The 115343-nt window shown below is 67.2% G+C and carries 109 protein-coding genes and 1 pseudogene (1 of these 110 running past the window's edge); 51 read left to right on the top strand and 59 right to left on the bottom strand.

The features are described from left to right. The 3 genes from G6N44_RS25080 to G6N44_RS25070 all read right to left on the bottom strand — a co-directional run. Window positions 1-73, bottom strand: the start of a protein-coding gene (locus tag G6N44_RS25080) for a hypothetical protein (RefSeq protein ID WP_235682869.1). Its footprint begins 167 nt before the window's first position; only the first 73 of its 240 coding nucleotides appear in the window; its start codon is at window positions 71-73; its stop codon lies beyond the left edge, outside the window. A 75-nt stretch (window positions 74-148) separates the two neighbouring features. Next, window positions 149-409, bottom strand: coding sequence for a hypothetical protein (locus G6N44_RS25075; RefSeq protein WP_163668717.1), 261 nt, complete (start codon window positions 407-409; stop codon window positions 149-151). 71 nt (window positions 410-480) lie between these two features. Next, window positions 481-732 carry a hypothetical protein gene (locus G6N44_RS25070; protein ID WP_163660031.1) on the bottom strand — a complete coding sequence of 84 codons (252 nt, stop codon included), beginning with the start codon at window positions 730-732 and terminating at the stop codon, window positions 481-483. Window positions 733-893: 161 nt separating this feature from the next. On the opposite strand from G6N44_RS25070, the gene G6N44_RS25065 reads away from it, so the two are divergent. Genes G6N44_RS25065 through G6N44_RS25050 form a run of 4 tightly spaced genes read left to right on the top strand, consistent with a single transcriptional unit; the run spans window position 894 to window position 6349 of the window. Next, a complete protein-coding gene (locus G6N44_RS25065; protein ID WP_163668715.1) occupies window positions 894-1871 on the top strand; it encodes an oligopeptide ABC transporter permease OppB in 978 nt (325 codons plus the stop codon). Next, window positions 1868-2809, top strand: coding sequence for an oligopeptide ABC transporter permease OppC (locus G6N44_RS25060; protein ID WP_163668713.1), 942 nt, complete (start codon window positions 1868-1870; stop codon window positions 2807-2809). The genes G6N44_RS25065 and G6N44_RS25060 overlap by 4 nt, the downstream gene beginning before the upstream one ends. Then, a complete protein-coding gene (locus G6N44_RS25055; protein ID WP_163668711.1) occupies window positions 2806-4647 on the top strand; it encodes an oligopeptide ABC transporter ATP-binding protein OppD in 1842 nt (613 codons plus the stop codon). Before G6N44_RS25060 ends, G6N44_RS25055 begins: the two co-directional genes overlap by 4 nt. A gap of 10 nt (window positions 4648-4657) precedes the next feature. Continuing rightward, entirely contained in the window at window positions 4658-6349 is a 1692-nt protein-coding gene (locus tag G6N44_RS25050; RefSeq protein WP_163668709.1) for an oligopeptide ABC transporter substrate-binding protein OppA, read from the top strand. Here G6N44_RS25050 and G6N44_RS25045 read toward each other — a convergent pair. The 5 genes from G6N44_RS25045 to G6N44_RS25025 are packed head-to-tail and all read right to left on the bottom strand — an operon-like array spanning window position 6342 to window position 9926. Further along, window positions 6342-7592, bottom strand: a complete 1251-nt coding sequence (locus tag G6N44_RS25045) for an alpha/beta fold hydrolase (protein WP_163668707.1) — start codon at window positions 7590-7592, stop codon at window positions 6342-6344. The two genes, G6N44_RS25050 and G6N44_RS25045, sit on opposite strands and share 8 nt — an antisense overlap. Window positions 7593-7617: 25 nt before the next feature. After that, window positions 7618-7884: a cytochrome C oxidase subunit IV family protein gene (locus G6N44_RS25040; RefSeq protein ID WP_163668705.1), complete on the bottom strand. Its 267-nt coding sequence runs from the start codon at window positions 7882-7884 to the stop codon at window positions 7618-7620. Between the two features lie 2 nt (window positions 7885-7886). Beyond that, on the bottom strand, window positions 7887-8405 hold the full coding sequence (locus G6N44_RS25035; protein ID WP_235683127.1) for a cytochrome c oxidase subunit 3: 519 nt from the start codon (window positions 8403-8405) through the stop codon (window positions 7887-7889). 46 nt (window positions 8406-8451) lie between these two features. Beyond that, window positions 8452-9123, bottom strand: a complete 672-nt coding sequence (locus G6N44_RS25030) for a hypothetical protein (protein ID WP_235683126.1) — start codon at window positions 9121-9123, stop codon at window positions 8452-8454. A gap of 44 nt (window positions 9124-9167) precedes the next feature. Continuing rightward, complete coding sequence (locus G6N44_RS25025; protein ID WP_163668700.1) at window positions 9168-9926, bottom strand: hypothetical protein; 759 nt, start codon at window positions 9924-9926, stop codon at window positions 9168-9170. A gap of 120 nt (window positions 9927-10046) precedes the next feature. Here G6N44_RS25025 and G6N44_RS25020 point away from each other — a divergent pair, with 120 nt between their 5' ends. After that, window positions 10047-10658 (top strand): TetR/AcrR family transcriptional regulator, encoded by a 612-nt coding sequence (locus G6N44_RS25020; protein WP_163668698.1) that lies wholly within the window; start codon window positions 10047-10049, stop codon window positions 10656-10658. Window positions 10659-10703: 45 nt separating this feature from the next. After that, on the top strand, window positions 10704-11921 hold the full coding sequence (locus G6N44_RS25015; RefSeq protein WP_163668696.1) for an acyl-CoA dehydrogenase family protein: 1218 nt from the start codon (window positions 10704-10706) through the stop codon (window positions 11919-11921). A 3-nt stretch (window positions 11922-11924) separates the two neighbouring features. Here the strand turns inward: G6N44_RS25015 and G6N44_RS25010 are convergent, their stop codons facing one another. Together G6N44_RS25010 and G6N44_RS25005 are read right to left on the bottom strand one after the other, a co-directional pair. Beyond that, window positions 11925-14558: an AAA family ATPase gene (locus G6N44_RS25010; protein ID WP_163668694.1), complete on the bottom strand. Its 2634-nt coding sequence runs from the start codon at window positions 14556-14558 to the stop codon at window positions 11925-11927. Further along, complete coding sequence (locus tag G6N44_RS25005; RefSeq protein ID WP_163668692.1) at window positions 14555-15712, bottom strand: metallophosphoesterase family protein; 1158 nt, start codon at window positions 15710-15712, stop codon at window positions 14555-14557. Before G6N44_RS25005 ends, G6N44_RS25010 begins: the two co-directional genes overlap by 4 nt. Before the next feature lie 128 nt (window positions 15713-15840). Between G6N44_RS25005 and G6N44_RS25000 the strand changes: the two genes are divergently transcribed. Then, complete coding sequence (locus tag G6N44_RS25000) at window positions 15841-16362, top strand: SixA phosphatase family protein (RefSeq protein WP_179964439.1); 522 nt, start codon at window positions 15841-15843, stop codon at window positions 16360-16362. On the opposite strand, the gene G6N44_RS24995 is transcribed toward G6N44_RS25000, so the two are convergent. Both G6N44_RS24995 and G6N44_RS24990 read right to left on the bottom strand, forming a co-directional pair. Then, window positions 16359-16907: a DUF3558 domain-containing protein gene (locus tag G6N44_RS24995; RefSeq protein ID WP_163668690.1), complete on the bottom strand. Its 549-nt coding sequence runs from the start codon at window positions 16905-16907 to the stop codon at window positions 16359-16361. The genes G6N44_RS25000 and G6N44_RS24995 overlap by 4 nt on opposite strands. Further along, window positions 16904-17497, bottom strand: a complete 594-nt coding sequence (locus G6N44_RS24990) for a DUF3558 domain-containing protein (protein WP_372508252.1) — start codon at window positions 17495-17497, stop codon at window positions 16904-16906. Before G6N44_RS24990 ends, G6N44_RS24995 begins: the two co-directional genes overlap by 4 nt. A gap of 116 nt (window positions 17498-17613) precedes the next feature. Here G6N44_RS24990 and G6N44_RS24985 point away from each other — a divergent pair, with 116 nt between their 5' ends. From G6N44_RS24985 to G6N44_RS24975, 3 genes are read left to right on the top strand one after another with little or no spacing between them, the layout of a single operon-like run. Continuing rightward, window positions 17614-19359 (top strand): ABC transporter ATP-binding protein, encoded by a 1746-nt coding sequence (locus G6N44_RS24985; protein ID WP_163668686.1) that lies wholly within the window; start codon window positions 17614-17616, stop codon window positions 19357-19359. Beyond that, a complete protein-coding gene (locus G6N44_RS24980; protein ID WP_163668684.1) occupies window positions 19356-21248 on the top strand; it encodes an ABC transporter ATP-binding protein in 1893 nt (630 codons plus the stop codon). The genes G6N44_RS24985 and G6N44_RS24980 overlap by 4 nt, the downstream gene beginning before the upstream one ends. A gap of 37 nt (window positions 21249-21285) precedes the next feature. Beyond that, window positions 21286-23451: a molybdopterin-containing oxidoreductase family protein gene (locus tag G6N44_RS24975; protein WP_163668682.1), complete on the top strand. Its 2166-nt coding sequence runs from the start codon at window positions 21286-21288 to the stop codon at window positions 23449-23451. On the opposite strand, the gene G6N44_RS24970 is transcribed toward G6N44_RS24975, so the two are convergent. From G6N44_RS24970 to G6N44_RS24960, 3 genes are all read right to left on the bottom strand, one after another. Beyond that, on the bottom strand, window positions 23448-23981 hold the full coding sequence (locus tag G6N44_RS24970) for an ATP-binding transcription factor AbmR (protein ID WP_163668681.1): 534 nt from the start codon (window positions 23979-23981) through the stop codon (window positions 23448-23450). The genes G6N44_RS24975 and G6N44_RS24970 overlap by 4 nt on opposite strands. 76 nt (window positions 23982-24057) lie before the next feature. Then, window positions 24058-24261, bottom strand: a complete 204-nt coding sequence (locus G6N44_RS24965) for a hypothetical protein (RefSeq protein WP_163668679.1) — start codon at window positions 24259-24261, stop codon at window positions 24058-24060. Between the two features lie 29 nt (window positions 24262-24290). Then, a complete protein-coding gene (locus G6N44_RS24960; RefSeq protein WP_163668678.1) occupies window positions 24291-25319 on the bottom strand; it encodes a zinc-binding dehydrogenase in 1029 nt (342 codons plus the stop codon). A gap of 93 nt (window positions 25320-25412) precedes the next feature. Here G6N44_RS24960 and G6N44_RS24955 point away from each other — a divergent pair, with 93 nt between their 5' ends. Beyond that, window positions 25413-26285, top strand: coding sequence for an AIM24 family protein (locus G6N44_RS24955; RefSeq protein ID WP_163668677.1), 873 nt, complete (start codon window positions 25413-25415; stop codon window positions 26283-26285). Here G6N44_RS24955 and G6N44_RS24950 read toward each other — a convergent pair. The 6 genes from G6N44_RS24950 to G6N44_RS24925 all read right to left on the bottom strand — a co-directional run bounded on the left by G6N44_RS24950 (window position 26266) and on the right by G6N44_RS24925 (window position 32319). Further along, the gene (locus G6N44_RS24950) at window positions 26266-27525 is read right to left on the bottom strand and encodes an MFS transporter (RefSeq protein WP_163668676.1); all 1260 of its coding nucleotides are present in this window, start codon (window positions 27523-27525) and stop codon (window positions 26266-26268) included. The genes G6N44_RS24955 and G6N44_RS24950 overlap by 20 nt on opposite strands. After that, on the bottom strand, window positions 27522-28610 hold the full coding sequence (locus G6N44_RS24945; protein WP_163668675.1) for a PLP-dependent cysteine synthase family protein: 1089 nt from the start codon (window positions 28608-28610) through the stop codon (window positions 27522-27524). Before G6N44_RS24945 ends, G6N44_RS24950 begins: the two co-directional genes overlap by 4 nt. 70 nt (window positions 28611-28680) lie before the next feature. Beyond that, entirely contained in the window at window positions 28681-29073 is a 393-nt protein-coding gene (gene lpqS / locus G6N44_RS24940; protein ID WP_163668674.1) for a putative copper homeostasis (lipo)protein LpqS, read from the bottom strand. Further along, a complete protein-coding gene (locus tag G6N44_RS24935) occupies window positions 29070-31244 on the bottom strand; it encodes a heavy metal translocating P-type ATPase (RefSeq protein WP_179964612.1) in 2175 nt (724 codons plus the stop codon). The genes lpqS and G6N44_RS24935 overlap by 4 nt, the downstream gene beginning before the upstream one ends. A gap of 38 nt (window positions 31245-31282) precedes the next feature. Next, window positions 31283-32098 (bottom strand): DUF8832 domain-containing protein, encoded by an 816-nt coding sequence (locus tag G6N44_RS24930; protein ID WP_163668672.1) that lies wholly within the window; start codon window positions 32096-32098, stop codon window positions 31283-31285. Window positions 32099-32112: 14 nt separating this feature from the next. Further along, a complete protein-coding gene (locus G6N44_RS24925) occupies window positions 32113-32319 on the bottom strand; it encodes a heavy-metal-associated domain-containing protein (RefSeq protein ID WP_163668671.1) in 207 nt (68 codons plus the stop codon). Window positions 32320-32418: 99 nt separating this feature from the next. On the opposite strand from G6N44_RS24925, the gene G6N44_RS24920 reads away from it, so the two are divergent. Both G6N44_RS24920 and G6N44_RS24915 read left to right on the top strand, forming a co-directional pair. Next, a complete protein-coding gene (locus G6N44_RS24920; RefSeq protein WP_163668670.1) occupies window positions 32419-33135 on the top strand; it encodes a response regulator in 717 nt (238 codons plus the stop codon). Further along, window positions 33132-34235: a sensor histidine kinase gene (locus G6N44_RS24915; protein ID WP_163668668.1), complete on the top strand. Its 1104-nt coding sequence runs from the start codon at window positions 33132-33134 to the stop codon at window positions 34233-34235. The genes G6N44_RS24920 and G6N44_RS24915 overlap by 4 nt, the downstream gene beginning before the upstream one ends. Here the strand turns inward: G6N44_RS24915 and G6N44_RS24910 are convergent. From G6N44_RS24910 to G6N44_RS24900, 3 genes are read right to left on the bottom strand one after another with little or no spacing between them, the layout of a single operon-like run. Next, window positions 34232-34885 carry a DUF305 domain-containing protein gene (locus tag G6N44_RS24910; protein WP_163668665.1) on the bottom strand — a complete coding sequence of 218 codons (654 nt, stop codon included), beginning with the start codon at window positions 34883-34885 and terminating at the stop codon, window positions 34232-34234. The two genes, G6N44_RS24915 and G6N44_RS24910, sit on opposite strands and share 4 nt — an antisense overlap. Window positions 34886-34919: 34 nt before the next feature. Further along, window positions 34920-36047 carry an adenylate/guanylate cyclase domain-containing protein gene (locus G6N44_RS24905; protein ID WP_163668664.1) on the bottom strand — a complete coding sequence of 376 codons (1128 nt, stop codon included), beginning with the start codon at window positions 36045-36047 and terminating at the stop codon, window positions 34920-34922. Beyond that, the gene (locus G6N44_RS24900) at window positions 36047-37333 is read right to left on the bottom strand and encodes a GAF domain-containing protein (protein ID WP_170309425.1); all 1287 of its coding nucleotides are present in this window, start codon (window positions 37331-37333) and stop codon (window positions 36047-36049) included. The genes G6N44_RS24905 and G6N44_RS24900 overlap by 1 nt, the downstream gene beginning before the upstream one ends. Before the next feature lie 316 nt (window positions 37334-37649). Between G6N44_RS24900 and G6N44_RS24895 the strand changes: the two genes are divergently transcribed. From G6N44_RS24895 to G6N44_RS24885, 3 genes are all read left to right on the top strand, one after another. Beyond that, the gene (locus G6N44_RS24895) at window positions 37650-38138 is read left to right on the top strand and encodes a DNA-deoxyinosine glycosylase (protein WP_163668662.1); all 489 of its coding nucleotides are present in this window, start codon (window positions 37650-37652) and stop codon (window positions 38136-38138) included. A 259-nt stretch (window positions 38139-38397) separates the two neighbouring features. Continuing rightward, entirely contained in the window at window positions 38398-41451 is a 3054-nt protein-coding gene (locus G6N44_RS24890; protein WP_308213869.1) for an ATP-binding protein, read from the top strand. 49 nt (window positions 41452-41500) lie between these two features. Beyond that, the gene (locus G6N44_RS24885; protein WP_163668657.1) at window positions 41501-42946 is read left to right on the top strand and encodes an HNH endonuclease signature motif containing protein; all 1446 of its coding nucleotides are present in this window, start codon (window positions 41501-41503) and stop codon (window positions 42944-42946) included. A gap of 79 nt (window positions 42947-43025) precedes the next feature. On the opposite strand, the gene G6N44_RS24880 is transcribed toward G6N44_RS24885, so the two are convergent. Next, entirely contained in the window at window positions 43026-43895 is an 870-nt protein-coding gene (locus tag G6N44_RS24880) for an AraC family transcriptional regulator (protein WP_163668655.1), read from the bottom strand. A gap of 27 nt (window positions 43896-43922) precedes the next feature. Between G6N44_RS24880 and G6N44_RS24875 the strand changes: the two genes are divergently transcribed. The 3 genes from G6N44_RS24875 to G6N44_RS24865 are packed head-to-tail and all read left to right on the top strand — an operon-like array spanning window position 43923 to window position 45294. Beyond that, window positions 43923-44393 (top strand): VOC family protein, encoded by a 471-nt coding sequence (locus tag G6N44_RS24875; protein ID WP_163668653.1) that lies wholly within the window; start codon window positions 43923-43925, stop codon window positions 44391-44393. A 9-nt stretch (window positions 44394-44402) separates the two neighbouring features. Next, the gene (locus G6N44_RS24870) at window positions 44403-44840 is read left to right on the top strand and encodes an HIT family protein (RefSeq protein ID WP_163668650.1); all 438 of its coding nucleotides are present in this window, start codon (window positions 44403-44405) and stop codon (window positions 44838-44840) included. A 10-nt stretch (window positions 44841-44850) separates the two neighbouring features. Further along, a complete protein-coding gene (locus G6N44_RS24865) occupies window positions 44851-45294 on the top strand; it encodes a nitroreductase family deazaflavin-dependent oxidoreductase (protein ID WP_163670320.1) in 444 nt (147 codons plus the stop codon). A gap of 10 nt (window positions 45295-45304) precedes the next feature. Here the strand turns inward: G6N44_RS24865 and G6N44_RS24860 are convergent, their stop codons facing one another. Continuing rightward, window positions 45305-46354, bottom strand: coding sequence for an LLM class flavin-dependent oxidoreductase (locus tag G6N44_RS24860; protein ID WP_163668648.1), 1050 nt, complete (start codon window positions 46352-46354; stop codon window positions 45305-45307). A gap of 13 nt (window positions 46355-46367) precedes the next feature. Further along, window positions 46368-47171 carry a uracil-DNA glycosylase gene (locus G6N44_RS24855; RefSeq protein ID WP_372508169.1) on the bottom strand — a complete coding sequence of 268 codons (804 nt, stop codon included), beginning with the start codon at window positions 47169-47171 and terminating at the stop codon, window positions 46368-46370. Window positions 47172-47292: 121 nt separating this feature from the next. Between G6N44_RS24855 and G6N44_RS24850 the strand changes: the two genes are divergently transcribed. Beyond that, a complete protein-coding gene (locus G6N44_RS24850) occupies window positions 47293-48519 on the top strand; it encodes a multidrug efflux MFS transporter Tap (protein ID WP_163668644.1) in 1227 nt (408 codons plus the stop codon). Here G6N44_RS24850 and G6N44_RS24845 read toward each other — a convergent pair. Beyond that, window positions 48509-49159, bottom strand: a complete 651-nt coding sequence (locus G6N44_RS24845) for an HxlR-like winged helix-turn-helix transcriptional regulator (protein ID WP_163668642.1) — start codon at window positions 49157-49159, stop codon at window positions 48509-48511. The genes G6N44_RS24850 and G6N44_RS24845 overlap by 11 nt on opposite strands. A 75-nt stretch (window positions 49160-49234) precedes the next feature. Between G6N44_RS24845 and G6N44_RS24840 the strand changes: the two genes are divergently transcribed. From G6N44_RS24840 to G6N44_RS24830, 3 genes are read left to right on the top strand one after another with little or no spacing between them, the layout of a single operon-like run. Continuing rightward, the gene (locus tag G6N44_RS24840; RefSeq protein ID WP_163668640.1) at window positions 49235-49924 is read left to right on the top strand and encodes a maleylpyruvate isomerase family mycothiol-dependent enzyme; all 690 of its coding nucleotides are present in this window, start codon (window positions 49235-49237) and stop codon (window positions 49922-49924) included. 12 nt (window positions 49925-49936) lie between these two features. Next, entirely contained in the window at window positions 49937-50425 is a 489-nt protein-coding gene (locus G6N44_RS24835) for a DUF3237 domain-containing protein (protein ID WP_163668638.1), read from the top strand. Window positions 50426-50447: 22 nt separating this feature from the next. Further along, a complete protein-coding gene (locus tag G6N44_RS24830; RefSeq protein ID WP_163668636.1) occupies window positions 50448-51803 on the top strand; it encodes an FAD-binding oxidoreductase in 1356 nt (451 codons plus the stop codon). Between the two features lie 21 nt (window positions 51804-51824). On the opposite strand, the gene G6N44_RS24825 is transcribed toward G6N44_RS24830, so the two are convergent. Beyond that, entirely contained in the window at window positions 51825-52697 is an 873-nt protein-coding gene (locus tag G6N44_RS24825) for a rhomboid family intramembrane serine protease (RefSeq protein WP_163668634.1), read from the bottom strand. A 65-nt stretch (window positions 52698-52762) separates the two neighbouring features. Between G6N44_RS24825 and G6N44_RS24820 the strand changes: the two genes are divergently transcribed. Both G6N44_RS24820 and G6N44_RS24815 read left to right on the top strand, forming a co-directional pair. Next, window positions 52763-54001, top strand: a complete 1239-nt coding sequence (locus tag G6N44_RS24820; protein ID WP_163668633.1) for a cytochrome P450 — start codon at window positions 52763-52765, stop codon at window positions 53999-54001. Then, window positions 54001-54591: a TetR/AcrR family transcriptional regulator gene (locus tag G6N44_RS24815; RefSeq protein ID WP_163668631.1), complete on the top strand. Its 591-nt coding sequence runs from the start codon at window positions 54001-54003 to the stop codon at window positions 54589-54591. Before G6N44_RS24820 ends, G6N44_RS24815 begins: the two co-directional genes overlap by 1 nt. 13 nt (window positions 54592-54604) lie before the next feature. Here G6N44_RS24815 and G6N44_RS24810 read toward each other — a convergent pair whose 3' ends face one another. Together G6N44_RS24810 and G6N44_RS24805 are read right to left on the bottom strand one after the other, a co-directional pair. Then, entirely contained in the window at window positions 54605-55774 is a 1170-nt protein-coding gene (locus G6N44_RS24810) for an acyltransferase family protein (RefSeq protein ID WP_163668629.1), read from the bottom strand. Then, window positions 55771-57582 carry a DEAD/DEAH box helicase gene (locus G6N44_RS24805; protein ID WP_163668627.1) on the bottom strand — a complete coding sequence of 604 codons (1812 nt, stop codon included), beginning with the start codon at window positions 57580-57582 and terminating at the stop codon, window positions 55771-55773. Before G6N44_RS24805 ends, G6N44_RS24810 begins: the two co-directional genes overlap by 4 nt. A 111-nt stretch (window positions 57583-57693) precedes the next feature. Here G6N44_RS24805 and G6N44_RS24800 point away from each other — a divergent pair, with 111 nt between their 5' ends. From G6N44_RS24800 to G6N44_RS24790, 3 genes are read left to right on the top strand one after another with little or no spacing between them, the layout of a single operon-like run. Beyond that, the gene (locus G6N44_RS24800; RefSeq protein WP_163670319.1) at window positions 57694-58230 is read left to right on the top strand and encodes an LppP/LprE family lipoprotein; all 537 of its coding nucleotides are present in this window, start codon (window positions 57694-57696) and stop codon (window positions 58228-58230) included. A 49-nt stretch (window positions 58231-58279) separates the two neighbouring features. After that, the gene (locus tag G6N44_RS24795) at window positions 58280-61714 is read left to right on the top strand and encodes a TM0106 family RecB-like putative nuclease (RefSeq protein ID WP_163668625.1); all 3435 of its coding nucleotides are present in this window, start codon (window positions 58280-58282) and stop codon (window positions 61712-61714) included. Beyond that, window positions 61707-63071, top strand: coding sequence for an FAD-binding oxidoreductase (locus tag G6N44_RS24790; protein WP_163668623.1), 1365 nt, complete (start codon window positions 61707-61709; stop codon window positions 63069-63071). The genes G6N44_RS24795 and G6N44_RS24790 overlap by 8 nt, the downstream gene beginning before the upstream one ends. Here the strand turns inward: G6N44_RS24790 and G6N44_RS24785 are convergent. After that, window positions 63034-64734, bottom strand: a complete 1701-nt coding sequence (locus G6N44_RS24785) for an MFS transporter (RefSeq protein ID WP_163668621.1) — start codon at window positions 64732-64734, stop codon at window positions 63034-63036. The genes G6N44_RS24790 and G6N44_RS24785 overlap by 38 nt on opposite strands. Window positions 64735-64780: 46 nt before the next feature. Then, window positions 64781-66067, bottom strand: coding sequence for a multidrug effflux MFS transporter (locus tag G6N44_RS24780; protein WP_163668619.1), 1287 nt, complete (start codon window positions 66065-66067; stop codon window positions 64781-64783). A gap of 123 nt (window positions 66068-66190) precedes the next feature. On the opposite strand from G6N44_RS24780, the gene G6N44_RS24775 reads away from it, so the two are divergent. The 3 genes from G6N44_RS24775 to G6N44_RS24765 all read left to right on the top strand — a co-directional run bounded on the left by G6N44_RS24775 (window position 66191) and on the right by G6N44_RS24765 (window position 71732). After that, complete coding sequence (locus G6N44_RS24775) at window positions 66191-66961, top strand: hypothetical protein (protein WP_163668617.1); 771 nt, start codon at window positions 66191-66193, stop codon at window positions 66959-66961. Window positions 66962-67105: 144 nt separating this feature from the next. Continuing rightward, a complete protein-coding gene (locus G6N44_RS24770; RefSeq protein WP_163668616.1) occupies window positions 67106-70801 on the top strand; it encodes a multifunctional oxoglutarate decarboxylase/oxoglutarate dehydrogenase thiamine pyrophosphate-binding subunit/dihydrolipoyllysine-residue succinyltransferase subunit in 3696 nt (1231 codons plus the stop codon). Between the two features lie 106 nt (window positions 70802-70907). Then, window positions 70908-71732, top strand: a complete 825-nt coding sequence (locus G6N44_RS24765; protein ID WP_163668615.1) for an SDR family NAD(P)-dependent oxidoreductase — start codon at window positions 70908-70910, stop codon at window positions 71730-71732. Window positions 71733-71750: 18 nt separating this feature from the next. On the opposite strand, the gene G6N44_RS24760 is transcribed toward G6N44_RS24765, so the two are convergent. Next, entirely contained in the window at window positions 71751-72593 is an 843-nt protein-coding gene (locus G6N44_RS24760; RefSeq protein ID WP_163668614.1) for a glycine betaine ABC transporter substrate-binding protein, read from the bottom strand. A gap of 8 nt (window positions 72594-72601) precedes the next feature. Beyond that, window positions 72602-73813, bottom strand: a complete 1212-nt coding sequence (locus G6N44_RS24755; RefSeq protein ID WP_163668613.1) for an NAD(P)-dependent malic enzyme — start codon at window positions 73811-73813, stop codon at window positions 72602-72604. 132 nt (window positions 73814-73945) lie between these two features. Between G6N44_RS24755 and corA the strand changes: the two genes are divergently transcribed. Continuing rightward, window positions 73946-75049, top strand: a complete 1104-nt coding sequence (gene corA / locus G6N44_RS24750) for a magnesium/cobalt transporter CorA (protein WP_163668612.1) — start codon at window positions 73946-73948, stop codon at window positions 75047-75049. Here corA and G6N44_RS24745 read toward each other — a convergent pair. The 6 genes from G6N44_RS24745 to G6N44_RS24720 all read right to left on the bottom strand — a co-directional run bounded on the left by G6N44_RS24745 (window position 75046) and on the right by G6N44_RS24720 (window position 80676). Next, window positions 75046-75657, bottom strand: coding sequence for a suppressor of fused domain protein (locus tag G6N44_RS24745; RefSeq protein ID WP_163668611.1), 612 nt, complete (start codon window positions 75655-75657; stop codon window positions 75046-75048). The genes corA and G6N44_RS24745 overlap by 4 nt on opposite strands. Next, window positions 75654-76901, bottom strand: a complete 1248-nt coding sequence (locus G6N44_RS24740) for an ABC transporter ATP-binding protein (protein ID WP_163668609.1) — start codon at window positions 76899-76901, stop codon at window positions 75654-75656. Before G6N44_RS24740 ends, G6N44_RS24745 begins: the two co-directional genes overlap by 4 nt. A 4-nt stretch (window positions 76902-76905) precedes the next feature. Then, on the bottom strand, window positions 76906-77730 hold the full coding sequence (locus G6N44_RS24735) for a carbohydrate ABC transporter permease (protein WP_179964611.1): 825 nt from the start codon (window positions 77728-77730) through the stop codon (window positions 76906-76908). An 8-nt stretch (window positions 77731-77738) separates the two neighbouring features. Beyond that, a complete protein-coding gene (locus G6N44_RS24730) occupies window positions 77739-78629 on the bottom strand; it encodes a carbohydrate ABC transporter permease (RefSeq protein WP_163668605.1) in 891 nt (296 codons plus the stop codon). After that, a complete protein-coding gene (locus G6N44_RS24725) occupies window positions 78626-80023 on the bottom strand; it encodes an ABC transporter substrate-binding protein (protein WP_163668603.1) in 1398 nt (465 codons plus the stop codon). Before G6N44_RS24725 ends, G6N44_RS24730 begins: the two co-directional genes overlap by 4 nt. A gap of 146 nt (window positions 80024-80169) precedes the next feature. Then, window positions 80170-80676, bottom strand: coding sequence for a YflT domain-containing protein (locus G6N44_RS24720; protein ID WP_039323611.1), 507 nt, complete (start codon window positions 80674-80676; stop codon window positions 80170-80172). A gap of 75 nt (window positions 80677-80751) precedes the next feature. On the opposite strand from G6N44_RS24720, the gene G6N44_RS24715 reads away from it, so the two are divergent. Continuing rightward, window positions 80752-81375: a DUF4190 domain-containing protein gene (locus G6N44_RS24715; RefSeq protein WP_163668601.1), complete on the top strand. Its 624-nt coding sequence runs from the start codon at window positions 80752-80754 to the stop codon at window positions 81373-81375. A 41-nt stretch (window positions 81376-81416) separates the two neighbouring features. Here the strand turns inward: G6N44_RS24715 and G6N44_RS24710 are convergent, their stop codons facing one another. After that, window positions 81417-82382 (bottom strand): HpcH/HpaI aldolase/citrate lyase family protein, encoded by a 966-nt coding sequence (locus G6N44_RS24710; protein WP_179964437.1) that lies wholly within the window; start codon window positions 82380-82382, stop codon window positions 81417-81419. A gap of 25 nt (window positions 82383-82407) precedes the next feature. Here G6N44_RS24710 and G6N44_RS24705 point away from each other — a divergent pair, with 25 nt between their 5' ends. The 4 genes from G6N44_RS24705 (at window position 82408) to G6N44_RS24690 (ending at window position 86847) form a co-directional block, all read left to right on the top strand. Next, complete coding sequence (locus G6N44_RS24705) at window positions 82408-83694, top strand: magnesium transporter MgtE N-terminal domain-containing protein (protein ID WP_163668597.1); 1287 nt, start codon at window positions 82408-82410, stop codon at window positions 83692-83694. After that, a complete protein-coding gene (locus tag G6N44_RS24700; protein ID WP_163668595.1) occupies window positions 83691-84236 on the top strand; it encodes a DUF1003 domain-containing protein in 546 nt (181 codons plus the stop codon). The genes G6N44_RS24705 and G6N44_RS24700 overlap by 4 nt, the downstream gene beginning before the upstream one ends. Before the next feature lie 158 nt (window positions 84237-84394). After that, the gene (locus G6N44_RS24695) at window positions 84395-85666 is read left to right on the top strand and encodes a lytic transglycosylase domain-containing protein (RefSeq protein ID WP_163670318.1); all 1272 of its coding nucleotides are present in this window, start codon (window positions 84395-84397) and stop codon (window positions 85664-85666) included. A gap of 38 nt (window positions 85667-85704) precedes the next feature. After that, entirely contained in the window at window positions 85705-86847 is a 1143-nt protein-coding gene (locus G6N44_RS24690; protein WP_163668593.1) for an Mrp/NBP35 family ATP-binding protein, read from the top strand. Between the two features lie 18 nt (window positions 86848-86865). On the opposite strand, the gene tatB is transcribed toward G6N44_RS24690, so the two are convergent. The 4 genes from tatB to sigE form a co-directional block, all read right to left on the bottom strand. Next, window positions 86866-87270 carry a Sec-independent protein translocase protein TatB gene (gene tatB / locus G6N44_RS24685; protein ID WP_163668591.1) on the bottom strand — a complete coding sequence of 135 codons (405 nt, stop codon included), beginning with the start codon at window positions 87268-87270 and terminating at the stop codon, window positions 86866-86868. A 2-nt stretch (window positions 87271-87272) separates the two neighbouring features. Then, complete coding sequence (gene htrA / locus G6N44_RS24680) at window positions 87273-88769, bottom strand: serine protease HtrA (RefSeq protein ID WP_163668589.1); 1497 nt, start codon at window positions 88767-88769, stop codon at window positions 87273-87275. Window positions 88770-88847: 78 nt separating this feature from the next. Then, window positions 88848-89246, bottom strand: a complete 399-nt coding sequence (gene rseA, locus G6N44_RS24675) for an anti-sigma E factor RseA (protein WP_163668587.1) — start codon at window positions 89244-89246, stop codon at window positions 88848-88850. Between the two features lie 77 nt (window positions 89247-89323). Further along, window positions 89324-90103, bottom strand: a complete 780-nt coding sequence (gene sigE / locus G6N44_RS24670) for an RNA polymerase sigma factor SigE (RefSeq protein WP_163668586.1) — start codon at window positions 90101-90103, stop codon at window positions 89324-89326. 174 nt (window positions 90104-90277) lie between these two features. Here sigE and G6N44_RS24665 point away from each other — a divergent pair, with 174 nt between their 5' ends. The 6 genes from G6N44_RS24665 to G6N44_RS24640 all read left to right on the top strand — a co-directional run bounded on the left by G6N44_RS24665 (window position 90278) and on the right by G6N44_RS24640 (window position 95592). After that, window positions 90278-90922, top strand: coding sequence for an O-methyltransferase (locus tag G6N44_RS24665; protein ID WP_163668584.1), 645 nt, complete (start codon window positions 90278-90280; stop codon window positions 90920-90922). A gap of 89 nt (window positions 90923-91011) precedes the next feature. Next, window positions 91012-91683: a TetR/AcrR family transcriptional regulator gene (locus G6N44_RS24660; RefSeq protein WP_163668582.1), complete on the top strand. Its 672-nt coding sequence runs from the start codon at window positions 91012-91014 to the stop codon at window positions 91681-91683. Then, window positions 91680-92573: an ABC transporter ATP-binding protein gene (locus tag G6N44_RS24655; protein WP_163668580.1), complete on the top strand. Its 894-nt coding sequence runs from the start codon at window positions 91680-91682 to the stop codon at window positions 92571-92573. Before G6N44_RS24660 ends, G6N44_RS24655 begins: the two co-directional genes overlap by 4 nt. Continuing rightward, the gene (locus G6N44_RS24650; RefSeq protein ID WP_179964436.1) at window positions 92570-94189 is read left to right on the top strand and encodes an ABC transporter permease; all 1620 of its coding nucleotides are present in this window, start codon (window positions 92570-92572) and stop codon (window positions 94187-94189) included. Before G6N44_RS24655 ends, G6N44_RS24650 begins: the two co-directional genes overlap by 4 nt. A gap of 19 nt (window positions 94190-94208) precedes the next feature. Next, the gene (locus G6N44_RS24645) at window positions 94209-94883 is read left to right on the top strand and encodes a methyltransferase family protein (RefSeq protein ID WP_163668578.1); all 675 of its coding nucleotides are present in this window, start codon (window positions 94209-94211) and stop codon (window positions 94881-94883) included. 64 nt (window positions 94884-94947) lie between these two features. Further along, complete coding sequence (locus G6N44_RS24640) at window positions 94948-95592, top strand: DUF4126 domain-containing protein (protein WP_163668576.1); 645 nt, start codon at window positions 94948-94950, stop codon at window positions 95590-95592. A 24-nt stretch (window positions 95593-95616) separates the two neighbouring features. Here G6N44_RS24640 and glgC read toward each other — a convergent pair whose 3' ends face one another. Beyond that, window positions 95617-96831, bottom strand: a complete 1215-nt coding sequence (gene glgC / locus G6N44_RS24635) for a glucose-1-phosphate adenylyltransferase (protein WP_163668575.1) — start codon at window positions 96829-96831, stop codon at window positions 95617-95619. Window positions 96832-96931: 100 nt separating this feature from the next. Between glgC and glgA the strand changes: the two genes are divergently transcribed. Further along, the gene (glgA, locus tag G6N44_RS24630) at window positions 96932-98095 is read left to right on the top strand and encodes a glycogen synthase (RefSeq protein ID WP_163668573.1); all 1164 of its coding nucleotides are present in this window, start codon (window positions 96932-96934) and stop codon (window positions 98093-98095) included. Window positions 98096-98115: 20 nt separating this feature from the next. On the opposite strand, the gene G6N44_RS24625 is transcribed toward glgA, so the two are convergent. The 7 genes from G6N44_RS24625 to G6N44_RS24595 all read right to left on the bottom strand — a co-directional run bounded on the left by G6N44_RS24625 (window position 98116) and on the right by G6N44_RS24595 (window position 103913). After that, window positions 98116-98283, bottom strand: a complete 168-nt coding sequence (locus G6N44_RS24625) for a DUF3117 domain-containing protein (RefSeq protein ID WP_003885506.1) — start codon at window positions 98281-98283, stop codon at window positions 98116-98118. 162 nt (window positions 98284-98445) lie between these two features. Continuing rightward, entirely contained in the window at window positions 98446-99030 is a 585-nt protein-coding gene (locus tag G6N44_RS24620) for a DNA-3-methyladenine glycosylase I (protein ID WP_163668571.1), read from the bottom strand. Next, window positions 99027-99392, bottom strand: coding sequence for a DivIVA domain-containing protein (locus G6N44_RS24615; RefSeq protein ID WP_163668569.1), 366 nt, complete (start codon window positions 99390-99392; stop codon window positions 99027-99029). The genes G6N44_RS24620 and G6N44_RS24615 overlap by 4 nt, the downstream gene beginning before the upstream one ends. Before the next feature lie 134 nt (window positions 99393-99526). Beyond that, window positions 99527-100474 (bottom strand): glucosyl-3-phosphoglycerate synthase, encoded by a 948-nt coding sequence (locus G6N44_RS24610; protein WP_163668567.1) that lies wholly within the window; start codon window positions 100472-100474, stop codon window positions 99527-99529. Then, the gene (gene folP, locus G6N44_RS24605) at window positions 100471-101355 is read right to left on the bottom strand and encodes a dihydropteroate synthase (RefSeq protein ID WP_235682867.1); all 885 of its coding nucleotides are present in this window, start codon (window positions 101353-101355) and stop codon (window positions 100471-100473) included. The genes G6N44_RS24610 and folP overlap by 4 nt, the downstream gene beginning before the upstream one ends. Before the next feature lie 126 nt (window positions 101356-101481). After that, a complete protein-coding gene (gene fadD6, locus G6N44_RS24600; RefSeq protein WP_163668563.1) occupies window positions 101482-103260 on the bottom strand; it encodes a long-chain-acyl-CoA synthetase FadD6 in 1779 nt (592 codons plus the stop codon). Window positions 103261-103352: 92 nt separating this feature from the next. Next, complete coding sequence (locus tag G6N44_RS24595) at window positions 103353-103913, bottom strand: cytokinin riboside 5'-monophosphate phosphoribohydrolase (protein WP_163668561.1); 561 nt, start codon at window positions 103911-103913, stop codon at window positions 103353-103355. A 62-nt stretch (window positions 103914-103975) separates the two neighbouring features. Between G6N44_RS24595 and G6N44_RS24590 the strand changes: the two genes are divergently transcribed. The 4 genes from G6N44_RS24590 to G6N44_RS24575 all read left to right on the top strand — a co-directional run bounded on the left by G6N44_RS24590 (window position 103976) and on the right by G6N44_RS24575 (window position 108027). Continuing rightward, the gene (locus G6N44_RS24590; RefSeq protein ID WP_235682866.1) at window positions 103976-104680 is read left to right on the top strand and encodes a TetR/AcrR family transcriptional regulator; all 705 of its coding nucleotides are present in this window, start codon (window positions 103976-103978) and stop codon (window positions 104678-104680) included. A gap of 45 nt (window positions 104681-104725) precedes the next feature. Next, the gene (locus G6N44_RS24585; RefSeq protein WP_163668559.1) at window positions 104726-105115 is read left to right on the top strand and encodes an anti-sigma factor antagonist; all 390 of its coding nucleotides are present in this window, start codon (window positions 104726-104728) and stop codon (window positions 105113-105115) included. 10 nt (window positions 105116-105125) lie between these two features. Continuing rightward, the gene (locus G6N44_RS24580) at window positions 105126-107198 is read left to right on the top strand and encodes an ATP-binding protein (RefSeq protein WP_163668557.1); all 2073 of its coding nucleotides are present in this window, start codon (window positions 105126-105128) and stop codon (window positions 107196-107198) included. A 67-nt stretch (window positions 107199-107265) separates the two neighbouring features. Then, a complete protein-coding gene (locus G6N44_RS24575; RefSeq protein ID WP_163668555.1) occupies window positions 107266-108027 on the top strand; it encodes a type VII secretion target in 762 nt (253 codons plus the stop codon). Here G6N44_RS24575 and G6N44_RS24570 read toward each other — a convergent pair. From G6N44_RS24570 to dapE, 3 genes are all read right to left on the bottom strand, one after another. Then, on the bottom strand, window positions 108008-109630 hold the full coding sequence (locus tag G6N44_RS24570; RefSeq protein ID WP_163668553.1) for an ABC-F family ATP-binding cassette domain-containing protein: 1623 nt from the start codon (window positions 109628-109630) through the stop codon (window positions 108008-108010). The two genes, G6N44_RS24575 and G6N44_RS24570, sit on opposite strands and share 20 nt — an antisense overlap. Window positions 109631-109799: 169 nt before the next feature. After that, entirely contained in the window at window positions 109800-110162 is a 363-nt protein-coding gene (locus G6N44_RS24565) for an Hsp15 family ribosome-associated heat shock protein (protein WP_163668551.1), read from the bottom strand. Then, window positions 110159-111223 carry a succinyl-diaminopimelate desuccinylase gene (gene dapE, locus G6N44_RS24560; protein WP_163668549.1) on the bottom strand — a complete coding sequence of 355 codons (1065 nt, stop codon included), beginning with the start codon at window positions 111221-111223 and terminating at the stop codon, window positions 110159-110161. The genes G6N44_RS24565 and dapE overlap by 4 nt, the downstream gene beginning before the upstream one ends. A 34-nt stretch (window positions 111224-111257) precedes the next feature. Between dapE and dapD the strand changes: the two genes are divergently transcribed. Beyond that, complete coding sequence (gene dapD, locus G6N44_RS24555) at window positions 111258-112214, top strand: 2,3,4,5-tetrahydropyridine-2,6-dicarboxylate N-succinyltransferase (RefSeq protein WP_163668548.1); 957 nt, start codon at window positions 111258-111260, stop codon at window positions 112212-112214. A gap of 194 nt (window positions 112215-112408) precedes the next feature. Here dapD and G6N44_RS24550 read toward each other — a convergent pair whose 3' ends face one another. Next, window positions 112409-112663: a hypothetical protein gene (locus tag G6N44_RS24550; protein WP_163668546.1), complete on the bottom strand. Its 255-nt coding sequence runs from the start codon at window positions 112661-112663 to the stop codon at window positions 112409-112411. A gap of 152 nt (window positions 112664-112815) precedes the next feature. Further along, window positions 112816-114222 carry an acyl-CoA synthetase gene (locus G6N44_RS24545; RefSeq protein ID WP_163668545.1) on the bottom strand — a complete coding sequence of 469 codons (1407 nt, stop codon included), beginning with the start codon at window positions 114220-114222 and terminating at the stop codon, window positions 112816-112818. A 78-nt stretch (window positions 114223-114300) separates the two neighbouring features. On the opposite strand from G6N44_RS24545, the pseudogene G6N44_RS29130 reads away from it, so the two are divergent. Then, a pseudogene (locus tag G6N44_RS29130) lies at window positions 114301-114777 on the top strand (DUF309 domain-containing protein); the annotation flags it as partial. Continuing rightward, window positions 114769-115320: an NUDIX domain-containing protein gene (locus tag G6N44_RS24540; protein ID WP_163670314.1), complete on the top strand. Its 552-nt coding sequence runs from the start codon at window positions 114769-114771 to the stop codon at window positions 115318-115320. The pseudogene G6N44_RS29130 and the gene G6N44_RS24540, both read left to right, overlap by 9 nt. Window positions 115321-115343 lie beyond the last annotated feature (23 nt).

Below are 115343 nucleotides of genomic sequence, written 5' to 3'. Positions count from 1 at the left end.
TCGTTGCCAGTGCGAGCGCTCCCACCCCGGCCATCGCGTACTTGGTCCACCTGTTGCGTTCGTCTCCTGTCACACCGACCTGCCTACCGGTCGGACCCAGCCGGGTAAAACCGGACAGCTGGTGTCCGGTTGACGAAATCAGCCGTGGTCAGTGCGGTGTGGCAAACCCGGACGGCGTCGTCGCCGAGACTGTCGGCGTGGCCTGCGACGTCTCTGGAGCCGTCGGAGGAGTCGTCGGGGTGACGGTCTGTCCAGTGGTGATGGCCGGGGGTTCCACCCGCTGCGGGGCCCCGGTCAGGACACCGCCCACGCCTACCCCCAACACCGCCGTGGCTAACCCACCGATCGCACCGAGCCCGGCCGAGATCAATTTGAGAATTCGCTGATTGTTTCCCTTCGCGCCACTCATGCGCTCACCTCCGCAGCGTCGTATAGCCGCTGCGACCGGAGGTAAAACCGATATCCCGCCGCGCCGGGTGCTCAGTGCGTGGTGGCGAACCCGGACGGCGGCGTGTATCCGCGCATCGCGGGTACTGCCATCGAGACCGCCGGAGCAGTCGGCGGCGTCGTCTCCGTGCTCGTCTGACCGATGTTCATGTGAGATCCGGAAGCCACCGCATGGGTCACCAGGTGTGCGTCCGAGACCGCTCCGAAGACGCCCAGCCCCACCACTGCCGCACCACCGGCGACCGCAGCGATCACTCTCATATTCGCCAGTCCGCTGACCTTCATGTATTTCAGTGAACGCCCGATTTCTCGGCCGGAGCTGTGCGTCGCCTGCCAGTTCACCACCGGGCGCGGGCACGCCGAAAGTCCACATCGTCGCGGTGAGGGATTCCGGTTCCCCGCTGATTTACCCTGTGTCCCATGCAGCCGTGGGCAGGGACAGCCGGATGACGCGCTTTCTGGCGCGCCGGCTGCTCAACTACATCGTGTTGCTGGCCCTGGCGTCGTTCCTGACGTTCACGCTGACGTCGTTGAACTTCAAACCCCTCGACAGCCTGGAACAGCGCAATCCGCGGCCACCCCAGTCTGCGATCGACGCCAAAGCCGCTGAACTTGGCCTCGACAAGCCGATTCCCCTGCGCTACGTGGACTGGGCCGCCGGGGCGGTCCGGGGTGATTTCGGGACGACGGTGACCGGGCAGCCGGTCTCCGACGAATTGTGGCGACGCATCGGGGTGACGCTGCGCCTGCTGGTCATCGGGGCGATCTCCGGCGCAGTGATCGGTGTGGTGGTCGGAGCCTGGGGTGCGATCCGTCAGTACCGGCTGTCCGACCGGGTCATCACGGTGCTGTCGCTCCTGGTGATCAGCACGCCTTCGTTCGTGATCGCCAACATGCTGATCCTGGCCGCGCTCAACGTGAACTCGATACTGGGCGTGCAACTGTTCGAGTACACCGGGGAAACCGCGCCGGTGCCCGTCGGCGGCGCCTGGGATCAGTTCGTCGACCGGTTGCAGCACCTCGTATTGCCTACCTTCACGCTGGCGCTGATGGCCATCGCCGGTTACAGCCGGTATCAACGCAACGCGATGCTCGATGTGCTCGGGCAGGACTTCATCCGCACGGCACGGGCCAAGGGTCTGACCCGGCGCCAAGCCCTGTTCAAACACGGCCTGCGGACCGCGCTCATCCCCATGGCCACCCTGTTCGCCTACGGTGTGGCCGGTTTGGTCACCGGTTCGGTGTTCGTCGAGAAGATCTTCGGCTGGCACGGCATGGGCGAATGGGTCGTGCAGGGCATCGCCACCCAGGACACCAACATCATCGCCGCCATCACGGTGTTCACCGGCACCGTGATCCTGGTGGCCGGTCTGCTCTCCGATGTCATCTATGCGGTACTGGATCCCAGGGTGAGGGTGACATGACGTCGGACGCCACTGCCTCAGAGGCCACCGCAGCCCGTTCGGGTCTGCACACCGAGGAATTCGCCACTCGGCGCACCCTGGTGTTCCGCCGGTTCCTGCGCAACTGGCCCGCCGTGGTGTCGCTGGCACTTCTGGTGGTCATGTTCGTGGCCTGTTACGCATTGCCGTCGGTACTGCCCTACAACTACTCGGACCTGGACTATTACGCGCTGCAGGAGCCGCCGTCGATCGACCACTGGTTCGGCACCAACGCACTGGGACAGGACATTTTCGCCCAGACCCTGCGCGGCATGCAGAAATCCATGTTGATCGGCGTGTGCGTGGCGTTCATCTCGACCGTCATCGCCGCCACTGTCGGCTCGGTCGCCGGCTACTTCGGCGGCTGGCGCGACCGCACGCTGATGTGGATCGTCGACGTGCTGCTGGTGGTACCGAGCTTCATCCTGATCGCCATCGTCACCCCGCGGTTGAGTCAGTCGGACCGGGTGTTCTGGCTGATCGTGCTGCTCTCGGCGTTCAGCTGGATGATCAGCTCACGCATTGTGCGCGGAATGACCCTGAGCCTGCGGGAACGCGAATTCGTTTTGGCCGCAAGATATATGGGGGTCAGCAGCGGACGCATCATCGTGCGCCACATCCTCCCCAACGTCGCGTCCATCCTGATCATCGACACCGCCCTCAACGTCGGTGTGGCGATCCTGGCCGAAACCGGTTTGAGCTACCTGGGATTCGGCATCCAGGCACCCGACGTCTCGCTGGGCACACTGATCGCCGACGGCACCAAGTCCGCCACGACGTTTCCCTGGGTGTTTCTGTTCCCGGCCGGGGTGCTGGTGCTGATCATCCTGTGCGCGAACCTGGTCGGCGACGGTCTGCGTGACGCTCTCGACCCGGGTAGCGGCGGGCTGCGGCGGCGTCGCGGGAAGGCGCGCCGATGAGTCGACTGCTCGAAGTATCTGACCTCACCGTCGACTTCCCCACCGACACCGACGCGGTACACGCGGTGCGGGGACTCAACTTTCACGTGGATGCCGGCGAGGTGGTCGCGCTCGTCGGCGAATCCGGCGCCGGGAAATCGGCCAGCGCGATGGCCGTGGTCGGCCTGCTGCCCGAGTTCGCCGAGGTTTCCGGATCGGTGCAGTTGCGCGGCAAGGAACTGATCGGGCTGTCGGACCCGGAGCTCTCGCAAGTCCGGGGCAACGCCATCGGCACGGTGTTCCAGGACCCGATGTCCGCACTGACGCCCGTCTACACCGTCGGCGACCAGATCGCCGAGGCCCTCACGGTGCACAACCGCAACCTGGGCCGGCGCGCGGCCCGGACCCGCGCCGTGGAACTGCTTGAGCTGGTGGGTATCGCCCAGCCGGAACAGCGGGCCCGCGCCTTCCCACACGAACTGTCCGGCGGCGAACGCCAACGTGTGGTGATCGCCATCGCCATCGCCAATGACCCCGATCTGCTGATCTGCGACGAACCCACCACGGCCCTGGACGTCACGGTGCAGGCCCAGATCCTCGATGTGCTCAAGACCGCGCGTGACGTCACCGGCGCCGGGGTGCTCATCATCACCCACGACCTCGGCGTGGTGGCCGAGTTCGCCGACCGGGCCCTGGTGATGTACGCCGGACGAGCCGTCGAGGACGCACCGGTGGCCCGGCTCTACGAGCAGGCCCGGATGCCCTACACCGTCGGACTGCTCGGCTCGGTGCCACGGCTGGACGCCCCACAGGGCACCCGGCTGGTGCCGATCCCCGGTGCCCCGCCCTCGCTCACCACCACGCCGCAGGGCTGCCCATTCGCCCCGCGCTGCCCGCTGGTGATCGACGAATGTAAGGCCGCCGAGCCAGAACTCGTCGAGTTGGCGCCGGACCACCACGCCGCCTGCATCCGCACCGAGCAGGTCGCCGGGCGCAGCGCCGCCGAGATCTACCAGGTGACCGACTCGGCCACCGCCACTGCTGACACCCCGTCCGCCGACACTTCGGTGGTGCTGCGGGTGCGCGAGCTGTCCAAGACCTACACCTTGACCAAGGGCGTGGTGTTGCGCAGGCAGGTCGGCGAGGTCCGCGCGGTCGACAACGTCAGCTTCGACCTGCACAGTGGCCGCACCCTCGGCATCGTCGGCGAGTCCGGATCCGGCAAGTCCACCACCCTGCACCAGATCCTGAATCTGGCTGCACCGCAATCGGGTTCGATCGAAGTTCTCGGCTCCGACGTGGCCAACCTGAGCCGCAGAGCGCGCCGGGCACTGCGCACCGACCTCCAGGTGGTGTTCCAGGACCCGGTTGCCTCGCTGGACCCCCGGCTGCCGGTGTCGGATGTGTTGGCCGAACCGTTGACCGCCAACGGTTTCGACAAGCCACGGATCGACGAGCGGGTGGCCGAGCTACTCGAATTGGTGGGCCTGCGGCGCGCGGACGCGAGCCGCTACCCAGCCGAATTCTCCGGCGGTCAGAAGCAGCGCATCGGGATCGCCCGCGCCCTGGCCCTGCAGCCCAAGATCATCGCGCTCGACGAACCGGTCTCCGCGCTCGACGTCTCCATCCAGGCCGGGATCATCAACCTCCTGCTCGACCTGCAGGACCGATTCGGGCTGGCCTATCTGTTCGTGTCACACGACTTGTCGGTGGTCAAGCACCTGGCCCATGACGTCGCGGTGATGTATCGGGGCGCGGTCGTCGAACAGGGTTCCGGCGATGCCGTGTTCGACGCCCCGCAGCACCCGTACACCCGCAAGTTGCTGGCGGCGGTGCCGCAACCCGTCACAGGCATCTAGCATCGACGGGGTGAACGGGTTCAAGGGGTTCAAGCTCCAGCGTTTCGCCATCGTCGCAGCAGTCACCACATTGGCCCTGGCCGGGTGTTCGGGTGGCGACCGGGAAACCCCCTCGGCGGGCGGTAACGCCGAGGTCGGCACCACCAACGACATCAACCCCCAGGACGTGGCAAACCTGCGTCAGGGCGGCAACCTGCGCCTGGCGTTGACCGAGTTCCCGTCGAATTTCAACCCACTGCACCTCGACGGCAACACCGGCGATGTCGGCTCGCTCACCAGACCCACGATGCCCCGCGCCTTCCTGATCGCCGCCGACGGATCGGCGACGGTGAACACCGACTACTTCACCAACGTCGAACTGACCGGCACCAACCCCCAGGTGGTCACCTACACGATCAACCCCAAGGCAGTCTGGTCCGACGGCACTCCGATCACCTGGGAGGACATCAAGTCCCAGACCGAGGCCAACAGTGGGAAGAACCCCGCGTTCGTCATCGCCGCCCCCAGCGGCAGCGAGCGGGTGGCCTCGGTGACCCGCGGTGTGGACGACCGACAGGCCGTGATGACCTTCGCCAAACCGTACGCGGACTGGAAGGGCATGTTCGCCGGCAACGGGCGACTGTTGCCCAAGAGCATGACCGCCACTCCCGAGGCGTTCAACAAGGCCCAACTCAGCCAGCCCGGACCGTCGGCAGGACCGTTCCTGGTATCCGACATCGACCGGGGCGCGCAGCGGATCACGTTGAGCCGCAACCCGAAATGGTGGGGTGCCCCGCCACTGTTGGACACGATCACCTTTCTGGTGCTCGACGACTCCGCACGCATACCGGCACTGCAGAACAATACGATCGACGCCACCGGCACCGCGTCGCTGGACGAACTGACCATTGCGCGTAAGACCGCGGGTATCAGCATCCGGCGGGCACCGTCGGCCAGCTGGTACCACCTGACGTTCAACGGCGCGCCCGGGTCGATCCTGGCCGACCCGGCGCTGCGTGGTGCCGTCGCCAAGGGCATCGACCGGCAGGCCATCGCCAATATCACCCAGCGGGGTCTCACCGACAATCCGGTGCCGCTGAACAATCACATCTTCGTGGCGGGTCAGCAGGGTTACCAGGACAACGCCGCCTCGGTGGCCTTCGACCCCGACAAGGCCAGGGCCGAACTCGACGCGCTGGGTTGGAAAGTGCCTGCGGGACGGCAGTTCCGGGAGAAAGACGGCAAGGAACTCGTCATCCGCAACGTGTTCTACGACGCGGGCAGCACCCGGCAGGTAGCCCAGATCGCGCAGAACATGCTCGGCCAGATCGGGGTGAACCTGAAGCTCGACACCAAGCCGGGCACCGGTTTCTTCACCAACTACATCATCAAGGGTGACTTCGACATTGCCCAGTTCGCGTTCCTCGGCGACGCTTTCCCCCTGAGCTCGTTGACCCAGATCTACGCGCAGAACGGCGCCAGTAACTTCGGCAAGATCGGCAGCCCGGAGATCGACGCCAAGATCGAGCAGACGCTGGAGGAGCTGGACCCGTCCAAGGCGCTGGCTCTGGCCAACGAGCTGGACCAGATGCTGTTCGCCGAGGTGTTCAGCCTCCCCTTGTTCCAGTCGCCTGGAAACGTCGCGGTGCGCAGCAGCCTGGCCAATTTCGGGGCCCCCGGGCTGGCCGATACCGACTACACCAAGGTCGGTTTCCTCAAGTAGGCCGTCCTCGCGTTCTGCCGGCGGGCATCGCTGCCTCCACGATGGTGGCCGCCGCGACGGCCGACACCGCCACCCGGATCACCGGACGTGCGGGCAGGGCGTCCAGTTCGGCGGCCGTGGCCGAAAGTTGCTCGGCCACACCGTCACGCACCGCACGGATCACCGCCAAGGCAGCCCGCTCCCTGGTATCGACCACACTGTGCACCACCGTCGGCATCCGGACCAGCACAGCCTCGGGCACCAGTGCCGCGATCCGCTCGGCAACGACCGGCGGCGTGGTCAGGTCGCGGCCACCGGACAGCACCACGGTGGGCCAGCGAAAGTTCGGTAACTCGGCCGGCAGGTCGAAAGGTTCGGCCTCGAAGGGTTCGAAGAACTTCGCACTGCCGATCATGTCGGCCATCTCCAGCGCTGGATCCAGCGGCAGACCGTCGGGTACCCCGGCGTAGTTCAACTCGCGGAAGGCGATCCGCCCGACGAGATCTACCTCGTTGCGGTACGGCGCTTTTCGTGTCGACATCCGGCTGAGCCGGTTGAGTGCGGACCAGACCACCGTCCGCCCTCGCAGCAACAACTCGAGTTGGCGGTCCAGCAGGGCAGCGCCGCCGAACCCGTACAACAGGCCGGCCAGTTCTCCGCCCCTGGTGGCCAATGCCCCGTCGGCCACCAGACGCCGGACCTTGGGCGCCAGGGTCACGGTCTCCGGGTCCGTCCCCTCCCACAGCAGCCCGCGAACTGCGCGGCGCATGTCTTCGATATCGGCGGTAGACAGCAGTGGCGAATCCAGCACCATCGCGCAGACCCGGCCCGGATGGCGCACCCCGAAACCAGCGGCGATGTAGCTTCCGTACGAGGTGCCGTACAGCACCGCGTCGTGCGCGCCGGCGTCATCCAGGACCGCCGCGATGTCGTCGACCACCTGCTCGACGGTGATGGCCTCCGGAGGCAGATCTGCACCCACATCGGTGTGCCGCGACATCCCGACGCCACGGTGCTCGATCATGATCACGTCGCATCCGGCCGCGGTTGCACGCCTGCGCAGCGAGCGGTACGGCTGGATCGATGCCATGCCGGGGCCGCCCGGGATGATCACCACCGGGTGCGCCGATTTGCGCCCGGCCCGCACGTAGAACAGGTCGAACTGCTCGTCAGAACCCGGACTGACCGGGCGGCGAACCGCCCGCACCCCCGGTAACGCAGCCAGCTTGTCGTGCACCCGCCTGCGCTTGGCGTTCATCGTCATTGCGCTCCATTGTGCCGCGCAAGGCTCAGCTCAGATAGATGGCGAAAATCGCCCCGAACAGCACCACCAGCCAGCCGTCCGTGGCGAGCTTGAGCCACCGTGGCGCGGTCCGGACCTCCATGAACTGCCGGATGATCAACCGGGACTTGATCAGCGTCAGCACGAGCACCAGCGCGGTGATCGGCACGCTGGCCCGCAACGTCTCTGAATACTGCGCAGGCGCCAACCACCACGATCCGACGGTGATGACGACCAGCAGCAGCCACGTCTGAGTCACAGCCTTGTCGGTCATCGTCACCTCACCACGTACAGCAGGCCGAAGATGATCACCCAGAGCAGGTCGACCATATGCCAGTACACCGCGCTCGCCTCCACGACCGACGCGCGGCGTCTGGATGGATTCTGCAGCTCCCGCACGATCACGCCCAACGCGATGAGCCCGATCAGCACGTGAATCAGGTGCACACCGGTCAACACGTAGTAGAACGAGTAGAACATCTCGGAATTGGTGTGCCCGTTCTGGATCTTGACGATCCATTCATAACCCTTGCAGGCCATGAACATCAGACCGCCGACAGCGCCGGCGTAGGTCAGCCGGATCGCCGCTTCGTGACGGCCGGCCCTGGCGGCCAGCACCGCCCGGGCCACCAGCCAGGAACTGGTCAGCAGGATCACCGTATTGACGACACCGATGTCGATGTCGAGATGCTGTTGAGCACGCAGGAATTCTTCGGGATGCATGGTCCGGTAGATCATGAAGACGATGAAGTAGCCACCGAAGATGACCAGGTCACCGAGCACCATCACCCACATGTGCCCGTCGCCGGGCAGATGCTCCGACGACGGCTGTGGTCGTGAATCAGTTTGTGTCACTGGATGTTTCCTCACGATTGAGGGCCTGCCGTAGCAGCACGATCAGGGCCGACAGCCAGACGGAGAAGACCACTACCGCCCACCAGAACGCGATCGATCCGTTCCACGCGAACGGCCCCGACTCGAACACGAACATCTGCGTGGCGATCACTTCGGTGATGATCTGCCAGATGGTCACATAGGCGAACCACATCGGGAAGATCTTGTTCTTGTCGTAGAGGATGGCGATCGCAAATACCAGGTAGGCCGCCGTGAAACAGCCCAACGAGCCGTTGTAGGAGAGCATTCCGAGGTCATAGAGCAGGCTGATCAATTCCGGGTCGCGGTCGGGCCGGAAGGCCGCGGTGAGAAAGCACACCGAAACCAACATGAATCCCGGCAGTGCACCGACGCCCATGCCACCGATGTAGCCGTAGGCGAACACCGAACCGACTGACATGCGCTTGATCTGGTAGGCGACCAGCCCGTTGGTCATCGCCGCACCACCGAGCAGGATCAGCAGTAGGCAGAAGCCGATCTTGATGGTCAGGCCGTGTTCGGCGAAGAACGCCACCTTGTCGGCCGCGGTGACATCGGGGCGCGGTGGCGGCGTCACCCTGGTCAGGATGCAGATGATGACGCCGAAGGCCCCGTACCAGAGCGGGAAGAACCAGGTCATCAACCGCACGTCGGGCCGGCCCGGCGGCGCCTCGGCCAGGACGGTCACGCCTGCACCTGTCCCGCTACGACGCCTTCGGACACGGCCTGGCTGATCACCGCGCGGCGCAGCACGAAGAACATCACGATGACGAAGATTGCGAAGGCCCCGTTGCGCAACCAGAAGGCCAGCACGCCGTCCCAGGCCAGCGGTCCGGTGTGAAACGCCGCCGCGCCCGCGGCCGGAATCATCGCCAACGCGGTGGCCAGCGAGTAGTGGCCCACCCAGCGTGGGAACACCGGGGCGGGCCCGTTGTCGAAATAGACCGCGACCGCCAGCACGGCGAATTGCGACACCACCATGCCGACCGGCGCGATGAACACGATCCAGGCCAGATCGTTGAGCAGCATGATCAGTTCCGGGTTACGGTCCGGACGAAACGCGGCCACCAGGAAGAATACGTTGGACAACGCGAAGATCGTGGCACCGCTGACCGCAGCGGTGAGGTAGCAGTAGGCGAAGACGTCGGTCTGGCCCTTCATGCGTTTCATCTGGACGACGATCACCATGAAGAACGGCAGGATCATGATTCCGCAGAGATTGAAGGTCACCTGACTGAATCGGATCCATGCGGTGTGGTCGGCGTAGAACTCGGCGACCTGTTGCGCGTTCCAGGTCGGTGACATAGGCGGCCAGAAGCCGGGAAACGCCAGCAGCGCCACCAGCAGCACGACCCCGACGACCGGACCAGTCCACAGGCTCACCCACTGGGCCTTGATATTGCCGGCTTTCGGCAGGTCTTGAACCTGCTCCAGGATCTGCATCCCTACCTCCAAAACTGACTTCAGTCAGAACTTCTTACCCCCGAAACCGTAGTGGCAGCGGCTCAATAATGAAAGACCTAAACTGAGTACAGTCAGTAATAAGTGACGTAGCATCGAGCCGTGCTCAAGGCCACCCCCCGCAGCCGCAAGGGCTTGCAGACACGGGAGCGCTTGCTGGGCGCAGCGATCTCCGAGTTCAAACGCGACGGCATGGCCGCAGCCGATACGGCCGCGATCGCGTCGGCCGCGGGTGTCGCCCACGGCACCTTCTTCTTCCACTTCCCCACCAAGGAACACGTCCTGGTGGAGCTGGAACAGCGCGAGGAGGCGCGGATGGCCGCCGGGCTCATCCGATTCTTCGCCACACCGCACGATGTCCGTGCCACCCTCACCGAATCCGTACGCATGCTGGAAAAGTTGGAGCGGCGTCTGGGCCGCCCATTGTTCAAAGATTTTCTGGCGCTTCATTTCTCCACGACCCGCCCGCCCACGGAGGAATGGGCACACCATCCTGTGCTGGTGGCATTGGTCGAGGAACTCCAGCGCGCCAGGGACGCCGGCGAGATCCCAGATGAGGTAGACGTGCTGCACAATGGCGCATCGTTTTTCGCCGGGCTCTACGCACTGTTGATCACCATTCCCGACACCCCTGACGTGCGGGTCCAGGTGATCAACGAATACCTGACCACCTATCTCTACGGTATGCGGGTGAAGGGTTTGGGTTCGGGCTGATCCGAACACGTGCCCTCCGATAGCCGGTCCGGATACAACGGTGCCATGACCTCCGTCGAGAACGTGACCCACATCCAGCCCGGGACCCCGGACTGGGATGACCTGCTGGCCTCGATCGCCTCAGGCGCCAAGGACCGTGACCTGAACGACGAGAACCCTTTCGATCAGGTCGCGGCGCTCAAGCGCACCGGGTTCGGCTCCCTGCGCCTGCCCGAGACCCTGGGCGGCTCCGGATTCACTGTGCCGCAGCTGTTCTCCGCGGTGATCGACGTGGCCAAAGCCGATCCCATTGTGGCCCACATCTTCCGGACCCACTTCTGGTTCACCGAGGAGCGGCTGCGCATTGCCGATCATCCGGTGTCCAGGCACTGGCTGGGCAAGATCGCAGCGGGAAAGATCTTCGGTAACGCGTTCAGCGAGAAGGGCTCATTGGCCGTGGGCAGCCTGGTGTTCAACACCCGGCTGCGGGCCGATCCAGCCGGGTCGGGGTTCCTCCTCGCCGGCGAGAAGTACTACAGCACCGGCACCCTGTTCTCGGACTATCTGACGGTCACCGCCACCACCGATCATGACTCGGTGGCCAACGTCCTGGTCCCCACCGACCGTGATGGAGTGCGGCTCGTCGATGACTGGGACGGATTCGGCCAGCGCCGCACCGGGACCGGTACCACGACGTTCACGAACGTCGCGGTCGCCGCCGACGAGATCCTGTCCGACACCCCGTACGACGCCGAACCGGTGCCGACCGTGCAGTACGCCTCGCTGCAGTTGTTCATCCACGCGGTGGTCGCGGGCATCCTGGCCAATGTGGTCGACGACGGAGTGGCGCTGCTGCGCTCCCGCGAACGCAACTTCAGCCATGCCGTCACCGAGCGGCCCACCAATGATCCGCTGCTCCAACGCCAACTCGGGGTCCTGGCCAGCACGGCCTATGTGGCCCGGGCCGCGGTTCTCGATGCGGCGACGGCGATCGGTGCCGCCACGGACTCTGCCGTCGACGGGGTGCCCGATGCGCGGCTCGCGGCGGAAGCCCAACTCAAGGTAGCCAAGGTCAAGGTGCACCTGGACGACGTCGCCCTCGAGGCCGCTACCCGGCTGCTGGAACTCGGCGGGGCCAGTGCAGCCTCCCGGCAGCGCAATCTGGACCGGCACTGGCGCAACATCCGCACCATCACCCTGCACAACCCGGTGGCCTACAAAGCACGGGTGATCGGCCAGAACTTGTTGCACGGCACGCCCGTTCCGTCCAACGCCTACTTCTGATCGTCAGGCCGTCAGCTCGATGTGGTGCGCACCGCCGACGCCGGCGTACCGCTCCGGGCTGCAGGTCAACACGATGACCTGCCCGTCCCCGCCTACGGCGTCGAACACCGCACCCATCTTGGTCAACCGCTCCGGATCGGTGAAGCCCAGCGCATCGTCGATGATGACGGGCACGCTGTCCTCCTTGGCCACCATCGTGGCACCGGCCAGCCGGGCGACGATCGCCAATTGCTCCTTGGCACCGCCCGACAGCGATTCGTACGGCACCGTGCGGCCGGACACCGTGCGGGTCCGGATGTTCAGATCGCTGTCGACTTCGACCTCGAAATCCTCCCCGAACACGAGCCGGCCCAGCCGCTGCACCTCGAGGCGGAACGGATCGGCGTAGCGCTGACGGGTGGCGTCGCGGTGGCGGGCCATCACCGACCGCAGGGTCTCGGCGGCGCGGGCCCGGCGGTGCACCCGAAGGTACTCGGAGTGGGCGTGCTCCCGTTCGGTCTCGGCGGTGTCGAGGTGCCCCTTGCGTCCCTGAGTGCCGTACACCTTGAGTTGTGCCGCCAGCTCTCGCAGCTCGTCGGCGGCCTCCCGGTGGCGCGCATCGATCACCCCGGCGCGCCGGACTGCCTCCTCGAGTGCGGCCTTCACTGAATCCGGTGGGGTGGAAGATAATTCGGCGCGTAGACCGGCCGCGTGGCCCGCGGCAGCAACGGCTTCCTCGTCGGTGGTCTGCGCCTTGACCGCCAACTCGTCGTCACCGGCCTGTGCACGCTGGACCTCCAACCGGCCGCCGGCAACCGTCAGCTCGGCCTGTGCCGTGGTGAGCTTCTCACGCAGCACGCTCAGGCGGGTCGACCTTTCCTGTAGCTTCTCGGCCGCCGCGGTGACCACCTTGCGGCTGGTCTCACTGTCGGACACCGCCTGGCGGTACACCGCCACCGCAGTATCGAGTGCGCTTCGGGCGGTGGCGATATCGGCGGGTCCGGCGAGCTCGAACAACCCGGTCTCATCGGGCAGCCCGGCCCGCAGATGCGCCAGCCGGGATCGCAGATCCGCCAGCTGGTCATCTCCGGTGAATGCCTCGACGGTGGCGCGCAAGCGATCCCGGCTGCCGAGCAGTTCCCGGCGCCGGCCATCGAGTGCTCGCGCGGCATCGACGCCGTCGACTCCGGCAGCGGTCAACGCAGCAGTCAGCACATTCTGCGCCTCGTCGAGCCGGGCCTGAGTCTGCGCGGCGGGCGTTCCCGGCACCACGCGGACGGTGAGCACCCCGGGCACGTCAATCTCGGTTCGTGCGGTGGTGTTGACCGACCACGGTTGGCCCGCCGCCAAAGACACCTGCGCCCCGTCCACCCGGACATCGCGGTCGGCGACTGCCACGAGTTCGATTCGTGCCGAAGCGAGTTCAGCCTGTCCCGCGGCACGTTCCACCGCGACCGCCGCCGACTCGATGGTCCGCATCCCGGCATCGTCGAGGGTGACCTCGGCGAGCTCGCGGTTGACCTGGTCGAGGTCACGCATGCCGGCGTCGATCTTGCTCAGCCGGCCAGCCAGGCGGTCGGCCTCGTCGCGGTCGGTCATCCGCGTCAGGGTGGTACGGGCGGTCTCCACCCGGGCTTCGTGCTCCTGCGCTGCCGCCTGAGCCTGTTCGGCGGCGGCTTCGGCAGCCTCGTACACCCCACGCGCCGTGGTGGTTTCATCGTCGGCCGTACTCAGCGCGGCCTGCAGTTCGGTGATGGTGGCGGCCCGCTCGTCGAGGTCGGCGCGCAGCCGTCGACGTTCGGTGAGCGCGGCGGCGGCCGCGGCCTGCGTCATCCGGGCGGCCTCGGCCACCACATCGGCCTCTTTGAGCCGTTGCACCAATGCGGCAACCGCTTCGGCAGCCTTGCGGGCGGCGTCCAGACCGGCCTGGGCCGCTTCGTGTTCATCGGCCAATCCGGTGACCTCCACGCTGAGTTCGACATGTCGACGCACCGCGTCATCGACCTCGGCCACTTCCGCGGCGCATCGCGCGACCTCGCCGTCGGCGGCCGCCAGTCGCTTGGTCACCGCCGCCCACTCGCCGGTGGGCCGACCGGTGGCGGTGAAATAGCGCAGATACTCCGCGTCGATGCGCTCGATCAGCAGCGGCTCATCCCCCGAGAGCGCCACCGCCTCGCCGGCAGCCACGTCCAGCGCCCGGGCCAGCGCATCCGAGCCGGACAGGTCGACCGGGGCAGTCGAGCTGGACTGCAGCACCCGCTGGGCCTGCCACAGACTGGTGTCCATGGTCTCGGCGAGCATGGTCAATACCCGCTCGTGCGCCTCGTCCCCGCTGAGCTGCTCGCGCACCGGCGCCAGCACGGTCAGCTGGGTTTCGGCGCGCTTGTGAAAGCGCTTGCGATACATGAAACGGTAAGGACCGGTGGATATTTCGGCCGCCACCTCGGCGCCGACGTCAGCGTGAGTCGGTTTGACCTGCTTGACTTCCTTCTTCCCCGAGCGGTCCTTGGCCTCGAGCAGCAGATCCAGCGCCTCGATCATCGAGGACTTGCCGATCTCATTGGCGCCGCTGACCACCACTACGCCGTGATCGGGGAATTCGATCTCACGGTGGGTGACGCCGCGGTAGTTGGTCAGGACCAGACGGTGCAGTTTCATGCCGCACCCCGGTCCACCAGACGCAGCAACAGCCCCAACGCTGCCCGTGCATCGTCGGCTCCGGATCCCTCGGTACGGGCGGTGGCCACCAACTCGTCCACCGCGGCTGCCGCGAACCCGCCGATACCCAGGTCGTCGAACTCCCCGTCGGCGGGCAGGACCACGATCTCGGTGTGCCGCTCCCACTCGGTGAGAGCTGCGAACAAGCGGGCGTACCTGTCGAGGCAGGCATCCAACGCGGCCTTGTCCGTCACGGTCAGCGAACCCGTCAACGCCAGGCGGACCACGGTGCGTTCCTTATCCGCCAACAGGTCCAGATTGAGATCCAGATCGGCCACGTCGCGGTCGGTGTCCACCTCGCGGCGCAGCGTGATGAATCGCCAGCGGCCCACCCGCTGCGAATCCACCCGCACCGGCCGGTGCGGGTCGGCCTCGTCGATCTCGACCACCAGGACATGCCCCGGATCGGATTCGATGTCGTCGTAGTTGGTCACCTCGGGCGAACCCGAGTACCAGACCCGGCCGGTCGACCCGACCTCGGTGCGGGAGTGCTTGTCTCCCAATGCCACATAGTGCACCGCACCGCGCGCCAGCGCGTCCTCGACGGCGGCCAACCGGATCAGTGACGGTTTGTCCTTGTCCGGATCGAGGATGTCGACCCCGCCGTGCCCGACCACCACGCGCGTGGTCCCGTCGGCGGGCAGATCGGCAAGCACGTCCCCGACCAGATCCGAAGTAGGCGCCTTGGACCGCCACGGAGCGGCAACAATCTGCAGGCCGGGCCGCACCTCGTGCACACCCGCGCGATCGAGGACCACGACGTTGTCCGGGCATTCCGCGGTGAACAGCGCGCTGGTGTAGACCGAGGCGGCATCCAGCGGATCGTGGTTGCCCGGCAGCAGATACACCGGCACCCCGATGGCCCGCATGGCCTCCAACGACAGGCTGACCTCGCGGGGAGCCAACTGGTTGTGCTCGAACACATCTCCGGACACCACGACGAACTCCGCACCCGAGGCCGCCGCCACCGGGCCGAGGGCCGAGACCGCCTCCCGGCGCGCCGCCGAGTATCGAGGCTGGGCCTCGCCGTCACCGGCCTTGAGGAAGCGACGGGTCATGCCGAGTTGCCAGTCGGCGGTGTGCAGAAAACGCATCGGCCCCGTCCCTCCTGTGTTCACCCCTCGCGGGTTCAACTTCCGAGCAAAGCGAGTGTAGGACTGGCCACCGACAAGTCCCGGGACCTGGACCGGCATGGCCCCGCGTGGGTGCCTACCCTGTTGAAATGGCCGATCCGATCCGTCCGATCAGAACCCTGCTGCTGATGCGCCACGCCAAGTCGGACTATCCCGACGGCGTCGCCGACCACGACCGACCACTGGCCGCGCGGGGCATCCGGGAGGCCGGCCTGGCCGGGGACTGGATCCGGGCCAACATCACCGACGTGGACGCGGTGCTGTGCTCGACGGCGACACGGACCCGTCAGACCTTGGAGCGCACCGGCCTCGAGGCACCCGTGCAGTACGCCGAGCGCATCTACGACGCGAGACCGGGCACCGTCATCGACGAGATCAACGGTGTGCCGTCACGTTTCGGCGCCGACCCCTCGACAGTTCTGGTGATCGGCCACGAACCCGCCATGTCCGCGGTCGCACTCGGACTGGCGGACGGCTCCAACCGGATTGCGGCGGAGAGCATTTCACTGAAGTTCCCGACCTCGGCGATCGCGGTGCTGCGCACCACCGGCCCGTGGGACCAACTCGCGCTGGGCGGCGCGACGTTGGTGCGCTTCCACGTGCCCCGTTAAGAGTTGGTGGCCAGCGTCAGTTCCATGAGCTTGACGGCCATGGGGCAGGCATCGATCCCCGGCCCCTGCGGATTGACCCACCAGCCGACCACCCCGGCCGCGTCGCTGGCCACACCGCACGCCCCGTTGAGCCCCTGGGGCTTCATGATGATCGAATCGACACCGGCGATCCGGCGTTGCTCGATCGCGTACTGCAGCTTCTCGGCCGTCTTACGCTCGTTGTCCAGGCTGCCCTGCTCGTACCAGAACCGGGTGATGTCGACCAGGCCGGCCGGATTGGCCGCCTGCCATCGGCAGACCGCACCGACGAACGTGCTCTGGATGTCCAGCGGGTCGGCCCCCACGGTCTTGGCCAGGATGTCCGTCGTCAGGACATCGCATTCCTTGAGCAGGTTGGGGTAGGTCTTCTCGGACTTGTTGTTGCTGGGGCCGCTGATGGACCCCTCCTTGGCGGCGTTGCCGCCCACGGTGCGGGTGCAACCGGTGAGCCCGACGAACACCGCCAGCGCGGCCATGACCCCGGCGACCCCACGCTGAATGCTCATTTGGAATTCACAATCGACTGGCGGGTCAGCTCCTTGGCCACCTCGCACGGTTCGGGGTAGGGCTTCTGGTCGAAGCTCACGGACCACTCGATGAAATCGTCGTCGAACTGGATGCCGATCTCGCACAGGTTGACGTCGCCGGCCTTGAGCGGGTTCTCCCCGACCGCGATGAAACCGCTGTGACCCTCGATGTTGATGTCCTCCACGCTGGTTCGCGACAGTTCCTCGGTCTTCCGTTCCCGGCCGATCGGGCTGCCGCGGAACCAGGTGAAGGAGAAGTGGGGCCCCAGGATGCTGCCACCCTGTAGCCACTGGCAGCCCGAGGAATTGGTCGCGGTGTTGACGAGCCCCTGAACCTGGGTCAACTCGGTCACCGTCTGATCGCTCACGCCGCCGCAATGCGGAAAATGCGGACCGTGGGTGCCCGTGCCACCGGCACTGGGCGCCTCGCTCTGCGGAACCTGGGGGGACGCGGGCTCGTCAGTCGAGCACCCGGCGAACACCGGGACCATTGCCGTAGCCAATACCGCCACGATTCTGGCATTGCGAAGTAGTGGCTTGGTGGCCGTGCGGACCGTCACGCCATGCACTGTAGCTGCAACACCCATGCCCCATACCGACATACCGACTGACCTGGACTTTCATCGATCCGGACCCGGCGGCGGCTGGACACGACCGTCAGCGGGCGGTGTGCAAGAGTAACCAGATGCTCTGGGCGCTGCTGCGACAGTACGTGCGGCCGTACCGGCGGCTGCTCGCCATCGTCGCGGCACTGCAGGTGATCAGCACCCTGGCGTCGCTCTACCTGCCGACGGTCAACGCCGCGATCATCGACGACGGAGTGGCCAAGGGAGACACCCGACTCATCGTCGAACTCGGCTGGGTGATGCTCGGTGTCACCGGTCTGCAGGTGGCCTGCGCCATCGGAGCGGTGTTCTTCGGGTCGCGCGCGGCGATGAGTTTCGGCCGCGACCTGCGCTCGGCGATCTTCGGCCACGTCACCACATTCTCGGCCGCGGAGACCGCCCGCTTCGGCGCCCCGACGCTGCTGACCCGCACCACCAACGACGTCGGCCAGATCCAGCAGTTGCTGCAGATGACCGCCACGATTCTGATCACCGCCCCGATCATGTCGATCGGCGGAATCCTGATGGCGGTGCACCAGGACGCCGGGCTGTCGTGGCTGCTGCTGGTCAGTGTTCCGGTACTGGGACTGGCGAATTACTGGATCATCACCCACCTGATGCCGATCTTCCGTCGCATGCAGCGGCTGATCGACGGGATCAACCGGGTGTTGCGTGATCAGCTGTCCGGTATCCGGGTGATCCGGGCGTTCGCCCGCGAATCCGTCGAGGGGCGGCGGTTCGCCGACGCCAACGAGTCCCTGTCGGCCACGGCGGTGGAGGCCGGGCAGTGGCAGGCGCTGATGCTTCCGGCCACCACCCTGGTGATCAACATCTCCAGCGTCGCGCTGATCTGGTTCGGCGGGCTGCGGATCGACGCAGGCCACATGCAGGTGGGATCGCTGATCGCGTTCCTCGCCTACTTCATGCAGATCCTGATGGCCGTGCTGATGGCGACGGTCCTGGCGGTGATGCTCCCGCGCGCGTCGGTCTGCGCCGAGCGGGTCAGCGGCGTGCTGGGCACGCGACCCCGGGTCACCAGCCCTCCCGACCCGGTCCGACCGGTGTCCGTTACCGGTGAGATCGTGTTCGACGACGCATCGTTCAGCTACCCGGGCGCCGATCGCCCGGTGCTACAGCAGGTCTCGCTGCGCGTCCGGCGCGGGACCACCACCGCGGTGGTCGGGTCCACCGGATCCGGCAAATCCACCCTGCTGGCGATGATCTGCCGCTTCTACGACGTCACCGCGGGTGCGGTACGCATCGACGGCGTCGACGTGCGAGATCTCGACCTCGAGCAGCTGTGGTCCTCGATCGGGCTGGTCCCCCAGCGGGGCTACCTGTTCTCCGGGACGATTGCCGAAAACCTGCGCTACGGGGCCGCGCCCGGACAGGAACTCACCACCGAACAGATGTGGGACGCACTGCGGATTGCGGCCGCCGACGACTTCGTCGCTGCCCACCCCGACGGGCTGGACCGCCCGGTGGCCCAGGGTGGCATCAATTTCTCCGGCGGACAGCGACAACGGCTCGCGATCGCGCGAGCGGTGATCCGCCGGCCCGCGATCTACCTGTTCGACGATGCGCTGTCGGCGCTCGACGTACACACCGATGCCCGGGTGCGCTCCGCCTTGCGTGACGTATCGGCCGACGCCACCGTGGTGATCGTGTCGCAACGGATCTCGACGGTGATCGAGGCCGACCAGGTCGTCGTGGTCTCCGACGGTCGCATCGTCGGCATCGGCACCCACGAGACGTTGCTCGCCGACTGCCCCACCTACGCCGAGTTCGCCGCATCGCAGGCGGTCACCGCCGGAGGTCCGCGGTGACCGGGGCGGTGCTGCGCCGCAGCGGAACCCCGGCCGCGCCGGTCGAGCGCACCCGCGACTTCCGCGGGTCGGCCCTGCGCCTGCTCAAACGCCTGGTGCCGCAGCGCGCCCTGGCGATCTCGGTGGTTTTGCTCGGGGTCGGCGGGATCGCGATCGGCGTGATCGGCCCCCGGATTCTCGGGCACGCCACCGATCTGCTGTTCAACGGTGTGATCGGACGCGAACTGCCCGCGGGACTGACCAAGGAGCAGGCAGTCGCGGCGGCGCGGGCGCGCGGCGACACCACCTTCGCCGATCTGCTCTCCGGGATGAACGTGGTTCCCGGCCACGGGGTGGACTTCGCCGCGGTGGCCCGCACCCTGGCCCTGGCGCTGGGCCTGTATCTGCTCGCCGCGGTGCTGGTGTGGCTGCAGGCCCGCTTGCTCAACGTCACGGTGCAACGGACCATGGTGGCGCTACGGGCCGAGGTCGAGGACAAACTGCACCGACTTCCGCTGTCCTACTTCGATTCCCGTCAACGCGGCGAGGTGCTGAGCCGGGTCACCAACGATATCGACAACATCGCGACCTCGGTGTCGATGACCATCAGCCAACTGCTCACCTCGTTGCTGACGGTGTTGGCGGTGCTGGTGATGATGCTGACCATCTCGCCACTCCTGGCGCTGCTGACCGTCGTCACCGTGCCGCTGGCACTGTGGGTGATCCGCTGGATCACCCGTCGCTCCCAACCGCTGTTCGTGGCGCAGTGGCGCAACACCGGACGCCTCGCGGCCCACATCGAGGAGACCTACAGCGGCTTCACCATCGTCAAGACCTTCGGGCATCGGGAGGCCGCGCAGCGGCGGTTCGACGAGCTCAACGACGAGGTCTACCGGTCCAGCATCGGCGCACAGTTCTTCTCGGGCCTGGTCGGCCCGGCGACGATGTTCATCGGCAACCTGAGCTATGTGGCCGTCGCCGTGGTGGGCGGCCTGCAGGTCGCAGGCGGACAGATCACCCTCGGCAGCATCCAGGCGTTCATCCAGTACGTGCGGCAGTTCAACCAACCGCTGGGCCAGGTGGCCGGGATGTACAACACGCTGCAGTCCGGAATCGCCAGCGCCGAAAGGGTCTTCGAACTGCTCGACGCCGAAGAGCAGTCCCCCGAGCCGGCCGCGGCACTGGAAATCCGCACCGGCCGGGTCGAATTCGATCGGGTGAACTTCGGCTATCTGCCGGACACCCCGGTGATCGAGGACCTCTCCCTGGTGGCCGAGCCGGGCAGCACGGTGGCGATCGTCGGTCCCACCGGCGCGGGCAAGACCACGTGTGTGAACCTGCTGATGCGGTTCTACGACGTCGATTCCGGCCGAATCCTGATCGACGGTATCGACATCTCGACGGTGAGCCGGCAGTCGCTGCGGTCCTCGGTCGGCATGGTGCTGCAGGACACCTGGCTGTTCGGCGGCACCATCTACGACAACATCGCCTACGGCCGGCCCGACGCGTCCGAGGACGAGGTGATCGAGGCGGCCCGGGCGGCATACGTCGACCGGTTCGTGCACACCTTGCCGGATGGGTACGCCACCCGGGTCGACGACGACAGCGGCGCCATCAGCGCCGGCGAGAAGCAGTTGATCACGATCGCCCGCGCGGTGCTGGCCCGGCCGAAGGTGCTGGTGCTCGACGAGGCCACCAGCGCGGTGGATACCCGCACCGAACTGCTGATCCAGCAGGCGATGGCCGAGTTGCGCCAGGACCGGACGAGTTTCATCATCGCCCACCGGCTCTCGACCATCCGGGATGCCGACCTGATCCTGGTGATGGACGGCGGCCGGATCATCGAACGCGGCACCCACGCCGAACTCATGTCCCGGCATGGACGGTACTGGGAGATGACGCAGGTTTAGCGCCCCTACCGCCATTACAAACCGTAGTGTCGGTGTAATGACGCCGTGTACCGTGCACACGTTCTGCCGGTACTGTCTGGCGTCCTGCGGCCTGGAGGTGACGGTCGAGGACAACCGCGTGGTGAAGATCTCGGCCGACAAGCTCAACCCGCACACCTGGGGCGATTTCTGCGCGAAAGGCCGCACCGCCGGTCAGGTGGTAGACCATCCTCGACGCATCCTTCGCCCCATGCGCCGGGTCGGTGACGGCTATGTCGAGGCGAGCTGGGACGAGGCGATCAGCGACATCGCGCAGCGCATGAACCAGATCATCGAGGCCGGCGGCCCCGATGCGGTGGCGGCCTACTACGGCAACCCGGCCGGCTACTCGTCGTCGAACCTGGTGTTCATGAACGCCTGGCTGGACGCCATCGGCACCTACAACCGGTACGCGGTCGGATCGGTGGACCAGAACGCGCTGCACGTGGTGGCCGAAGCCATGTACGGATCACCACTGATGGTGCCGGTGTCCGATGTCGACCACTGCGACTACTTCCTGATCATCGGGGCCAATCCCGCTGTCAGCGCCTGGAATTGGGTGGAGTCGGTGCCGGGCGGCTGGCGTCGCGCACTGGCCCGCCAGAAGCAGGGCGCACGGATCGTCGTGGTGGACCCGATCCGGACCGAGAGCGCTCAGGCCGCCGATCTGCATCTATCGGTGCGTCCGGGTACTGACTGGGCGTTGCTGCTGGCGATGGTCAAGGTGATTCTCGACGAGGACCGCGAGCACCGCGCCGACTGCGCCGAGCTGGCGACCGGGATGGCCGACCTCCGTGCGCTGACCGCCGACGCCGACCTGGACGATCTGGCATCGCGGTGCGATATCGCCCGCGACATGATCGAGCGGGTGGCGCGCGAATTCGCCTCGGCGCCAGGGGCGATGGTCATCACGCGCACCGGGGTGTCGCTGCATGCCGCGGGCACGGTCGCCGAATGGCTGGGTCATGTACTCAACCTGATCACCGGGCGGATGGACCGCCCGGGTGGGCGTCGCTTCGAGCCCGGCTATGTCGATACGCTGCGACTGGCCGGGATGGCGGCCACCCGCCCCCACACCAGCCGGCTGGCCGGACGTGGTCTGGTGGCCGGGGCGCACGCGCTGGCCGAACTGCCCGACGAGATCACCACCCCGGGGCACGGCCAGATCCGTGCGCTGCTGATCAATTCCGGTAACCCGGTGATCTCCGGACCCGACGGGGCCAGGCTCGACGAGGCCCTGGGCCGGCTGGACCTGCTGGTGGCCATCGATCTGGTGCAGCGCGAGAGCCACCGGCATGCACACTGGCTGTTGCCCGCGGTGCACTGGCTGGAACGCGACGATCTGTTGGCCTTCACCAGCGGCATGCACGACGAGCCCTACGTGCAGTACGGCGTGAAGGCCGTCGAACCACCGGACGGCGCCCGCGAGGAATGGCGGGTGTTCACCGATCTGGCACTGGCCATGCGCCGCCCGTTGTTCGGCGCCAAGGGCGTCAACGGGTTCATCCGCGCGACCCGGTGGCTGGCGACGCGGACCCGGCGGCCCGGGTTGGCGTTCGGGCCGCACTGGATGGACCGGCTGATCATCCTGACCTCGCGGAAAGTCGACGGGCACAAGCTCACCTGGCGCGAGCTGACGGCGCACCCGCACGGCCTGGTGCTCGGACCGCGGGAGTTCGGCCGGTTCCGCGAAGCGTTGCGCACCCCGGACCACAAGGTCCATGCGGCCCCCGCCGAGTTCGTGGCGCGGACCCGTGAACTGATCGCCACACCGGATCCCGGTTCCCCCAAGGGTTTCCCGTTCCTGCTCGGCAATGGGCGCCGGCGGCATTCGATGAACTCCTGGCTGAACGAATTGCCCGGCCTGCACCCGGGCGGCAAGGGCAACGAGGTAGTGATCCACCCCGAAGACGCTGCAGCGCTGGGCATTGCGGCAGGCGACCGGGTGCGGGTGTACTCGCCGGTGGGGCAGGTGGAGGTGACGGCGGCGCTGTCCGACCGGCCCCGCCGCGGAGTCGTCGTACTTGATCATGGCTGGGGCTCACGGGTATTCGACCCACGCCACGGCAGCGCACCGGACTCCTACGGGGTCAACCGCAACCTGCTGGCCGACCGGACAGCGATCGATCCGCTCTCCCAGACCTCGGCGCTCGGCTCGGTGTACGTCGGGATCGAGCGAATCTAAGCGCCGGGCCCCTCGGCCCGCAGATCGTCGACCGCCTTCATCGCGTCACGCAGCTTGTCCAGCCACTCCTCGGTGTGCTCGCCGACCAGGCGCACCGACCAGGCCAGCGCGTCCGAGCGCGACCGGGCCACGCCGGCGTCGACCAGGGTGTCGAGTACCTGCCGTTCGGGCTGCTTGAGCCGGGTCATCACCGGTACTGCGATGTGGGTGAACAGGATTCGCTCCGGTTCGGAACCGCCCGCTGGGTTGACCTCCACGCCCCAGGACACCTTGCGGTCGAACCGGCCCTGCGCCTCGTCGGCGATGCGCATGCGCTCGCTGCGGGTCTCTTCGCGGAACCGTGAGGCCCGACCCGAGGCACGGGCTTTCGTGTCGGCTTCTTCCGGATCGGGAAGCCGGCCGATCACGGTGATCTCTTCACGGTCGACGATCACGGTCGGATCGCTGGTGAACCAGGCCTCGGGCAATCGGCCCGCGAACCACTCGGCGGCCTCGTCCGCGGACCGGCGATGGTGTTGATGTTTGTTCATGATTACATAATTACACCGTTACATCGCAGATGGGACGTCGTTCACCGCTGGCGAACGTGGATTTCTGCTGACGGTCCTAGTTGCGCTTGAGCAGCAGCGCGGCCCCACCGGCCAACACCAGGGCCACCAGTAGCAGCCCCGCCCAACCCGGGCCGGCCAGCCACCACACCGCGCCCAGCACGATGATCGCCGGCGAAGCCGCGAACAGCACCATGCCGGGGTGCTGCTTGAGGACCGCGAGCGCACCTTGGGCACGCAGCGGGTCGATTTCCTTTGCCATGACGCTAAGGATGCCAGCTGACCGGCCGGTCAGGTGGGCAGCAGCAGAATCTTGCAGTGTTTGTCGGGCTGCCGGAGTTCCTCGAAGGCCTCGGTCGCCGAATCCAGCGGCAGCGTCGCCGTGACGAACGGCGCCACGTCCACCGTGCCGCGCACGATCCAGTCCAGTGCCCTGGCGAACTCGTCGGGACGATAGGCGAACACGAAACGGATCGAGAGTTCCTTGGTGGTACCGACCACCGGCGTGATGGTGTCCGGTTGCATGCACACCCCGACCACCACGATCCTGGTCTGCGGGGGCACCGAGTCCATCACCGTCGCGAGAATGCCTGGCACACCGACACATTCGAACACCACCGTATTGGCCCGCTGCGGTGTGTCCATCAGCGGCGACATGGGCACCGGGGCGCCGGCCAGCTCAGCCCAACTCTGGTACGGGCTGCTCACCGCCGGATCGATGACGACATCGGCACCGATATGCTCGGCCAGGACACGGCGGCGGGGCGAGAAATCCGCCGCGACGACGGGCCCCACCCCGGCCGCCTTGAGGCAGGCGATGACCGACAACCCCACCGGACCACAACCGACGACGAGGACGACGTCGCCCGGCTGCACGTCGGCCGCGGCAACGGCGTGCACCCCCACCGCCAGCGGCTCCGCAAACGCCGCGTAGTGCACGGGGACGTCGCCCGTCACCGGAACCAGGCGCTTCTCCTGCAGCACCAGGCGCTCGGCCAGCCCACCGGGCACCGCCGGGGACAGCCCCACCAGCTGCGGTCCGTCACCGGTGTCCAGGTACGGGACCGACGTCACCGCCGTACCGACCGGGACGGTGCGTTCGGTACCGGGGCCGTAGTCGAGCACCTCACCGACGAACTCGTGCCCCAGCACGATGGCCGGCACCAGGTCCGGCATCGCGGCCTGCGAGGAGACCAGATGCAGGTCGGACCCACAGATCCCGCAGGCCAGCGGCGCGACGAGCACCTGACCCGGTCCCGGGGTGGGCTCCGGCACATCCTCGACACTTATCGAACCACGCTGCGCAACAACGGCTTTCATCAACGACCGAACCTCTCACCGGATATCTGGACGAAGTTACCGCAATGACTTGTAACGTGGTATCGAATTCGCCTCCATCCAACGATCCGAGGAATGACTGTGAACGGAAACTGGCAACCCGGCTGGCTGCCCGATCCTGAGGGCCGCTACGAATACCGCTGGTGGGACGGACAATCCTGGACCGACCAGGTGTCCCATCAGGGCCAGCCCGGCCGGGCGCCGATGGGCGCCTCCCCACAGCCCCCGCAGCAGCCGCAGGCACCGGCTCAGCCCCAACCCCAACCCCAGGGTGACGGGTTCGACGGCATCAGCGGGGATCTGGTCGACGGACGGTTCAGCGAGAAGGAGGCGACGCCGATCGCCAACCAGAACCGCAAGATGCTGCGGGTCCGCCTGGGCGAACCGTTCATGGCCCGACAGGGCTCGATGGTCGCCTACCAGGGCAACGTCGACTTTGCCTTCGAGGGCGGCGGTGCCTCGAAGTTCATCAAGAAGGCCCTCACCGGTGAAGGGCTCCCGCTGATGCGCTGCCAGGGCCAAGGCGATGTGTTCCTGGCCGATCAGGGTTTCGATGTCCACCTGCTGCAACTGTCCAACTCGGGTCTGTCGATCAGCGGCAAGAACGTCCTGGCCTTCTCGTCGAGTCTGGACTGGAACATCGAACGGGTCCGCGGCGGCAGCATCGCCACCGGCGGCCTGTTCAACACCACGCTGCGTGGCACCGGATGGGTGGCGCTGACCACCGACGGCCCGCCCGTGGTGCTCAACGCCTCCGAGGCCCCGACCTTCGCCGACACTAACGCCGTGGTGGCCTGGTCGGCGCACCTGCAGACCCAACTCAAGACCAGCTTCAAGGCAGGCGCCCTGATCGGCCGCGGCTCTGGCGAGGCGATCCAGGTTGCGTTCCACGGCAACGGTTTTGTGATCGTCCAGCCGTCGGAGGGTGTCACGGTTCCGATGCAGTGAGCGGCGAGGGCGCCAGCTTCCCGCCGTCGCGCATCAGTGCGTAGAGCGCCGCCGCGGACACCAACCCGATCCCCGTGAGGCCCAGCCATACAAGTTCGGCCAGGCCCGCGGCGCGGGCGGCGTCGATCAGCGAGCCGGTGGCCAGGTTGCCCAGCAGGATTCCGATGCCGACGACGGTGTTGTAGAACCCGTAGTGGGTGGCCACCAGCCGATCGCCCGACAGCGCCACGACGGTGTCCATCTCGAACGGGAACACCGCGGCCGAGCCCAGGGCCAGCAACGCGGACGAGCCGAGCAGTGCGGCCACCGCGGCCGTGGTGCCGAACCGGTCTGCGTCTGGCACCACGGCCATCGGAACGAAGGCCGCCGCCAGCACCAGCAAGCCGACCACCAGGCTGCGGCGCGGGCCCCAGCGGTCGCCGAACCACCGCGTGATGCGCAACTGACCGCCCACGGCGATCAGCCCGGACACCACGAACACCGCTGCCACCAGTGCGGTTTCGTTCCCCGGTTGCAGCGCTGCGGCCTGCAGCGGCAACGCCAGGTAGACCTGGAAGGACAGCACGTAGGAGCCGATCATCGCCACCGCGAACAACAGGAACCCGCGGTTGGCGACGATACTGCGCCAGTCTTCGAGTACCGAACTCCGCTCGGCGACCGGTTCGGCGCGGTGCCGAGGCAGGGCCAGTAGCTGGGCCACGGTCAGCACGGCGAACACGCCCGCAGCCGCGGCGGCGGTCACCCGGAAGTCAAAGGCCAGCAACGCCATCCCTGCCAGCGGACCCAGCAGGATGCCGGCCTGGTAGAACACGTTGAAGGTGGCGAAGGCCTCGACCCGCCGGTCACCGGCGTCGGCGGCCAGATAGGCCCGAACCGCGGGATTGAACAATGCTCCGGCGAAACCTGTTGCCGCCGAGGCGATCAGCATCGCCGGCAGGGAATCCGCGATGACGAGCAGGCCGAACCCGGCGGTACGCAACAAACACCCGGCGACGATCAGCGGTTTGTACCCGAGTCGGTCTGCCAGGGTACCGCCGACGATGAACATGCCCTGCTGAGAGAAGTTCCGCACGCCCAACACCAACCCCACCGCCCACGCGGCCAGGCCGAGTGGGCCGGCCAGATAGCCGGCCAGGTACGGCATGAGCATGTAGAAGCCCAGATTGATGCCGAACTGGTTGACCATCAACAGCCGACTCGGCAGGTCGAAACTGCGGAACTGCGCGATGACTCCGCTCATCCGGCCACCGCCGTCGGGTCGGTGACCGTCTCGCAGCGGGTCCAGGACTGCACCACGCGATCGCCGGGGTCCGCGATCGTCTCGGGTTCGTTGGCGGGTTGGTGATCGAGCAGACCGAGCTCACGGCAGAATTCGTCGTTGTACACCGTGTCGAAATAGCGTTGCGGACCATCAGGGAACACCGCGGCAATCGTGGTGCCGGCCGGATGGTTTCGCGCGGCCCAGCCTGCGACCAGACCGACCGCACCGACGCTCCATCCCCCGCTCGCGTAGTACGTCGACGCCAGCGTCCGGGCCGCCCACACCGCGTCGGCCGGCGCCACCCAGTGCACCTCGTCGAACGCGGCGTAATCCACGTTGCGGGGGTAGATGCTCGAACCGAGGCCCCGCATGACGCGGGTCGCAGCGGGTTGCCCGAAGATCGTCGAACCGATGGTGTCCACCCCGATAAGTCGCAGGTTCGGATTGAACTCGCGCAGCACCCGCGCCACCCCGGCCGAATGCCCGCCGGTGCCGACCGAACACACCAGCACATCGACGTGGCCGATCTGAGCGTTCAGTTCGAGCGCCAGCGGCCGGTAGGCCTCGACGTTGTCGGGGTTGTTGTACTGGTCGGGATACCAGGCGTTCTCGTCCACCGCGAGCAGTTCGGCCACCCGGTCCCGCCGGGCCTGCTGCCAGCCCCCGGTGGGATGCGGTTCGGTCACCGTCGATACCTGGGCCCCGTAGGCGCTCAACATGCGCGCGATGATGGGTTCCAGGCCCGGATCGGTCACCAGCGTCACCGGGTGGTGGTAGATCGTGCCGGCGAATGCAAGTCCCAGACCCAATGTGCCGCTGGTCGATTCGATGATGCGGCCACCGGGTTTCAGGTCGCCGCGAGCCCGGGCCTGCTCGACCATGTGTATGGCGGGCCGGTCCTTCATACCGCCGGGGTTGAAACCTTCGAGTTTTGCCCAGAATCCGCGCCCGGCGTCGGCGAACGGAGTGGACACCCACAGGGTGGGAGTGTGACCGACCATGGTGTTGGGACCGCGGTTTCGGCGCAGGACGTGGAAGGAACGGGTGGACAGAGCATGGTTCATGAATGTGCCGTTTCTGTATCCGGCCGCGACTGTGCGGCAACTGATCTGACAGCGTCGGAGCGCCGTGAGATCAGCGACGCGCGATACAGATCCGGAGCAGGAGTTCTTGTCCGGCGAGAAGGGCACCGTGGCGGTCGGGTGGACCCCGCTGAACCCGCACCGCAGCACACCCGCACAAGACGATGCATCCGAGGACGAGCGCCACCACCGACAGCGCAGCCGCAGCAGCCGCAGCGGCCGCAGTCCGCGGCAGCACCGCAGCGCTGAAATTATCCAGCGTGTGCGGAGTCGAACCGTCACTGACATGCGGATGGTCGAGCATCAGCGCGGTGCTGCTGTCGCCGATCGCGGCGGAAACCGCATGCGGCAGATGCACAGACTGATCGTGGCTCGTCGCCTGCCATTGCCCGGCAAGTACCGTCGCCCACAATGCGATCACCATCGCGGCCGCGAGCCGTTTCATCGGAATCGTCTCAGCCGCAGGCTGTTACTGACCACGAATACCGAGGAGAACGCCATCGCCGCACCGGCCAGCATCGGGTTGAGCAGTCCGGCCGCCGCCAGCGGCAGCGCGGCGACGTTATAGGCGAACGCCCAGAACAGGTTGCCCTTGATGGTGGCCAGCGTGCGTCGGGACAACCGGATGGCATCGGCGGCGGCCCGCAGATCACCGCGCACCAACGTCAGGTCGCTGGCCTCGATCGCCACATCGGTGCCGGTGCCCATGGCCAGGCCGAGGTCGGCCTGGGCCAGCGCGGCGGCGTCGTTGACACCGTCGCCGACCATGGCCACCACCCGGCCCTCGTCCTGCAGGCGTTTGACCACATCGACCTTGCCCTGCGGCAGTACCTCTGCGTAAACCTCTTGGACACCAACCTGTTCGGCGATCGTGTGCGCTGCCGCCTCGTTGTCGCCGGTCAGCAGGATCGGATCCAGGCCGAGAGCGCGCAGCTGCTCGATCGCCTCCTTCGAGGTGGGCTTGACCGCATCGGCGACCACCAGCACCGCGCGCGCCTGCCCATCCCACCCCGCGGCGATCGCGGTGCGGCCCTGGGCCTGAGCGTCGCGCATCGCGCTATCCAGGTCCGGTGGCAGCCTTTGCCCCCAGTCGGCCAGTAACTGGCGACGGCCCACCACCAGCGCATGACCGTCGACGACGCCCTGTACCCCGAGGCCCGCCACGTTGGCGAAATCCTCGGCCACGGGCAGGTCGCCGAGCTTGTCGCGGGCACCCTTGGCGATCGCCCGGGCGATCGGATGCTCGGAGCCGTCCTCGACCGCCCCGGCCAACCGCAGCACCTCGGCCGGATCCTCACCGGGCGCGGTGATCACGTCCAGCAGCGTCATCGCGCCGGTGGTCACCGTCCCGGTCTTGTCCAGCACCACGGTGTCCACGCGGCGGGTGGATTCGAGCACCTCGGGCCCCTTGATCAGGATGCCGAGTTGGGCGCCACGGCCGGTGCCGACCAGCAGCGCGGTCGGGGTGGCCAGGCCCAGCGCGCACGGGCAGGCGATGATCAGCACGGCCACCGCGGCGGTGAAGGCCGCAGCCACCGATCCGCCGGTTCCCAACCAGAAACCGAGCGTGCCCACCGCCAGCGCGATGACAATCGGCACGAAGACCGCGGACACCTTGTCGGCCAGGCGCTGTGCCTGCGCCTTGCCGGATTGCGCGTCCTCGACCAACCGGGCCATCTGGGCCAACTGGGTGTCGGATCCGATTCGCTTGGCCCGCACCACGAGCCGACCGCCCACATTGACCGTGGCGCCGACCACCTGATCGCCGGAGCCGACTTCGACCGGGACCGACTCACCGGTGAGCATCGAGGCGTCCACCGCCGACGAACCGTCGATCACCTCACCGTCGGTGGCGATCTTCTCACCGGGCCGGACCACGAACTCGTCACCCACCGCCAGCGACTCGACCGGGATGCGTTGTTCCACACCGTTTCGCAGAACCGCAACATCCTTGGCGCCGAGCTCGAGCAGTGCGCGCAGCGCCGCCCCGGCGCGCCGCTTGGAGCGTGCCTCGAAGTATCGCCCGGCCAGGATGAAGGTGGTGACGCCCGCGGCGACTTCAAGGTAGATGTTGCCCGTGCCGTCGGACTGCGAAATGGCCAGTGAGAACGGATGTGTCATGCCCGGTATCCCGGCGGTACCCCAGAACAGTGCGTACAGCGACCAGCCGAACGCCGCGATCGTGCCCATCGAGATGAGCGTGTCCATGGTGGCGGCGCCGTGCCGCAGATTCGTCCAGGCGGCGCGGTGGAAAGGCAATGCGCCCCACACCACGACGGGCGCAGCCAGGGTCAGCGAGAGCCACTGCCAGTTGGTGAACTGCAGCGCGGGAACCATCGCCATGGCCACGACCGGGAAGGTCAGTACGGCCGAGACAATCAGCCGGGTACGCAGCGCTGCCGTTGGGTCGTCCTCGACGTGGCCCTCATCCGGTTCGGTGGCCGACAGTTGTGCGGTGTAGCCCGCGGTTTCCACGGCCGCGATCAGCTGCTCGGGTGTGACATCGCCGGCGACGTCGACACTGGCTTTCTCGGTGGCGTAGTTGACGGTCGCGGTGACGCCGTCAAGCTTGTTGAGCTTGCGCTCGATCCGCCCCGCACACGAGGCGCACGTCATTCCGCCGATCGCCAGATCGACGTGCCCGGTGGCGATATTCACGGTGTCCCCTCGACGGTGAATTCGGCGGTGTGCACCACGTCGCGGTGCTTGAAATCCAGGAACAGCCGGTACGCACCGGCGCTGGGAAGTGTGGTGTGGAACGCGATCTGCGGCCCGGGCGCGGTGGCCGGGTCGGCCGCATCGCCCATCGGATGGACGTGCAGGTAGGCCAGGTCCGATGCGCGCACCGCGACCAGATGCCCGTAGGCGCCCAGGTAGGGCTGTAGGTCGGTGACCGGCTTGCCGTCCCGGCTGACCGACAGTGTCAGCTCCGAGGGTTGACCGGCCGTGGCCACGCCGGCAAGCGTGACGGTGTACCCGTCGACCGTGGTGGTGTCGGCCGCCGCGGGCAGTGGTTGCGGTTGGTAATCACCCGCAACGGCCAGGTCGGCACCGACCGTGACCGCACGGCCGTCGGCCGGAACGAAGTCGGCGAACACCCGGTAGTCACCGGCCTCGGCCAGCTCGAGTGGAACACTCCACGAGCCGGATTTGTCGAGCACCGGATGAACGTGCTGATAGTCGGCGAGGTCGCGGCGCACCACGATCAGATGCAGCAGCTTTTCGTGGCTCTCGACGTACTCGGTCACCGGGGCGCCAGTGCTGTCGACGATCCGGAACCGTAGCGGTACCGCGGCGCCGGACGGCAATGCAGGCTCATCGAGTCGAAGCGTGTATGCCACCGTGTGGCCGGCGTCGTGGACCGTGGCCGGGGCGCTGCCCGGCGTGACCGCCGAGCCGATACCGAAGGCCACGGCGAACACCACGACGAGTCCGACGACGAACCCGATGAGTCTCTGCGGCGCACTCACTACCGGTGACCGATTCAGCCCGCGACGGCGTAGCCGGCCTCGGCGACCGCGTCGCTGATGGCCGATGGATCCAGCTGGTTGTCACTGTCGATGGTCACCAGCCCGGATGACAGGTCCACCTCGACCGCACGCACGCCGGGGAGCCCGCCGACCTCGTCACGCACCGACGTGGCGCAATGCCCGCAGGTCATGCCGGTGACGGTGACGGTCTGGGTACTCATGCAATTGCCTCCTGAACCAGCTTCGTTGTCCGTCCATACTATACCCCCCTAGGGTATTAAATACCTATACCCCCAGCCCGGCTGCTGCACTATGGGCACATGCAGCAGATTCCGGGCGGCTACCGGGCCCTGGTGGTCGACGACGAAGCCCCACTGGCCGAGGTCATCGCAAGCTATCTGACCCGCGATCGGTTCGAGGTCACCGTCGCCCACGAAGGGGCCGAAGCACTGCACCTGGCCCGCGAGGTCGACCCCGACGTGGTCATCCTCGACCTCGGACTGCCCGGCATCGACGGCGTGGAGGTCTGTCGGCAATTGCGCACGTTCTCCGATGCCTATGTGGTGATGCTGACCGCCCGTGACACCGAGACGGACACCATCGTCGGCCTGTCGGTGGGCGCCGACGACTACATGACCAAACCGTTCAGCCCGAGGGAACTGGTGGCCAGGATCCGGGCCATGCTGCGCCGACCCCGCGTCACCTCTCCGGGTGCCGCCGACGGCCGGGTGTTCGGGGCGCTGCGCATCGACGTCGACGGACGCCAGGTTTTCCTCGACGACGAACCGATCATGCTGACGCGTACCGAATTCGATGTACTTTCCACGCTCTCGGCTCGACCCGGCGTGGCACTGAACCGTCGTCAGCTCCTCGAATCCGTATGGGAAACCACCTATGTGGCCAATGAACACCTCGTCGACGTTCACATCGGTCATCTCCGCCGCAAACTCGGCGACGACCCGGCCGATCCGCTGTACGTGATCACGGTGCGCGGCGTGGGATACCGCATGGGTACCGGGCAGGACGGCCGGCGATGACCGTCGGCCTGCGCACCCGACTGCTCTCGGCCCAGGCCCTGGTACTGGCCGCCGGTGCCGGCACCACCGGACTGGTGGCCGCCATCGTCGGACCGCCATTGTTCCGCGAACATCTGCACCGCGCAGGGGTTTCCGGTGACTCGGCCGAACAGATGCACGCCGAAGAGGCCTACGTCTATGCCACGGTGATATCGATCGCGGTCGCGTCCTGCGTCGCGATCCTGGCGGCCCTGATCGTCACCTGGTATATCGGCAGGCGCCTGCAGCGGTCGCTGACCGAGGTGGCCCGGGCCACCACCGCCATCGCCGACGGACATTACGACTCTCGGGTGCCGCCCGCCCACCTCGGCGATGAATTCGACTCCCTGGCAAGTTCTTTCAACGATATGGCTGGACGCCTGGAGTCTGTCGATGCCGGCCGCCGCAGGCTGTTCAGCGATCTTGCTCATGAGATCCGAACTCCGGTTTCGGTATTGGAGGCCTACTTCGAGGCCATCGAGGACGGCGTGAGAACGCTTGACCCCGAGACCGTCTCGATGCTGCGGCAGCAGACCCACCGGCTGGTCCGGTTCGCCGGCGACGCCGCCGCCCTGGCCAAGGCCGAGGAGAGCCCGGCCACGATCACTCCGCTACCGGTGCCGACGCACACCGTGGTGGCCGCCGCCGTCGCCGCAGCGCAGGACCGATTCGACGACAAGGGCGTGACGTTGCACCGACAGGCAGCCGAGGACCTGCCGGCGCTCTGGGCCGATCCCCACCGGCTGGCCCAGATCCTGGGCAACCTGCTCGACAACGCACTGCGGCACACCCCGGCGGGCGGGCAGGTGACCATCAGCGCCGCCGCCGGACCTGAGAGCCCCACCGTCACTTTGACGGTGACCGATACCGGCGAGGGTATCCCCGCCGAGCACCTGCCCCACGTCTTCGCCCGCTTCTACCGGGCCGACACCGCGCGTGACCGCGACCACGGCGGATCGGGCATCGGGCTGGCGATCGTGAAGGCCCTGGTCGAAGGCCACCGCGGGCGGATCGAGGTGACCAGCCCGGCAACCGGTTCGGGCGCCGGGACCACCTTCACGATCACCCTGCCGACCGGCTAGAGCGAACCCAGGACCTGGCGCATGGTGTCGATCTCCTGCTGCTGCGTCTTCACGATGGTGTGGGCCAGCTCGACCGCAGCCGGATACTGACCGTCCTTGATCTCATCCTCAGCCATGGTGATCGCACCCTCATGGTGAGCGATCATGTGTGTCAGGTACAGCTTGGCCGCCTCGACGCCCTGGGCATTGCGCAACGCGTTCATGTCGGCCTCCGACACCATGCCCTGCATGGCGGGCATGTCGCCGTGGCCCATGTCGCCGTGGCCCATGTCGCCGTGGCCCTGCTGCGGCATGGGGGGCATGGGCGGGTTGCCCCACTGCTTCAGCCAGCCCTGCATCTGCGCGATCTCCGGAGCCTGGGCACCCTTGATCTGAGTAGCCAGGTCCATCACCCGCGGGTCGATGCCCGGCTTGGCCAGCAGCCCGTCGCTCATCTCGACAGCCTGCTCATGGTGCGGAATCATGTGCTGGGCGAACATCACATCGGCGTCGTTGTGAACCGCGTTGTCCGCCTGGACCGGCGCCTGCGAGGTCGTCGCCGATATGGCGGTCGTCGCGTCGGTAGCCCCATCCGTGGACTGGTTGCTACAGCCGGCCACCAGGGCCGCCGCCACCACCGCGCCGGCACTCAGCATCATCAGTTTCGTCATGCTCTCCAGCCTCCCCAGGCTCGATATGGTCGGTCTAGACGTTCGATGAAGATTCGATAAAGTTCTGCGCGATCCGGGCCCGGAACAGCTTGACGTCACTCTTGACGCCCTTGAGGCGGCGCGCCCCGGCGAACGACCAATCGAACCGGTCCGCCTCGCCGATCGCCGCGCGGGTGGACTCGGCCGCCAACACGGTCCCGGGCCGGGCCGCCCCGGTGACGCGGCTGGCCAGATTGACCGAACCTCCGAACCAGTCCCCGGCTCGGCTCACCGCGGGCCCGGTCGCCAGCCCGACCCGCAGCCGCGGGAACTCCTCGTCGGTTTCGGTGACCGCCACCAACTTCAGGACCGCATCCAGAAGCGCTGCCGCGTCGGCACTGACGAGCATCACCGCATCGCCGATCGTCTTGATCAACCGCACCGGGCCGACCGCCACCTCGCGGGCCGCGTCGGCCAACCGATTCGCCAGCCGCTCAAGGTCTTCGGGCTGCACCACCTCACCCAGCCGGGTGAATCCGACGATGTCGGCGAACGCGATGGTGACCACCCGGGCACCGGGCAGCCCGACCCCGTCGGCCCGCTCGGAAGCGCTGACCGCCTCGGTCTCCAGCGCATGCCGCAGTTGCACGAACAGCATGTCCGAGATCATCGGCCCGATCAACGGAGCCGCCTCGGCCACCAGCGCCTCACTCGCCTTGGCGGTTTCCAGTTCGGTTGCCCCCGGCGTCAGCACCGCAGCCAACGCCGCGTAGCGCATCACCTCGGCTGCTCGGCCGAGTCCCTCGGACAGCACCCGGGTGATCAACACGATCTGGTCCGGGGCGATCCCCAGCTCCACGAACCGCTCGGCAAAGCCGACCGCCTCGGCATCGGCCCGCAACAGCACCGCGGCATCGGGGTCCTCGACGGTCGCCAATCCCATCGCCCGTTGCAACCGCTGCACCAGCTCGACGTCCAGCCCCGACTGTTCGCTGATCTCGCGGGTCGACACGTAGGTGCCGTCGTCTCCGGCCACCCGGCGCGACGCCAGCAGCATCGGGGTGTCGGCCCGGCGGATCTGGTCTGCGCTGATACCGCGGGCCAGCAGCCATTCGACCAACTCGGCGCGCTGTGCGCCGGCTTCGCCGTCGAGTCCGTCCAGGAGTGTGGGGTCGGCCGTCATCAGGCCAAGGTATACCCGCGCACCGCGTGAACCGCCGGAGCCGTCGACGAAGTCAGCAACATCGACATATCCTGCGGGTAACGGACATCCACGATCACCGAATCCCCGAAGCGATACGGCCTGCCCGCCACCAGGCCGACGAACTGTTTACGCAGGCGCGACATTTCGGCGCGCACGGTCACCACTCGCGACCGGTCGCCGTAGAGGTCCTCGGCAAGTTCCGGCGCCGAGCGGCCCTGCCCGTTGGTCGCCAACACCAACAGGATCTCGGCATGACGGCTGGAGATGCTGCGCCGCCAATTGCCGATCTGCCCGACCATCTCCAGCGACGGTTCCCCGTCGCGCAGATCGAGGATTACCTTCGAGGGCACCGCGGTGGCTTCCACGTCCTCTACCACCCGGACCAACCACCCGCCCGGCAATGACTCCGTATCGCACATACCCAACGGCGGGACCCAGATGCGTCCGGGTAAACCGTTCTCGGGCAACAGGATCCGATTGTACAGCGGCAATGAGGCCACGGCCGCCACCCAGCCCTCCGCATCGACCGCCAGTGCCGGGCCACCGACCCTGGCCAGCATCGGCGCCGCCACGGTGCGCAGCTGGTTCAACGTTCGGTCATGTGCTTCCCGGAGCTGGGATTCGGCCAATCGCGCCACCAGATCCACCAGGGCCAGCATCGTCGGATGCACCGTCGGCGCCGGGCCGGATACGTCCACGATGCCGATGACCTGGCCGGTCCGGGGATCCCGAATCGGCGCCCCGGCGCACGTCCACGGGTGGTGGCTGCGCAGGAAATGCTCGGCCGAGAAGACCTGCACTGCACGATGCGAGGCCAGCGCGGTGCCGATGCCGTTGGTACCCACCGCGTTCTCACTCCACATCGCACCCTCGATGAAACCGAGACGATCTGCGAGCCCCAGCACCCGCGGCGAGCCGGACCGCCAGAGCACCCGGCCGCGGGCGTCGGCGATGACCAGGATGCTGTCGCCCCCTTCGATCACCGATTCGAGCCCGCGGGTGACCTCGTCGAGCACCGTCATCAGCCCCGACTGTTGCCTGAGCAAGTCCAGTCCGGCGGTTTCGATGCGGGGCGGAACGTGACGGTCGGGGTTGATCCCCCTGGTCCGCAATCTGTTCCAGGAAGCTTCGATCACCGAACGCGGGCGCGCCGGCGCCCGGTCACCCGACATGGTCGCGTCGTACACGGCAGACAACAGCATCGCGTAACGTCGCGGGTCCTCACCGCATGAGACCGCGGGCTCGGGTATCGACAAACCAGCCATCAGCGCTGATTGTGCTCTACATCACACTTCTGTGCCACGCGGACGGGAAGCGGACCTTGTCGGGTCCTTGCAGCTCCTTTCGCAGGCAAAAGCCTCGGGGTCTGCAACCCCGTGCAACCCTTGTCGCAACCTTGACCGCCGTGTGAGCTGGGCAACATGACACCGGCCGCCACCGCGAATCTGACGACCCTGTCGCCGGTGCACGGAGGACAGGAGGCCCACCCCCTGAGCTGACGACCCACGACATGGCGCCCCGAACGTGACTCCCCCCACACCGTTCGGGGCGCCCGCGTGCGCGCGGCGTATACATGCGGGGGTGACCGAGCTGTTGCACGGACTGGACCCCATCGCCGGTGCGGAGCCCCGGGTACTGGTCCTGGGCAACATGCCGAGCGTGATGTCGCTGACCTCCGGTCAGTACTACGGCAATCCGCGCAACGCGTTCTGGCGGATCACCGGTTCACTCTTCGGATTCGGCGCCGAAGAGCCCTATGCGCAGCGGGTAGCTGCACTGTGCGCGCACCGGGTCGCGGTGTGGGATGTGCTCCGATCCTGCCGTCGAGTGGGCAGTCTGGACTCTGCCGTCGAACGCGACAGCATGGTGGCCAACGACTTTGCGGCCTTCTTCGCCGCGCACCGCACGCTCGAACGCTTGGTCTTCAACGGAGCCGCCGCCGAGAGCAACTACCGGCGCCTGGTCGGCCCACCCCTGATGCCCAGCCTGCGGGCCCCCTCGACCAGCCCCGCACAGACGATGAGCTACGAGGACAAGCTGACTGCCTGGCGGATGGCGCTGGAGGGCTAGGCGCACGTCGTTGCTCGATTGGTCGTTGCTCGATTAGTCGTTGCTCCGGAAAAGGCCCATCTCGACAGTGCAGCTTCCCCTCCCCTTCGACGTTGCTGCGTTCTATTCTCGTTGCAGCAGGTTCTCCGATGGCGGGGGCTTTCGAATGACGGAAACTGCGACGTGCCGCACGTGTGGCACCGAGCCCCGGGCAGGCGCCCGGTACTGCGACGCGTGCGGCGCACCCGTTGCATCGACTCCGGGCGCCGAATACAAGCAAGTGACCGTTTTGTTCGCCGATGTCGTGCGGTCCATGGACATCGCGGCGACCTTGGGCGCCGAGCGGCTCCGCGAGATCATGAGCGACCTGTTCAACCATTCCGCCGCCGTGGTCCGCCGATACGGCGGCACCGTCGACAAATTCACCGGTGACGGCATCATGGCCATTTTCGGCGCACCGGTTGCGTTGGAAGACCACGCTTTTCGCTCTTGCCTGGCCGCACTCGAGATCCAGCAGCAGACCACCCTGCTGGCCGCACAGGTAACGGCCCGCGACGGCCTCGACCTGCAACTGCGCATCGGACTCAGCTCAGGTCAGGTCATCACCGGCGAAGTCGGCACCGACACGATGAGCTACACCGCGATCGGTGAGCACGTGGGTATGGCACAACGGATGGAATCGGTCGCGCCGCCCGGTGGGGTGATGCTCACCGAGTCCACAGCACGCCTGGTCGAAGACACCGTGATGCTGGGCGAGGCCGAGATGGTGCAGGTCAAAGGCGCCGATCGCCCGATCCGGGCCCGCCGGTTGCTCGAGCTCAATTCCACACACAACCTGCTCACAATCGGCGAATCCACCCTGGTCGGCCGAGGCTGGGAACTGTCCGCCGTCGAGGGCATCCTGGAACGCTCGATCCAGGGCCACGGCAGCATCGTTCTGCTGGTGGGCGGGCCCGGTATCGGCAAGAGCCGGCTGGTCAGCGAACTCGCGGCGAAGGCTGCCGCACGCGGTGTGCCGGTGCATTCCACATTCTGCGAGTCCCACACCAGCGAGATCCCATTTCATGCCATCACCGGCCTGCTGCGGGCGGGATTTGGTGTGGCAGACCTGGACAGAGAGTCGGCCCGGGCCAAGCTTCGCGCCCAAGTTCCCGACGACACCACAGAGAACCTCGAGCTGCTCGACGACCTGCTCGGCATCGGCGACCCCGACGTCGTTCTGCCGGTAATCGACCCCGATGCTCGACGGCGCCGGCTCACCACCCTCGTCAACGCGGCGTCGCTGGCGCGAAGCAGTCCGGCGGTCTACGTCGTCGAGGATGCCCACTGGGTCGACAGCGTCAGCGAATCGATGTTGTCAGACTTCCTGTTGGTGACGCCGCAGACCCCATCCCTGGTGGTGATCACCTACCGCCCCGAATATCATGGCGCATTGAGTCACGTCCACGGTGCGCAGACGATCGTGCTTGCGCCACTGGACAATTCTGAGACATCGGCCTTGATCAACGAACTACTGGGGGCCGGTGACGGCGCCGCCGACCTGACCGAAACCATCACCGGGCGGGCCGCCGGAAACCCGTTCTTCGCCCTTGAGATCGTCCGGGATCTGGCCGAACGCGGTCTGCTGCGCGGCGAACGTGGCGCCTATGTACTGAACGGGGGCCACGGCCGGATCAGCGTGCCCGCCACGCTGCAAGCCACCATCGCTGCCCGCATCGACCGACTGGATCCGGCGGCCAAACGGACGCTGAGCGCTGCCGCGGTGATCGGGTCCCGGTTCAGTGCAGGATTGCTGGCCTGCCTGGACACCGAACCGGTCTTCGAGGATCTGGTCGAAGCCGAGTTGATCGACCAAGTGCAGTACACGCCGCATGCGGAATACGCCTTCCACCACCCGATGGTGCGGACCGTCGCCTACGAATCACAGTTGAAGTCCGATCGCGCTGAACTACATCGGCGGCTCGCGGACACCATAGCTGCGCGCGAACCCGGGCCGGCCGACGAGAACGCGGCATTGATCGCCGAACACCTGGAAGCCGCGGGCGACCTGCATGCGGCGTACAGCTGGCATATGCGCGCCGGCGCGTGGGCAAACAACCGCGATGCCGCCGCAGCCCAGATGTGTTGGGAGCGCGCCCGCCAGATCGCCGACCTGCTGCCCGCCGATGATCCTGACCGGGCCGCGATGCGGATAGCTCCGCGCACTCTGGTGTGCGGCAATGGTTTCCGGAGCAACACGAGTGTCTCGGGGGCCCGCTTCGAGGAACTGAGGGAACTGTGCGAGGCCGCCGGGGACAAAGCCTCACTGGCCATCGGCATAGCCGGGCTGACCGGCGAACTGATGATGCAGGGACGGATCCGCGAAGCGTCACTGCAGGTCTCCGAGCACATGAACCTGATCGAGTCCATCGGCGATCCCGCACTCACCGTCGGCTTGTCGGTCACTCCCATCTCGCTCAAGATCGAGAGCGGCGAATTGGGCGAGGTGCTGCGCTGGTCGCAGATGGCGATCGACCTGGCCGACGGCGACTTCACCAAGGGCAACTTCATCGTCGGCTCACCATTGGCAGTGGCCTTCGCAGCCCGCAGTATCGCCAAATGGGCCCTGGGCCTTGACGGTTGGCGGGCGGACCTCGAGCATGCGCTCGCCATGGCGCGCAACACCGACAGGTTCACCCATGCTCTGGTGATCACTTGGACGTACTTCACCACGGTGTCCTGCGGCGTACTCCTCGCCAACGACGAAGCGCTACACAACATCGACGGGGCACTGCAGACCACCGAAGGGGCCGGCGACGACATCGCGCTCGGCCTGGCCCGGTTGACCATGGGATACGCCTTGCTGAACCGAGATTCGCCGGCGGACCGCGAGCGTGGGCTGGCCATCCTCGGCCAGGTGCGGCAGATGTGTGTGAACGGAACCTTCTATATGTCCGAGCTGGTCGGTATCGACGTCTACACCGCGCGCGAACGGGCCAAGCGCGGTGACCGGGCCGGAGCCATCCGGATGCTGCGCGAAGCGGTCGACGATCTCTTCCACAGCGGGCAGCTTCCGTACAACATCTTGGCAACCGGAATCCTCGCCGAAGCCTTGCTGGACCGGGGCGCAGAGGGCGATGTGGCCGAAGCCGAGGCGGCAATCGCCAGACTGGCGGCGGCCCCGGCCGAGGACGGCCTGGTCATTCGCGACATCATGCTGCTGCGGGTGCGGACGCTCATCGCACGCGCGAAGGGTGACGACGCGAGCTACCGCGAATCCCGTGACCGGTACCGGGACATGGCAACCCGGCTCGGCTTCGAGGGGCACATGGCACAGGCCGCGGCGTTGCCCTGATTTCGCGGATCCGTCCTACGTGTCACCCACACGTGGCATACTCGAACGTATGTTCGACATCGAGTCGGGGTCCGATGTGGCGCTGATCGACGCGGTCGGTGCTGGGGCGCGGGCCGAGTCGATGGCGATCGCGGGGCGACTTGCCGCGATCGGGGCGCTGGATGCGCTGCGGGAACGCGAATTGGCCGAGTCGATCTTCTGGACCACCGACCCGTTCGAAGCGGTGGCCGCCGAGATTTCGGCGGCGATGCGGATCAGCCGGGGTCGGGCCGGCGCCCAGATCCACCGCGCCCGCGTACTGCGCGACAAACTGCCCCAGGTGGCCGCCCGCTTCGCGGTCGGGGATATCGATTATCGGATGGTGTGTGTCATCATCACCCGCACCGAAACCGTGGATAGCGCGATGTGGGGCCGGTTGGATGCGCAGTTGGCCGGGCGGGCACCTCGATGGATGCGGCTTTCGGAACGCCAGTTACGGGATCGGGTGGATCAGTGGATCGCCAAACTCGACCCCAACGGGGTGCGGGTGCCTCCGGATGTGAATGCCGAGCGGTTCGTGCAGATCGAGCCGAGCAGCCCGGGTATGGCCTCGCTGTGGGGCAACCTGCACGCCGAAGACGGCGCCGCGCTGCATCAACGGTTGGACGCGGTGGCCGACACGGTGTGTGACCACGATCCGCGTACCCGTGAGCAGCGCCGTGCCGATGCCATCGGGCCGTTGGCCCGGCTGGAATCCCAGTTGCCGTGCCGGTGTGGTCGTGAGGACTGCCCAGCCACCCAGAAGCGGGCCGCGGCCGATGCTGCGGTGGTTCATGTGTTGGCCGAGCAGGCCACCCTTGACGGCAGCTCTGATGCGCCGGGGTATCTGCCCGGCCATGGCATCCTGCCCGCCGAATCGGTGCGGAACCTGGCCGCCAACGCCACACTCAAACCAGTGGTCGTGCCCGCCCCAACCACCGACTCCGATGCCACCGAGCCGGGGTACCGCCCGTCGGTGGCGCTCTCGGAGTTCATCCGGTGGCGGGACCTGACCTGCCGGTTCCCCGGTTGTGATGCCCCCGTCGAGCGCTGCGACATCGACCACACCGCACCCTGGCCCGCGGGCCCGACGCATCCGTCGAACACCAAACTCTTCTGCCGGGCCCACCATTTGGTGAAAACGTTCTGCCCCGGCTGGACCGACCGTCAATTCCCCGACGGCACTATCGAATTCCAGTCCCCGACCGGACACAACTACATCACCGAACCGCACGGTGCTGCCATGTTTCCCACCCTGGCCCAACCCACCGGGGGCCTCACACTTCCCGAACCGCAGGCCCCGCACCCGGACCGGGCCGCGAAGATGCCCAGGCGCCGCAAAACCCGCGAACAAGACCGCCAAGACCGCATCGCCGAAGAACGACGCCTACGCGCCGAACTCAACAACGACCTCGCATACGAACGCGACTACCAAGCCTGGCTCGCCGAACAATACGGACCACCCCCACCCTTCTGATTGCACGGTCGGGCGGCGGTGCCCCTCTGATCGCCTCGGAGGGGATAGGCGCCTGGGCTATCTGACCAGCGGCTTCAGCTCACACCTGGTCCCGGCAAGCGCCGCGACCCGAAGGGTCACCATGCGCAGCCGCGTACTCCCCCGGTGTCCTACCCAGCATGGACCGGAAGTCGTTGATGAAATGGGCTTGGTCGTACCAGCCGAGTCGCACTGCGAGATCGGCGAAATCGACTCCGGGAACGGTCTCGATCTCGAATGCCGCCTGCTGCAACCGATATCGGCACAGAACCCACTTGACCGTCACCCCGACATAGCGCCGGAACACCCGCTGCGTGGTCCGCGTACTCCACGGCGAGAGCGCCATGACCTGCTCGACCCGGTGCAATGATGCGTCGTCACGCATCCGATCGACCAACGTCATCAAGGCCCGGTACGTCGGGTCCACCTCGCCGGTCATCGCACCGATAGCCGAATCCATTCCGTGCCGGATCTCCGTCACGTCTTCACCGAAATTGACTGATGCACACAGTAACTCGTCCCCCACCGAGACCACCCGTCCGGTCATCGCGGCGGCGTCACCCCCGAACCTCGCGGTGAATCCGCCGGGCTTGAATCGTGCCCCGACCACAGAACCACGCCCGGTGATGGTGACCTCAAAAACCTCGGGCACCACGCCGTGCAACAGCGTGCTGGGTAGCCGATGGCCATGACGCACAACGTCATCGCCCCACTCGCGGGTGAGATGCATGGCAGGGAAGGTGATCACCGTGCTCTTGAAAGGACCTGCCTCATGCCGGTCCCAGGCCACCGACCAGAAGTGATCGACGAAGCGCGCGGACTCCTCGGACGGCGCCCACCGAAGGAGTTCGAACGCCGAGGCACTGCCCGCACGGCCGACCACGCCGTGCATTGGCGCGTATTGCTGTGACGCATTTTTCCAAGTCGGCATCGGCCCTAGCCTACGAAACTGGTCGACATGAGTGTCACACCGATTCCCGAGGGCTACACCAGCCTGACCCCGTTCATCTGCGTCGACGGCGCTGCCGCGGCCATCACGTTCTACCAGAACGTGTTCGGTGCCACGGTCATCGAGCGGATGGACGGGCCCGACGGCACCGTCGCGCATGCCGAACTGGACTTCGGCAGCGGGCGGCTCCAACTCGGCGACCCACAGGAGGCGTATCAGATCGCCGCCCCCACGCCAGGAGCCCCGGCAACGTATTCGATGGGGTTGTACTGCCCCGACGTCGACGATGTGGTGACCCGCGCAGAGAAGGTCGGTGCGACGATCCGTGAGCCCGCACAGACCTTCGTCACCGGTGACCGGTTCGCCTCCATCCTCGACCCGTTCGGTCTGCGTTGGACCGTCATGACGCGCGTCGAGGACGTCACACCGGCCGAGCGCGAACGTCGCGTCGCCGAGTGGGCAGCCGCCGCCGGCGACTAACGTTGCGGCATGCCTTGTGTGTTCTGCGCCATCGTCGCCGGGGAGGCCCCCGCCATCCGTATCTACGAGGACGACGACTATCTGGGCATTCTCGATATCAGGCCGTTCACCCGGGGACACACCCTGGTGATCCCGAAGCGGCACACCGTCGACCTGACGGATACGCCGGCGGAGACGGTGGCCGCGATGGCCAACATCGGCCAGCGCATCGCCCGTGCAGCGCGGCAATCCGGGCTGCACGCCGACGGTAACAACATCGCGATCAACGACGGCAGGGCCGCGTTCCAGAGCGTGTTCCACATCCACCTGCACGTGGTGCCGCGACAGTCCGGCGACAAACTGTCCTTCGTCAAGGGCATGGTGGTGCGCCGCGATCCGAACCGAGAGGAATCGGGACGGCTGCTCCGTGCAGCGCTGGCGCAACTCGACGAATCCGCGCAGGATTGAGCCCATGAGCATGCCCTGGTGGGAGCGTTACATCGGCCTCCCGATGCTGTTGTTGCACGACAAGATCTACAAAGCCACCGACGGCCGGATCGGACATACGATCCCGGGTGGCCCGCCGGCGCTGATCCTGCATACCGTCGGCGCCAAAACCGGCAAGCAGCGAGCTAATTCACTGACCTATGCAAAGGACGGCGCCGATTACCTGGTGGTGGCATCCAAGGGCGGCGAGCCCACGTCACCGGGCTGGTACCACAACCTCAAGGCCAAACCGCAGGTCGAGATCAACGTCGGTCCCAAACGACTCGGCGTGACGGCCAGGCCGGTGTTACCCGGAGACCCCGACTACCCACGGTTGTGGGAGCTCGTGAACAACATGAGGGGCAACAAGAACCGCTACATCGGCTATCAGAAGCGGACCACACGCCCCATTCCGGTGGTCGTGCTGACGCCATAGAACTGACGCCTCAGAACAGCTCCTTGGCGAGCAGTTCCAGGGTGGTGTCACGGGCCGTCGCGGTCGCCGGATCGGCCCCGCGGCGAGCCGAGCCCACCGGGTTGACCATGACCTCGTCGACGTCGAATTCTTCGGCCAGGGCCCGGACCTGGTCGGCGGCCTCGGTGGGCGAGCCGACCACAGCACGCTGAAGCCCGGAGGCCACGACCGCCTGGGCCTGCGGAGTGAGGGTGCTGGCCTGGGCATCCTCGACCAGGTCCAGGGCACCGAGTGGCTGCCCGGTGCGCAGTCGGCCCATCATCTGCAGTTGCGGTAGCAGAAGTGCCTGCGCTTCTTCCCGAGTCTCGGCCACCGAGGCATTCACGGTAAGGAAGGTCACGGGCTCGGCCGCCAGATCGCTGGGCTGGAACTCGTCGCGGTAGACGGCCAGCGCCTCGGCAGTGCCGTGCCCCGAGAAATGGTGGGCGAACACGTAGGGCAGCCCCTTGGCCGCGGCCAGGTGCGCCGAGTACATCGACGAGCCGAGCAGCCACATCCGCGGCTCGGTGACCGCCGCCGGCGTCGCCTTGAGCACGTAGTTCTCCCGCATCAGATCCCGTGGCAGAGTCACCCGCACCCCGCGCGCACTCATCAGCGCCACCACATCGTCGAGGTACTGCGGGAATGCCTCGATGTCGCGATCATCTCGGCCGGCGGCACCGCGCAGCGCCAGCGAGGTTACGGGATCCGAGCCAGGTGCCCGGCCGATACCGAGGTCGATACGGCCGGGGTGGGCGGCCTCGAGCAGCGCGAACTGCTCGGCCACCGCCAGCGGCGCATGGTTGGGCAGCATCACCCCACCCGACCCCAGCCGCAGCTGCGTGGTGTGCGCGGCCAGATGGGCGATCAGCACCGGCGGGCTGGTGGCCGCCACCGCGGGCATGTTGTGGTGCTCGGCGAGCCAGTAGCGGGTGTATCCGAGCCGGTCAGCGGTCTGCGCCAGGTGAGTCGTGGCCGTCAGGGCATCGGCGGTGGACTGGTCGGTGCGTACCGGGACGAGGTCGAGGACAGAAAGCCGCATGCCAGCGTCAACGTCACGAGCGGTCCGGTTCGTTCCCGTCGGCCTGCGCCACCAGGTGCTTGGCGGTGGTGAAGATGTCGTCGAGCATGGCCGGGGTGAGCCGGCCGGTGAAGGTGTTCTGCTGGCTGGGGTGAAAGCAGCCGAGCAGGGTGACCGGGCCGAACGACGAAGTCAGCTGCGCCGTCGCACCGTGACCGAACTTGGGCGCGGGTTTGGGACGATCCCCGACCAGCTCCAGCGCCGCCCGCCACGCGAACCCGCCCAACGCGATGACCACCCGAACCGACGGCCCGACCAGTCGCCACTCGGCCTGCAGCCACGGCGCGCAGGTGGCCCGCTCGGCCGGGGTGGGCGCGTTGCCCGGCGGTGCACAGCGCACGGCCGCGGCCATGCGGGTGCCGATCAGCTGCATGCCGTCGGCGGCATCGACGCACACCTCCTGGTTGGCCAGCCCGGCCCGGTGCAGCGCGGCGAACAGAAAATCCCCGGACCTGTCCCCGGTGAACACCCGCCCCGTGCGGTTGGCTCCGTGGGCGGCGGGGGCCAGCCCGACGATGAAGATGCCAGCGCTCTCTGCGCCGAGACCCGTCGCCGGTCGTCCCCAATATGGTTGGTCGGCAAAAGATTTCCGCTTGACGACGGCCACCTCCTCGCGCCAGGCGACCAGCCGAGGGCAGGCCCGGCACACCGAGATAGCCGCATCCAGTTCACCCACCGTGGCGGCCCGAGCGGCCAGTTTCCGTACCTGCGCGGCCGTTTTCGCCACCGGCGTCGTCGCATCCGCCGGATCACCGGGCCAACCCGCACCGGGTGGCACCGGCGAAGTGAACAGTTCTGCCGTCCTTGGATGTGGGAGCTGAGGGATCGGCACTCGTCCACTGTGCCGGAAATTCCGTCGCGGCGGGTGCGGGCGCGCTGTAGATTCGCCGCGATACCCCATGACGAACACCAAGCGCGGCCCACTGCTGTTGATCCTGTTCGCCGCGTTGACGGCCGGTGCGGGCAACGGCATCACGATTGTCGCGTTCCCGTGGCTGGTATTGCAGCGCAACGGATCCGCGGTCGACGCGTCCATCGTCGCGATGGCCGGAACCCTGCCGCTGTTGGTCGCCACCCTGATCGCCGGGGCCGCCGTCGACTATCTGGGCCGGCGACGGGTCTCGATGATCTCCGATCTGCTCTCGGCCCTGTCGGTCGCGGCAGTGCCGACGCTGGCCCTGATCTTCGGGGTGGACGCGGTCAATGTGGCAGTGCTGGCGGCCCTGGCCGCACTCGGTGCGTTCTTCGACCCGGCCGGGATGACGGCACGCGAGACGATGTTGCCCGAGGCCGCCGGCCGGGCCGGTTGGACGCTGGACCGCGCCAACAGCGTGTACGAGGCGGTGTTCAACCTGGCCTACATCGTCGGTCCCGGGATCGGCGGCCTGCTGATCGCCACCCTGGGCGGGATCAACACCATGTGGGTGACGGCCGGGGCGTTCTGCTGTTCGATCCTGGCCATCTCGATGCTGCGACTGGAGGGCGCGGGCACGCCGGACCGTTCGATGCTGACCGAGGGTGTGTTCGCGGGCATTGCTGAAGGGCTTCGATTCGTCTGGCACACACCGGTATTGCGCACGCTGGCGATCGTCGATCTGGTGGCGACCGGCCTGTACATGCCGATGGAATCCGTCCTGTTCCCGAAGTACTTCACCGACCGCAACGAACCCACCGAACTGGGCTGGGTGCTGATGGCGCTGAGCATCGGCGGGCTGCTGGGTGCGCTGAGTTGGGCGGCGCTGTCGAACACCCTGAGCCGACGGGCCACCATGCTGACCGCGGTGATCACGCTCGGGTTGGCGATGACGGTGATCGCGTTCCTGCCGCCGCTTCCACTGATCCTGGTGCTGTGTGCGATCGTCGGGTTCGTCTACGGACCGATCGCGCCGATCTACAACTACGTCATGCAGACCACCGCCCCGCACCACCTGCGCGGCCGGGTGGTCGGGGTAATGGGTTCGCTGGCCTACGCCGCGGGCCCGCTCGGGCTGATCCTGGCCGGGCCGCTGGCCGATGCCGCCGGGTTGCACGCGACGTTCCTGGCGCTGTCCCTGCCGATGCTGGCGCTCGGCCTGGCCGCGGTGTTCCTGACCGCGCTGCGCGAGCTGGACCGGCCTAACTCCTGACCCGCGGTGGGGCAAAAACCTTCGCCAACCGCCTGACCGCGGCGGGATCGCCGTCGATCACCAACCTGCCGTCGGCTACCAGGGCAGGCACCTGCGCGGGGTCCATCGCCGCACCCAACACATCGGCCTCGCCCGTGAGCGTCACGTCGGCAGCCGTTCCGTCCTCGCACGCGTCGACGCGGTCCGGGCTGATCTCGACGGTCGCCTGCCCCTCCGGGGTCATCAGGCGCACGGTGACCGGCGGCCCGTCCCGGTCGGCACGGACGAAGGCACGCACCGCGCGGATCAGCCACTCGGGCCGTACCGCGTCCCCGGGCACACGGGTTTCGATCAGGTGCCGACCCCACCGGGTGTACGCGTTGATCACGTCCTCGAGGGCCTGGCCGTCCTCGGTGAGCTCGTACACCGTCGTCGACGCGGGTTTGGGCAGCGTGCGCTTGCGCACCAAACCGTGCGCCTCCAGGTCGCGCAGCCGCCCAGCCAGCATGTCGGTGGCGATTGGAGCCAACGAGCCCAAGAGATCCCCATAGCGCTTGGGACCCTCGAGGAGGTCGCGGACGACCAGCAGGGTCCAGCGATCCCCGACCAGATCGAGGCTCTTTGCCAGTGCGCAGTGCTGTCCGTACGACCGTGACGCCATAGGGACAGGATAACTGTAATTGGAATTTCCAACTTACTACTTGTTTTTTCCAAGCAACGGTTCTAGCGTGACGACATGACCCTCGACGATCTGCTCACCGCCGCCAGCCACGAAGCCCTCGCCTTCGCCGACCTGCTCGAAAGCCTCGACCCGGCCCAGCGCCGCTCCCCCACTCCGTGCGCGGGGTGGACCATCGACGACCTGGCCGACCACGTGGCCGTCGTCAGCTTCCGCGACGCGGAGTCCTACCACCGCGCCCGGGCCCAGATCACCACGCCGCCAGGAGAACTCACCCTGGCCAACCCCGACCTGTCGGCCGCCATCCGGCTGGCGATCGCACACCTGCAGGCCGCGTTCGACCAGGCACCCAGTCAGTGGCCGGTGATACCGACCCCGTTCGGCGACTTCCCGGTGGCCGCTGCACTGAACTCGCTGATCCTGGAATTCGGGGTACACCTCGACGATCTGAAAGTGGCCACCGGCGAACGGCACTCGACGTTCTCCCCCGCCACCATCGAGGCGATCCTCGGATTCGGCGAGCTGTTCCTGCTGCGCCAGGCCCAGCCTCTGGAGAGCGGGCCCGTCACCCTGCGCCTGAACGCGTCGTCGAAGTCGATGGCGATCACCTGGACCGGGAAGAACTGGGCGCAGGGCCCGGGGGCCGAGGAGCACCGCATCGACGGCTCCGATGACGCGATCGCGCGGCTCATGCTGCGCCGCGGCGAGGCCGACGACCTGATCGGTGCCGCGATCCGCCCACTCTAGGAGAAGGCCGAAATGACCACACTGACAACAGCTCTCGTCGACATCGAGGCCACCCCGGCCTTCGACCACCTACTCGACATGCGCATCACCTTCGAGTCGGCACAGGTTTTCGCCACACCCGTGGGCACGCGGATGACCTACGTCATCAAGGAGGGCCGGTGCGTCGGACCGCGGATCGCGGCCGACGTTCTGCCCGGCGGCGGAGATTGGGTCCTGCTCGGCACCGACGGGGTGGCACGCCTGGATGTGCGGGCCACCCTGCGCACCGACGACGGCGCCGTCATCCACCTGACCAACACCGGCCGGGTCCAGATGGACAAGGCGGCCGCCGATCGGTTCGCCGCCGGAGAGCTGATCCGTCACGACGAGATGACCGCACGGTCCAGTCCGCTGTTCGAGACCGACGACGAACGCTACCGGTGGCTGAACGCCGTCCACACCGTCGCCATCAACCAGATATCGCTGTGCGAGGTCCACTACCGGGTATTCGCCGTCGGCTGACGCCCGCTCGTAGGATCGCGGTGTGCTGTCAGAGCTGATCGCCGAACTGCCCGAAGGTGTCGTTGTCACCGACCCCGACATCCTGGCCTCCTACCGCCAGGACCGGGCCGCCGATCCGGCCGCAGGCACGCCGCTGGCCGTGGTCCGGCCCACCCGCACCGAGGAGGTGCAGGCGGTACTGCGCTGGGCCAGCACTCACCGGGTGGCGGTCGTGCCCCGCGGTGCCGGGACCGGGTTGTCCGGCGGCGCGACAGCGCTCGACGGCGGCATCGTGCTGTCCACCGAGAAGATGCGGGACATCACCGTCGATCCCGTCACCCGCACCGCCGTGGTGCAACCCGGCCTGCTCAATGCCGAGGTGAAAAAAGCCGTTGCCGCACACGGGCTGTGGTACCCGCCCGATCCGTCGTCGTTTGAGATATGCAGCATCGGCGGCAATGTCGCCACCAACGCCGGCGGGTTGTGTTGCGTCAAGTACGGCGTGACGACCGATTATGTGCTCGGCCTGCAGGTGGTGCTGGCCGACGGCACCGCGGTGCGCTTGGGCGGTCCGAGGCTGAAAGACGTTGCGGGCCTGAGTCTGACCAAGCTGTTCGTCGGCAGCGAGGGCACCTTGGGCGTGGTCACCGAAGCGACGCTGAGGCTGCTACCTCCGCAGCACTCCCCTTGCACCGTGGTGGCGACGTTCGACTCGGTCGAGGCCGCCTCGAACTCGGTCGTGAAGATCACCGGAAAGATCCGGCCGTCCATGCTGGAGTTCATGGATTCGGTGGCGATCAACGCCGTCGAGGACAAGCTCAAGATGGGCCTGGATCGCAACGCCGCGGCGATGATGGTGGCCGCCTCCGACGACCGCGGTGCCGCCGGCGCCGACGACGCTGAATTCATGGCGCAGGTGTTCACCGAATGCGGTGCCACCGAGGTGTTTTCCACTTCCGATCCGGACGAGGGCGAAGCGTTCGTGGCAGCCCGCCGGTTCGCCATCCCGGCGGTGGAGGCCAAGGGCTCACTGCTGCTCGAAGATGTCGGCGTGCCACTGCCCGCACTGGCCGAACTGGTCAGCGGGGTGGCCGAGATCGCGGCGCATCGGGATCTACTGATCTCGGTGATCGCCCACGCCGGCGACGGCAACACCCACCCGCTGATCGTGTTCGATCCGGCCGATGCCGACATGGCCGCGCGGGCCCAGCTGGCCTTCGGCGAGATCATGGACCTCGCCGTCGGCCTGGGTGGCACCATCACCGGCGAGCACGGCGTGGGCCGGCTCAAGCAACCGTGGCTGGCCGGCCAGATCGGCCCGGACGCCGTGGAACTCAATCACCGGATCAAACTCGCGCTGGACCCGCAGAACATCCTCAATCCCGGTGCCGCGATCTAGGTGCGGCGATCTAGGTGCGGCTCAGGCCATTCCGAACATCGTCAGCAGATGGTTCGAACGCCAGGCGATCAACGCAAGGAAGGCCAGCAGCACCGCCACCGAGACCCCGGCCTGGACGGCATTGCGACGCGCACGCGGGGCATACACGTAGGCCGCGGCGATGCCCGCACCCGTGATCAGACCGCCGACGTGGCCCTGCCAGCTGATCGCCCCGGTCCCCAGCGCAGGCCCGGCGAACGTGAACACCAGGTTGATGACCACCACCGCGGCGATCATGCGGACGTCGAGGTTGAGTTTGCGGGCGACGACGAAGATCGCGCCGAACAGTCCGAAGATCGCGCCGGAGGCGCCGGCCGTCGCGGTGTTCAGCGGGGACAGCAGGTAGACCAGCACCGAGCCACCCAGCCCGCTGAGCGCGTAGAGCGCCCCGAACCGCAACCGGCCCAACCACTGCTCCAGGGGCGGACCCACCACGTAGAGCGCCCACATGTTGAACAGCAGGTGCATGGCGCCGTAGTGCAGGAACATCGAGGTCACCAGGCGGTAGTACTGGTCGTGAGCGGCGACGCCCGGGGGCCACAGGGTCAGTTCCTTCTCCAGATTTCCCGAGACCATCTGCAGGACGAACATCACGACGTTGACCGCGATCAGGGCATAGGTCAGGATCGGCGCGCCGGTGCGGGCCACCCCGCCGAACTGGGTGCGCGTCGCCTGGACCGACTTGACTCCCTCGTTGACGCAGTCCAGGCACTGGTGGCCCACGGCAGCCGAGCGCATGCACTCCGGGCAGACAGGGCGCTGGCAGCGAGTGCAGCGCACATAGGTGGGACGGTCCGGATGCCGGTAACACGTCGGCGTCTGGGCAGGTAGCTGCGGCGCGTCAGGGGTGCTCATCACGCCCGAGCCTAATGGCAAACCGCCTATTGACACCGATCCGCGCGATGTCGTACCAATAAGACATGGCAGCGACTTTGTCTCACAGCCCCGCCCGGTTCGTTCCCGCCGACGCCGATACCTGGCCCAACCCGTGGCCGATGTATGCCGCCCTGCGCGACCACGACCCGGTGCATCACGTGGTGCCCGAAGGATCTCCGGAGCACGACTACTACGTGCTGTCCCGGCACGCCGACATCTGGGCGGCCGCCCGCGACCACGGCACCTTCTCCTCCGCGCAGGGCCTGACGATCACCTACGGCGAGCTCGAGATGATCGGGTTGGCCGACAATCCGCCGTTCGTCATGCAGGACCCGCCGGTGCACACCGAGTTCCGCAAGCTGGTCTCGCGCGGGTTCACCCCACGCCAGGTGGAAGCGGTGGAACCGAAGGTGCGGGAGTTCGTCATCGAGCGCCTCGAGGCGTTGCGCTGCAACGGCGGCGGGGACATCGCCGCCGAGCTGTTCAAGCCACTGCCCTCGATGGTCGTCGCGCATTACCTCGGGGTGCCCGAGGCCGACCGGGACCAGTTCGACGGTTGGACCGACGCCATCGTCGCCGCCAACAGCTCGGCCGGCGGCATCACCGCGGCGATGGGCACCGCCGGCGCTGCCGTGGCCTCCATGATGGCCTACTTCTCCGAGCTCATCGAGTTCCGTCGTCGCGAGCCCGGCGACGACACCATCTCGCATCTGGTGGCCGCGGGCGTCGGTGCAGACGGCGACATCGCCGGCGTGCTGTCGATCCTGGCCTTCACCTTCACCATGGTCACCGGAGGCAACGACACCACCACCGGAATGTTGGGCGGCGCAGTGCAACTCCTGCAGCAGCGGCCCGATCAACGCCGGCTTCTGATCGACGATCCCGAGCTGATCCCGGATTCGATCGACGAGTTCCTGCGGTTGACCTCTCCGGTGCAGGGGCTTGCCCGTACCACCACCCGCGACGTCACCATCGGCGACACCACCATCCCGGCCGGGCGTAAGGCCCTGCTGCTGTACGGCTCGGGTAACCGCGACGAGCGCGAATTCGGCGACAACGCAGCCGAACTCGACGTCCGGCGATCCCCGCGCAATATCCTGACCTTCAGCCACGGCGCACACTTCTGCCTCGGCGCGGCCGCCGCCCGGATGCAGTCCCGGGTGGCCCTGACCGAATTGCTCTCGCGCTACCCGGATTTCGAGGTCGATCTGGACTCGGTGACCTGGGCCGGGGGAAGCTACGTGCGACGTCCGCTGTCGGTGCCGTTCCGGGCCGGGACCTGATGCCCCGCGACTGGTTGTCGGCCCGACGGTCCGAGGTGGCCGCCGACCACATCCTCGACGCCGCCGACGCCCTGTTTACCCAACAGGACGCGGCGACCGTCGGTATGCACGAGATCGCTGCCGCCGCAGGCTGTTCCCGCGCCACGGTGTACCGCTATTTCGAGAACCGCGACGCGCTCAATACGGCCTATGTCCACCGTGAGGCACGGCGGCTGTACGAGGACCTCAGCGAGCAGATCGCCACGGTCACCGATCCCGTGCAACGGTTGATCGAAGGGGTGATCACCGCACTGCACGCGGTCCGGGAGAGTCCGGCGTTGTCGTCCTGGTTCGCCACCGCACAGCGGCCGATCGGCGGCGAGGTGGCCGACCAGTCCGAGGTGATCCGGGCGCTGGTCGAGGGGTTCGTGCGGTCGTTGGCCGGTGACGCGGCACACGCCGACGACCAGGTGGGCCGGCAGGCCCGGTGGCTGGTGCGGGTCATGGTGTCACTGCTGGTCTTCCCCGGCACCGACGAGGCCGAAGAGCGGGCCATGTTGGCCGAGTTCGTCGCTCCGCTCGTCATCGGACCTCGACTGCGCGCGCAGTGACGGCGGGGCGAGTTCAGGAGCGGACGCGCGTGAACCGGTGCAGCAGCCAGGCCGCCGGGATGGTGAACACCATGGTGAGCATGAACAGGTTGAACATCGAGCCCGTGTAGACCGGATCGCGCATCACCTCGACCATCACCAGTTCCATGATCATCAGGTGGATCAGGAAGATCTCGTAGGAGATCTCACCGAGGAAGACCATCGGCCGGGAAGCCAGGAACCGGGTGTACCAACCGCGATCACCGAGCGCCGGCGGCGCCACCAACAAAGCCGCGATCACCGCGTAGAAGAAGGTCTTGACCAATGCTTCGCTCAACTTGGCCGGAGACGTGGTCGGTTCCCCCGCGAGCGGCGTCGACGCGATGAAGTAACACGCCACCGCCAACGGTACGCACACCATCCCGTAGCCGCGCACCTTGAGCTGGCCCAGCACGGTCAGGGCCATACCCGCCACGAACCACGCCATATACGTGGGCAGCCACAACCGGGCCCCGTCCGGCAGGCCGGTGGAAACGTGCACGATCGTCAGCCACACCGGCGACACCGCGGCCAGCACCGCCAGACCGAAGAACAACAGCCCCGGCCGCCAGCGCCGCCGACACAACACCACCAGCAGCAGATAGGCCATCAGCGGCAACGCGACGTAGAACGCCGCTTCCACCGCCAGGCTCCACATCTGGGTCAGCCCCTGATGCAGATAGGCGAACAGGTAGTTGTCCGTATAGATCTGGGACAGCGTCAGATTGCGGAACAGGCCCATCCAGGTGTGGCCAGGGTTGGGGCCCGCGGTACGGAAGTGGTACAGCAGGTAGGCGATCAGCACCGTCACCACATAGGCCGGCATGATCCGTCGGATCCGGTGCCAGCCGTAGCGGCGGACAGACGGCGCACGTCCCTCCGTCGCGGCGGCCTTCACCCAGGGCCGGAACAACAGGAAACCGCTGAGCACGAAGAAAATCGGCACACCGATCTCGGCCCGTGAATAGACCAGCCCGAGATAGCCCTGCCCGTACTTGCCGGTCGTGTACGCCGCGTGCGTCAGCACCACCAGAAGGGCGGCCACCGCGCGGATCCCGGTCAGTGACGCGACCCGCGCGGATCCGGAAGTCCCTCGGGGCACTGCGTCTACCGACTCGAGGCCACCCTGGTCCGACGGCCCCTTCACGCTCCGGGGGACCGTCACTTGGTCTTCCGGTGCGGCTTCCCCGAGCGGTCGCGGTAATCCGAACGGTCTTTGTGGTCCGACTTGCCCTTGTAGTCCGACTTGCCCTTGTAGTCCGACTTGCCCTTGTATTCACGCCGCGGCCCACGATCACCGCGGTCGGCATGCTCGCCAGGCGCGGGCTCCAGATTGATCAGCATCCCCGAGATCCGGGTGTTCTCCAGCGCCTTGAGCGTCTTGCTCGGCAGCTTCTCCGGCAACTCCACCAGCGAGTAGTCCCCGCGGATGGTGATGTGACCGAACTCGTTGCGGTGCAGGCCGCCCTCGTTGGCGATGGCACCGACGATGTGACCGGGCCCCACCTTGTGCCGCTTGCCAACCGAGATCCGGTAGGTCGCGAGGCCTTCACGCGGCGGACGCTGCCCGCGCTCGGACCGGCTTTCCCCGCGTTCGCGATCACGGTCCCGCTCTTTGCGCTTCTCCGGTGGCGGCTCGGTCATCAGGAACTCTTCGCCGTTGCGTGATTGCAACGCGAGCGCCGCAGCGATGTCGACCATCGGTACGTCGTGCTCACGCTCGTAGTCCTCGATGATCCGGCGGAACAACTCCAGGCCCGGACCGTTGAGCGAGTCGGTGATCGAATCACGGAACTTGGCCACGCGCTGCGCGTTGACGTCGTCGACGCTGGGCAGTTCGGCCTCGATGACCTTCGACCGGGTGTGCTTCTCGATCGACTTGAGCAGGTGCCGTTCGCGCGGGGTGACGAACAGCAATGCATGCCCAGAGCGTCCGGCCCGGCCGGTGCGGCCGATGCGGTGCACGTACGACTCGGTGTCGTGCGGGATGTCGTAGTTGACGACGTGCGAGATGCGTTCGACATCCAGCCCGCGGGCGGCGACATCGGTGGCGACCAGGATGTCGATCGTGCCGTCCTTGAGTGCGCTGATCGTGCGCTCACGCTGAGACTGGTTGATGTCACCGTTGATGGCCGCGGCCGCGAAACCGCGGGCCTTGAGCCGATCGGCGACCTCTTCGGTGGCCTGCTTGGTGCGGACGAACACGATCATCGCGTCGCCCTCCTCGACCTCGAGCACCCGTGTCAGCGCATCCAACTTGCGCGCGCCCGCGACCTGGATGAACCGCTGGGTGATGTTGTCGGCGGTGGCGGTCTTGGCCTTGACCGTGACCTCGACCGGATCGTGCAGGTACTTGGTGGTGATCTTGCGGATGGCCGGCGGCATGGTGGCCGAGAACAGCGCCACCTGCTTGTACTCCGGGGTGTCGGCGAGAATCCGCTCGACCTCTTCGGCGAAACCCATGGTGAGCATCTCGTCGGCCTCGTCGAGCACCAGGTAGTCCAGGTTCGACAGATCCAGCGTGCCGCGCTCGAGGTGGTCGATCACGCGGCCCGGCGTCCCGACCACCACCTGCGCGCCGCGCCGCAGCCCCGACAGCTGCACGGTGTAGGACGCTCCGCCGTAGATGGGCAGCACATTGACCGCGGGCAGGTGCGCGCCGTACCGGCCGAATGCCTCCGCGACCTGCAAGGCCAGCTCGCGGGTGGGCGCCAGCACCAGCGCCTGGGTGGCCCTGCTCGACGTGTCGATCTTGGACAGGATCGGGATGGCAAAAGCGGCCGTCTTGCCGGTGCCGGTCTGAGCCAGCCCGACGACGTCGGAGCCGGCGAGCATGGCCGGAATGGTCGCGGCCTGAATCGCCGACGGCGACTCGTAGCCGACATCAGTGACTGCCTTCAACACCGCAGGGTCAATCTGCAGGTCGGCAAACGTTGGGGCGGTATCCCCCGAATCCGGGTCTGGCGAGCTCATCGGTTCAGAAGTCTAGTGCCAATCGACCGGAATCCCGGCCGCGCGCCTGCACAACCCCGCTGTGGAGGCACGGTAGGTTGCCCAACTGTGAAACGGGTCGCAGTGTTCGCGATGGCCCCGGGGGTCATCTTGACGGCCGCGCTCACGCTCGCAGGCTGCGGGTCGGGTGATTCGACGGTCTCAAAAACTCCCGAACCCAGCGCCAATCCAGCATCGGCACCGGCGTCGAAACCTGCCGCGAAGGCCGCCCCGACGCCGGCCGCCCCGGAGGCAGACCCATGTGCGGTGAACCTGGCCGCCCCCGAGATCGCCAAGGCCGTCTCCGAGTTGCCCCGTGACCCGCGCAGCAATCAGGCCTGGAGCCCCGAACCGCTCGCGGGCAACTACAACGAGTGCGCGCAATTGTCGGCGGTGATCGTGCGGGCCAACACCAACTCCGAAAACCCCAACACCCGGGCCGTGTTGTTCCACCTCGGCAAGTTCATCCCCACCGGCGTGCCCGACACCTACGGCTTCAACGGCATCGACAAGACGGCCAGTACCGGTGACACCGTGGCGCTGCAGTACTCCGGTGGTTTCCACGGGCTGGCCAGCACGGTGAAGTTCCGCTGGAACGGCGGCGGCGTGGAGTTGATGGGCAACACCTAGCCTTCCCGGCCTGCCGCTCCATGTCGGTGCCCTCCCATACAGTGGCAGCGTGTTCGTCACCGACGAAGGCGCGTCGGGCCCGACGGCCATCTACAGCGCATCGGACCTGGCCGCCGCCGCCCGCTGTGAATATGCCCTGCTGCGCTCGTTCGACGCGCGGCTCGGCCGCGGTCCGGCAGTGTCCTCTGATGACGAATTGCTCGCCCGCACAGCCAAACTCGGCGATGAGCACGAACAGCGGCACCTCGAGCAGCTACGAACCGACGCGGCACCGATGACGGTGACGGTGATCGACCGGCCCGCCTACACGGTGGCCGGGCTGAGCTCGGCGGCCGCGGCCACCCTGGCCGCAGCACAACGCCGCGACCCGGTGATCTATCAGGCGGCGATGTTCGACGGGCGCTTCGCCGGATTCGCCGACTTCCTGATCTGGGACGGCGCCCGGTACCGCCTGCGGGATACCAAACTGTCGCGGTCGGTCAAAGTCGAGGCACTGTTGCAGCTCGCGGCCTACGCCGACGTGCTGGCCCACTCCGGAATCCCGGTGGCCGACGAGGTCGATCTGGTGCTGGGAAACGGCGCCGTGGCCAGCTACCGCGTCGACGAGCTCCTGGCGGTATACCGACCCCGGCGCAACGCGCTGCAGGCACTGCTCGACGGTCATCTCTCCGCCGGTAGCGCGGTCTCCTGGTCCGACGACAGTGTGCGGGCGTGTTTCGGCTGCCCGGAATGCCAGCAGCAGATCCGCACCACCGATGACCTCTTCCTGGTCGCCGGAATGCGGGGGAACCAGCGCGCCCGCCTCATCGACGCCGGCATCACCACCACCCGTGGGCTGGCGGACCACACCGGCGCGGTACCGGGGCTGGCCCAGCGCATGGTGACGGCGCTGACCGGTCAGGCCCGGCTACAGGTGGCGCCGCGGGTGGACGCCAAGCCGCCGTATGAACTCGTCGATGCGCAACCGCTGATGCTGCTGCCGGATCCGGACCGGGGTGACTTGTTCTTCGACTACGAAGGTGACCCGTTGTGGACGGTCAACGGGCACGACTGGGGCCTGGAATATCTGTGGGGCGTCCTCGGTGCGGAGGGCAGTTTCCAGCCGTTCTGGGCACATGACCGGGCCAGTGAACGTCAGGTGCTCATCGATTTCCTGGACCTGGTCCGCAAGCGCCGCAAGCGTTTTCCCAAGATGCACATCTACCACTACGCACCCTATGAGCGCAGCACCCTGCTGCGGCTCGCCGGCCGTTACGGCGTCGGCGAGAACGATGTCGACGATCTGCTGCGCAACGGTGTCCTCGTCGACCTCCTTCCGTTGGTGCGCAAGAGCATTCGTGTCGGCACCGAGAACTACAGCATCAAGTCGCTGGAGCCGTTGTACATGGGGACCGAACTGCGCGAAGGCGAGGTCACCAAGGCCACCGATTCGATCACCGAATACGCGCGCTACTGCACATTGCGCGACGCCGGCCGGCACGACGAAGCCGCCACCGTGCTCAAAGAGATCGAGGACTACAACCGCTACGACTGCCGTTCCACGCACCGGTTACGGGACTGGCTGATCAACCGGGCCTTCGAAGCCGGGGTCCCACCGCGCGGTCCGCAGCCCGTGCGTGACGGGGCACCGATCGAGAAGGCCGACGCCACCGACCGCAAGCTGCTCAAGTTCGCCGGCGACGGAGTCCAACCACGTACAGCCGAACAGCAGGCGGTGGCGCTGATCGCCGCGGCCCGCGGTTTCCACAAGCGCGAGGACAAGCCGTTCTGGTGGGGCCATTTCGACCGGCTCAACAATCCGGTCGACGAATGGGCGGACAGCACAGGTGTTTTCGTCGCCGAACAAGCAGAGGTAGTCACCGACTGGCACACCCCGCCGCGCGCCCGCAAACCGCAACGGCAGGTCCGCCTGACCGGCACCATCGACGCCGGGGAGCTGAGTAGCGATGTGTACGCGCTGTACACCGCGCCGGCACCGGCCGGTCTGTCCGACGACCCGGACCGACGCGGCTTCGGCAGCGCGACCGTCGTCGGGTGCGACAACCCGGAGGCACCCACCGAGGTGCTGATCACCGAACGCCAACCCACCGGCGGCGACACCTTCGCCCAGGTGCCGTTCGCGCTGACCCCCGGGCCGCCGGTCAACACCAGGCCCCTGCAGGCCTCCATCGACAGCACCGCCACCGCCGTCGCCGCCGGTCTGCCGAACCTGCCCGCCGACGCGACGACCGATATCCTGCTGCGCCGTCCGCCGCGCACCGTCAGCGGCCGGGCGCTGCCCCGCGGCGGTGACACCGCTGCCGACATCACCACGGCCCTGTTGGATCTGGACCGCTCCTACCTCGCGGTGCACGGGCCGCCCGGCACCGGCAAGACCCACACGTCGGCACAGATCATCGCCCGGCTGGTCAACCAACACCGTTGGCGTATCGGGATCGTCGCGCAGTCCCATGCGGTGATCGAGCATCTGCTGGAGCAGGTGCTCGACGCCGGGGTGGACGCGGCGCAGGTGGCCAAGAAACGCAAAGGCGCCGACCCACGGTGGACCGAGATCGGCGAGAACCAGTACGCAGCGTTCATCGCCGACCATCCCGGCTGCGTGATCGGCGGTACCGCATGGGATTTCGCCAACCAGACGCGGGTGCCGCGGCAGTGCCTCGACCTGCTGGTCCTCGAGGAGGCCGGCCAGTTCAACCTCGCCAACACCATCGCTGTAGCCCCGGCCGCGCGCAATCTGCTGCTCCTCGGTGACCCGCAGCAACTCCCCCAGGTCTGCCAGGGCACCCACCCGGCACCGGTCGACGATTCTGCGCTGGGGTGGTTGGTCGAGGGAGCGCACACGCTGCCGGCCGAACGCGGTTACTTTCTGGATCGCTCGTTCCGGATGCATCCGGCGGTGTGCGGGCCGGTGTCGCGCCTGTCCTATGACGGCCGGCTGCTCTCACACGAAAAGGTCAGTGCCGCACGTAAACTCGACGGTACCGAACCCGGGGTTCGGGTACTCGAGGTCGCACACCTGGGCAACTCGACCGACAGTCCGGAAGAGGCCGACGCCATCGTCACGGCCATCACCGGCCTGCTGGGCACCACCTGGACCGACGAGCGCGGCAGTAAGCCGCTGGGGCAGGACGACGTCCTGGTGGTCACTCCCTACAACGCCCAGGTGACGACCGTGCGTCGGGCGCTCGACGCAGCGGGTCTGACCGAAGTGCAGGCCGGCACGGTGGACAAGTTCCAGGGCAGGCAGGCACCCGTGGTGTTCGTGTCGATGACGGCGTCCTCGGCCGCCGACGTGCCCCGGGGAATCGGATTCCTGTTGAACCGCAACCGCCTCAACGTGGCGGTCAGCCGGGCCAAGTACGTCGCGTACATCGTGCGCTCACCCCAGCTGACCGACTACCTGCCAGCTCAGCCGGACAGCCTGATCGCGCTCGGCGCATTCCTGGCCCTGACCGATCCTGTGGTAGACCCGACCGGTGACTGAAACGCTTACCGGAACCCTTGCCGGAATCGTCGGTTCCGCCTACGTCACCACCGACCCCGACGTGCTCGACAGCCGCTGCGTCGACCACACCGGGCGTTACCGCGGACAGGCAGCGGCCCTGGTCCGGCCCGGCACGGCCGACGAAGTGGCCGCGGTGCTGCGCGCCTGCCGCGACGCGGGAGCGTGTGTCACGGTGCAGGGCGGCCGAACCTCGCTGGTGGCCGGGACGGTGCCGGAGAACGACGACATCCTGCTGTCCACCGAGCGACTCAACGAGATCGGCCCGGTCGACACCGCCGAGCGACGCATCACTGTCGGCTCCGGCACACCACTGGCCGCCGTGCAACGAGCCGCAGCGGCGGCCGGACTCGTGTTCGGCGTGGACCTGGCCGCACGTGATTCGGCCACGGTCGGGGGCATGGCCTCCACCAATGCCGGCGGTCTGCGCACCGTCCGCTACGGCAACATGGGCGAGCAGGTACTGGGCCTGGACATCGCGCTGCCCGACGGGTCGGTGATTCACCGGCACAGCCAGGTCCGCCGCGACAACACCGGCTACGACCTGGCCGCACTGTTCGTCGGCGCCGAAGGCACCCTCGGCGTGATCACCGCATTGGACCTGCGTCTGCATCCCACGCCCACCCACCGGGTCGCCGCGATCTGCGGATTCGCCGACCTGGACGCGCTGGTCGACGCCGGCCGGATCTTCCGCGACCTCGAGGGCATCGCCGCCCTGGAACTGATCGACGCCCGCGCCAGCGCACTGACCGCCGAGCACCTCGGCGTCCCCGCCCCGGTCGAGGGCGCCTGGCAGCTGCTGATCGAATTGGCCGGCGACAGCGAGCAGACCGAACGCCTGGCCGACGCACTGGAGGATGCCGACATCTGCGGCGAGCCGGCCGTCGGCATCGACGCCGGGGCCCAGCAACGGTTGTGGCAGGTGCGCGAGTCGGTGGCCGAGGTGCTCGGATTGTTCGGCCCACCACTGAAATTCGATGTTTCACTGCCACTTTCGGCGATCCGGGGCTTCGCCGGCGCAGCCGCCGAATTGATCGCCGAGCACGCCCCCGAGGCCATCCCGGTCCTGTTCGGCCACATCGGTGAGGGCAACCTGCACCTGAACGTGCTGCGCTGCTCCACCGGAGCCGAACCGGAGCTGTACGCCGCGATGATGACGCTGATCGCCGGTTGCGGCGGCAACGTCAGTTCCGAACACGGCGTGGGTTCACGCAAGCGCGACTATGTGGCGATGTCGCGCTCCGAGGCCGACATCGAGGCGATGCGCACGGTCAAGGCCGCGTTCGATCCGGGCGGCTATCTCAATCCCGCTGTGTTGTTCCATCGCGCTCGACCATGAACTCGGCGTAGATGTTCTCCCACTTTTCGGGGTGCTCGGCCAACGGGGGCGACCGGAAGGAATCGGTGACCGCATCGTCGGCGTCACGCTCGGCGCGGTCATGGCTCACGATGAACTCGACGTAGTCGTCGTCATCGTCGTCGCGGGGGTCGAGGTAGGGCTCCGGGTTCGACGCCGACGTGGGTTCGGCACCGAAACCGAGCAGGAACAACGCCGCCACCACACCGAACAGCGCGATGAACGCCGGCAGGAACATGGACTGCGACATCGCCGCAGCGAACGGCGTGTGCAGGAACTCCGGCATCTCGGACACGGCACCCCCGCCGCGGGGCGCCGCGCCTGCCGCCCCCGGCATCTCGGCGCCGATGCGCGACGTCATGTACGCCGCGATCCCGGCACTGCCGAGCACCGACCCGACCTGGCGGGTGGCGTTGTACACACCGGATCCGGCCCCGGCCAGATCCGGTGGCAGGTTGCGCATCGCGGTGGCCGCCAACGGGGACCAGATGAACGCCATACCGATACCCATCACCAACTGCGGCAGGAGCAGTCGCCAGATCGGCGTGGTCGGGGTCATCTCCAGGGCCAGCCAGGTCAGCCCGATCGCCATGGCCGAAAACCCGAAGCCGATCACCGGCGTCGGATGCGCGCGGTCGACGATACGGCCCACGGCCGGCGCCAGCACCCCGCTGGCGATCGCCGTGGGCGCGGTCAACAGGGCCGAACGAATCGGCGACAACCCGCACACGATCTGCGCGTAGAACATCAGCGGCAGGATCATCGCGGTCACCGCGAACCCGATCGTCGCGACGCCGATATTGGCCAGACCGAAGTCGCGATCTTTGAAGATCCGCAGGGGGATCAGCGGCTCATCGGTGTTGACCGCCTGCCAGCACACGAACGCCACCATCACCGCGATGCCGACCGCTCCGGTGGCCCAGACCCACGGCGCCCAGTCCCGCGACTGGCCCTCCTGCAACGCGAACACGATCAGGAACATGCCGATACCGGACAACACCACGCCCAGCAGGTCGAACCGGTGCGGTCGGGTGGGCAGCACGGGCACCAGCCAGACCGCCAGGCCCAGGCCGACGATCCCGATCGGCACGTTGACGAAGAAGATCCACTGCCAGCCCAGGCCCCCGACCAGCACGCCGCCGGCCAGTGGACCGACCAGGGTGGCCACCCCCGCCGTCGCACCCCACACGCTCATGGCCACACCGCGCCGCTCGGGCGGGAAGATGCGGGTGATCGTGGACAACGTCTGCGGGGTGAGCAGGGCCGCCCCGATGCCCTGCACCACGCGGGCCGCGATCAGCATCTCGATGCTGCCGGCCAGCCCGCACCACAGTGAGGCAGCGGTGAACACGGCCAGGCCGGCCAGGTAGAGGTTCTTGGGCCCGTACACATCGCCCAGCCGACCCGCGACGAGCAGTGGCACCGCGTAAGCCAGGAGGTAGGCACTGGTCACCCAGATGACGCCGTCGTAGTCGGCGCCGAGTTGCTCCATGATCGTCGGGTTGGCGACCGCGACGATCGTCGCGTCGACCAGGATCATGAAGAAGCCGACCATCATGGCCCACAGCGCGTTCCACGGATTCTCCGGACGCGCGGGCACACTGCCCTGCGGGCTCGGGGTGCGGGCGTTCAGCACTTGGGGCATGTCTTCTCAGTGGTTGACGGCCCAGCCGAGGCTACCCGGGACCGGCTCAGGCCGGCTCGGCAACCACTTCCGGAGCGGCATCGAATGAGTCGCCTGGGTATTCGTCGGGGTCGTCGTCGCCGTTACGCCGACCGACCAACAGCAACGCCGCCAGGGCGATCGCCATGCCGGCCGTCATCACCCACGACAGCGCCAGTGCGCCGTTGCCCAGAGCCCCGATCGCCGGGGCGACCGCGGCACCGAGCCCGAACTGCGCCGCCCCCAGCAGTGCAGCTGCCGTTCCGGCGGCTTCGGGATGACGCGACAGTGCGACCGCCGGGGCGTTGGGGAGCACCAGGCCCATACCGGCCAGGATCGCCAGCACCGGCGCCACGAACGCGGACAGTCCGCCCACCCCCGCGACGGTCAAGGTGACGAACACCGCTCCGGCCAGTGCCGACCAACTCAGCGCCGCCACCGTGATGGCCTGCGGAGAGAACCGGCGCAGCAGTACGACGTTGAACTGTGTGGCGCCGATCAGTGCGATCGCACCCGCGGCGAACACCAGCGCGAACGCCTGCTGGTCGAGACCGTAGTGGCCCTGCAGGACGAACGGCGCCGCCGAGATGTAGGCGAACAGCCCGGACATGCCCAGCGCGGCCACCAACACCAGGATCACGAATCGCGAGTCGCGCAGCAGCTCGATGTAGGTGCCGATGATGCCGCTCACCGCGAGCGGGCGCCGGTGGGCGACGGGCAGGGTTTCGGGAAGGGCGAGCGCGGCCATCGCCAACAGGCCCCCGGCCACCACCACCAGCGCGACGAAGACCCAGTGCCAGGACCCGTGCAACAGCACCGCCGCTCCCAACGACGGGGCCAGCACCGGGGCCACCCCGAGCACCAGCATCAACCGGGACATCACTGTGGCCGCCACCGTGCCGCTGAACAGGTCACCGACCACGGCGATGGCCACCACCGAGGCCGCCGCCGCACCCATGCCCTGCAGACCGCGCGCCACCCCGAGGGTCACGATGTCGGGTGCCAGCACACACAGCACCGAGGCCACCATGTGCAGCACGATGCCGGCCATCAACGGGCGCCTGCGGCCCAGCGAGTCCGACAACGGGCCGACGATCAGCTGCCCCAGGGCCAGTCCGGCCAGGGTTCCGGTGAGTGTCAGCTGCGACACCGAGGACGAGATCGAGAGCTCATCGGCGATCCGCGGCAGCGCCGGCAGGTACATGTCGATGGTGAGCGGACCCAGCGCCACCAGGGCGCCCAGGACGAGAATCATCCGGATCCGGCTCGGCGCGCCTGGCGATGTCGTCTGGTCCACGTCGCGCGATGATGCCATGAAGCTGAACAGCCCCGCATTCGAGTTTTTTGTTCCCAGTGACGGCTGTCACCCTCGGGCACCAGCAACGGGTGGCCGTTCGTTCTCCCGGCATCAGGTCAGGCGTTAGCCTGGCAGTCAACGATGGGTTCACACCTGGGAGGCCCCGAAGTGCGTGCGCGGTCCAAAGCCCAACTGCCGGCGAAGGTCGAAGAGACCGAAGATCCCAGCACTGCTGCGAAAGTGCTCTCGTCCATCATCGAGCGCAGCGCCCGCGTCCAGGCCCCCGCCGTCAAGGCGTATGTGGACCGGTTGCGCAGCCATCAATCCGATGCCACCCCGGCCGAGATCGTCACCCGCCTGGAGAAGCACTACCTGGCCGCGGTGATGGCCAGCGGCGCCGCCGTCGGTTCGGCCGCCGCGTTCCCCGGCATCGGAACCCTGGCTGCACTGTCGGCCGTGGCCGGCGAGACGGTGGTGTTCCTGGAGGCCACGTCGGTGTTCGTGCTCGCGGTCGCCGAGGTGTACGGCATCCCCGCCGACCATCGCGAACGGCGCCGCGCGCTGGTGCTTTCGGTCCTCGTCGGCGAGGACAGCAAGCAGGCCATCGCCGACCTGCTGGGCACCGGACGCACCAGCGGTGCCTGGCTGTCCGAGGGCGCAGCAACGTTGCCATTGCCCGCGGTCTCGCAGCTCAACTCCCGGCTGGTCAAGTACTTCGTCAAGCGGTATACCCTCAAGCGCGGCGCGATAGCTTTCGGCAAGATGCTGCCGGTAGGCATCGGCGCTGTCATCGGCGGTGTCGGCAACCGGCTGATGGGTAAGAAGATCGTTGCCAACGCCCGCCAGGCGTTCGGCGCGCCCCCGCCGCGGTGGCCCGCAACGTTGCATGTGCTGCCGTCCGCTGACTCCTGAGGCCGATGGTGACCTCAGGCGGCGCTGAAAGGCGATAGCCTTTATGCGGCGGTTCGAGCGGGGTCGACCGTCCACAGAACAACACAAGCGGCAAGCCTCCTTGTGACGGCGAGCCGGACACAAGAATCGAGGCGAGTGTCTGCCGTGAGCAGTTCACCTTCACCATTCGGACAGAACGAGTGGTTGGTCGAGGAGATGTATCGCAAGTTCCGCGAGGATCCCTCTTCGGTGGATCCGAGTTGGCACGAATTTCTGGTCGACTACTCCCCTGAGCCCACCACCGACAACACCGCCGCCAACGGTCAGTCGACCCCACCGGCAGCGCCCGCCGCCGCGCCGGCAGCAACTCCTGCTGCGTCCGCTGCATCCGCCGCGCCTGCCAAGCCGGCTGCGCCCGCCAAGGCGGCACCGGCCAAGCCGGCAAAGCCGGGCCCCGCGCCCGCCGAGGGCGACGAGGCGCAGGTGCTGCGCGGCGCCGCGGCCGCCGTCGTCAAGAACATGAACGCCTCGCTGGAGGTGCCCACCGCGACCAGCGTCCGGGCCATCCCGGCCAAGGCGATGATCGACAACCGCATCGTCATCAACAACCACCTCAAGCGCACCCGCGGTGGCAAGGTCAGCTTCACCCACCTGCTCGGCTACGCGATCGTGCAGGCGGTCAAGAAGTTCCCGAACATGAACCGCTACTTCGCCGAGGCCAACGGCAAACCCGCCGCGGTCACCCCGGCCCATACAAACCTTGGCCTGGCCATCGACCTGCCCGGCAAGGATGGCAGCCGATCGCTCGTCGTCGCCGCCATCAAGCGTTGCGAGACAATGCATTTCGGCCAGTTTATCGCGGCCTACGAGGATATCGTGCGCCGCGCCCGCGACGGCAAGCTGACCGCCGAGGACTTCTCGGGCGTGACCATCTCCCTGACCAACCCCGGCACCATCGGCACCGTGCACTCGGTGCCGCGGCTGATGCAGGGCCAGGGCGCCATCATCGGCGCCGGGGCCATGGAGTACCCCGCCGAGTTCCAGGGGGCCAGCGATGAACGCATCGCCGACCTGGGCATCGGCAAGCTGATCACTCTGACCTCGACCTACGACCACCGCATCATCCAGGGTGCGGAGTCGGGCGACTTCCTGCGCACCATCCACCAGTTCCTGCTCGACGATGAATTCTTCGACGAGATCTTCCGCGAACTCGGCATCCCGTATGAGCCGGTGCGCTGGCGCACGGACAACCCGGACTCCATCGCCGACAAGAACGCCCGCGTCATCGAATTGATCGCGGCCTACCGCAACCGCGGCCACCTGATGGCCGACATCGACCCGCTGCGCCTGGACAAAACCCGGTTCCGCAGCCACCCCGACCTCGACGTCAACACCCACGGGCTGACGCTGTGGGACCTCGACCGCGAGTTCAAGGTCGACGGGTTCTCCGGCAAGCAGTACATGAAACTGCGCGACGTGCTCTCGGTGCTGCGCGACGCCTACTGCCGTCACATCGGTGTCGAGTACACCCACATCCTCGAGCCGGAGCAGCAGCGCTGGCTCCAGGAGCGCGTCGAGATCAAGCACGACAAGCCGACCGTCGCCGAGCAGAAGTACATCCTGAGCAAGCTCAACGCGGCCGAAGCGTTCGAGACCTTCCTGCAGACCAAATACGTTGGCCAGAAGCGGTTCTCACTGGAAGGCGCAGAGACCGTCATCCCGATGATGGACGCCGCGATCGACCAGTGCGCCGAGCACGCGCTCGACGAGGTGGTCATCGGCATGCCGCACCGCGGCCGACTCAACGTGCTGGCCAACATCGTCGGCAAGCCCTACAGCCAGATCTTCACCGAGTTCGAGGGCAACCTCAACCCCAGCCAGGCACACGGCTCCGGCGACGTGAAGTACCACCTCGGCGCCACAGGCACCTACATTCAGATGTTCGGCGACAACGACATCGAGGTGTCGCTGACCGCCAACCCGAGCCACCTCGAGGCCGTCGACCCGGTGCTCGAAGGCCTGGTGCGGGCCAAGCAGGATCTGCTGGATCCCGGCAAGGACGCCGACGTTTCCGGCGAGTACCCCGTCGTCCCGCTGATGCTGCACGGTGACGCGGCGTTCGCCGGCCAGGGTGTGGTCGCCGAGACCCTGAACCTGGCGCTGCTGGACGGTTACACCACCGGCGGCACCGTCCACATCGTGGTCAACAACCAGATCGGGTTCACCACGGCGCCAACGGATTCGCGCTCCAGCGAGTACTGCACCGACGTCGCCAAGATGATCGGCGCACCGATCTTCCATGTCAACGGCGACGACCCGGAAGCCTGCGCCTGGGTGGCGCGGTTGGCAGTCGACTTCCGCCAGGCGTTCAAGAAGGACGTCGTCATCGACATGCTGTGCTACCGCCGCCGCGGACACAACGAGGGCGACGATCCGTCGATGACGCAGCCCTACATGTACGACGTCATCGACACCAAGCGCGGCTCCCGCAAGGCCTACACCGAATCGCTGATCGGCCGCGGCGACATCTCGATGAAAGAGGCCGAGGACGCCCTGCGCGACTACCAGGGTCAGCTGGAGCGGGTGTTCAACGAGGTCCGAGAGTTGGAGAAGCACGCGGCCGAGCCCAGCGAATCGGTCGAATCCGACCAGCAGATACCGCAGCGCCTGGCAACCGCGGTGGACAAGTCGCTACTCGCCCGCATCGGCGACGCGCATCTGGCCCTGCCGGACGGCTTCACCGTGCACCCGCGGGTCAAGCCGGTACTGGAGAAACGCCGCGAGATGGCCTACGAGGGCAAGGTCGACTGGGCATTCGCCGAGTTGCTCGCGCTCGGTTCGCTCATCGCGGACGGCAAGCTGATCCGGCTGTCGGGCCAGGACACCCAGCGCGGCACCTTCACCCAGCGCCACTCGGTGATCGTCGACCGCAAGACCGGCGAGGAGTTCACCCCGCTGCAACTGCTGGCCACCAACAACGACGGCACCCCGACCGGCGGCAAGTTCCTGGTCTACAACTCGGCGCTGTCGGAATACGCCGCAGTGGGCTTCGAGTACGGCTACTCGGTGGGCAATCCCGACGCAATGGTGTTGTGGGAGGCGCAGTTCGGCGACTTCGTCAACGGCGCCCAGTCGATCATCGACGAGTTCATCTCCTCCGGTGAGGCCAAGTGGGGCCAGCTCTCCGACGTCGTCCTGCTGCTGCCGCACGGCCACGAAGGACAGGGTCCCGACCACACCTCGGGCCGCATCGAACGCTTCCTGCAGCTCTGGGCCGAGGGTTCGATGACCATCGCGGTACCGTCGACCCCGGCGAACTACTTCCACCTGTTGCGCCGCCATGGCCTCGACGGCATCCAGCGTCCGCTGATCGTCTTCACCCCGAAGTCGATGCTGCGCAACAAAGCTGCGGTCAGCGACATCCGCGACTTCACCGAGCAGAAGTTCCGCTCGGTGCTCGAGGAGCCCACCTACACCGACGGTGAGGGCGACCGCAGCAAGGTCACCCGGGTCCTGCTGTGCAGCGGCAAGATCTACTACGACCTGGCCGCACGCAAGGCCAAGGACAACCGCGACGACGTGGCGATCGTGCGGCTCGAGCAGCTCGCCCCGCTGCCGCGGCGCCGGCTGGCCGAGACGCTGGACCGCTACCCCAATGCCACCGAGAAGTTCTGGGTGCAGGAGGAGCCGGCCAACCAGGGCGCCTGGCCGTCACTCGGCCTGACCCTGCCCGAGGTGTTGCCGGACTACTTCACCCCGATGAAGCGCATCTCTCGGCGCGCGATGTCGGCTCCGTCCTCGGGGTCGTCGAAGGTGCACGCCGTCGAACAGCAGGAGATCATCGACCTGGCCTTCGGATAGGTGTTTGCCTGATCCTCGCCGGATCCGGATCAAGGCGGCCGACACAGTCAGGACCGCGGGTACCGGGTAATCTCGACGCAAGTCAATCGACACAAGGGAGTGTTCTATGGAGGGCTTCGCCGGAAAGGTCGCCGTCGTCACCGGCGCCGGATCAGGCATCGGACAGGCGTTGGCGATCGAACTCGGCCGTTCGGGGGCCAAGCTGGCGATCAGCGACGTCGACACCGAGGGTCTGGCGGTCACCGAGGAACGACTCAAGGCGATTGGTGCCGAGGTGAAGACCGACCGGATCGACGTCACCGAGCGCGAGGCCTTCCTGCTCTACGCCGACGCGGTCAAGGAGCACTTCGGCAAGGTCAACCAGATCTACAACAACGCCGGCATCGCGTTCACCGGCGACGTCGAGGTCAGCCCGTTCAAGGACATCGAGCGGGTGATGGACGTCGACTACTGGGGCGTCGTCAACGGCACGAAGGCGTTCCTGCCGCACCTGATCGCCTCCGGCGACGGCCACATCGTCAACGTGTCCAGCCTGTTCGGCATCTTCTCCGTACCCGGGCAGGCGGCCTACAACTCGGCCAAGTTCGCGGTCCGAGGCTTCACCGAGGCATTGCGCCAGGAGATGATCCTGGCCAAGCATCCGGTCAAGGTGACCTGCGTGCATCCCGGCGGGATCAAGACCGCCATCGCCCGCAACGGCACCGCCGCCGAGGGACTGGACCAGAAGGCGCTCGCCGAGGCCTTCGACGAGAAGCTGGCCAAGACCACCCCGCAGCGCGCGGCCACGATCATCCTGGAGGCCGTGCGCAAGGACAAGGCGCGCGTGCTGGTCGGGGCCGACGCCAAGATCCTCGACGTCATCGTGCGGATCACCGGTTCCGGTTACCAGAAGCTGTTCGCCTCCGCGATGGGTCGCATGATCCCCCGCTGATCACGGGTGTGCCGAGGGTTAGTGGCCCAGCGGGTTGGCCTGGAGGAATGCATCGGCCACCGCACCGGGATCCGCTCCCTCGGCGACCTGCCTGCGCATGTCGGCCAGTGACCCGGTGTCGAGGACACCGGCGATCTCGTTGAGTGCCAGGATCTGGCGTTCGTCGAGCGTGTTGCGGCGATACAGCGGCACCACATTTTCGCCACGGATCAGCGAGGTCTTGTCGGCCAGCACGGTCAGGTCCGACGGGATGGCCGGATCGGCCGTCGTCGACCAGGCCGCGTTGATCTTGCCTGCTCGCAGCGCCGCGAACAGACTCTTGTCATCGGGGAACGCGAGTGGCCTGGGCAGCGTGCACGAGCCCACCACTTTGGGCACCTTGGCGTCGGACACCGCACCCGGGCGCGCCTGTGCGCAGTTGCGGCGCAGTGCACTCAGATCGGTCCCGCCCCACGCCGTGGCGGTGCCCTCGGTGACCACGAGCGCGGGCTTGTCCTGCGCCGACATGGTGTAGTCACCGGCCGCGACACCTTCGGGCAGCGCCGACACCAGATCCCGGTAGACCTGTTCGTCGGCACGGGCCGTGGCAGTCGGATCAAGGTCGGTCAGGAACCGACCGGTGAACCCCGGCTGCACGGTCACCGATCCCGAATCCAGCACGCCTGGGACACCGTCGGTCTCGGTGACCGCGGCCGGCGTGCCGTAATAGCGCAGCGCAGCGGCATACAGATGGCCGAGCAACTCCGACTCGGGCGCCGGCCCGGCCCCGACCGCAAGTGGGGCCGGGGCCGGGTGACCACCACAGCCGGCCGCCACCAGACCGAGCAGCACCAGCAGTGCCGACGCCAGACCGCGGCGCATTCGTGAACTCAGGACTCTGTGTGATCAACCGCCGCCGCGACCGCGGCCGCGACCGCAGGGCCGACCCGCGGATCGAGTGCGCTGGGCACGATGTGATCGACCGCGAGATCGTCACCCACGACCGAGAAGATCGCCTCGGCAGCTGCGACCTTCATCTTCTCGGTGATGCGACGCGCGCCGGCATCGAGCGCACCGCGGAACACACCGGGGAAGGCCAGCACATTGTTGATCTGGTTCGGGAAATCGCTGCGCCCGGTCGCCACGACCGCCGCGTACTTGCGGGCGGCGTCCGGGTGGATCTCGGGATCCGGATTGGACAACGCGAAGACGATGCAGTCGGGAGCCATCGTCGCGATGAACTCCTCGGGCACGATGCCGGCCGACACTCCGAGAAACACGTCGGCTCCCTCGAGCGCCTCGGCCACACCACCGGTGAGCTTGCGCGGATTGGTGCGCCCGGCCAGCTCGGCCTTGAAGGAGTTGAGGTTGTCGCGGCCGGAGTGCACGATGCCCTGCGAGTCGAGCACGACGACATCGTCGATGCCCTTGTTCAGCAGGATGTTGGCGCAGGCCACGCCGGCAGCGCCGGCGCCCGAGATGACGACCCGCAGTGCATGGATGTCACGCTTGAGCGCCTTGGTGGCGCCCAGCAGCGCGGCCAGCACCACGATCGCCGTGCCGTGCTGGTCGTCGTGCATGACCGGGCAGTCCAGTGCCTCGATGACCCGGCGCTCGATCTCGAAGCACCGCGGCGCCGAGATGTCCTCCAGGTTCACCGCACCGAACGTCGGCCGCAGCCGGATCAGCGTCTCGACGATCTCGTCGGGGTCCTTGGTGTCGAGCACGATCGGGATCGAGTTCAGCCCGCCGAAGGACTTGAACAGCGCGCTCTTACCCTCCATCACCGGCAGCGATGCCGCGGGACCGATATCGCCGAGACCCAGCACCGCGGTACCGTCGCTGACCACGGCGACCAGACGGTTGGCCCAGGTGTACTTGGCGGCGAGCGTCTGATCCGTGGCGATCGCCCGGCTCACCTGGGCAACGCCAGGGGTATAGGCGATCGACAGCGCCCGCTGGGTGTCCAGCGGCTCCTTCAACTCGACCGAGAGCTTTCCGCCTTCGTGGGCATCGAAGATCTCGGCATCGTCGATGACAACTTGCGGGGTGCGCTCCACTGACGGGCGCTCGGACGAGGAGGCGACTGTACTTTCGGACACGGCGCAAGGGTACTTCAACGCCAAATCTCACATGGGCGGGTTCCCCGCTGGTGAGCGTTACTTAACAGTAACTGCGCGTAGCATCGTTGTGCTGGTCAGGTTGCTGCACACCGCGCAGGAAGGTCGCAGATCATGCCCTCATTCCGCGCCTTGCCGCCGGCCCTGCGCGCGACGGCAAAGCCCCGTCCCGCCGACCCCGACGCCAAGGCGATCCACGTTCCGGTCGCCCGGGCGATGGTCGATTGCGGTGTCTACTGCGGCGGTGACCGGTTACCCGGCAAATACACCCACGCCGCAGCCTTGACCAAGGTCCGCGAGTTGCAGGAAGCCGGCCAGAAGGCGTTCGTCTGGATCGGCCTTCACGAACCCGACGAGTTCCAGATGCAGTCGGTGGCAGACGTTTTCGGATTGCACGAGCTGGCCGTGGAGGACGCGGTGCACGCCCACCAGCGCCCCAAGCTCGAGCGCTACGACAAAACCCTGTTCCTGGTGCTCAAGACCATCAACTATGTCGAGCACGAGTCGGTGACGCTGGCCCGCGAAATCGTCGAGACCGGCGAGATCATGATCTTCGTCGGGCCCGACTTCGTCGTCACCGTCCGCCACGGCGAGCACGGCGGACTGGCCGGTGTACGGAAACGGCTCGAATCCTCGCCTGCCGTCCTCAAACTCGGACCGTTCGCGGTCATGCACGCGATTGCCGACCACGTGGTGGACAGCTACCTCGACGTGACGGATCTGATGGAGACCGACATCGACACCATGGAGGAGGACATCTTCTCCCCCGGTACCCACACCAACATCGAATGCATCTACCTGCTCAAGCGGGAGGTCGTCGAAATGCGCCGCGCGGTGGCGCCGCTGACACTCGCCCTGGCCCGGTTGCTCACCGACCACAACGACTTGATCTCGGTCGAGGTACGCAGGTACATGCGCGACGTGCACGACCACAATGTGCAGGCCTCCGACCGCGTCACGAGCTACGACGAGATGCTCAGCTCGTTGGTGCAGGCAGCACTCGGCAAAGTCGCCATGCAGCAGAACGTAGACATGCGCAAGATCTCGGCGTGGGTGGCGATCGCCGCGGTGCCGACCGCGATGGCAGGCATCTACGGGATGAACTTCGAGCACATGCCCGAATTACAGTGGGCCTGGGGCTATCCCGCCGTCCTCCTGGCGATGGCCACCATCTGCTTCGTGCTGTACCGCACGTTCCGCCGCAACGATTGGCTTTAGCTGGGGTTGGCGGCCCTTCGGGCTGCATCGAGCACGTCCACCCCGTCGGTCTGCCACGCCTCGCGCATCGCATCTGCACCCTTCAGACGCACCCAGGCCGCCTCGGTGGCGGTGATCGGGGTGGCCGTGAGCACGCTCACCGCAGACAACGGATCTGGCAGGGCGACCTCGCCGATATCGCTGGTGCCCAACAGAAATGCGCTGAACGGCCCGGACTCGAACAGCGGTGTCTCCAGGTCGATGAGCGCGTCGGGTTCCAGGACCAGCCCCTCCACCGCGGGTGCAGCGGCCAGGACCGCCAGCGATCGAGCCAGCCCGCCCGGCGTCGGCCCCCGCAGCGACAACACCACCTCGGCCCGGGGGCCGTGGATCGGATCGGAGACCAACTCGGTCGGGTCGAACATCGGGTGACGCGAGCAACCCAGCGTCACATAGTGATACAGATCCTGATCGCTGCCGCCCGCGCGAAGATCCGGGCCGAATCGCAGGACGTCGATGCGCTCGGTACCCAGGAAGGTGACGCTGGCGCTGACTGGTTCTGCGGTAATGCCCGAGGCGCCGAAGTATTCGCCCACGTGGGCACGGACGGCAGCCAGGACGTCGATCACTCTGCTGCCGGTTCTCCGGCCGACTCGGCCGGCTCAGCCGACTCGGCCGACTCGGCCGACTCGGCCGGCTCGGTACGGGTCAGGTTCACCCCGGTCTCGGCGTCGAAGATCGCCAACTTCGAGGTGTCGAAAGCCAATTGGATCTGCTGACCGCCCGCCGCCGTGGACTCGGCAGACACCCGGGCCACGAACTCATTGGCACCGGGGCCCGAATCGGCAGCCAACTCGGCAAGCTGGGCCGCCTCGGCGCCGCCACCCTCGACGGTGAAGTGAACGTACTTGTCGGCACCGAGCGATTCGACGATGTCGGCGCGCACCGGGAAGGTCAGTGCCCGGATCCGCGCGTACCCGTCGAGCAGTGCCGCGTCTTCGAGATGCTCCGGACGGATTCCGACGATGATGTTGTCGGGCTTGGGATGACGCGCCACCAGGTCATGCACCTGCTGGGTCAGGGTGACGTCGCCGAACGGCAGTCGCACCCCGACGTCGGTGAACGTGGCCGGGAAGAAATTCATCGCCGGTGATCCGATGAAGCCGGCGACGAACAGGTTGGCCGGGTTGTTGTAGAGCTCGTCGGGCGTGCCGATCTGCTGGATCTCCCCGGCCAACAACACCACAACCCGATCGCCCAGGGTCATCGCCTCGGTCTGATCGTGGGTGACGTACACCGTGGTAGTGCCCAGCCGACTCTGCAGCCGCGAGATCTCCGCGCGCATCTGCACACGCAACTTGGCATCCAGGTTGCTCAGCGGCTCATCCATCAGGAATGCCTTCGGGCGGCGCACGATTGCCCGACCCATCGCGACCCGCTGACGCTGCCCGCCCGACAACTGGGCCGGTTTGCGGTCGAGCAGTTCGGTCAGGTCGAGGATCTTGGCGGTCTCTACGACCTTGGCCTCGATCTCGTCCTTCTTGAGCTTGGCCAGGGTCAGCGGGAAAGCGATGTTCTGGCGCACGGTCATATGCGGGTAGAGCGCGTAGGACTGGAACACCATGGCGATGTCGCGGTCCTTGGGCGCCTTCTCGTTGACCAGCTCACCGCCGATACGCAGCTCGCCCGACGAGATGTCCTCAAGCCCGGCGATCATGTTCAGGGTGGTCGACTTACCGCAGCCCGACGGCCCGACCAAGATGATGAATTCGCCGTCGGCGATCGTCATCGAGAACTCTTTGACGGCGTCCCTGGTGCCGCCCGCGCCGTCGGGGTAACTCTTGGTGACCCGGTCCAACACAATTTCGGCCATCCAATTACCCCTTTACCGCACCGGATGTCAGGCCAGCGACGATGCGCCGCTGGAAGATGAGAACAAAAATGATGATCGGGATGGTGATGACCATCGCGCCGGCCGCGATCGACCCGGTCGGCTCCTCGAATTGGGAACTACCGGTGAAGTTCGCGATCGCCACCGGCGCGGTGATCGCGCGTTCGGTCGCGGTCAGCGACAGCGCCAGCAGCAGGTCGTTCCAGGCGAAGATGAACACCAGAATGGCTGCGGTGACGATGCCCGGGGCGGCCAGCGGAGCGATCACCTTGCGGAAGGCCTGGGCCGGAGTGGCGCCGTCCATCTTGGCGGCCTTCTCCAGATCCCACGGGATCTCCCGGAAGAATGCCGAGAGCGTGTAAATCGCCAGCGGCAGCGCGAAGGTGATGTAGGGGATGATCAGGCCGGGCCAGGTGTCGAACAGGCCGATACTGCGCCACAGATTGAAAAGTGGTGTCACCAACGAGATCTGCGGGAACATCGCGATCAGCAGCGCCACCCCCACCAGCAACTTCTTGCCGGGGAAATCCAACCGCGCCACCGCATAGGCGGCCATGCCGCCGATCACCACGGCGATCACCGTGGTGATCAGGCCGATGCCGATCGAGTTGATCAACGCCGAGGTGAAGATGTCCCCGGTGAAGATGCCCTTGTAGTTGTCGAACGTGATCTGCGACGGAATCAGCTTGCCGTCCTTGACACTCGACGTCGGCTTCAACGACAGCGACAGGATCCACAACACCGGGATCAGCGCGTAGAGCACCACCAGGATGTTCACGACGGTCCACCCGGTCGCGCGCCGCGCACCCACCTGCTCGCTCATCGGTGTCCTTCCCCCTCTGCACCGGGCGCCGACGCACCGAACAACGTGATGAAGATGAATGCGATGACCGCCACCGACAGGAAGATCAGCACACTGATGGCCGAACCCAATCCGAGGTTGAACGCCTTGAACAGGTTGTCGTACCCCAGGATCGACACCGACCCGGTGCTGTTGGCTCCCCCGGTCAACACGTAGATGTTGTCGAAGATCCGGAACGCGTCCAGGGTGCGGAACAACAGCGCCACCAGGATGGCCGGTTTGATCAGCGGCAGAATCACTTTCACCAACCGCGACCACGCCCCGGCCCGGTCGACCTGGGCGGCATTGAGCAGATCCTGCGGCACCAGTGCCAGCCCCGCCAGCAGCAGCAGCGCCATGAACGGCGTGGTCTTCCACACCTCGGCCAGCACGATGATGGCCAGCGAGGGCAGCTGTTCGGTCAACGGGGCGCTGCCGTCGGGTAGCAGGTTGGCCAGGTATCCGGTGCCCGGTGTCCAGGCGTAGTACCAGCTGTAGGAGGCTGCTACCGTCACGATGCCGTACGGGATCAGCACCGCGGTCCGGACCACGCCCTTGCCGAAGATGGTGCGGTGCATGACCAGTGCCAGTGCCATACCGAGGACGAACTCGATCGCCACCGAGACGACGGTGATCGCCAACGTCACCGCGAACGCCGTCCACCAGTACCGGTCGGTGAGGATGGTCTGGTAGTTGGCGAATCCGACGAAGGCGGTGTCGTCGGGGGCGGCCAGGTTGTAGCGCTGCAGGCTCAGCCACACCGCGTAGCCGATCGGGTATGCCGTCACCGCGATCATCAGGATCACCGCAGGGGCGATCAGCGCGAACGCAAGCTTCCGTTCGGATGTGCTGTTCTGAGTCCTACTCACGGGATCAGCCCTTTGCCGTCGATGGCCTTCTGCACCTGTTCGGTCAGCTCATCGGCAGTGTGCTCCGGATCGATGTCGGTGATCGGGGCCAGGGTGGCCGAAATGCGGGTGGACACAGCCTGATAGACCGGGGTCGCCGGGCGGACCGCGGCATTGGTCAACTGCTCGCGGATGATCGCGTACTGCGGGTACTTGGCCTGGAACTCCGGGTCGTCGTACAGCGACTCACGCACCGCGGGCAACCCGCCCTCCACCGAGGTGTAGCGCTGGTTCTCGACGTTGCGCAGGCAGCGGATGGCCTCGAAGGCCTCGGCCTTGTGCCGGCTGGTCTCGGCCACCGCGAGGTTCAGACCGCCGATGGTCACCTTCGCCGGTTCACCCTCGGCTACCCCCGGATAGTTCGCGAAGCCGAACACTTCTTTGCTGGCGTCATATGCCGATTCGAACTGTTCGTCGGTCGGCGAGAACGTGCCCAGATCGTTGATGGCATCGACGAGATCGGCCCGTTCGTCCAACGGCAGGAATTTGACGCCGCCCTTGACGGCGTTCTCCAACAGCGAGGGCAGCACGAACGGCCAGTTGACCTCGAGCGCGGCGTTGCCCTGCTCGAGCGCAAGCCGGGCGGTGCCCTCATCGGTCTGGGTCACCGACGGATCAGCTCCGGGCGCGGTGGCAACCGATTTGATGATCTCCAGCGCCTTGACCGTCGCCGCGCGATGCTCGGGCGTATCCGTCAGCGTGACGGTCTTGCCGTCCTCGGAGAGCACCTGGCCGCCCGCGCTGGCCAGCAGGGTGTTGAACCACACCACCAGGCCCTCGTACTGCTTGGCCTGCACCGCAATCCAACTGGGCTTGCCCGCCGCGTGCAGGCGGGTCGCCTCGGAGACCATCCCGTCCCAGGTGGTTGGCGGCTCATCCATCAAATCGGCCCGATACCACAACAATTGGGTGTTGGTGGTGATCGGCGAGGCGTACAGCTGGCCTTGCCAGCGGGCCGTCTCCAGCGGCCCGGGCAGGGTGTTCGCCTGAGCGTCGGACTCGGCTTCGCCTGCCGGATCCTCGGACAGCGGCACGGCCCAACCGGCCTCGGCGAACTCTGCGGTCCACACCACGTCGAGCGCCATGATGTCGAGCGTCTTGTCGTTGCCGGTCAGCCTCCGGGCCAGCTGCAACCGTTGGTCGTCAGCGCCTTTCGGCAAACTCACCTGCTTGATGGTGAAACGGTCGCCGAGTTCGGCGTTGCAGCGTTTGGCCACGGCGGTGAACGTCGCAATCTCGTTGGCCGGGGTGTAGTAGTTGATGACGATCCCGTCGTCGCTCTTACCACAAGCCGACACCACCGAGGCCGTCGCCAACGCGGCCACTGCCGCAGCACATAGCCGCCGAGCGCGCACCGCCCTGCCTCCCGTTCACGCGGGAACCTCCCGCGCGCAAACCGTAGAGCTACACCCGCGTGATACGCAACCGTTCCCACGCCACGCGTCACAATCGTGACCTGCGGTGCTTTGCCACCGCACCCGATTCCGGTTCGGGTGATGGCTCAGATGGTCAAGCGTGCCAGCAGATCCCGGCCCTGCTCGGCACCTTGGGGATCACACAGAACGTCGTAGCGGCCGGCGACCAGCTGCATCGTCGAACTGAAATCTCTTGTGCCGCGAGCCATCGCGTACGGGATCGCCGAGGTGATCAAGCCGAAGAAGACACCGGCGATCAGGCCGGTGAGCAGCGCACTCCACGGGTTGGGACTGAAGAAACCGAGAATCAGACCGATGAACAAGCCCAGCCAGGCGCCGGACAGCACACCACCGCCGAGCACCTTGGGCCAGCTCAGCCGACCGGTGACCCGCTCGACCTGCATGAGATCCACCCCGACGATCGTCACCTGCTGCACCGGGAACTGTTGATCGGACAGGTAGTCGACGGCACGCTGGGCCTCCGCGTACGTCGGGTAGGAGCCGATCGGCCAGCCTTTGGGCGGCGTCGGCAACGCACCGCGTGCAGCGGGCGCGGCGCCGGGCGTCTGACCCGACTGAAATGGGCTCGTCATCGAACTTTTCCTCTCCTCCGCGGTACCGGAGTCACGCCCTCTTGGCGTCATCGTCCGTGCGCTAGGTTGATCAGCATGACAAACGCGGACGGCAACGCGGGCGGATCTGCGCCATCCGACCCGGGTTCTCGGCCGTCTGAACCGTTGTCCAGCGGCTACGAAGCACCGCCCATCGAACACTCCCAGGATCGGCCGGATACCGGCGCGGCGCAACCGCCGTACGACTTCGCGCCGCCGAACTCCGAAATCGCCGCGCCCTATCCGCCCGCGATCGACTACCCCGCCGACATTCCGTACGGCTACCCGCCGCCGCCGGGTCTGCCACCGCCGTTCCCGCCACCGCCCGGCTATCCCCCGCCGGGTTACGGCATGTCCGGGTACCCCGGATATACCGGTGGTTACGGGATGCCGCCGGCCAACCCCACCAACAGCATGGCGATCGGATCGCTCGTCGCCTCGGTGCTGTCGCTGTTCCTGTTCTTCGCGTGCGCGATCGGACTGCTCGCCGCCCTGGTCGGTATCGGTCTCGGGATCGTCGCACTCAGCCAGATCCAGCGGACCGGGCAGTCAGGCTATGGTCCGCAGGTCGAACAACCGGGCCGCGGCCTGGCGATCGCCGGCATCGCGCTCGGTGTATTCGGCACCCTGATCAACGGAGGCTGGCTGGTGTTCTTTGTGACCGGGGTGCTCTCCGCGTAGCGAGCCGCACCGAATTGCGGTGCGGCTCTACACGACCCGGGTCAGCTCGGCGGGGTGAACGGCTCGGCCAGCCGGCTCATCCCGGCCGCACGGCCCTTGCCCGCCATCACCAGTGCCATCTTGCGGCTGGCCTCGTCGATCATCTCGTCGCCCAGCATCACCGCTCCCCTGGACCCACCGGCCTGCGAGGTGTGCCACTCGTAGGCATCCAGGATCAACTCGGCGTGATCGTAATCGGCTTGGCGTGGGCTGAAGATCTCGTTGCCCGCCTCGATCTGGTCCGGATGCAGCACCCACTTGCCGTCATAGCCCAGGGCGGCCGAACGTCCGGCCACCCGGCGGAACCCGTCCACATCGCGCACCTTGACATACGGGCCGTCGATCGCGTTGATACCGCGGCTGCGCGCGGCGATCAGGATGCGCATCAGCACGTGGTGATGGGCATCGCCGATGTCATACCCGTCGGGTTGCCCGCCGACCTCCAGGGTGCGCATGTTGAGGCTGGCCGCCATGTCCCCGGGCCCGAGCACCAGCGCCTGCACCCGCGGGCCGGCGGCGATCGCGTCGATATTGGTCAGCCCCAACGCGTTCTCGATCTGGGGCTCGATGCCGATCCGGCCGGGTTCCAGGCCGTGGGTGCTCTCCAGCTGCGACAGCAGCAGATCGAGTGCCTGAACATGCGCCACCTCGGTCACCTTGGGCAACACGATGAGATCGATGGTCCCCCCGGCGGAAGCCACAGTGGACACCACCTCGATCACATCGGCATAGGTCCACGGCGTGGTCCAGTCGTTGACCCTCACCCCACGCAGCTGCCCGGCCCAGCCGTCGTCGGCCAGCGCCGCCGCCACCTGGGTGCGGGCCAACGCCTTGGCCTCGGGGGCAACGGCGTCCTCGAGGTCGAGGAACACCTCGTCAGCAGGCAGACCTTTGGCCTTCTCGATCATCTTCAGGCTGCTACCCGGAACCGAGAGGCACGTTCGGCGGGGTCGATACGTGTTCTCCACGACCACAGTCTCTACCCTTTGACTCATGGCGGCGGTGAACAGGGTCTACGCGGCCCGGCTAGCGGGGATGGTGGTGCTGGGCCCCGACGGGGAGTCCATCGGCCGTGTCCGCGATGTGGTGATCAGCATCAGCATCGTCCGCCAGCAACCGCGGGTTCTCGGCCTGGTGGTCGAATTGCTCACCCGACGAAGGATTTTCGTCCCGATCCTGCGGGTCACCGCGATCGAACCAGGCTCGGTGACGCTGGCCACCGGCAGTGTGTCGCTGCGCCGGTTCGCCCAGCGACCCGGCGAGGTGCTGGTGTTGGGCCAGGTCCTGGAGACCCGGGTGCGGGTCGACGACCCCGATCTGGAACAACTGGCCGGAATCGACGTCGTGGTGGTCGATTTGGGTATCGAGCAGACCCGAACCCGCGACTGGATGGTGACCCGGGTGGCGGTCCGTCCCCAGCGGCGCCTGGGCCGGCGCTCCAACATTCACGTCGTCGAATGGCAGAACGTGCACGGGCTGACCCCGTCCGGCCTGGCGATGCCCGATCAGGGTGTGGCCTCGCTGCTCGAGCAGTTCGAGGGACAACGTCCGATCGAGGTGGCCGAGGCCCTGCGCGAGCTGCCGATCAAACGGCGCTACGAGCTGTACCGGGCCTTCGACGACGAGCGCCTGGCCGATGTGCTGCAGGAGCTGCCCGAGGACGAGCAGACCGCGGCGCTGCGCCAGCTGAACACCGAGCGTGCCGCCGACGTGCTCGAGGCGATGGACCCCGACGACGCCGCCGACGTCCTCGGCTCGATGACCCCGGCGGACGCCGAGGCACTGCTGCGGCAGATGGACCCCGAGGACTCCGAGGATGTGCGACGGCTGCTGGCCCACTCGCCCGACACCGCGGGCGGCCTGATGACCAGCGAGCCGGTGGTCCTGATGCCCGACACCACCGTCGCCGAGGCACTGGCCCGGATGCGCGACCCCGACCTGACGCCGGCGCTGGCGTCGATGGCGTTCGTCGCCCGGCCCCCGAGCGCCACCCCGACCGGTCACTACCTGGGGTGTGTGCACCTGCAACGGTTGCTGCGCGAGCCACCTGCCGCACTGGTCAGCGGGATCGTAGACACCGATCTGCCCAACCTGAGTCCGGCCGATTCGCTGGCCGCGGTGACCCGCTACTTCGCGGCGTACAACCTGGTGTGCGGCCCGGTGGTCGATGAGGAGAACCACCTGTTGGGTGCGGTGTCGGTCGACGACGTGCTCGACCACATGTTGCCCGACGACTGGCGCGAACGCGACGAGCCCGAGCTCCCGGCGGCGAGCTCATGAGCGAATTGACGGCGCGCCAGCGGCTGGACACCCCACGCGGGACCCGCGGCTTCGGGCTGCACGTCGACATCGAGGCAGTGGGCGCGTTCAGCGAGTCGATCGCCCGATTCCTCGGCACCGGGCGCTACCTGGCCATTCAGACGATCTTGGTGATCGTCTGGATCGCCCTCAACATCGGCGTCTTTACCTTCCAGTGGGATCCCTACCCGTTCATCCTGCTCAACCTGGCCTTCTCGACCCAGGCCGCCTATGCCGCCCCGCTGATCCTGCTGGCCCAGAACCGGCAGGAGAACCGGGACCGGGTCTCGCTCGAAGAGGACCGCCGCCGGGCTGAGCAAACCAAGGCCGACACCGAGTACCTGGCCCGCGAGCTGGCCTCGCTGCGGCTGGCGGTGGGCGAAGTCGTCACCCGCGATTACCTGCGCCGAGAGTTGGAAGAACTGCGTGACCTCCTCACCGAACTCACCGTGCCTGCCGATACCGACCGGCCCAACGCGGGCAAAGTCGATGGGGCTGAGCGCCGGCCCAAACGCGGTGGTTGATCTCGCTGTCCCCCATTGTGGCAACAACGCAAACCGGGACTATGTATGGTGACTTGGTTCACAACATGGTATTTGGCCAAAGCCGACCGAAGGACGGGTAAGTGCGCGTAGGGGGAGGAGCGGTGATCGCAACCGCTCGGCGCGGTATGAGCCGGCTCATGCGCTCACCCGCACTCGGCGTGGCCGTCCTGGCGCCCGTCGTGCTGGTCGCCGGTGCCGGGTCTTCCGCCTCGGAGATCGGCGTGTCCAACGCCGCGGTCACGCCCATGGCCGCCGTAGCACCCCAGGTCGACCGCTCGGGTCCGGCAGTGGTGGCCGCGGCCAGGCCCCCGACCAACTTCCGCATCAAGTCGATGACCACGATCTCGGCTCCGCCGCCGGCATTCGTCGTCAATACCCCTGGGGCCCTTGGCATTCCGGGAACGTCGCTGAAGGCGTACCGCAACGCCGAACGGATGATGGCCGCGGCCTACCCCAACTGCGGGATCAGCTGGAATCTGCTGGCCGGTATCGGACGGATCGAGTCGGGGCACGCCAACGGCGGCGCCACCGATGCCCGCGGCACCGCGGTGCGCCCGATCTACGGTCCCGCCCTCGACGGCACCCTGCCGGGCAACGAGATCATCGTCCAGAGCGCCCAGTCCGGACGGATCACCTATGTCCGGGCGATGGGGCCGATGCAGTTCCTGCCCGGAACCTGGGCCCGGTATGCCTCCGACGGCGACGGCGACGGCAAGGCTGAAGTGCAGAACGTGTTCGACTCGGCGCTCGCCGCGGCACGCTACCTGTGCAGCGGCAACCTCAACCTGCGGGACCAGTCCCAGGTCATGACGGCCATCCTGCGATACAACAACTCGGTGGCCTACGCCCGAAACGTACTGGGCTGGGCCGCCGCGTACGCCACGGGTGTGGTGCCGGTGGACCTGCCGGAGATCACCGGGTCCATTCCCCCGATCGGTGATTCTCATCTGGACCATGCCGAAGGCCTCGGCCCGAACTTGCCTGCCGACGCCACGGGACTTCCCTCGGGTGATCCGCTGGCCCTGATCCCGCTGCTCAACCGCAACGAGACCGGCACGCAGAACGTCCCCGGATTCGCCCCGGGCCAGGTGCTCGGCCCGCTGCCGGGTCCGGCGCAGGCCATACCTTCGGAGACGCCGGCCGCCCCACCGCCATGGGTCCCGCCGTGGGAGCAACCGCGTCAGCCTGCATGCGTGGTGTTCTGCATGAGCGAACAGGCTCCCCCGCCGGCGCCCGCTCCGCTGCTCGGGCCGCCCCCGGCTCCTGCTCCTGCGGTTGGCCCTGGACCGGCACCGCAGCAAGCTCCGCCGCCGGCAGTTCCGGCGGCCCCGATCGGCCCGCCGATCGAGGCCGCGCCCGCGGCTCCGGCGCTCGGTCCGGTACCCGGCCCCGCCCCGGGACCGGCCTGAATCCAGCACCCAACACCGTCGCCGTAGACTCGGCGGTGATGTCCGAATCTGTCACTGAGCTGCAATCTGCGGTTCGCGCTGCGCTGGCCAAGGTGATCGACCCCGAATTGCGGAAGCCGATCACCGAACTCGGCATGGTCAAGAACATCTCGATCGAGGCTGACCACGGTGTACACGTCGAGATCTACCTGACCACTGCGGCCTGCCCGAAGAAGACAGAGATCGCCGACCTGGTGACGGCCGCCGTCACCGATGTGCCCGGCACGGGCGCCGTCAAGGTGACCCTGGACGTGATGAACGACGAGCAGCGCGCCGAACTGCGCACGCTGCTGCGTGGCGATTCCCGCGAACCGGTGATCCCGTTCGCCCAGCCCAACTCCCTCACCCGGGTGTACGCCGTGGCCTCCGGTAAAGGTGGCGTGGGCAAATCCAGTGTGACGGTCAACCTGGCTGCCGCGATGGCCGCCCGCGGGCTGTCCGTCGGCCTGCTGGACGCCGATATCTACGGCCATTCGGTGCCGCGCATGATGGGTACCAGTGACCGGCCCACCCAGGTCGACTCGATGATCCTGCCGCCCATCGCCCACGATGTGAAGGTCATCTCGATCGCGATGTTCACCCAGGGCAACACGCCCGTGGTGTGGCGCGGGCCGATGCTGCACCGGGCCCTGCAGCAGTTCCTTGCGGACGTGTACTGGGGCGACCTGGACGTGCTGCTGCTCGATCTGCCGCCCGGCACGGGTGATATCGCCATCTCGGTGGCCCAGTTGATCCCGGGTGCCGAGATCCTGGTGGTGACCACTCCGCAGATGGCTGCCGCTGAAGTGGCCGAGCGTGCCGGCGCGATCGCGTTGCAGACCCGCCAGCGCATCGCCGGCGTGGTGGAGAACATGTCGGGCCTGCAGATGCCCGACGGCACCGTCATGCAGTTGTTCGGTGAGGGCGGCGGCCGTCAGGTGGCCGAGTCGCTGACCCGTTCGGTGGGCGCCGAGGTGCCGCTGCTGGGCCAGGTCCCACTGGACCCGGCGTTGGTGACCGCCGGTGACTCCGGTGTGCCACTGGTGCTGTCGGCGCCCGAATCAGCGGCTGGCGCCGAGCTACGCAAGATCGCCGAGGGGTTGTCGGCCCGTAAACGCGGCCTGGCCGGGATGTCGCTGGGTCTGGACACCGCGCGACGCTAAGTCCCTTCGGCTGTGGGACTAGGTGGCGTCCGGGTCGAATGCGGAGCCGACCGACTTGTCTGTCGGCGTTGCCCCGATCTCACCGGCAGGTTTATCGCCGGGCACTGAGGGCTGCTGATTCTTACCGTCATCGAAGGCGCCAGTCAGGAACGAGTCATCACCGTCGAGCAGATGCTTGGTGATCGCGGCCCGCGGGGTCATGCCGCGCAGCTTCTGCAGTTCGGCGAGGGGTTCGCGAAGATCGTCGAACTCCGGGCCGAGGTCCTCACGCAACTGGCTGGTCGCTCCGCTGACGTAATCCCGGACCTGCTTCAGGGCACCGGAAGTCCACCGGATGGCACCGGGCAGGCGCTCGGGCCCCAGGATCACCAGACCGGCGATCACCAGAACCAGCATCTCCCCCCACCCGATGTTCGCGAACATCGCTACTGCGCTTTTTGATCGTCGCCGATCGGCGTGACCATGAACGTCATGGGCCGACCGTCGCGGAGCACCTCGATCGGAGCTTCCTGCCCGATCTTGAGCTGACGCACCGCGACCACCATCTCATCGGCGTCGGCGACCTTGCGGTCACCGACCTTGACCACGACGTCGTTCTCCAGGATGCCGGCCTTCTCGGCCGGGCCACCTGCGTTGACGTTGCGGACCTGCGCGCCCGAGGCCACGCTGTTGCTCACCGTGACGGCACTGAGCAACAGCGTCGGATGCGCGACCTTGCCGTCCTTGATCAGGTTCTCGACGACCTGCTTGACCTCGTTGACCGGGATCGCGAAGCCGAGGCCACTAGCGCTGTCCGACAAGGACTTTCCGGCCGTGTTGATCCCGATCACCTCGGCGGACATGTTGATCAGCGGGCCACCGGAGTTGCCGTGGTTGATCGAGGCATCGGTCTGGAGCCCGTCGATCACGGTGTCGGTGTCCGAACCTTCACCCGAGAGCGGCACCGGCCGGTGCAGCGCGCTGATGATGCCGTGGGTGACCGTGCTGCGCAGGCCGAGCGGGGCGCCGGCCGCGATGACTTCCTCGCCGACGCGCACCTTCTCGGAATCACCCATCCGCGCCACGACGAGGTTGTCGACGTTGTCGACCTTCAACACGGCCAGATCGGTCTTGGGGTCGCGGCCGACCAGGTTGGCGGGTACTTCCTTGCCGTCGTTGAACACCACGGTGATCTTGTAGTCGGCGGGCTTTCCCGCAGCGTCGGAGATCACGTGGTTGTTGGTGACGACGTAGCCCTTGCCGTCGACCACGACACCGGAGCCCTGCGAGCCCTCGGTCTTGCTCTTCGCCTCGATCGTCACCACCGAATCCTCGACCGCGGCGGCCACCGTGGCGAACCGGCCGGCGTCCGGGGACGGGAGGTCACCGGTCTCCAGCGTCACCTTCGAGGTGGTGAAGGCCTGCACGGTACCGGCAGTCTTCTGTCCGACCCAGCCGCCGATCGCGCCGACCACGAGCGTGATCAGGAGCAACACGACCAGTGCCATCCACGACACCCGGCCACCGAACAGCACCTCGCGGGCACCCAGCTTGCCGATCGGGGCTGGTACGACCACCGGCGCGACGGGCGCCTGCGCGGGGGTACCCAGTGCCGGGACGGCACCCGGGTTGCGCCAGGGATCGTCGACGACGTCGTCACCGGCGGTCCGCTCGGCCTCGAGTGCGCCGGCATCGGTGGGATGACGCTGCAGTGAGTCACCACTGCTGGAGGGACGGCTGAACGCCTCGGCCAGCACGGGATCCGGCGGTAGGTCCTTGGGGGCGTACTCGCCCTGGTCCTCGTACTTCTCCGCACCGAGGAACGAGCCGTCGACGCCGGCGGGCCGGCCGAATGTGCGCTGCGACAACTGGTCTACGGGTGGCCGCTCGACAGGGCGCGGTTCCAGACGGCCGCTCTCGTCGGACTGGTCCTGATTGGTCACCGGTGTATCACTCTCTATCGGAGCGCCCGCCCCAGCCAGATAGGCCGACGCCGGTCACTGATCGCCTTGGGGTCCAGCCTACCGGCGCTTGCGCCGACTCCGCGTCGGGTCATCAGCAACCTGAGGCTGTTCACCCACGTCAGCGGAGGGCTGCGGACTGTGGTGCGGTATCTGCGACAACAGTCCCAAGAGGGAATTCGGAATGACGACCGGACAGGAATCCCGCAATGCGGTCCGGGCTTGGCCCTGGGCATCGACCTCGGCCGCGCAGTCCGGACATAGGGACAGGTGGTGCGCGGCCCGCAGATGAGCGCTCATCCGCAGCTCACCGTCGACGAAGGCCGCGATGGCCTCGGTGGACAGGTGCTCGGTGGAACGGAACTGCCGAGGTGCGCCTACCGGCGCATCGCTCTGCGAGGCGAACTGCGCCGGCAACCAGGAGAATGCCCGACGGAACACGTGTCCCGGGTCGACCATCGCCCAGCTCCTCTCGCCACGACCAAATGTCCTGACCCGAATGTAGCGCGACCTGACGCGCTGAACACCGACCACCACTAGGCAGATTTGGCGGTTTCCGGCGAGTGCTTCGCCAGGTGCTCACGCAAGGCCTGCCGACCACGGTGAATCCGGCTGCGCACGGTGCCGAGCTTCACGCCCAGCGTGGCGCCGATTTCTTCGTAGGACAGACCCTCGATGTCACACAGGACCACCGCGGCGCGGAACTCCGGTGCCAGCGAGTCCAGGGCAGCCTGAAGGTCGGCCCCCAACCGCGAGTCGTGGTAGATCTGCTCCGGGTTCGGGTCGTCGGCGGGCACCCGGTCGTAATCGTCGGGCAGCGCTTCCATGCGGATGCGGCCGCGGCGACGGACCATGTCGAGGAACAGGTTGGTGGTGATGCGGTGCAACCAGCCCTCGAAGGTTCCCGGCTGGTAGTTCTGCACGGAGCGGAACACCCGGATGAAGGTCTCCTGGGTCAGGTCCTCGGCGTCATGCTGGTTGCCCGAAAGGCGGTAGGCCAGCCGGTACACCCGGTCTGCGTGTTGACGCACCAGCTCGTCCCATGACGGCATGGCCGCCTGATCGCCGGTGGCGTCGAAAACGGCGGTACCGGTCAACTCATCGGAGGGCTCCACCCATTCGCCTGCGGTGAATTGCTCCAGATGTGCCATCGTCACCGGGGCGGCCTGGGTGGCGGGGTTCGAGGTAACAGCGTTCGCGCTCGTCGGATCCTCCTGATCACAGTTCTCACTTCGCTCAACACAACCGATGACGTCGCTATTCCGGTTGCTGCTCATGTTGTGCTGGGCGGTGCGCCAGCGGGCGCCGTGTTCCATGCGGATACCGTTCCTGATCCCGGTGTGGCAGGCATATGAGCAATCTGAACTTTTGCTGAGAAAGCCTACGATACGTTCGGTTACCTGCACGAACCAGCGAATTTCCGTGGCCGATACCTACCATCCGCGGGCGTGTCGCAACGACGCCCCCGGCCTCTGGCCTACGCTGCGGGCATGGTCAGCTCCAACCCCGGTCGCGCCGAGGCGATCGTCACGCATGCCGAACGATCGATCTCCGAAGACGAGATCGTCGCGGCCGCGCGTGAACGGGCCGAAGAACTCGGCGCGGGTGCGGTGACCCCTGCCGTAGGAGCGTTGCTGAGCGTGCTGGCCCGGCTCACCGGGGGCAAGGCGGTCGTCGAAGTCGGCACGGGTGCCGGCGTCAGCGGGTTGTGGCTGTTGTCGGGCATGAGCGACGACGGCGTGCTGACCACCATCGACGTCGAACCCGAGCATCAGCGCATCGCCAAGCAGGGGTTTACCGAGGCCGGGGTCGGCCCGGGACGGACGCGGCTGATCAGCGGTCGCGCCCAGGAGGTGCTCACCCGCCTGGCCGACGAGTCCTACGACCTGGTGTTCATCGACGCCGAACCCATGGACCAGCCCCAGTTCGTGGCCGAGGGGGTGCGTCTCCTGCGTTCCGGCGGTGCGATCGTGCTGCACCGGGCCGCGCTGGGCGGCCGGGCCGGTGACGCCTCGGCCAACGATGCCGAGGTCAGCGCAGTGCGTGAGGCGGCCCGGCTGATCGCCGAGGACGAGCGGCTCACCCCGGTACTCATCCCGCTGGGCGACGGCCTGCTGGCCGCCGCCCGCGACTGACCTTTCTCCTCTCCCGGACGCTTTCTTTACGGATTCCTGACGGGTCATCCCCTTGACCACGTACTGAACACACGTTTAGCGTTTTGAACATGCGTTCAGCAGATGACCGAACAGCGACGGCCCGGATCCGAGACGCCGCGATCGAGCAGTACGGGCAACACGGATTCAGCGTGGGGTTGCGCACCATCGCCGAGTCCGCGGGCGTCAGCGCCGCCTTGGTGATCCACCACTTCACTTCCAAGGAAGGGCTACGCAAGGCGTGCGACGCCTACGTCGCCGAGGTGGTGCGCGAGGCCAAGACCGAGTCACTGCAGAGCGGTGACCCTGCGACCTGGATCGCGCAGATGTCCGAGATCGAGTCGTATGCGCCCCTGATGGCCTACCTGGTCCGCAGCATGCAGTCCGGCAGCGATCTGGCGAAGACGTTCTGGCGCACCATGGTCGACAACGCCGAGCAGTACCTCGAGGAGGGCGTGCGGGCCGGGGTGCTAAAACCCAGCCGCGATCCGAAGGCCCGGGCACGGTTCATGGCGATCTGCAGTGGCGGCGGGTTTCTGCTGTACCTGCAGATGCACGACGACCCGACAGACCTGCGCCGGGTGCTGCGTGATTACGGCGAGGACATGATGCTGCCGGCTCTCGAGCTCTACACCGAGGGCCTGATGGCCGACTCGACCATGTACGACGCCTTCCTGCACCAACGCGAGCAAGACATCCCGTCCCGTTCAGAATCCACGACCGACACCAAGGAGCCAGCGTGAACCACTCCGTCGAAATCCGCGGACTGTCAAAATCTTTCGGGCACACCAAGGCGCTCGATGGCTTGAATCTCACCGTCTCCCCCGGCGACGTCGCCGGCTTCCTCGGGCCCAACGGCGCCGGTAAGTCCACCACCATCCGGGTCTTGTTGGGCCTGCTGCGCGCCGACGGGGGCACCGTCCGCCTCCTGGGCGGCGACCCGTGGCGCGACGCGGTCGCCCTGCACCGCCGAATCGCCTACGTCCCAGGCGATGTCACGCTGTGGCCGAATCTGACCGGTATGCAGGCCATCGACTTCCTGTGTAGATTGCGCGGCAACGGCGTCGACACTCGGCGCCGCGACGAGTTGATCGAGCGGTTCGAACTCGACCCCCACAAGAAAGCCCGCACCTACTCCAAGGGCAACCGGCAGAAGGTCGCCATCGTCGCGGCGTTCAGCTGTCATTCCGACCTCTACATTCTCGACGAGCCCACTTCGGGTCTGGACCCGTTGATGGAGAGAGCATTTCAGCAATGTGTGGCCGAGGTGGCGAGCCAGGGCGCCGCAGTCCTGCTGTCCAGCCACATCCTGGCCGAGGTCGAAAAACTCTGCGACAACGTGACGATCATCCGGTCCGGGCGCACGGTACGCTCCGGCACCCTCGCCGAACTGCGGCACCTGATGCGCACCAAAGTCACCGCCCGCACTCGCTCGGACGGTCGGGCGATACAGAACACCCCGTACGTGCACGACTTCGTGAGCAACGAGGGCACCGTGAGCTTCTCGGTGGACCGGGCCGACCTGGAGTTCGCCTTGGAACACCTGACCGATCTCGGCATCGACGATCTCACCGTCGCACCGGCATCGCTGGAGGACATGTTCCTGCGCGAATACCAGGGGGCGACCCGGTGAACACCGCGACCGCCCCGGCCCGGCCCACCGGTCCGGCCCGCACGGCCACGTCACCGTTGACCGGCATCGAAACGCTGCTGCGGCTGGCACTGCGACGCGACCGGGTGCGGCTGAGCGTGTGGGTCGGCGCGCTCACCTTGATGATGGTGTACGCCCCCAACGCAATTCGCCTGGCCTACCCCGGGGAGGAACAACGCCTGGCCCGGGTGAACCTGCTCAAGACACCCGCAGGCATGATGCTCGGTGGCCCGATGTTCGGGGTGAACGAGACCGACCTCGGCGTGATGATGGCCAATGAACTGACACTCACCCTGACCATCGCCACCTCGATCCTTGCCATTCTCACCGTGATTCGTCATACCCGGGCCGAAGAGGAGAACGGTAGCGCCGAGCTGGTGCTCTCGTCGGTGGTGGGGCGCTACGCGCGAACTGCCGCGGCCCTGGCCGTCGTCGGCGGCGTCAACGCGGTGCTGGCTCTCACGATGACGCTGGCGATGGCCTCCACCGGCTTCGCGATCGTCGACACCGCGGCCATGAGCCTGGGCATCACCGGGGTCGCGATGGTGTTCGGTGCGGTCGCCGCGGTGACCGCCCAACTCTGGCGCCAGTCCCGCACCGCGTCGGGGGCTGCGATGGCGACGTTGGCGGTGGCTGCGCTGATACGCGGGGTCGGTGACGTCATCGACAACTCCGGCAGCACTCTGAGCTGGTTGTCCCCCGTCGCCTGGGCACAGCAGATGCGTCCGTTCGTCGATCTGCGCTGGTGGCCGTTCGGGTTGCTGGTCATTCTGGCGGTCGGATTGACGGCCGTGGCTGCCGTGCTGGAGAGCCGCCGCCAGTACGACGCGGGCACCATCGCGTCGACGGGTGAGCGCCCCGACGCCCCCGCCATCACCGGCCCGCTCCGGCTGCACCTGACGCTGCAACGCGGTCAGACGATCGGCTGGGCGGTGGCATTGTTCGTGGCCGGGCTGGTGTTCGGCTCGATGACGAAAGCACTGATGGATGCGGCCAGGACCAACGAGCTGATCGCCCGATTGCTGTCCACGACAGGCATCGACGGCATCTACACCACCATGACGCAGTTCCTGGCCGCAGCGGCCACGGCGTATGTCACCTCGGTGGTGCTGCGGGTGTACACCGACGAGCAGAACGGATTGGGCGAGCCGGTTCTGGCCGGGGCGGTCTCGCGGTGGCGCTGGCTGTTGGGCGCGGTCGGCTGCGCGCTGGCGGGCGCGGCGGTGCTGATGTTCTGCGCCGGCCTGGGCAACGGCCTCGGCGCCGGCCTGACGCTGGGTGAACCGGGCACCATCATCGGTCTCACCCTGGCCGCACTGGCGTATCTCCCCGCGCTGGCGGTGGTGGCCTCGATCGCGGCCCTGGCAGTGGCACTTCGCTCACCCTGGATGGCCTGGTTGGCAGTCACATTCGTGATTGCCGCACTGTACCTCGGGGCGCTGCTGCGGTTGCCGCGCTGGCTGATCGAACTGTCGCCGGTGGGACGGACCACTGTGCCGAGCGAGTTCCCGGCAGTGGCCCTGGTGGTAATGCTCATCGCCGCAACAGGTTTGGCGCTGCTGGCCGGGGTCATCTACCGCAATCGCGACGCGGTGTGAAATGGGCAGGGGGCAGATCATGAAACTTGCACTTCAGACCGTGCTGTCCGGGCTCTTCTCCTTGCTGTTGTTGGGGGTGACGTTGTTCTGGCCGGCCGGCACGTTCCACTACTGGCAGGCCTGGGTTTTCATCGCCGTATTCCTGGCAACCACCATGATCCCGAGCATCGGTCTCGCGATCAGGGACCCAGCGGCCCTGCAGCGACGCCTGCACGGTGGGCCGACCGCGGAAACGCGGATCGTGCAGAAGATTGTCATCTGGGCGGTCACGGGCTCGGCCTTCGCGGCGTTCGTCCTCAGCGCGTTCGACCACCGGTTCGGGTGGTCGAGTGTGCCGACAGCGGTGGTCATCCTCGGCAACGTTCTGGTGGCGGTGGGAATCCTGTTCGCCGAGGCAGTGGTGTTCCAGAACAGCTTCGCCGGCGCCAGCATCCAGGTGGAGGACGAACAACCGCTCGTCTCGACGGGGCTCTACGGTCTGGTCCGGCACCCGATGTATTTCGGCGCGGTGTTGATGATGTTCGGCACCCCATTGGCGCTGGGTTCCTACTGGGCCCTCCTCGTGTCCATCGTGTCGATACCGATTTTCGGCGTGCGGATCGCCGACGAGGAGAAGATGCTGCGCGCCGAACTCGACGGCTACGACGCGTACACCCAGAAGGTGCGCTACCGACTGGTGCCCTACGTGTGGTGAGCCACGACGCGCGGATAACGGCGAACCGACCGAGCCCGGGCCGAGTTCGCCGCATACTGCAGTAATGGAACTGTTGACCGGCTTTGGCCTGGCCACCGCGGCGGGGCTCAACGCCTACATCCCGTTGCTGGCCCTGGGCCTGTTGTCGCGATTCACCGAGCTGGTGTCGTTGCCGGCGGGCTGGTCCTGGCTGGAGAACGGCTGGGTGATGGCAATCGTCGCGGTCCTGCTGATCGTCGAGGTGGTCGCCGACAAGATCCCCGCACTCGACTCGATCAACGACACCATCCAGACCTTCGTCCGCCCGACCGCGGGCGGCATCGTCTTCGGGTCGGGCACCGCGTCGGCGACCGCGGCCGTCGCCGACCCGGGCGCATTCGCCCAATCCGGCCAGTGGATTCCGGTGGCGATCGGCGCGGTCACCGCGCTCGTGGTATCGCTGACCAAATCGACGGTCCGACCGGCCGCCAACGTCGCCACCGCCGGTGTCGCCGCACCGGTGCTGTCCACCGTCGAGGACGTCACCAGTATCGGTCTGGTCTTCGTGGCGATCCTGCTACCGGCACTGGTGCTCGTCGCGCTGCTGGCGCTGATCTGGGGCGCCTTCCGCCTGTGGCGGTGGCGCAGGCGGAAGAACGAGGCCAAGGTCGGCGTGAACGCCCGCAGCAGCACCGCGCCGCGCCGCGCCGCGGTCGATCCCTGGGAGTGATCCCCGGACTGACGACCAGACGCGCTAGATCCACACACCTTTGCCGACGGCAACCACGCCGCCCGCGCTGATCGCGAACCGCTCACGGTCTTTGTCGAGGTCCACGCCCACCATCTCGCCCGGACCCACCACCACGTTCTTGTCCAGGATCGCGTGGCGCACCACCGCGCCGCGGCCGATCCGCACCCCCGGCATCAGCACACTTCCCTCCACGATGGCACCGTCGTCGATCACCACATTGGAGGACAACACCGAATTACGTACGGACGCCGCGGAAATGATACTGCCGGCGCCGACGACCGACTCCTGTGCCGAGCCGCCGTTGACGAACTTGGCGGGGGCAAGGTTCTCGGATTCGCCGCGGATCGGCCAGCGCTTGTTGTACAGGTTGAACACCGGGTGCACCGACACCAGGTCCATGTGTGCGTCGTAGAAGGCGTCCAGGGTGCCGACATCGCGCCAGTAGCCGTGGTCGCGTTCGGTGGCCCCGGGTACCTCGTTGTTGTCGAAGTCATAGACCGCCGCCATTCCGTCGGACACGAGTCGCGGGATGATGTCGCCGCCCATGTCGTGGTCGGAGTGGTCGTCGTCGGCATCGGCGCGGATCGCGTCGATGAGCACCTTGGTGGTGAAGATGTAGTTGCCCATCGACACGAAGGTCTGCTCGGGATCGTCGGGCGTGCCCGGCGGGTCCGCGGGCTTCTCGACGAATTCCTTGATGCGCCCGGAGTCGTCGGCGTCGATGCACCCGAACGCACTGGCCTCAGCGCGGGGCACCCGGATGCCGGCCACCGTTGCCCCGGCCCCGCTGTCGATGTGGAACCGCAGCATCTGCTCGGGATCCATGCGGTACACGTGGTCGGCGCCGAAGATGATGATGTAGTCGGGATCTTCGTCGTAGATCAGGTTGAGCGACTGGTAGATCGCGTCTGCCGATCCGGTGTACCAACGCGGCCCGAGCCGCTGCTGGGCCGGCACCGGGGTGATGTACTCACCGGCCAGACCCGACAGGCGCCAGTTCTGGCTGATGTGACGGTCCAGTGAATGCGACTTGTATTGCGTCAGAACGCAGATCCGTAGGTAGCGGGCGTTGACGAGGTTGGACAGCACGAAGTCGATCAGCCGGTAGGCACCGCCGAAGGGAACTGCCGGCTTGGCGCGATCGGCGGTCAACGGGTACAGCCGCTTGCCCTCTCCCCCGGCCAGAACAATGCCCAGCACATGTGGCAACTCCCTCATGGGTCCAAACCTATCCGCCAACCAGCACCGCGGCCAGCCAATGGCAACAGAAGTCTGCGGCGCATAGCTAGACCCGCCGAGACCTACTACCGTCTCGGATATGCGGGTGGCCATGATGACTCGGGAATATCCACCCGAGGTGTACGGCGGTGCCGGTGTGCATGTGACCGAACTCGTCGCACAGTTGCGTCGGCTTTGCGACGTCGACGTGCATTGCATGGGTGCCCCGCGTGACGGGGCATTCGTGGCGCAGGCCGATCCTGCACTGCGCGGCGCCAACCCGGCTCTGTCGACGCTGTCCGCGGACCTCAGCATGGTCAACTCGGCGGAGGCGGCCACAGTGGTGCATTCGCACACCTGGTATGCCGGGATGGCCGGGCACCTGACCGGGCTGCTCTACGGCATACCGCACGTGCTGACCGCACATTCCCTGGAGCCGCTGCGGCCATGGAAGGCCGAGCAACTCGGCGGAGGCTACCGGGTGTCCTCGTGGGTGGAACGCACCGCAGTCGAAGCCGCCGACGCGGTGATCGCGGTGAGTTCCGGTATGCGCCACGACGTGTTGCGTACGTATCCGGCTCTCGACCCGAGCCGGGTCCACGTGGTGCGTAACGGCATCGACACCGACGTCTGGTATCCGACTCCGCCGGCCGACGTCGACTCGGTGCTCACCGAACTCGGGGTCGACCTGAGCCGCCCGATCGTGGCGTTCGTCGGGCGCATCACCCGTCAGAAGGGGGTGGCTCACCTGGTGGCCGCGGCCCACCGGTTCAGTCCCGAGGTGCAGCTGGTGTTGTGCGCGGGCGCCCCCGACACCCCCGAGATCGCGGCCGAGGTGTCCGCGGCGGTGGCCGAGCTGGCGCGGGCCCGCACCGGGGTGTTCTGGATACGCGAAATGCTGCCGATCAACAAGATTCGGGAAATACTCTCTGCGGCAACAGTTTTCGTGTGCCCATCGGTATACGAGCCGTTGGGCATCGTGAACCTGGAAGCGATGGCATGTTCGACGGCGGTGGTCGCCTCTGACGTCGGCGGCATCCCTGAGGTCATCGTCGACCGACAGACCGGGCTGCTTGTGCACTACGACGCCACGGACCCGCGCTTCTTCGAGATGCGCCTGGCCGACGCGGTCAACTCACTGGTGGCCGAGCCGGAAACCGCCCGAAAGTACGGCGAGGCCGGACGCCAGCGGTGCATCGCGGAGTTCTCCTGGGCGCACATCGCTGAACAGACCCTGGAGATATACCGCAAGGTGTCCGCCTGAGCGGACACCTTGCGAGTCGATCAGCTGGTGACGGCCTTGAGTTCGTCGCCCAGCGCAGCGGCCTCGTCAGGAGTCAGTTCGACAACGAGCCGGCCACCGCCTTCCAGCGGTACTCGCATAACGATTCCTCGCCCCTCTTTGGTTGCTTCCAGTGGACCGTCACCGGTCCGGGGCTTCATCGCCGCCATCGAGTGCTCCCTCCAACAGTGCCGACCCGCGTCAGCGGGCCAGATTGAGCCGAAGCCGCCCACTCGTAGACGGCACCCGGCATTGAACTGCTACTGAACTTCCCCTATTGTTCCTTATCCGCTGCGGTGGGTGTGCAAAGACCCATCGGATACCGGCCGATGTCACTTTCGATCGACCACCGGAACCCAGCACGACACGATGTGGTCGTCCACCATCCCGGTGGCCTGCATCAACGCATATGCCGTGGTCGGGCCGACGAATTTGAAGCCCCGGCGCTTGAGTTCCTTGGCCATCGCGGTGGATTCCGGGGTCACGGCAGGCACTTGCTCCAGGTCAGCGGGCCGCGCCCGGGCCGGCGGAGCGAATGACCACAGCAGCTCGCTCAGATCGACGTCGAGTTCGGTGACCGCCCTCGCATTGGCGATGGTCGCGACGATCTTGGCCCGGTTCCGCACGATGCCCGCGTCGGCCATCAACCGCTCGACGTCGTCGTCGGTGTACTTCGCGACGGCGTTCGCGTCGAAACCGTCGAACGCGGCCCGGAAGTTCTCCCGCTTGCGCAGAATCGTCAGCCAGCTCAACCCGCTCTGGAAGGCCTCCAGGCTGATCCGCTCGAACAACGCAGCGGAATCCCGCAGCGGCCGGCCCCACTCGGTGTCGTGATAGTCGCGGTACAGCGTGTCAGCCGCGGCTGCGCTACTGGAGGCGACCGCCCAGCCACACCGGATGCGGCCGTCGTCGGTCATGGCTCCTCCGGCGTGCGGACTTCCCCTGCGGTGGCCGACACCTCGTCCTCGACCTCGACGTCGTCCGGCACACCGTAGGCCGCGCGCACTGCGGCCAGCTCCCCGCGGACCGAGTCGAGTTCGCGACCCAGCCGGTCCAGCACCCAGTCCACCTCGCTGGTCTTGTAGCCCCGTACCACCTGGGCGAACTTGAGCGCGTCGACATCCGCACCGGTGACGCCCGACGCGGGCAGCACCGTGGCGGTGGTGCCCTTGGGAAGCGGCGGCAGTGTCTCGCCTCGGCCGAAGATGACGCTACCCAGACCGAACAGCACCGTGGCCACCAGAACCAGCACCACCAGGTACAGCAGTATCAGTGTCACGCTTCGATACTGCCTCACGCAGGCGACAACCAGCGCGGGCGCAGGGCCCGGCACTCACCGAATGTGCACACAGATCGCGTTTGCAGCGGTTTTCGCGATCTGAGTGCACCGTCGGCGTGCAAGGCGGCACTCAACTAGCGCGGGCGCAGGGTCATCATGGGCGGGCGGTCGGCCAGGGAGACCGATGACACCCGCGGGGTGAAGTCGTTGCCGTCGGCGTAGAACTGCGTCAGCCCCATCCCCGAATCGGCGATCCCGCAGCGGGACAGCAGGGTCGCGATGACCTGCCGGCTCATCGAGGCCAACTCGGTCAGCGGCCGGTTGCGGTGTGCCCGCACTCCCAGGTTCACCTGGGCGATGGCGTCCAGGCCGAGACGGTCGTAGGTGTCGACCAGCAGCCCGATCTCGACGCCGTACCCGGGGGCGAACGGCACCGAGGTCAGCAATTCGCGGGTGCCCGCGTACTCGCCGCCCAGCGGTTGCAGCACGCAGTTCAGCTCGGGGCGCAGCGAGGCCAGCAGCGGGCGTGCCACCAGCTCGGTGACCCGGCCGCCGCCGTTGGCGTCCTCGGCGCCGCTGACCTTGAGCGGCCGCCGGTAGAACCCCTTGACCAGGTGCACCCCGTCGGCGGTGAGCAGCGGGCCCAGGAGCTTGGGCACGAACATCGGGTCGGGGTCGATCAGGTCGGAGTCGACGAACGCGATCAGGTCACCGGTGGTGGCAGCCAGCGACCGCCACAGCACCTCACCCTTGCCGGGTTGCGGCGCGATCTCGGGCAGCGCCACTTCCCGGCTGACGACGCGGGCGCCGGCGGCGACCGCGCGGATCTCGGTGTCGTCGGTGGAGCCCGAATCGAGCACGATCAGCTCGTCGACCAGTCCGCCGAGCAGCGGGGTGATGGTCTCGACGACGGAGGCGACGGTTTCTTCCTCGTTGAGGGCGGGCAGCACCACGGAGACGGTGCGGCCGGCCTTGGCGGCCTCGAGCTCGGCGATGGTCCAGCTCGGCCGGTTCCAGCTGTGATCGGTCAGCCAGCGGTGGCCGACCACTCCGTCGGTCAGTTCAGGCAGCAGGTCGGTCATGCCAGTCCCCTCACTGTTCGTGCGGGTGCCCGCACTCCCTGGATCGACGCGACCATCTCCAGCACGCGCCGCGTGGGTCCGACCTCGTGTACCCGGAACATCGCGGCGCCGTCCGCGGCGGCCAGTGCCGTCGCGGCCAGGGTGCCCTCCAGGCGTTCGGTCAGATCCACACCCAGAGTCTCCCCGACAAAATCCTTGTTGCTCAGCGCCATCAGGACTGGCCATCCGGTCTTAACAAGATCTTTTACGTGACGCAACAAACTAAGACCGTGATGAGTGTTTTTACCAAAATCATGGGTCGGGTCGATCAGGATCCGGTCGCGCGATACGCCGGTTGCTACCGCCCGCTCGGCCGCGGCGGTCACCTCGGCGATGACGTCGTCGACGACGCCGCGTTCGGTGATCCCGTAGTTGACCCGGAACGGCCGGGTGCGCGGCGCCGCACCGCCGGTGTGCGAGCACACCAGGCCGGCACCGAACTCGGCGGCCACCTCGGGTAGCCCCGGATCCGCACCCGCCCAGGTGTCGTTGATCAGGTCGGCCCCGGCCGCGCAGGCTTGTTTGGCGACCGTGGCGCGCCAGGTGTCGACGCTGATCAACTGGTCGGGATAGGCGCTGCGCAGCCATTCGATGAACGGCACGACGCGGGCGATCTCCTCGTCGGCGTCGACCGTGCTGCCCGGGCCGGCTTTGACCCCGCCCACGTCGATGACGTCGGCTCCCTCGGCGACCACCCGGGCGACGGCAGCCTTGGCGGCCTCGTCGGTGAAGGTGGCCCCACGGTCGTAGAACGAGTCCGGCGTCCGGTTGACGATCGCCATGATCAGCGCACGGTCACCCGCAACCGGGCGCCCGCAGAACGTCGACAACACGCCCTCCATAGTGCCTGGTGCCGCGTGCGCGGCAGTATCCGCGCCAGCTTCCGCGCCTTTTTCTACCTTTTGGTCGTCGCCCGACACGATCGACAACCCAGGCGTAGATATCGGCGCGGAGCTGGGCGCTCCTGCTTACTTGGGCCGCTTACCGGCCGTCACTTCGTCGGGGTATTCGGGGTAGAAGGGCACGTAGCCCTCCTCACGGCCGGCCAACACGTACAGCGGATCCTTGATATCCGATCCGTAGCCCTGTTTGCGCAGGTCGACCTTCTGGCTCTTGAACGTCGAGGTGTGCGCCAGTTCGGAGACGACGCGGACGAACAGCGGCACGGCATAGGGCGGCAGGTGCGCGTGGAACGCGTCGGCGACCTCGTTGCCGTCGAACTCGTGGCCGGCCTTGAGCTGCAGGGCCGCCATGCCGGCGCGGCCGCCCGCACCGGGCACCTCCACCCCGAACACGGTGCACTCGTCGACGGCCGGGTGCCCGGCGAGCGCGGCCTCGACCTCGGTGGTGGCCACGTTCTCGCCTTTCCACCGGAAGGTGTCACCGAGCCGGTCCGCGAACGCGGCGTGGCCCAGCCCCTGCGAGCGCATCAGGTCGCCGGTGTTGAACCAGACGTCACCTTCCTTGAAGGCGTCGCGGACCAGCTTCTTCTCGCTGGCGGCCTTGTCGGTGTAACCGTCGAACGGCTGCAGTGCGTTGATCTTGGACAGCATCAGGCCGGGCTCGCCGCGCTTGACCTTGCGCAGCCGGCCGTCGGCTCCACGAGTCGGCTCGCCACTGTCGGCGTCGAACTCGACGAAGGCGACCGGGCTCGGGCAGATGCCGGTGGATTTCGAGACGTTGAAAACGTTGACGAAGGCGGTGTTGCCCTCGCTGGCGGCGTAGAACTCGCACACCCGCTGGATGCCGAATCGCTGGGTGAACTCGTCCCAGATGGCCGGTCGCAGCCCGTTGCCGACGATGACGCGGACCTTGTGGGCGCGGTCGGTCGGCTTGGGCGGCTGGTTGAGCAGGTAGCCGCAGATCTCGCCGATGTAGGCGAACGCGGTCGCGTCGTAGGCGATGACCTCGTCCCAGAACCGCGACGCCGAGAACGACTTGCCAAGGGCCAGCGCCGCGCCCGAGTTCAGCGCCGAACCGACCGAGACGGTCAGGGCGTTGTTGTGGTAAAGCGGCAGGCAGCAGTACAGGGTGTCGTCGCTGCGCAACCGCAGCCCGAGGCCCCCGAACCCGGCCAGGGCCCGCAACCAGCGGTAGTGCGTCATCACACTGGCCTTGGGCATACCGGTGGTGCCCGAGGTGAAGATGTAGAACGCCTTGTCCTTGGCCAGGACGGCCGACGCACTGGCGGGGTTCGAAATGGGCGCGGTGGCCGCCAACCGTCGCAGTTCCTCGACCGTGATCAGCCCGTTGACCTCGGCTCCGCACTCGATGACGGGCTCGATCAGGTCGGACTCGGCCACCACGGCAGTGGCGCCGAGCAATCCGAAACTGTGCGCCAGCACCTTGCCGCGCTGGTGGTAGTTGAGCATGCCGGCCACGGCGCCGCACTTGACGATCGCGAGCATCAACAACACCGCGTCGGTCGAGTTACGCAGCATCACGCCGACCACGTCGCCGTGCCCGACGCCCTTCGCGGCCAAGACGGCCGCATACCGGTTGACGGTCTCGTTGGCCTCGCGGTAGGTGATGCGTTCGTCGCCGAACTTGAGGAATACCCGGTCGGCATACTGGGCGGCCCGCTCCTGGAACACCTTGCCGATCGAGGTCTTGGCGGTCGGACGAGCCATCATTCCGGTGAGCACACCCCGTGCGATGACCGGCGCATCCAGCAGCAGACCGGGTACCTGGCTGGCCAGGTCGAGTAGGCCGACGCTGCTCCTGGTGCCCGATTTCTGGTCGGTCATGCGGTGTCCCCCTGCGCGTTGTTGCGAGTCTCGAGATGGCTCTCGTGTGGCCAACACCCTAGCCGCGCTGGTAACTGCCGTTACCGCCGGTTCTAGGTCACCGGTTCGCACGCCTCGAGCGCGGCGGCGACCTCGTCGACGACGACCAACCGATCCAGGGCCGCCTCGCTGACGTAACCGGAGGCGACGAGCCCGCGCAGCCAGGCCAGCAGGCCGTCGAAATGACCGAACGGGTCGAGCAGCACCACCGGCTTCTCGTGCATCCCGAGGTAGCCCGCCGTCCAGGCCTCGAAGAACTCCTCCAGCGTGCCGATGCCGCCGGGCAGCGCGATGAACGCGTCGGAGCGGTCCTCCATCTCCTTCTTGCGTTCCCGCATGGTGTCGGTGACCACCAGTTCGGCGGCGTCCACGTCGGCGAGTTCGCGGTGCACCAGAGCCTTGGGGATCACGCCGACCGTGCGACCGTTGCTGGAGCGCGCCGCCCGGGCGAGCGCACCCATGGCCGAGACATTGCCGCCGCCGGAGACCAATGTCCATCCACGCTTGGCGATCGCCACTCCCACCTCACTGGCCAACGCCAGCAACTCGGGGTGGGTGGGACCCGACGCGCAATAGACACACACCGCAAACTCGCGGTCAGTTTCACCGGACACGCACACAACCTAAAGGGTCATGGACTCAGCCCATCCCCGCGGGGAGACTGGACGAGATCCTGATGACTGAAGAGGCGATGACTGACAACGACGATCAACCGACGCGGTTGAGCCGCGAGCTCATCCTGGACACCGCGATCGAGCTGATCGACCGCGAGGGTCTGACCAAGCTGACCATGCGCCGGCTCGGCACGGCCTGCGGTGTCGAAGCCATGGCGCTGTACCGCTATGTGCACAGCCGGGGTGACCTGTTGACCGGCGTGGTCAACCACGTCGTGGACCGCCTCTACACCGATCAGCTCGCCGCGCGCCGGCAGGAGGACGGCTGGCAGGACTTCCTGCTGCGACTGGGTCATGGTGTACGGCAGATCGCCCTTGATCATCCCGAGGTGTTCCCGCTGGTGGCGACCGAGGCGCCGGAGGCCCCCTGGGTGCGGCCGCCGCTGCGCAGCCTGCGCTGGATGGAGACCTTCCTGGAGACGCTGATCTCCTATGGGTTCAGCGATGACGCCGCCGTGGCCGCCTACCGCACGTACACCACGTTCCTGGTGGGCCAGCTGCTGCTGGAGGTGTCCGCGCGCGGTGTCGCGCTCAGCCCTGACGAGGCCGTTCTCGACAGCGAGCCCCGACCCGATACCTCGCTGGCCGATTACCCGAACCTGCGACGACTCCAACCGATGCTGGCCGAGGACCACAGCACGGACGAGTTCGAGGAAGCGTTGGAGGCCCTGCTCGACCGCATCGAAACCTGGCTGGACAGCCCCTGACCACATTCATGATCAGTCGCGTTTACAACGTAAACTTCGGCGGTTATGCTCGATTTCATCGTGGAATCGACCCAGCAGGATCACGAGCTGCACTGGACGGCTCGCACCGCACCCGAAGGCCTCATCGTTCAGGTCTCCGGACAGGTCGACGCGCACAACGAATCCGTCTGGCAGCGCATGCTCAGCGAGTCGGCCGCCGCCGTTGGTGAATCCTCGATGCTCATCGTCGACGCCGGATCCCTGGAATTCATGAGCTGTGGCGCACTGGTCGCGCTGGCCAAACAGAGCGTCGACAGTCGCCAGCACGGTGTCACGGTGCGTCTGGTCATTCGTCAGCCGAGCATCCGGCGAATCATCACCGAATGCGGCATGGACGACACGGTGTCGGCCCATCCAGACGTCGATTCGGCATTGAATTGCCACTGCCCACCATAGGATTCGGTGGATGGCTGTCGACTGGGTGATCGCACCGCGTGACCGCGTGCTCGACGGCCTGGAGGTCGGCCTGCACGAGCGTTGCGGCGCCGCACTACTGGGCCCCGCCGGGGTCGGCAAGACCTCACTGGCCCGGACCGCGGCCGAACACCTTGCACCGGATTTCCGTCGCGTTCTGTGGATCACCGGCACCGAGTCGGCTGCGGCAGTCCCCTTTGCCGCGGTCGCGCACCTGATCGACGTCCCGTCGACAGGTAAGACCGCCGATGTGATGCGCGCGGCACGTGACGAGCTCGGATCCGGGTTGTTGGTGATCGTCGACGACGCTCACCTGCTGGACCGGTTATCGGCGGCGCTCGTATACCAACTCGCCGTGAGCGGCGCGGCCAAACTCATCGTGACCGCATCCGCGGGGGCGCCCGATGACATCGCGTCGTTGTGGGGTGACCGGCTGGTGAACCGTGTCGAGATGTCACCGCCGGGCCACGACGACGCCCGGTTGGCCGATCAGGTCGACACGTTTCTCGCCGACCTGCCCGACGACGTGGCCGTGGTCTTGCGACAGCTGGCCGTACACGATCCGCTGCCACTGGCCGATCTGATCGCACTGACCGGCACCGATGCCGTTCAGGCGGCACAACACAGCGGTGTGGTTCGTATCGACGGCGAACTGGTGCACGGTGTGCATCCACTGTTCCTGAGCGCCATGCGGGCCACCATCGGCGGGCCCGGCCTGCGCCGGTTGCGCAACACCGTGGTCGAGCGGTTGTCGACGGCGCCGAGACCCGGTGTGGTGGACCGGTTGCAGGTGGCGGTGCTGGCCCTCGACAGCGACGTGTCGCTGCCGGTTGACGAACTCGTCGGCGCGGCCGGCGAGGCACTGCGGTTGGGTGACCTGGAATTGAGCGAACGGCTCGCACGGGCCGCGACAGCATCCAGCGCCGGCTTCACCGGCCTGCTGACGTTGGCGTACGCGTTGGCCTGGCAGGGCCGCGGCCGTGAGGCCGATGCCGTGTTGGGACAGATCGACCCATCCGGCCTGCCGGAGGACCAACTGATGGCGTGGGCGCTACCGCAGGCGGCCAATCAGTTCTGGATGCTGTCAGAACCCGAACGCGCCACGGCGTTCCTGAAGGCCACCCGCCAACGGGTATCGACGCCGAGGGCACAGACCACACTCGATGCGCTGGCAGCCACCTTTGCGATGAATGCCGGTGCGCCACAACGAGCTTTGGGACTGGCACTGGAGGTGCTGGCCTCCCCCGCGGCCGATGACACCGCGGTCGGATGGGCGGGGTCGACGGCGGCGCTGAGCTGTGCGCGCCTCGGCGCCTTCGATCGGGTGGACGCGATGGCGCAGCGGGCGGTCGCGGCGGGACATCCCGGCCTGTTGCGGTTCACCAGCGGGTTCGGCCAGACCACGGCGCTACTGATGACGGGCCGACTGGACCGGGCCGAGGAGGTGGCCCAGCGAATAACCGATTTCACCCAACTGCTGCAGCCCGGCCGCGCCGTCGGCGAGGTGTTGATAGCTGACGTCGCACTGGTGCGCGGTCAGTTCGATGAGGCGATTACCCTGTTACGCAAGGCAACTGCGGCATTGGCACCGACCGGGTACTCCTGGGGCCCGCTGGCCTGGATGTTGTTGGCCCAGGCACTCGGGCAGCGGGGCATGCCGGTCGAGGCCGGAAAAGCATTGTCGCGTGCGGAATCCCGGCACGGTCTCAAGTCGATGCTGTTCGCGCCGGAGCTGGCCCTGGCCCGGGCCTGGACGTGCTTTGCCCGTAAGGACTCGGTAGGCGCGGTGACCGCGGCCCGCGAGGCCGCCAAAGCCGCCGAGCGCGGCGAACAATCGGCAGTGATGCTTCGCGCCGTGCACGACGGCGTCCGGTTGGGTGATACCCGCGCCGTCGATGCGCTCGCCAGGGTGAATCTGGACTGCATGTTCGGGCAGCTGACGGCCGACCATGCCCGTGCCTTGACGGCCGGGGACCGTGCGGCGTTGCGGGACGTGTCGGCTCGGTACCGCGACGTCGGGATGCTCGCGGCGGCCGGCGATGCCGCACGCCAGGCGGGTGAATAACCGCCTGGCACCCACCCGCACCGCCGGTAGACTGCGCAGTCAGACCGCACGATTTCCAGGGGGCCCGATGAATCAGCTCGTCGCCGACACCGGCGCGATCACCGGCCTGCAAGGCATCGTCGACGGAGTCAGCGGTGACATCAACAGCTTCAAGAGTTCGTTCGCCGGCCCATCCGACCTCAGCTCCAGCCACGGCGTGATCGGATTCCCGATGCAGAACGCGTTCACCGGTGCGTCGTCCGCCCGTGAGGGCGCTCTGGGCGCCACCCAGGTTGCCGCAGGCAGGATGGCCGAATTGCTCGGCAAGGCCTCCCAGGCGTATGCGCGCGGGGACACGGCTGGTGGCGAGCAGCTCAAGGCCCAGGCCGACGCGCTCGGTGGAACCAGCTCCTCGGCGTCGTCGGCGGGCGGTGCCGGTGGTGCCGGCCAGATGATGGGCCAGCTCGGCCAGATGGCCGGGCAGATGGCGCAGTCGATCACCCAGCCGTTGCAGGGTCTCACCCAGGCCATGACTCAGGTGCCGCAGCAGGTCATGCAGGGTGTGCAGGGCATCGTCGAAGCCGCCACCCAGGCGGCCGGAGGCGGCGCCGACGCGGCCGCCATGATGGCTGACACCGGTGGCGCGGGGGCCGAGGAGGCCATCCTGGCCGCCGATGTGGAGGGCGGCGAAGACGGCCCTGACGGCGACAAGGATGGGGACGGGGACAAGGACGACGCCGAGGCGGAGGCCGGGATTCAGTCAGCCTCGGCCGGCACGACGCCCGAAAGCGGCCACGGAGCCGGCCAGGTACCCACCCAGATCCACAACGTCAATCCGCGGCGCCTGTAACTACCAGCTCTCCGCCGTCCAGCCGTAGCCACCGGTCGATACCGATGGCCGCCAGGAAGCGTTCGTCGTGGCTCACCACCACAAACGCACCCTGGTAGGCGTTCAGCGCAGACTCCAGTTGCCCGACGCTGACCAGATCGAGGTTGTTGGTCGGCTCGTCCAACAGCAGTAGGTGGGGTGCGGGTTCGGCGTAGAGCACACAGGCCAGCGTCGCCCGCAGCCGCTCCCCGCCCGACAACGCCGCGACCGGCAGGTGGATGCGGTCGCCGCGAAACAGGAACTGTGCCAACAGATGCATACGCCGGGTGTGCGACAGGCTCGGGGCGGCGGCCGCCAGGCTCTCGGCCACGGTGCGGTCCTCAGCCAGCAGGTCGAGCCGCTGCGACAGTGAGGCGATGCGACCGTCGGCCCGTTCCACCGTCCCCGAGTCTGGTTCCAGCGTGCCGTCGATAATGCGTAAGAGTGTCGACTTGCCGGCTCCGTTGGGACCGGTCAGGGCGATACGTTCCGGCCCGCGGATGGCGAGGTCGATCCCGTCGTCGGCGAACAGTTTCCGGCCGCCGCGGCTGATCTGCAAGCCGTCTCCGGCGAACACCGTGCGCCCGGCGGGCAGCACGGTGTCGGGCAGATCCAGCGCAATCACCAAGGCATCGCGCAAGGCTCGTTCGGCTTCGTCGAGCCGGGTCCGGGCATCGTCGACCCGCCGGGCGTGTACGTCGTCGGCGCGGGCGGCCGATTCCTGGGCATCGCGTTTCAGCTTGCCCGCCACGATCTTCGGCAGCCCCGCGTCCTTGAGGTTGCGCGCCGCCGTCGATGAGCGGCGGGCGGCCCGCTCGCGGGCCTCCTGCATCTGGCGTTTCTCCCGCTTGAGCTGTTGTTCGGCGTTGCGGATATTGCCCTCGGCCACTGCCTGCGCAGCCTCCACGGTCTCCCGATAGGCAGTGAAATTTCCTCCATAGAAGACGATTTCGCCGCGGTACAGTTCGGCGATCTGATCCATCCGGTCCAGCAGCACCCGGTCATGGCTGACCACCAGCAGGCACCCGGAATAGGCGTCGAGCGCGTCGTACAGGCGCTGCCGGGCCTCGCTGTCCAGATTGTTGGTGGGCTCGTCGAGGAGCAGCACACCGGGCCGCTTGAGCAGTTGGGCCGCCAAGCCCAGGGACACCACTTCCCCGCCGGACAAGGTGCCCAACCGGCGGTTCAGGACCAGGCCATCGAGACCGAGCCGGTCCAACTGGGCGCGCGAGCGTTCCTCGATGTCCCAGTCGTCGCCGATGGTGGTGAACACCTCCTCGCCGGCGTCACCATCGGCCAGGGCTGCCAATGCATCGAGCACCGGAGCGATTCCTAACACCGCCGCGACAGTGAGATCGGCTGTGAACGGCAGGCTTTGGGGCAGATAGCCGATGCCACCGTCGACCGTCACCGAGCCCGATGAGGGTCGATACTCGCTGGCGATCAGTTTGAGCAGCGTGCTCTTTCCGGCGCCGTTGGGGGCCACCAGGCCGGTGCGGCCGGGTCCTATGGAGAACGACAGATCCGAGAACAGCGCGACGTCATCGGGCCAGGAGAACGACAAATGGGAACAGACAATAGACATGCTCAGTACTCCAAGGTGATGCGGGCAGCAGGCACCGCATTGCGGGACAGGAACGAATGGTCTCTCGGGATTTACCCGGAGATGTCGTCTCCCAGCATGTTTTCAGCCCACCTCGGTTGACAGCAGATGCGATTTCCACAGTACGCGTGCGTGCAACCGATTTTCCGGTTCAGAAGCCGCGCAATTGATCCAGTTGTCGCCGTTCACGTTTCGTCGGCCGACCGGCCCCTCTGTCACGAACGGGTACCGCGGCCACCATTTCCCTGGGCGGCGGTGGCGGGCTGCGGTCGATCATGCACTCCGATGCGATGGCGGCACCGACTCTCTTGGCGATCGGGCGGATGACCTCCACGATCCGTTCCCGTCCGTCCAGCCGAACCCGCACCTCGTCGCCGGGACTCACGTGTTGGGCCGGTTTGGCCGGCACGTTGTTGACCCGGACGTGCCCGCCGCGGCAGGCGGCCGCCGCCGCAGACCGGGTCTTGGTGATACGCACGGCCCAGATCCAGCTGTCGACGCGGACGGTGCTCACGTCAGGTAGCGCCGCAGCATGTCGGTGGTGGCGGTGATCGCGGCGACGTCGACCCGTTCGTCGACCTTGTGCGCGAGGTTGGGGTCACCCGGCCCGTAGTTGACGGCGGGGATTCCCAGCGCAGCGAACCGCGCCACGTCAGTCCACCCGTACTTGGCGCGAACCTGTCCTCCGGCGGCGGCCACCAACGCGGCCGCGGCGGGTTTGGCCAGTCCCGGCAGGGCACCTGCGGCGGCGTCGGTCAGGTCAATGGTGATGTCGAGCCCGTCGAACACCTCGTGCACGTGGGCGACGGCCTGTTCGACGCTGCGGTCGGGCGCGAAGCGGAAGTTGACGGTCACCGATGCGGAATCGGGGATGACGTTGCCGGCGATGCCACCGTCGATACGGACCGCCGACAGCCCTTCCCGATATACGCAGCCGTCGATGTCGACGTTGCGGGGCTGATACTTGGTGAGCCGGTCCAGCACAGCACCGAGCTTGTGAACAGCGTTGTCGCCCAGCCACGATCGGGCTGAATGCGCACGCGTGCCGGTGGCGCCGACGACGACACGGATGGTGCCCTGGCAGCCCGCCTCGATGAAGCCACCGGAAGGTTCGCCGAGGATCGCGACGTCGGCCTGTAGCCAGTCCGGCAGCTCGCGTTCGATGCGGCCGAGCCCGTTGGCGCTGGACTCGATTTCCTCGCAGTCGTACATCACCAAGGTGATGTCGTGGCTGGGCTCGGCGATCGTGGCGGCCAGGTGCAGGAACACCGCGTCACCCGACTTCATATCCGAGGTCCCACAACCCCACATCTCGCCGTTCTTGATGTGACTGGGCAGGTTGTCGGCGGCGGGCACGGTGTCGATGTGCCCGGCCAGCATCACCCGCGACGGGCGGCCCAGGTGGGTGCGGGCCAGCACCGCATCGCCGTTGCGGATCACCTCGAACCACGGCGCCTGTGCGCGCAGCGCAGCTTCGATCTCGTCGGCGATGCGTTGCTCGTGACGTGACTCGCTGGGGATGTCCACCAAGGCAGCGGTCAGCGCGATCGGATCGGCTCGCAGGTCTAGCCCCATGGTCTCCGAGGCTAGTCCAGTAACCTTGGCCAACGTGACTGCAGCATCTGGCGTAGGCCTGGCCACCATCACCGCCGACGGGACCGTCCTGGACACCTGGTTTCCCGCCCCCGAACTGAGCGCCTCCGGCGAGGCCGGCACGGTGAAGCTCATCGGCGATGACATCCCCGCCGAGTTCGCGGGTCTGACCGGCCCCGATGCCGACCGCGGTGTCGAGGTGGTCGCAGTTCGCACCACGATCGCCTCGCTCGAGGACAAGCCTGCCGACGCGCATGACGCCTACCTGCGGCTGCACCTGCTCTCGCACCGACTGGTGGCCCCGCACGGCGCCAATATGGACGGCATCTTCGGGCTGCTGACCAATGTGGTGTGGACGAGCTTCGGTCCGTGCGCGGTCGAGGGCTTCGAGACGGTGCGAGCGCGGTTGCGTCGTCGCGGCGCGGTCGCGGTCTACGGCGTGGACAAGTTCCCCCGCATGGTCGACTACGTGCTGCCGTCGGGTGTCCGTATCGCCGACGCCGACCGGGTCCGCCTCGGTGCACACTTGGCCGCGGGTACGACGGTCATGCACGAGGGCTTCGTGAACTTCAATGCCGGCACCCTGGGCACCTCGATGGTGGAAGGCCGCATCTCGGCGGGTGTGGTGGTCGACGACGGCTCCGACATCGGTGGCGGCGCGTCGATCATGGGCACGCTGTCCGGTGGCGGCAAAGAGGTGATCTCGGTGGGCAAGCGCTGCCTGCTGGGCGCCAACGCCGGTCTGGGCATCTCGCTGGGAGACGACTGCGTGATCGAGGCCGGGCTCTATGTCACCGGCGGCACCAAGATCACGATCACTGACGGCGGCCAGACTGCCACCACCATCAAGGCCGTCGAGCTGTCCGGCGCCAACAACCTGCTGTTCCGCCGCAACTCGCTCTCGGGCGCAGTCGAGGTAGTCAAGCGCGACGGCACCGGCATCACGCTCAACGAGGCACTGCACGCCAACTAGGTTCGGTCGCGAACGGATCACACACAAGCCAACATTCGACAACCAGGCGCGGCCCGGACCTACCCGGGGCTAGCCTCACATGCATGGGTAACGATACGAACGCTCAATCCACGAGCTGTGGCAATCCGAACTGTACGTGCGAGAACTGCCAGTGCGGTTCTGACTGCAAGTGCGGTTCTGAGTAACCACCGAACTCAGGTGCAGGGCACCCCGTGTGGGCCACCGATCCAGTGGCCTGGCGGGGACTGCCAGGGGCACCACTTCTTGACCTGACCGGGAGCTCCCCAATTGGGTCCCGGATTCCAATCGACCCATCCTGGGCCCGGAATCCACGGAATATCGGGGCCGTGACCAGGATCAGCCTGCGCTGATGCTGCTCCCAGCCCCAGGGATCCCGCTCCGAGTGCAGCGGCGATGACTGCCGTCCCCGTGATTTTCTTCAGATTCATCCGGAGTCTCCTCCTGTTCGTCCGCACGGCCTCGACTTCCGAGGCGTCGACGTGCTCAGGAAGCCGACCTGCCGTTACCGATCGGCAAACCAACTCACGACCTGTGTGTGTCCCACAGTACGCTGCAGCGTCGATGCAGAGCTCGGAGAACCTCAGCCCCGTTGGGCCAGTTCCTTCTTCATCACCTTGCCCATCGCGTTGCGAGGCAGGCTGTCGACCAACCGGACTTCGCGGGGCCGTTTGTGTGCCGAAAGTTGTTGGGCGACGAACTCGATGAGACTGTCGGGGGCGGCATTACCGACGACGAATGCGACGATGCGCTGCCCGAGATCTTCGTCGGCCACCCCGACCACGGCCACCTCGTCGACGCCGTCATGACCCAGCAGCGCGGTCTCGATCTCACCGGCTCCGATGCGGTATCCGCCGGACTTGATCAGGTCCACCGACTCGCGTCCGACGATGCGGTGCATCCCGTCGGCGTCGATCACCGCGACGTCGCCGGTGCGGTACCAGCCGTCGGGATCGAACGCGTCGGCGGTGGCCTCGGGCCGGTCGAGGTAGCCGTCGAACACCATGGGGCCCTTGATCTGTAGCCGCCCGATGGTTTCGCCGTCGTGCGGCACCGGTGCGCCGTCGTCGTCGACGAGCCTCGTCTGCACCCCGGCCAGCGGCAGCCCAACCCATCCGGGCCTGCGCTCACCGTCGACCCGGGTGGAAAGGGTGATCAGCGATTCGGTGCTGCCGTAGCGCTCCACCGGGGCGTGCCCGGTCAGCCGCACCAGCTCGTCGAACACCGGCACCGGTAGCGGTGCGCTGCCGGAGACCAGCAACCGCGCGGTGGACAGCGCCAGCGCCGAGTCCAGATCCTTCACCACGCGCGACCACACGGTGGGCACCCCGAAATACAGCGTGCCCTGTGCCTGCGCATACGCGGCAGGTGTCGGCTTTCCGGTGTGCACGAAGCGGTTTCCGATCCGCAGCGAGCCGAGCAGGCCCAGCACCAGGCCGTGCACGTGGAACAAGGGCAACCCGTGCACCAGAGTGTCGGCGGCGGTCCACTGCCAGGCCGCGGCCAGCGCATCGATGTCGTCGGCGATGGCCTGACGGCTGATCGGCACGCCCTTGGGCGCTCCGGTGGTGCCGGAGGTGTACATGATGATGGCGGTCGAATTCGGTGGCGGCTCGGGGTATCGGTGCCAGGACCGGGCGTGCAGCCGCACCGGGATGTGCGGCAGCCCCTCGGTCTCCACGGGCCGCTCCCCCAGCCAGGCCTGGGCGCCCGAGTCGGCGAGGAGATGACGACGCTCTGCCGTGCCGACGTCGGCCGGTACCGGGACCACCGGCACGCCGGCGATCAGGCACCCGATGATCGCGAGGACCGTCGTCGGGGTCGGGGTCGCCAGGACGGCGACGCGTTGCGCGACGGCCACCCGTTCGGCCACCGAGGTGGCGGCGCCGACGAGATCACTGCGGCTCAGTACCGCACCGTCGATGGAAACAGCGTCGTCGAGTTCGGCGCCGGCGGCGACGGCCGCGGGGTTCAGGGAGGCCAGCAACACGCTTGTCAGGCTACCGGCGTGCCATCCGGCGATCCCACGTACTCGACAGGATGCGAAGTTGGCGCGAGGCTGGTGCCCATGGGCACAGCTGCACGCGACCGCGACGACTCCGGCCGGCCCCGCAGCACCCGCCCGCGTGACGCGCTTGGCCGGCCGTTGCCGTACGGCAGTGAAGGTGTGGCACGGATTCCCGACGATCTGGAGCTCTCTGCGGATGAAACCCTGGTCTACGCCCAGGATCTACTCGACCGAGGTCAGGCGTTCAGCGCGCACGAAGTGCTCGAAGCGGCATGGAAGAACGGTCCCGAGCACGAGCGGGCGCTCTGGCAGGGATTGGCACAACTGGCCGTGGGTATCACCCATGTGCAGCGCGGCAACCGGACTGGTGCGGCGGCCCTGCTGAGACGTGCGTCGGGACGGCTTGCCCTGGTCGGCCGACCGGCGCCGTACGGCGTCGACGTGGTGCGTCTGGCCGACGTCGCCGCCACCCTCGCCGACGATATCGACGAAGCCGCAGACATCGCGCCGGCGCGGTTACGCATCCACCTGAGGGCCAGCGTGCGGCAGACCGCGACGCGCGAGGTATACCGGAACAGTTGGTTGACGCTGCGCGAGGACGAGATCGTCCGGCCCGACGGCAGCCCCGGTGTCTATGCGGTGGTGGACAAAACGACGTACGCCCTGGTGATTCCGTACGACCCCGATCAGAATCGGTTTCACCTGGTCGAGCAGTTCCGGTACCCGCTGGGGCTGCGCCGCTGGGAGTTCCCACAGGGCACCGCCCCCGAACAGATCGACCTCGACCCGATTGCCTTGGCGCACCGCGAGCTTCGCGAGGAGACCGGGCTGCACGCCGAGCGCATGGAACGCCTCGGCCAACTCGATGTGGCGGCCGGGATGAGCAGCCAACGGGGGTGGGTTTTCCTGGCGACCGGACTCACCGAGGGTGAGCACGAACGCGAGCCCGAGGAACAGGACATGCACAGCGGGTGGTTCTCCCGCGGGGAGTTGGACCGGATGATCCGGGACGGCGAGATCACCGATGCCCAGAGCCTGGCTGCTCTGACCCTGCTGGCGCTACGCCAGGGTTATGCCTGAAATTTCACTCCTGCTCTCAGCCC

The sequence above is a fragment of the Mycolicibacterium alvei genome (assembly GCF_010727325.1).
GTDB classification, from domain to species: domain Bacteria; phylum Actinomycetota; class Actinomycetes; order Mycobacteriales; family Mycobacteriaceae; genus Mycobacterium; species Mycobacterium alvei.
Note: the sequence above shows the minus strand (reverse complement) of the source record. Positions and strands in the feature narration are given on the sequence as shown.

Coding starts and splice junctions, on each gene's coding strand:
- G6N44_RS25075 (WP_163668717.1), bottom strand. CDS start 409: ATGAGTGGCGCGAAGGGAAACAATCAGCGAATTCTCAAATTGATCTCG.
- G6N44_RS25070 (WP_163660031.1), bottom strand. CDS start 732: ATGAAGGTCAGCGGACTGGCGAATATGAGAGTGATCGCTGCGGTCGCC.
- G6N44_RS25065 (WP_163668715.1), top strand. CDS start 894: ATGACGCGCTTTCTGGCGCGCCGGCTGCTCAACTACATCGTGTTGCTG.
- G6N44_RS25060 (WP_163668713.1), top strand. CDS start 1,868: ATGACGTCGGACGCCACTGCCTCAGAGGCCACCGCAGCCCGTTCGGGT.
- G6N44_RS25055 (WP_163668711.1), top strand. CDS start 2,806: ATGAGTCGACTGCTCGAAGTATCTGACCTCACCGTCGACTTCCCCACC.
- G6N44_RS25045 (WP_163668707.1), bottom strand. CDS start 7,592: ATGACGATGAACGCCAAGCGCAGGCGGGTGCACGACAAGCTGGCTGCG.
- G6N44_RS25040 (WP_163668705.1), bottom strand. CDS start 7,884: ATGACCGACAAGGCTGTGACTCAGACGTGGCTGCTGCTGGTCGTCATC.
- G6N44_RS25035 (WP_235683127.1), bottom strand. CDS start 8,405: ATGTGGGTGATGGTGCTCGGTGACCTGGTCATCTTCGGTGGCTACTTC.
- G6N44_RS25030 (WP_235683126.1), bottom strand. CDS start 9,123: ATGACCTGGTTCTTCCCGCTCTGGTACGGGGCCTTCGGCGTCATCATC.
- G6N44_RS25025 (WP_163668700.1), bottom strand. CDS start 9,926: ATGCAGATCCTGGAGCAGGTTCAAGACCTGCCGAAAGCCGGCAATATC.
- G6N44_RS25015 (WP_163668696.1), top strand. CDS start 10,704: ATGACCTCCGTCGAGAACGTGACCCACATCCAGCCCGGGACCCCGGAC.
- G6N44_RS25010 (WP_163668694.1), bottom strand. CDS start 14,558: ATGAAACTGCACCGTCTGGTCCTGACCAACTACCGCGGCGTCACCCAC.
- G6N44_RS25005 (WP_163668692.1), bottom strand. CDS start 15,712: ATGCGTTTTCTGCACACCGCCGACTGGCAACTCGGCATGACCCGTCGC.
- G6N44_RS25000 (WP_179964439.1), top strand. CDS start 15,841: ATGGCCGATCCGATCCGTCCGATCAGAACCCTGCTGCTGATGCGCCAC.
- G6N44_RS24995 (WP_163668690.1), bottom strand. CDS start 16,907: ATGAGCATTCAGCGTGGGGTCGCCGGGGTCATGGCCGCGCTGGCGGTG.
- G6N44_RS24985 (WP_163668686.1), top strand. CDS start 17,614: ATGCTCTGGGCGCTGCTGCGACAGTACGTGCGGCCGTACCGGCGGCTG.
- G6N44_RS24975 (WP_163668682.1), top strand. CDS start 21,286: ATGACGCCGTGTACCGTGCACACGTTCTGCCGGTACTGTCTGGCGTCC.
- G6N44_RS24970 (WP_163668681.1), bottom strand. CDS start 23,981: ATGAACAAACATCAACACCATCGCCGGTCCGCGGACGAGGCCGCCGAG.
- G6N44_RS24965 (WP_163668679.1), bottom strand. CDS start 24,261: ATGGCAAAGGAAATCGACCCGCTGCGTGCCCAAGGTGCGCTCGCGGTC.
- G6N44_RS24960 (WP_163668678.1), bottom strand. CDS start 25,319: ATGAAAGCCGTTGTTGCGCAGCGTGGTTCGATAAGTGTCGAGGATGTG.
- G6N44_RS24955 (WP_163668677.1), top strand. CDS start 25,413: ATGACTGTGAACGGAAACTGGCAACCCGGCTGGCTGCCCGATCCTGAG.
- G6N44_RS24950 (WP_163668676.1), bottom strand. CDS start 27,525: ATGAGCGGAGTCATCGCGCAGTTCCGCAGTTTCGACCTGCCGAGTCGG.
- G6N44_RS24945 (WP_163668675.1), bottom strand. CDS start 28,610: ATGAACCATGCTCTGTCCACCCGTTCCTTCCACGTCCTGCGCCGAAAC.
- lpqS (WP_163668674.1), bottom strand. CDS start 29,073: ATGAAACGGCTCGCGGCCGCGATGGTGATCGCATTGTGGGCGACGGTA.
- G6N44_RS24935 (WP_179964612.1), bottom strand. CDS start 31,244: ATGACGTGCGCCTCGTGTGCGGGGCGGATCGAGCGCAAGCTCAACAAG.
- G6N44_RS24925 (WP_163668671.1), bottom strand. CDS start 32,319: ATGAGTACCCAGACCGTCACCGTCACCGGCATGACCTGCGGGCATTGC.
- G6N44_RS24920 (WP_163668670.1), top strand. CDS start 32,419: ATGCAGCAGATTCCGGGCGGCTACCGGGCCCTGGTGGTCGACGACGAA.
- G6N44_RS24915 (WP_163668668.1), top strand. CDS start 33,132: ATGACCGTCGGCCTGCGCACCCGACTGCTCTCGGCCCAGGCCCTGGTA.
- G6N44_RS24910 (WP_163668665.1), bottom strand. CDS start 34,885: ATGACGAAACTGATGATGCTGAGTGCCGGCGCGGTGGTGGCGGCGGCC.
- G6N44_RS24905 (WP_163668664.1), bottom strand. CDS start 36,047: ATGACGGCCGACCCCACACTCCTGGACGGACTCGACGGCGAAGCCGGC.
- G6N44_RS24900 (WP_170309425.1), bottom strand. CDS start 37,333: ATGGCTGGTTTGTCGATACCCGAGCCCGCGGTCTCATGCGGTGAGGAC.
- G6N44_RS24885 (WP_163668657.1), top strand. CDS start 41,501: ATGTTCGACATCGAGTCGGGGTCCGATGTGGCGCTGATCGACGCGGTC.
- G6N44_RS24880 (WP_163668655.1), bottom strand. CDS start 43,895: ATGCCGACTTGGAAAAATGCGTCACAGCAATACGCGCCAATGCACGGC.
- G6N44_RS24875 (WP_163668653.1), top strand. CDS start 43,923: ATGAGTGTCACACCGATTCCCGAGGGCTACACCAGCCTGACCCCGTTC.
- G6N44_RS24870 (WP_163668650.1), top strand. CDS start 44,403: ATGCCTTGTGTGTTCTGCGCCATCGTCGCCGGGGAGGCCCCCGCCATC.
- G6N44_RS24865 (WP_163670320.1), top strand. CDS start 44,851: ATGCCCTGGTGGGAGCGTTACATCGGCCTCCCGATGCTGTTGTTGCAC.
- G6N44_RS24860 (WP_163668648.1), bottom strand. CDS start 46,354: ATGCGGCTTTCTGTCCTCGACCTCGTCCCGGTACGCACCGACCAGTCC.
- G6N44_RS24850 (WP_163668644.1), top strand. CDS start 47,293: ATGACGAACACCAAGCGCGGCCCACTGCTGTTGATCCTGTTCGCCGCG.
- G6N44_RS24845 (WP_163668642.1), bottom strand. CDS start 49,159: ATGGCGTCACGGTCGTACGGACAGCACTGCGCACTGGCAAAGAGCCTC.
- G6N44_RS24840 (WP_163668640.1), top strand. CDS start 49,235: ATGACCCTCGACGATCTGCTCACCGCCGCCAGCCACGAAGCCCTCGCC.
- G6N44_RS24835 (WP_163668638.1), top strand. CDS start 49,937: ATGACCACACTGACAACAGCTCTCGTCGACATCGAGGCCACCCCGGCC.
- G6N44_RS24825 (WP_163668634.1), bottom strand. CDS start 52,697: ATGAGCACCCCTGACGCGCCGCAGCTACCTGCCCAGACGCCGACGTGT.
- G6N44_RS24820 (WP_163668633.1), top strand. CDS start 52,763: ATGGCAGCGACTTTGTCTCACAGCCCCGCCCGGTTCGTTCCCGCCGAC.
- G6N44_RS24815 (WP_163668631.1), top strand. CDS start 54,001: ATGCCCCGCGACTGGTTGTCGGCCCGACGGTCCGAGGTGGCCGCCGAC.
- G6N44_RS24805 (WP_163668627.1), bottom strand. CDS start 57,582: ATGAGCTCGCCAGACCCGGATTCGGGGGATACCGCCCCAACGTTTGCC.
- G6N44_RS24800 (WP_163670319.1), top strand. CDS start 57,694: ATGGCCCCGGGGGTCATCTTGACGGCCGCGCTCACGCTCGCAGGCTGC.
- G6N44_RS24785 (WP_163668621.1), bottom strand. CDS start 64,734: ATGCCCCAAGTGCTGAACGCCCGCACCCCGAGCCCGCAGGGCAGTGTG.
- G6N44_RS24780 (WP_163668619.1), bottom strand. CDS start 66,067: ATGGCATCATCGCGCGACGTGGACCAGACGACATCGCCAGGCGCGCCG.
- G6N44_RS24775 (WP_163668617.1), top strand. CDS start 66,191: ATGGGTTCACACCTGGGAGGCCCCGAAGTGCGTGCGCGGTCCAAAGCC.
- G6N44_RS24765 (WP_163668615.1), top strand. CDS start 70,908: ATGGAGGGCTTCGCCGGAAAGGTCGCCGTCGTCACCGGCGCCGGATCA.
- G6N44_RS24760 (WP_163668614.1), bottom strand. CDS start 72,593: ATGCGCCGCGGTCTGGCGTCGGCACTGCTGGTGCTGCTCGGTCTGGTG.
- corA (WP_163668612.1), top strand. CDS start 73,946: ATGCCCTCATTCCGCGCCTTGCCGCCGGCCCTGCGCGCGACGGCAAAG.
- G6N44_RS24740 (WP_163668609.1), bottom strand. CDS start 76,901: ATGGCCGAAATTGTGTTGGACCGGGTCACCAAGAGTTACCCCGACGGC.
- G6N44_RS24720 (WP_039323611.1), bottom strand. CDS start 80,676: ATGACGAGCCCATTTCAGTCGGGTCAGACGCCCGGCGCCGCGCCCGCT.
- G6N44_RS24715 (WP_163668601.1), top strand. CDS start 80,752: ATGACAAACGCGGACGGCAACGCGGGCGGATCTGCGCCATCCGACCCG.
- G6N44_RS24705 (WP_163668597.1), top strand. CDS start 82,408: ATGGCGGCGGTGAACAGGGTCTACGCGGCCCGGCTAGCGGGGATGGTG.
- G6N44_RS24700 (WP_163668595.1), top strand. CDS start 83,691: ATGAGCGAATTGACGGCGCGCCAGCGGCTGGACACCCCACGCGGGACC.
- G6N44_RS24695 (WP_163670318.1), top strand. CDS start 84,395: ATGCGCTCACCCGCACTCGGCGTGGCCGTCCTGGCGCCCGTCGTGCTG.
- G6N44_RS24690 (WP_163668593.1), top strand. CDS start 85,705: ATGTCCGAATCTGTCACTGAGCTGCAATCTGCGGTTCGCGCTGCGCTG.
- tatB (WP_163668591.1), bottom strand. CDS start 87,270: ATGTTCGCGAACATCGGGTGGGGGGAGATGCTGGTTCTGGTGATCGCC.
- rseA (WP_163668587.1), bottom strand. CDS start 89,246: ATGGTCGACCCGGGACACGTGTTCCGTCGGGCATTCTCCTGGTTGCCG.
- sigE (WP_163668586.1), bottom strand. CDS start 90,103: ATGGAACACGGCGCCCGCTGGCGCACCGCCCAGCACAACATGAGCAGC.
- G6N44_RS24665 (WP_163668584.1), top strand. CDS start 90,278: ATGGTCAGCTCCAACCCCGGTCGCGCCGAGGCGATCGTCACGCATGCC.
- G6N44_RS24660 (WP_163668582.1), top strand. CDS start 91,012: ATGCGTTCAGCAGATGACCGAACAGCGACGGCCCGGATCCGAGACGCC.
- G6N44_RS24645 (WP_163668578.1), top strand. CDS start 94,209: ATGAAACTTGCACTTCAGACCGTGCTGTCCGGGCTCTTCTCCTTGCTG.
- G6N44_RS24640 (WP_163668576.1), top strand. CDS start 94,948: ATGGAACTGTTGACCGGCTTTGGCCTGGCCACCGCGGCGGGGCTCAAC.
- glgC (WP_163668575.1), bottom strand. CDS start 96,831: ATGAGGGAGTTGCCACATGTGCTGGGCATTGTTCTGGCCGGGGGAGAG.
- glgA (WP_163668573.1), top strand. CDS start 96,932: ATGCGGGTGGCCATGATGACTCGGGAATATCCACCCGAGGTGTACGGC.
- G6N44_RS24625 (WP_003885506.1), bottom strand. CDS start 98,283: ATGGCGGCGATGAAGCCCCGGACCGGTGACGGTCCACTGGAAGCAACC.
- G6N44_RS24620 (WP_163668571.1), bottom strand. CDS start 99,030: ATGACCGACGACGGCCGCATCCGGTGTGGCTGGGCGGTCGCCTCCAGT.
- G6N44_RS24610 (WP_163668567.1), bottom strand. CDS start 100,474: ATGACCGACCTGCTGCCTGAACTGACCGACGGAGTGGTCGGCCACCGC.
- folP (WP_235682867.1), bottom strand. CDS start 101,355: ATGGAGGGCGTGTTGTCGACGTTCTGCGGGCGCCCGGTTGCGGGTGAC.
- fadD6 (WP_163668563.1), bottom strand. CDS start 103,260: ATGACCGACCAGAAATCGGGCACCAGGAGCAGCGTCGGCCTACTCGAC.
- G6N44_RS24590 (WP_235682866.1), top strand. CDS start 103,976: ATGACTGAAGAGGCGATGACTGACAACGACGATCAACCGACGCGGTTG.
- G6N44_RS24585 (WP_163668559.1), top strand. CDS start 104,726: ATGCTCGATTTCATCGTGGAATCGACCCAGCAGGATCACGAGCTGCAC.
- G6N44_RS24580 (WP_163668557.1), top strand. CDS start 105,126: ATGGCTGTCGACTGGGTGATCGCACCGCGTGACCGCGTGCTCGACGGC.
- G6N44_RS24575 (WP_163668555.1), top strand. CDS start 107,266: ATGAATCAGCTCGTCGCCGACACCGGCGCGATCACCGGCCTGCAAGGC.
- G6N44_RS24570 (WP_163668553.1), bottom strand. CDS start 109,630: ATGTCTATTGTCTGTTCCCATTTGTCGTTCTCCTGGCCCGATGACGTC.
- dapE (WP_163668549.1), bottom strand. CDS start 111,223: ATGGGGCTAGACCTGCGAGCCGATCCGATCGCGCTGACCGCTGCCTTG.
- G6N44_RS24550 (WP_163668546.1), bottom strand. CDS start 112,663: ATGAATCTGAAGAAAATCACGGGGACGGCAGTCATCGCCGCTGCACTC.